The organism is Cronobacter malonaticus LMG 23826 (assembly GCF_001277215.2).
In the GTDB taxonomy this organism is placed as follows: Bacteria; Pseudomonadota; Gammaproteobacteria; order Enterobacterales; family Enterobacteriaceae; genus Cronobacter; species Cronobacter malonaticus.
On the sequence record NZ_CP013940.1, the window covers coordinates 2,503,198 to 2,618,540 of the forward strand.

The 115,343-nt window shown below is 57.1% G+C and carries 98 protein-coding genes, 3 tRNA genes and 5 other RNA genes (2 of these 106 only partly in view); 46 read left to right on the plus strand and 60 right to left on the minus strand.

Translation table 11 applies throughout. The annotated features are described in order from the left end of the window. From AFK66_RS11850 to AFK66_RS11885, 8 genes are all read right to left on the minus strand, one after another. Positions 1 to 308: the 5' portion of a DUF1097 domain-containing protein gene (locus AFK66_RS11850; protein WP_007782794.1), read on the minus strand. It extends 172 nt beyond the left edge of the window; 308 of the gene's 480 nt are visible here — the first part of the coding sequence; the start codon lies at positions 306 to 308; its stop codon lies off the left edge, out of view. Between the two features lie 109 nt (positions 309 to 417). Next, positions 418 to 984 carry a TorD/DmsD family molecular chaperone gene (locus tag AFK66_RS11855; RefSeq protein WP_023899005.1) on the minus strand — a complete coding sequence of 189 codons (567 nt, stop codon included), beginning with the start codon at positions 982 to 984 and terminating at the stop codon, positions 418 to 420. Positions 985 to 1,008: 24 nt separating this feature from the next. Further along, positions 1,009 to 1,746 carry a phosphatase gene (locus AFK66_RS11860; protein ID WP_007782786.1) on the minus strand — a complete coding sequence of 246 codons (738 nt, stop codon included), beginning with the start codon at positions 1,744 to 1,746 and terminating at the stop codon, positions 1,009 to 1,011. Positions 1,747 to 1,822: 76 nt separating this feature from the next. Then, a complete protein-coding gene (ghrA, locus tag AFK66_RS11865; RefSeq protein ID WP_023899007.1) occupies positions 1,823 to 2,764 on the minus strand; it encodes a glyoxylate/hydroxypyruvate reductase GhrA in 942 nt (313 codons plus the stop codon). 85 nt (positions 2,765 to 2,849) lie between these two features. Next, on the minus strand, positions 2,850 to 3,767 hold the full coding sequence (locus AFK66_RS11870; RefSeq protein ID WP_023899008.1) for a fimbrial protein: 918 nt from the start codon (positions 3,765 to 3,767) through the stop codon (positions 2,850 to 2,852). A 123-nt stretch (positions 3,768 to 3,890) separates the two neighbouring features. Then, the gene (locus tag AFK66_RS11875) at positions 3,891 to 6,392 is read right to left on the minus strand and encodes a fimbria/pilus outer membrane usher protein (RefSeq protein WP_050500550.1); all 2,502 of its coding nucleotides are present in this window, start codon (positions 6,390 to 6,392) and stop codon (positions 3,891 to 3,893) included. Between the two features lie 68 nt (positions 6,393 to 6,460). Next, positions 6,461 to 7,150: a fimbrial biogenesis chaperone gene (locus tag AFK66_RS11880; protein WP_007782779.1), complete on the minus strand. Its 690-nt coding sequence runs from the start codon at positions 7,148 to 7,150 to the stop codon at positions 6,461 to 6,463. Positions 7,151 to 7,229: 79 nt separating this feature from the next. Then, complete coding sequence (locus AFK66_RS11885; protein ID WP_032968093.1) at positions 7,230 to 7,763, minus strand: fimbrial protein; 534 nt, start codon at positions 7,761 to 7,763, stop codon at positions 7,230 to 7,232. Positions 7,764 to 8,320: 557 nt separating this feature from the next. On the opposite strand from AFK66_RS11885, the gene AFK66_RS11890 reads away from it, so the two are divergent. The 4 genes from AFK66_RS11890 (at position 8,321) to AFK66_RS11905 (ending at position 8,978) form a co-directional block, all read left to right on the plus strand. Next, a tRNA-Ser gene (locus tag AFK66_RS11890) sits at positions 8,321 to 8,408 on the plus strand. A 47-nt stretch (positions 8,409 to 8,455) separates the two neighbouring features. Beyond that, a non-coding RNA gene (locus tag AFK66_RS11895) (RtT sRNA) lies at positions 8,456 to 8,598 on the plus strand. Positions 8,599 to 8,645: 47 nt separating this feature from the next. Beyond that, positions 8,646 to 8,788: non-coding RNA, RtT sRNA (locus tag AFK66_RS11900), on the plus strand. A gap of 47 nt (positions 8,789 to 8,835) precedes the next feature. Beyond that, positions 8,836 to 8,978: non-coding RNA, RtT sRNA (locus AFK66_RS11905), on the plus strand. A 142-nt stretch (positions 8,979 to 9,120) separates the two neighbouring features. On the opposite strand, the gene AFK66_RS11910 is transcribed toward AFK66_RS11905, so the two are convergent. Further along, complete coding sequence (locus AFK66_RS11910) at positions 9,121 to 11,445, minus strand: FdhF/YdeP family oxidoreductase (RefSeq protein ID WP_007782774.1); 2,325 nt, start codon at positions 11,443 to 11,445, stop codon at positions 9,121 to 9,123. Positions 11,446 to 11,691: 246 nt separating this feature from the next. Between AFK66_RS11910 and AFK66_RS11915 the strand changes: the two genes are divergently transcribed. From AFK66_RS11915 to AFK66_RS11925, 3 genes are all read left to right on the plus strand, one after another. Continuing rightward, positions 11,692 to 11,779: transfer RNA gene (locus tag AFK66_RS11915), tRNA-Ser, on the plus strand. Between the two features lie 47 nt (positions 11,780 to 11,826). Further along, positions 11,827 to 11,969: non-coding RNA, RtT sRNA (locus AFK66_RS11920), on the plus strand. A 47-nt stretch (positions 11,970 to 12,016) separates the two neighbouring features. Beyond that, positions 12,017 to 12,159, plus strand: a non-coding RNA gene (locus AFK66_RS11925) — RtT sRNA. A gap of 228 nt (positions 12,160 to 12,387) precedes the next feature. On the opposite strand, the gene phoH is transcribed toward AFK66_RS11925, so the two are convergent. From phoH to efeU, 4 genes are all read right to left on the minus strand, one after another. Continuing rightward, on the minus strand, positions 12,388 to 13,176 hold the full coding sequence (gene phoH / locus AFK66_RS11930; protein ID WP_004387572.1) for a phosphate starvation-inducible protein PhoH: 789 nt from the start codon (positions 13,174 to 13,176) through the stop codon (positions 12,388 to 12,390). A gap of 538 nt (positions 13,177 to 13,714) precedes the next feature. Next, a complete protein-coding gene (gene efeB, locus AFK66_RS11935; RefSeq protein ID WP_007782768.1) occupies positions 13,715 to 14,998 on the minus strand; it encodes an iron uptake transporter deferrochelatase/peroxidase subunit in 1,284 nt (427 codons plus the stop codon). Between the two features lie 5 nt (positions 14,999 to 15,003). Beyond that, positions 15,004 to 16,131 (minus strand): iron uptake system protein EfeO, encoded by a 1,128-nt coding sequence (gene efeO / locus AFK66_RS11940; RefSeq protein WP_007782766.1) that lies wholly within the window; start codon positions 16,129 to 16,131, stop codon positions 15,004 to 15,006. A gap of 55 nt (positions 16,132 to 16,186) precedes the next feature. Beyond that, positions 16,187 to 17,017: an iron uptake transporter permease EfeU gene (gene efeU / locus AFK66_RS11945; protein ID WP_007782762.1), complete on the minus strand. Its 831-nt coding sequence runs from the start codon at positions 17,015 to 17,017 to the stop codon at positions 16,187 to 16,189. Between the two features lie 357 nt (positions 17,018 to 17,374). Between efeU and AFK66_RS11950 the strand changes: the two genes are divergently transcribed. After that, positions 17,375 to 18,559, plus strand: coding sequence for a NupC/NupG family nucleoside CNT transporter (locus AFK66_RS11950; protein ID WP_032968088.1), 1,185 nt, complete (start codon positions 17,375 to 17,377; stop codon positions 18,557 to 18,559). Between the two features lie 30 nt (positions 18,560 to 18,589). Here the strand turns inward: AFK66_RS11950 and AFK66_RS11955 are convergent, their stop codons facing one another. Further along, positions 18,590 to 19,012: a DUF3574 domain-containing protein gene (locus AFK66_RS11955; protein WP_007782757.1), complete on the minus strand. Its 423-nt coding sequence runs from the start codon at positions 19,010 to 19,012 to the stop codon at positions 18,590 to 18,592. 117 nt (positions 19,013 to 19,129) lie between these two features. Then, positions 19,130 to 20,638, minus strand: coding sequence for a sodium/proline symporter PutP (putP, locus tag AFK66_RS11960; protein WP_029038936.1), 1,509 nt, complete (start codon positions 20,636 to 20,638; stop codon positions 19,130 to 19,132). Between the two features lie 413 nt (positions 20,639 to 21,051). Between putP and putA the strand changes: the two genes are divergently transcribed. After that, positions 21,052 to 25,014, plus strand: coding sequence for a trifunctional transcriptional regulator/proline dehydrogenase/L-glutamate gamma-semialdehyde dehydrogenase (putA, locus tag AFK66_RS11965; RefSeq protein WP_038882533.1), 3,963 nt, complete (start codon positions 21,052 to 21,054; stop codon positions 25,012 to 25,014). Between the two features lie 60 nt (positions 25,015 to 25,074). On the opposite strand, the gene rutR is transcribed toward putA, so the two are convergent. Further along, positions 25,075 to 25,716: an HTH-type transcriptional regulator RutR gene (rutR, locus tag AFK66_RS11970; protein WP_007782744.1), complete on the minus strand. Its 642-nt coding sequence runs from the start codon at positions 25,714 to 25,716 to the stop codon at positions 25,075 to 25,077. 282 nt (positions 25,717 to 25,998) lie between these two features. Here rutR and rutA point away from each other — a divergent pair, with 282 nt between their 5' ends. Genes rutA through rutG form a run of 7 tightly spaced genes read left to right on the plus strand, consistent with a single transcriptional unit; the run spans position 25,999 to position 31,448 of the window. Next, positions 25,999 to 27,087: a pyrimidine utilization protein A gene (gene rutA, locus AFK66_RS11975; RefSeq protein ID WP_004385397.1), complete on the plus strand. Its 1,089-nt coding sequence runs from the start codon at positions 25,999 to 26,001 to the stop codon at positions 27,085 to 27,087. Then, on the plus strand, positions 27,087 to 27,785 hold the full coding sequence (gene rutB / locus AFK66_RS11980) for a pyrimidine utilization protein B (protein WP_023899018.1): 699 nt from the start codon (positions 27,087 to 27,089) through the stop codon (positions 27,783 to 27,785). The genes rutA and rutB overlap by 1 nt, the downstream gene beginning before the upstream one ends. A gap of 9 nt (positions 27,786 to 27,794) precedes the next feature. Continuing rightward, entirely contained in the window at positions 27,795 to 28,193 is a 399-nt protein-coding gene (rutC, locus tag AFK66_RS11985; RefSeq protein ID WP_007782713.1) for a pyrimidine utilization protein C, read from the plus strand. Then, positions 28,193 to 28,996, plus strand: coding sequence for a pyrimidine utilization protein D (gene rutD, locus AFK66_RS11990; RefSeq protein ID WP_032983627.1), 804 nt, complete (start codon positions 28,193 to 28,195; stop codon positions 28,994 to 28,996). Before rutC ends, rutD begins: the two co-directional genes overlap by 1 nt. After that, entirely contained in the window at positions 28,993 to 29,583 is a 591-nt protein-coding gene (locus AFK66_RS11995; protein WP_007782706.1) for a malonic semialdehyde reductase, read from the plus strand. Before rutD ends, AFK66_RS11995 begins: the two co-directional genes overlap by 4 nt. 9 nt (positions 29,584 to 29,592) lie before the next feature. Continuing rightward, positions 29,593 to 30,093, plus strand: coding sequence for an NADH-dependent FMN reductase RutF (gene rutF / locus AFK66_RS12000; RefSeq protein ID WP_007849185.1), 501 nt, complete (start codon positions 29,593 to 29,595; stop codon positions 30,091 to 30,093). A 17-nt stretch (positions 30,094 to 30,110) separates the two neighbouring features. Next, positions 30,111 to 31,448: a pyrimidine utilization transport protein G gene (gene rutG / locus AFK66_RS12005; protein WP_007782692.1), complete on the plus strand. Its 1,338-nt coding sequence runs from the start codon at positions 30,111 to 30,113 to the stop codon at positions 31,446 to 31,448. Positions 31,449 to 31,532: 84 nt separating this feature from the next. Here rutG and AFK66_RS12010 read toward each other — a convergent pair whose 3' ends face one another. Further along, the gene (locus AFK66_RS12010) at positions 31,533 to 31,706 is read right to left on the minus strand and encodes a con-10 family general stress protein (protein WP_032981312.1); all 174 of its coding nucleotides are present in this window, start codon (positions 31,704 to 31,706) and stop codon (positions 31,533 to 31,535) included. Positions 31,707 to 32,104: 398 nt separating this feature from the next. Between AFK66_RS12010 and wrbA the strand changes: the two genes are divergently transcribed. Both wrbA and AFK66_RS12020 read left to right on the plus strand, forming a co-directional pair. Next, positions 32,105 to 32,701, plus strand: coding sequence for an NAD(P)H:quinone oxidoreductase (gene wrbA / locus AFK66_RS12015; RefSeq protein ID WP_007782690.1), 597 nt, complete (start codon positions 32,105 to 32,107; stop codon positions 32,699 to 32,701). A gap of 25 nt (positions 32,702 to 32,726) precedes the next feature. Further along, a complete protein-coding gene (locus AFK66_RS12020; protein WP_004385405.1) occupies positions 32,727 to 32,954 on the plus strand; it encodes a YccJ family protein in 228 nt (75 codons plus the stop codon). Between the two features lie 35 nt (positions 32,955 to 32,989). On the opposite strand, the gene blaCSR is transcribed toward AFK66_RS12020, so the two are convergent. Beyond that, positions 32,990 to 33,877 carry a CSR family subclass B3 metallo-beta-lactamase-like protein gene (gene blaCSR, locus AFK66_RS12025; RefSeq protein WP_230582717.1) on the minus strand — a complete coding sequence of 296 codons (888 nt, stop codon included), beginning with the start codon at positions 33,875 to 33,877 and terminating at the stop codon, positions 32,990 to 32,992. 72 nt (positions 33,878 to 33,949) lie between these two features. On the opposite strand from blaCSR, the gene AFK66_RS12030 reads away from it, so the two are divergent. After that, complete coding sequence (locus AFK66_RS12030; RefSeq protein ID WP_023899023.1) at positions 33,950 to 34,852, plus strand: LysR family transcriptional regulator; 903 nt, start codon at positions 33,950 to 33,952, stop codon at positions 34,850 to 34,852. 162 nt (positions 34,853 to 35,014) lie between these two features. Here the strand turns inward: AFK66_RS12030 and AFK66_RS12035 are convergent, their stop codons facing one another. The 5 genes from AFK66_RS12035 to AFK66_RS12055 form a co-directional block, all read right to left on the minus strand. After that, positions 35,015 to 36,349 carry a VasL domain-containing protein gene (locus AFK66_RS12035; protein ID WP_007782684.1) on the minus strand — a complete coding sequence of 445 codons (1,335 nt, stop codon included), beginning with the start codon at positions 36,347 to 36,349 and terminating at the stop codon, positions 35,015 to 35,017. A 23-nt stretch (positions 36,350 to 36,372) separates the two neighbouring features. After that, the gene (gene tssE / locus AFK66_RS12040) at positions 36,373 to 36,828 is read right to left on the minus strand and encodes a type VI secretion system baseplate subunit TssE (RefSeq protein ID WP_007782682.1); all 456 of its coding nucleotides are present in this window, start codon (positions 36,826 to 36,828) and stop codon (positions 36,373 to 36,375) included. Between the two features lie 36 nt (positions 36,829 to 36,864). After that, the gene (tssA, locus tag AFK66_RS12045) at positions 36,865 to 38,448 is read right to left on the minus strand and encodes a type VI secretion system protein TssA (RefSeq protein ID WP_023899025.1); all 1,584 of its coding nucleotides are present in this window, start codon (positions 38,446 to 38,448) and stop codon (positions 36,865 to 36,867) included. A 302-nt stretch (positions 38,449 to 38,750) separates the two neighbouring features. Next, a tRNA-Ser gene (locus AFK66_RS12050) sits at positions 38,751 to 38,838 on the minus strand. Between the two features lie 157 nt (positions 38,839 to 38,995). After that, a complete protein-coding gene (locus AFK66_RS12055; protein ID WP_007782680.1) occupies positions 38,996 to 40,621 on the minus strand; it encodes an ABC transporter substrate-binding protein in 1,626 nt (541 codons plus the stop codon). A 259-nt stretch (positions 40,622 to 40,880) separates the two neighbouring features. Between AFK66_RS12055 and yccA the strand changes: the two genes are divergently transcribed. Continuing rightward, complete coding sequence (gene yccA, locus AFK66_RS12060) at positions 40,881 to 41,540, plus strand: FtsH protease modulator YccA (protein ID WP_007768438.1); 660 nt, start codon at positions 40,881 to 40,883, stop codon at positions 41,538 to 41,540. A 107-nt stretch (positions 41,541 to 41,647) separates the two neighbouring features. Continuing rightward, the gene (tusE, locus tag AFK66_RS12065) at positions 41,648 to 41,977 is read left to right on the plus strand and encodes a sulfurtransferase TusE (protein ID WP_007782677.1); all 330 of its coding nucleotides are present in this window, start codon (positions 41,648 to 41,650) and stop codon (positions 41,975 to 41,977) included. On the opposite strand, the gene yccX is transcribed toward tusE, so the two are convergent. Then, positions 41,974 to 42,255 (minus strand): acylphosphatase, encoded by a 282-nt coding sequence (gene yccX, locus AFK66_RS12070; protein ID WP_007782674.1) that lies wholly within the window; start codon positions 42,253 to 42,255, stop codon positions 41,974 to 41,976. The genes tusE and yccX overlap by 4 nt on opposite strands. Positions 42,256 to 42,343: 88 nt before the next feature. On the opposite strand from yccX, the gene rlmI reads away from it, so the two are divergent. Then, on the plus strand, positions 42,344 to 43,534 hold the full coding sequence (gene rlmI, locus AFK66_RS12075) for a 23S rRNA (cytosine(1962)-C(5))-methyltransferase RlmI (protein ID WP_007782672.1): 1,191 nt from the start codon (positions 42,344 to 42,346) through the stop codon (positions 43,532 to 43,534). A gap of 59 nt (positions 43,535 to 43,593) precedes the next feature. Beyond that, the gene (gene hspQ, locus AFK66_RS12080) at positions 43,594 to 43,911 is read left to right on the plus strand and encodes a heat shock protein HspQ (RefSeq protein WP_004385415.1); all 318 of its coding nucleotides are present in this window, start codon (positions 43,594 to 43,596) and stop codon (positions 43,909 to 43,911) included. Between the two features lie 27 nt (positions 43,912 to 43,938). On the opposite strand, the gene AFK66_RS12085 is transcribed toward hspQ, so the two are convergent. Further along, entirely contained in the window at positions 43,939 to 44,352 is a 414-nt protein-coding gene (locus tag AFK66_RS12085) for a CoA-binding protein (RefSeq protein ID WP_007782670.1), read from the minus strand. Positions 44,353 to 44,512: 160 nt separating this feature from the next. On the opposite strand from AFK66_RS12085, the gene mgsA reads away from it, so the two are divergent. Then, positions 44,513 to 44,971, plus strand: a complete 459-nt coding sequence (mgsA, locus tag AFK66_RS12090; RefSeq protein WP_004385417.1) for a methylglyoxal synthase — start codon at positions 44,513 to 44,515, stop codon at positions 44,969 to 44,971. Position 44,972: 1 nt separating this feature from the next. Here mgsA and helD read toward each other — a convergent pair whose 3' ends face one another. Beyond that, on the minus strand, positions 44,973 to 47,027 hold the full coding sequence (gene helD, locus AFK66_RS12095) for a DNA helicase IV (protein WP_023899031.1): 2,055 nt from the start codon (positions 47,025 to 47,027) through the stop codon (positions 44,973 to 44,975). 126 nt (positions 47,028 to 47,153) lie between these two features. Here helD and AFK66_RS12100 point away from each other — a divergent pair, with 126 nt between their 5' ends. Both AFK66_RS12100 and yccS read left to right on the plus strand, forming a co-directional pair. Then, a complete protein-coding gene (locus AFK66_RS12100; RefSeq protein WP_007782665.1) occupies positions 47,154 to 47,600 on the plus strand; it encodes a YccF domain-containing protein in 447 nt (148 codons plus the stop codon). A 17-nt stretch (positions 47,601 to 47,617) separates the two neighbouring features. Continuing rightward, positions 47,618 to 49,750 (plus strand): YccS family putative transporter, encoded by a 2,133-nt coding sequence (yccS, locus tag AFK66_RS12105; protein WP_105609451.1) that lies wholly within the window; start codon positions 47,618 to 47,620, stop codon positions 49,748 to 49,750. Here yccS and AFK66_RS12110 read toward each other — a convergent pair. Next, a complete protein-coding gene (locus tag AFK66_RS12110; protein ID WP_007782662.1) occupies positions 49,741 to 50,355 on the minus strand; it encodes a TfoX/Sxy family DNA transformation protein in 615 nt (204 codons plus the stop codon). The genes yccS and AFK66_RS12110 overlap by 10 nt on opposite strands. Positions 50,356 to 50,572: 217 nt before the next feature. Here AFK66_RS12110 and sulA point away from each other — a divergent pair, with 217 nt between their 5' ends. Continuing rightward, the gene (gene sulA, locus AFK66_RS12115; RefSeq protein WP_007782659.1) at positions 50,573 to 51,079 is read left to right on the plus strand and encodes an SOS-induced cell division inhibitor SulA; all 507 of its coding nucleotides are present in this window, start codon (positions 50,573 to 50,575) and stop codon (positions 51,077 to 51,079) included. A 356-nt stretch (positions 51,080 to 51,435) separates the two neighbouring features. Beyond that, complete coding sequence (ompA, locus tag AFK66_RS12120) at positions 51,436 to 52,479, plus strand: porin OmpA (RefSeq protein ID WP_004385421.1); 1,044 nt, start codon at positions 51,436 to 51,438, stop codon at positions 52,477 to 52,479. Positions 52,480 to 52,663: 184 nt separating this feature from the next. On the opposite strand, the gene matP is transcribed toward ompA, so the two are convergent. Further along, complete coding sequence (matP, locus tag AFK66_RS12125; RefSeq protein ID WP_007782655.1) at positions 52,664 to 53,119, minus strand: macrodomain Ter protein MatP; 456 nt, start codon at positions 53,117 to 53,119, stop codon at positions 52,664 to 52,666. Positions 53,120 to 53,302: 183 nt separating this feature from the next. Between matP and AFK66_RS12130 the strand changes: the two genes are divergently transcribed. Continuing rightward, positions 53,303 to 55,060 (plus strand): AAA family ATPase, encoded by a 1,758-nt coding sequence (locus AFK66_RS12130; protein WP_032968080.1) that lies wholly within the window; start codon positions 53,303 to 53,305, stop codon positions 55,058 to 55,060. A 68-nt stretch (positions 55,061 to 55,128) separates the two neighbouring features. Next, positions 55,129 to 55,647, plus strand: coding sequence for a bifunctional 3-hydroxydecanoyl-ACP dehydratase/trans-2-decenoyl-ACP isomerase (gene fabA / locus AFK66_RS12135; RefSeq protein ID WP_004385423.1), 519 nt, complete (start codon positions 55,129 to 55,131; stop codon positions 55,645 to 55,647). Positions 55,648 to 55,716: 69 nt separating this feature from the next. On the opposite strand, the gene rmf is transcribed toward fabA, so the two are convergent. The 6 genes from rmf to rlmKL all read right to left on the minus strand — a co-directional run bounded on the left by rmf (position 55,717) and on the right by rlmKL (position 63,643). Beyond that, positions 55,717 to 55,884, minus strand: a complete 168-nt coding sequence (gene rmf, locus AFK66_RS21485; RefSeq protein WP_004385424.1) for a ribosome modulation factor — start codon at positions 55,882 to 55,884, stop codon at positions 55,717 to 55,719. Positions 55,885 to 56,139: 255 nt separating this feature from the next. Beyond that, positions 56,140 to 56,703, minus strand: coding sequence for a membrane integrity-associated transporter subunit PqiC (gene pqiC, locus AFK66_RS12140; protein ID WP_007782648.1), 564 nt, complete (start codon positions 56,701 to 56,703; stop codon positions 56,140 to 56,142). Beyond that, complete coding sequence (pqiB, locus tag AFK66_RS12145) at positions 56,700 to 58,340, minus strand: intermembrane transport protein PqiB (protein ID WP_007782644.1); 1,641 nt, start codon at positions 58,338 to 58,340, stop codon at positions 56,700 to 56,702. Before pqiB ends, pqiC begins: the two co-directional genes overlap by 4 nt. Further along, positions 58,330 to 59,598 carry a membrane integrity-associated transporter subunit PqiA gene (gene pqiA, locus AFK66_RS12150; RefSeq protein WP_023899034.1) on the minus strand — a complete coding sequence of 423 codons (1,269 nt, stop codon included), beginning with the start codon at positions 59,596 to 59,598 and terminating at the stop codon, positions 58,330 to 58,332. The genes pqiB and pqiA overlap by 11 nt, the downstream gene beginning before the upstream one ends. A 16-nt stretch (positions 59,599 to 59,614) precedes the next feature. Beyond that, entirely contained in the window at positions 59,615 to 61,519 is a 1,905-nt protein-coding gene (locus AFK66_RS12155; protein WP_007782639.1) for an ABC transporter ATP-binding protein, read from the minus strand. A gap of 6 nt (positions 61,520 to 61,525) precedes the next feature. Beyond that, entirely contained in the window at positions 61,526 to 63,643 is a 2,118-nt protein-coding gene (rlmKL, locus tag AFK66_RS12160; protein WP_007782635.1) for a bifunctional 23S rRNA (guanine(2069)-N(7))-methyltransferase RlmK/23S rRNA (guanine(2445)-N(2))-methyltransferase RlmL, read from the minus strand. A 102-nt stretch (positions 63,644 to 63,745) separates the two neighbouring features. On the opposite strand from rlmKL, the gene AFK66_RS12165 reads away from it, so the two are divergent. Further along, positions 63,746 to 64,852, plus strand: a complete 1,107-nt coding sequence (locus AFK66_RS12165; RefSeq protein WP_023899035.1) for a YcbX family protein — start codon at positions 63,746 to 63,748, stop codon at positions 64,850 to 64,852. On the opposite strand, the gene AFK66_RS12170 is transcribed toward AFK66_RS12165, so the two are convergent. After that, positions 64,849 to 65,394 (minus strand): cell division protein ZapC, encoded by a 546-nt coding sequence (locus AFK66_RS12170; protein ID WP_032968753.1) that lies wholly within the window; start codon positions 65,392 to 65,394, stop codon positions 64,849 to 64,851. The genes AFK66_RS12165 and AFK66_RS12170 overlap by 4 nt on opposite strands. A 165-nt stretch (positions 65,395 to 65,559) precedes the next feature. Beyond that, positions 65,560 to 66,570 carry a quinone-dependent dihydroorotate dehydrogenase gene (pyrD, locus tag AFK66_RS12175; protein ID WP_032979810.1) on the minus strand — a complete coding sequence of 337 codons (1,011 nt, stop codon included), beginning with the start codon at positions 66,568 to 66,570 and terminating at the stop codon, positions 65,560 to 65,562. Between the two features lie 248 nt (positions 66,571 to 66,818). Here pyrD and ssuE point away from each other — a divergent pair, with 248 nt between their 5' ends. From ssuE to ssuB, 5 genes are read left to right on the plus strand one after another with little or no spacing between them, the layout of a single operon-like run. Beyond that, positions 66,819 to 67,394 (plus strand): NADPH-dependent FMN reductase, encoded by a 576-nt coding sequence (gene ssuE / locus AFK66_RS12180; protein ID WP_023899038.1) that lies wholly within the window; start codon positions 66,819 to 66,821, stop codon positions 67,392 to 67,394. Beyond that, positions 67,387 to 68,358 carry a sulfonate ABC transporter substrate-binding protein gene (locus AFK66_RS12185; protein WP_023899040.1) on the plus strand — a complete coding sequence of 324 codons (972 nt, stop codon included), beginning with the start codon at positions 67,387 to 67,389 and terminating at the stop codon, positions 68,356 to 68,358. The genes ssuE and AFK66_RS12185 overlap by 8 nt, the downstream gene beginning before the upstream one ends. Beyond that, positions 68,355 to 69,500, plus strand: coding sequence for an FMNH2-dependent alkanesulfonate monooxygenase (gene ssuD / locus AFK66_RS12190; RefSeq protein ID WP_007782581.1), 1,146 nt, complete (start codon positions 68,355 to 68,357; stop codon positions 69,498 to 69,500). The genes AFK66_RS12185 and ssuD overlap by 4 nt, the downstream gene beginning before the upstream one ends. Before the next feature lie 9 nt (positions 69,501 to 69,509). Then, entirely contained in the window at positions 69,510 to 70,301 is a 792-nt protein-coding gene (ssuC, locus tag AFK66_RS12195) for an aliphatic sulfonate ABC transporter permease SsuC (RefSeq protein ID WP_007782579.1), read from the plus strand. Then, positions 70,298 to 71,065 (plus strand): aliphatic sulfonates ABC transporter ATP-binding protein, encoded by a 768-nt coding sequence (ssuB, locus tag AFK66_RS12200; RefSeq protein WP_007782576.1) that lies wholly within the window; start codon positions 70,298 to 70,300, stop codon positions 71,063 to 71,065. Before ssuC ends, ssuB begins: the two co-directional genes overlap by 4 nt. Positions 71,066 to 71,179: 114 nt before the next feature. On the opposite strand, the gene pepN is transcribed toward ssuB, so the two are convergent. Further along, positions 71,180 to 73,792 carry an aminopeptidase N gene (gene pepN / locus AFK66_RS12205; protein ID WP_007782573.1) on the minus strand — a complete coding sequence of 871 codons (2,613 nt, stop codon included), beginning with the start codon at positions 73,790 to 73,792 and terminating at the stop codon, positions 71,180 to 71,182. A gap of 266 nt (positions 73,793 to 74,058) precedes the next feature. Between pepN and pncB the strand changes: the two genes are divergently transcribed. The 4 genes from pncB to AFK66_RS12225 all read left to right on the plus strand — a co-directional run bounded on the left by pncB (position 74,059) and on the right by AFK66_RS12225 (position 79,833). After that, the gene (gene pncB, locus AFK66_RS12210) at positions 74,059 to 75,261 is read left to right on the plus strand and encodes a nicotinate phosphoribosyltransferase (protein WP_032968078.1); all 1,203 of its coding nucleotides are present in this window, start codon (positions 74,059 to 74,061) and stop codon (positions 75,259 to 75,261) included. 166 nt (positions 75,262 to 75,427) lie between these two features. Continuing rightward, positions 75,428 to 76,828, plus strand: coding sequence for an asparagine--tRNA ligase (gene asnS, locus AFK66_RS12215; RefSeq protein ID WP_004388062.1), 1,401 nt, complete (start codon positions 75,428 to 75,430; stop codon positions 76,826 to 76,828). 534 nt (positions 76,829 to 77,362) lie between these two features. Continuing rightward, complete coding sequence (ompF, locus tag AFK66_RS12220) at positions 77,363 to 78,457, plus strand: porin OmpF (protein WP_023899041.1); 1,095 nt, start codon at positions 77,363 to 77,365, stop codon at positions 78,455 to 78,457. 185 nt (positions 78,458 to 78,642) lie between these two features. Next, a complete protein-coding gene (locus AFK66_RS12225; protein ID WP_023899042.1) occupies positions 78,643 to 79,833 on the plus strand; it encodes an amino acid aminotransferase in 1,191 nt (396 codons plus the stop codon). 59 nt (positions 79,834 to 79,892) lie between these two features. On the opposite strand, the gene AFK66_RS12230 is transcribed toward AFK66_RS12225, so the two are convergent. The 7 genes from AFK66_RS12230 to cmoM form a co-directional block, all read right to left on the minus strand. Then, positions 79,893 to 80,540 (minus strand): MBL fold metallo-hydrolase, encoded by a 648-nt coding sequence (locus tag AFK66_RS12230; protein ID WP_007782559.1) that lies wholly within the window; start codon positions 80,538 to 80,540, stop codon positions 79,893 to 79,895. 38 nt (positions 80,541 to 80,578) lie between these two features. Continuing rightward, positions 80,579 to 81,127 (minus strand): peptidoglycan L,D-endopeptidase MepK, encoded by a 549-nt coding sequence (gene mepK / locus AFK66_RS12235; protein WP_004385484.1) that lies wholly within the window; start codon positions 81,125 to 81,127, stop codon positions 80,579 to 80,581. Positions 81,128 to 81,306: 179 nt separating this feature from the next. Beyond that, positions 81,307 to 83,115, minus strand: a complete 1,809-nt coding sequence (ldtD, locus tag AFK66_RS12240) for a L,D-transpeptidase (protein ID WP_032983399.1) — start codon at positions 83,113 to 83,115, stop codon at positions 81,307 to 81,309. A 153-nt stretch (positions 83,116 to 83,268) separates the two neighbouring features. Then, positions 83,269 to 87,717 (minus strand): chromosome partition protein MukB, encoded by a 4,449-nt coding sequence (gene mukB, locus AFK66_RS12245; protein ID WP_023899044.1) that lies wholly within the window; start codon positions 87,715 to 87,717, stop codon positions 83,269 to 83,271. Next, positions 87,710 to 88,420 (minus strand): chromosome partition protein MukE, encoded by a 711-nt coding sequence (gene mukE / locus AFK66_RS12250; protein ID WP_004385487.1) that lies wholly within the window; start codon positions 88,418 to 88,420, stop codon positions 87,710 to 87,712. Before mukE ends, mukB begins: the two co-directional genes overlap by 8 nt. Further along, entirely contained in the window at positions 88,401 to 89,723 is a 1,323-nt protein-coding gene (gene mukF / locus AFK66_RS12255; RefSeq protein WP_004385488.1) for a chromosome partition protein MukF, read from the minus strand. Before mukF ends, mukE begins: the two co-directional genes overlap by 20 nt. Before the next feature lie 3 nt (positions 89,724 to 89,726). Then, the gene (cmoM, locus tag AFK66_RS12260; RefSeq protein WP_007782547.1) at positions 89,727 to 90,506 is read right to left on the minus strand and encodes a tRNA uridine 5-oxyacetic acid(34) methyltransferase CmoM; all 780 of its coding nucleotides are present in this window, start codon (positions 90,504 to 90,506) and stop codon (positions 89,727 to 89,729) included. Between the two features lie 132 nt (positions 90,507 to 90,638). Between cmoM and elyC the strand changes: the two genes are divergently transcribed. Next, entirely contained in the window at positions 90,639 to 91,418 is a 780-nt protein-coding gene (elyC, locus tag AFK66_RS12265; protein ID WP_023899048.1) for an envelope biogenesis factor ElyC, read from the plus strand. Here the strand turns inward: elyC and AFK66_RS12270 are convergent. Further along, entirely contained in the window at positions 91,395 to 92,288 is an 894-nt protein-coding gene (locus tag AFK66_RS12270) for a YcbJ family phosphotransferase (RefSeq protein WP_007782536.1), read from the minus strand. The two genes, elyC and AFK66_RS12270, sit on opposite strands and share 24 nt — an antisense overlap. A gap of 90 nt (positions 92,289 to 92,378) precedes the next feature. Continuing rightward, positions 92,379 to 92,801, minus strand: a complete 423-nt coding sequence (locus AFK66_RS12275; protein ID WP_007782534.1) for a DUF2000 domain-containing protein — start codon at positions 92,799 to 92,801, stop codon at positions 92,379 to 92,381. Between the two features lie 126 nt (positions 92,802 to 92,927). Here AFK66_RS12275 and AFK66_RS12280 point away from each other — a divergent pair, with 126 nt between their 5' ends. Beyond that, entirely contained in the window at positions 92,928 to 93,416 is a 489-nt protein-coding gene (locus AFK66_RS12280; protein ID WP_032983398.1) for an Lrp/AsnC family transcriptional regulator, read from the plus strand. Between the two features lie 26 nt (positions 93,417 to 93,442). Here AFK66_RS12280 and kdsB read toward each other — a convergent pair whose 3' ends face one another. From kdsB to AFK66_RS12340, 12 genes are all read right to left on the minus strand, one after another. Beyond that, positions 93,443 to 94,189 (minus strand): 3-deoxy-manno-octulosonate cytidylyltransferase, encoded by a 747-nt coding sequence (gene kdsB, locus AFK66_RS12285; protein WP_023899051.1) that lies wholly within the window; start codon positions 94,187 to 94,189, stop codon positions 93,443 to 93,445. Beyond that, a complete protein-coding gene (gene ycaR / locus AFK66_RS12290; RefSeq protein WP_004385498.1) occupies positions 94,186 to 94,368 on the minus strand; it encodes a protein YcaR in 183 nt (60 codons plus the stop codon). The genes kdsB and ycaR overlap by 4 nt, the downstream gene beginning before the upstream one ends. A gap of 25 nt (positions 94,369 to 94,393) precedes the next feature. After that, a complete protein-coding gene (locus AFK66_RS12295; RefSeq protein ID WP_007782528.1) occupies positions 94,394 to 95,653 on the minus strand; it encodes a winged helix-turn-helix domain-containing protein in 1,260 nt (419 codons plus the stop codon). A 34-nt stretch (positions 95,654 to 95,687) separates the two neighbouring features. After that, positions 95,688 to 96,665 (minus strand): tetraacyldisaccharide 4'-kinase, encoded by a 978-nt coding sequence (gene lpxK / locus AFK66_RS12300; protein ID WP_007782526.1) that lies wholly within the window; start codon positions 96,663 to 96,665, stop codon positions 95,688 to 95,690. Continuing rightward, complete coding sequence (gene msbA, locus AFK66_RS12305; RefSeq protein WP_007782525.1) at positions 96,662 to 98,410, minus strand: lipid A ABC transporter ATP-binding protein/permease MsbA; 1,749 nt, start codon at positions 98,408 to 98,410, stop codon at positions 96,662 to 96,664. The genes lpxK and msbA overlap by 4 nt, the downstream gene beginning before the upstream one ends. 36 nt (positions 98,411 to 98,446) lie before the next feature. Next, positions 98,447 to 100,672: a ComEC family protein gene (locus AFK66_RS12310; RefSeq protein WP_050500435.1), complete on the minus strand. Its 2,226-nt coding sequence runs from the start codon at positions 100,670 to 100,672 to the stop codon at positions 98,447 to 98,449. Positions 100,673 to 100,909: 237 nt separating this feature from the next. After that, positions 100,910 to 101,194 carry an integration host factor subunit beta gene (gene ihfB, locus AFK66_RS12315; RefSeq protein ID WP_004387353.1) on the minus strand — a complete coding sequence of 95 codons (285 nt, stop codon included), beginning with the start codon at positions 101,192 to 101,194 and terminating at the stop codon, positions 100,910 to 100,912. Positions 101,195 to 101,308: 114 nt separating this feature from the next. Then, a complete protein-coding gene (rpsA, locus tag AFK66_RS12320; RefSeq protein WP_004387354.1) occupies positions 101,309 to 102,982 on the minus strand; it encodes a 30S ribosomal protein S1 in 1,674 nt (557 codons plus the stop codon). Positions 102,983 to 103,093: 111 nt separating this feature from the next. Then, complete coding sequence (cmk, locus tag AFK66_RS12325) at positions 103,094 to 103,780, minus strand: (d)CMP kinase (protein WP_014729209.1); 687 nt, start codon at positions 103,778 to 103,780, stop codon at positions 103,094 to 103,096. 177 nt (positions 103,781 to 103,957) lie between these two features. Further along, a complete protein-coding gene (gene aroA, locus AFK66_RS12330) occupies positions 103,958 to 105,244 on the minus strand; it encodes a 3-phosphoshikimate 1-carboxyvinyltransferase (RefSeq protein ID WP_023899055.1) in 1,287 nt (428 codons plus the stop codon). 67 nt (positions 105,245 to 105,311) lie between these two features. Further along, positions 105,312 to 106,397, minus strand: coding sequence for a 3-phosphoserine/phosphohydroxythreonine transaminase (serC, locus tag AFK66_RS12335; RefSeq protein ID WP_007782516.1), 1,086 nt, complete (start codon positions 106,395 to 106,397; stop codon positions 105,312 to 105,314). 162 nt (positions 106,398 to 106,559) lie between these two features. Continuing rightward, entirely contained in the window at positions 106,560 to 107,252 is a 693-nt protein-coding gene (locus AFK66_RS12340; RefSeq protein WP_032968748.1) for a DUF421 domain-containing protein, read from the minus strand. A 141-nt stretch (positions 107,253 to 107,393) separates the two neighbouring features. Here AFK66_RS12340 and ycaO point away from each other — a divergent pair, with 141 nt between their 5' ends. The 4 genes from ycaO to pflA all read left to right on the plus strand — a co-directional run bounded on the left by ycaO (position 107,394) and on the right by pflA (position 113,688). Continuing rightward, complete coding sequence (ycaO, locus tag AFK66_RS12345; RefSeq protein ID WP_007782512.1) at positions 107,394 to 109,157, plus strand: 30S ribosomal protein S12 methylthiotransferase accessory factor YcaO; 1,764 nt, start codon at positions 107,394 to 107,396, stop codon at positions 109,155 to 109,157. Between the two features lie 403 nt (positions 109,158 to 109,560). Next, positions 109,561 to 110,418 (plus strand): formate transporter FocA, encoded by an 858-nt coding sequence (gene focA, locus AFK66_RS12350; protein ID WP_004387359.1) that lies wholly within the window; start codon positions 109,561 to 109,563, stop codon positions 110,416 to 110,418. A 51-nt stretch (positions 110,419 to 110,469) separates the two neighbouring features. After that, a complete protein-coding gene (gene pflB, locus AFK66_RS12355; RefSeq protein ID WP_007782508.1) occupies positions 110,470 to 112,752 on the plus strand; it encodes a formate C-acetyltransferase in 2,283 nt (760 codons plus the stop codon). A gap of 195 nt (positions 112,753 to 112,947) precedes the next feature. Continuing rightward, positions 112,948 to 113,688, plus strand: a complete 741-nt coding sequence (gene pflA / locus AFK66_RS12360) for a pyruvate formate lyase 1-activating protein (RefSeq protein WP_007782507.1) — start codon at positions 112,948 to 112,950, stop codon at positions 113,686 to 113,688. A gap of 33 nt (positions 113,689 to 113,721) precedes the next feature. On the opposite strand, the gene AFK66_RS12365 is transcribed toward pflA, so the two are convergent. Then, the gene (locus AFK66_RS12365) at positions 113,722 to 114,870 is read right to left on the minus strand and encodes an MFS transporter (RefSeq protein ID WP_007782504.1); all 1,149 of its coding nucleotides are present in this window, start codon (positions 114,868 to 114,870) and stop codon (positions 113,722 to 113,724) included. 296 nt (positions 114,871 to 115,166) lie between these two features. Next, positions 115,167 to 115,343: the 3' portion of a serine--tRNA ligase gene (gene serS, locus AFK66_RS12370; protein ID WP_007782500.1), read on the minus strand. The gene runs 1,116 nt beyond the window's last position; only the last 177 of its 1,293 coding nucleotides appear in the window; its start codon lies beyond the right edge, outside the window; its stop codon occupies positions 115,167 to 115,169.

Here is a 115,343-nt window from a genome sequence, read left to right on the forward strand (position 1 = left end):
AAGCCAAGCAGCGTCTGGCGCGACTGAATACACATTAAAAACGCCACCACACCGGTCATGGCGTAGCTTAACCACGCGACCTCAGGTGCCACAGCGCTACCCGCAATAATTACCTGCGCCCAGAGTACGCCGCTGCACAGCGTAAAGAGGATGGTCAGAAAACCCGTGACGCCCCCTTTAGGGCTGGCGAACCAGGCGGTACAGCCGAGAAAGCCCGCCCAGGAAGGCAGGCCGAGCGCGACGGCAGCCCACGCCCAGAGGGCGGAGAGCAGGCCGGTCGTTAATGCGAGAGAAAAGTGTCTGTTCATGGCGGCGTATCTTAGCAAAACGCCGCCTGAGAAATGCGATCTGACGCACGTCACATGAAATAACGCACAGTGAGTTACATTTTAAATGTGAATAAAATCACACTTAAAGCTACTCTGCATCGTTTTCTTCTTCGTCTTCCTGCAACTCTTCCCACATTGCCTGGATGGCTTCACGAGTAACCTGCGCCAGCGTGCGCCAGAACGGCGTAGCGGCGTGGGCTTCCACTTTGCCGAGGAACGTTTCATACCACGGGATCAGGAACTCGCCGAATAAGGTTTCCTGCGCCTCAATTTCATCTTCCGCAGACTGATCTTCAAGCCACGAGGCCGCGAGTAACAGCAGGCCGAAATGATCCGCCGGCGCCTCGCCAAGCGGCATGCCGCGCGCGGTTAAAAAGGCGCGAACGTCCTGCTCGCTGCTTCCCTCTACCCATGCAGAACGCAGCGGTGCCACGCGGGCGTCATCCTGGCCAAACAGTGCCTGGTAATCTGCCTGGATCTCTTCCGGCTGTGCGCTTTTTTGCAGCCGTGCCAGCAGCTCATCCTGCTCCAGCGGCCAATTCTGCGCGAGCTTTCCTTCGCGGATAAGGCCGTAGATCGGTGCCATGACCGGGTCCTGCGGCGCACGGTACCAGAGAGAGCCGAGCAGACGGCAAATTATTGAAAACTCATTCATTAACAGATTCCATTTCAGGCAAAATTAAAGGGCGGCAAATTCAGCAATCGGCGTCATACCGCGTGTTTCAAGAAAATCGAGCAGGCGGCGCGGCGTCACGTTCAGGATGCGATCTTCCGGGAAACCCACTTCATCCAGCACCTTGCGGCACTCATGGAAATCACCGAGCGTAAAGGCGGTGTGAGAATCAGACCCCAGCGCCACCCAGCCGCCCGCCTCGCGCACGGCAGCGGCGATCGCTTTGCAGTTCGGTCCGCTGCCCTTGCGGGAGTGGGTGAACGATGAGTTATTGATCTCCAGCGCGACCTGATATTTGGCGGCTGCTTCGGCAATAGCCTGAATATCGACGGGATATTTCGGGTTACCAGGGTGGCTGATGATATGCACCGTGCCGCTCGCCATCGCCGCGATCATCGCTTCGGTATTCGCGTCTTTATCCTGCGCCGCGAACACGGGTTCGTGAAAACCCGCGACGATCAGATCGAGTGAATCGAGCATCGGGCCGGTGCAGTCGATCTCGCCTTCGCGGTTTTTAATATTCGCTTCAATACCGCGCAGGATGCCGACGCCGTCTACCACACGCGGCCAGATGCGCATATTAATAAAGTGCCAGTGATGCGGCGCATCCGCCATGTCCGGGCCGTGATCGGTAATAGCAAGCAGCCGGACGCCTTTCTGCTTCGCCGCGGCGATGTAATCATGCAGATTGCTGTAAGCATGGGTGCTGGCGACAGTGTGCATATGCAGGTCTACGGGATACATGGCGCTCTCCTCTGTGATTTTGAGCAAGAATAACAGGTATCCCCGGCGATTTTTAGCCGAATCGCCGGGGCGCGCGCTAGTAGCCGCGCGCCACGTCCACCTGATTCGGCGGCATCTCGCCGCGCTCGATTCGCGTAATACTCTGTGCGATAAACACCACCGCTTCTTCAGGCCGGGTGACCGCCGCCACGTGTGGCGTAATGCGCACGCGCGGGTGTCGCCACAGGGGGCTGTCGCTGGGGAGCGGCTCCTGATGAAAAACATCCAGCATCGCGCCTTTTACTTTTCCGCTATTCAGCGCGGCCAGCAAATCCTCTTCCACCAGATGAACGCCGCGCGCCAGATTCAGGACATAAGCATTGTCGTCAAGCGCCGCCAGCAACTGCGCGTTAATAATGCCCGCCGTTTCCGGCGTGTTGGGCAGAAGATTGACCAGCACGCGCGTACCGTGCAGAAAAGCGGACAGTTCGTCCGCGCCGGCAAAACTTTCCACGCCAGCCCGCGTTTTGCGGCTGCGGCTCCAGCTGCGCACCGGAAATCCGAAGCGGCTGAGACTCTGTGCCACCTGGCCGCCGAGCACGCCCGCGCCCAGCACGCCGATGGTGAAATCCGCATGGCGATACTCTTCAAGCGGCTCCCAGCACACTTCACGCTGTAGCGCGGCGTAATCATCAAAACGCCTGAACCAGTGCAGTACCTGGCTTGTGGCGTACTCCTGCATCTGTGCAGCCATGCCGGTATCTTCCATGCGATACAGCGGTACGCCCGGCGGCAGCAGATCCGGGTGTTCATTCAGACGGCTTAACAGCGAATCGACGCCCGCGCCGAGTGCGAAAATCGCTTTCAGCGTCACGCGCCCGCGCAGCATTTCATACGGCGGATGCCAGACCAGCGCGTAATCTGCGGCTGTGTTATCGCCGGGCTGCCAGGCGCGAAGGCGCGTCTGAGGTAGATGGCGTTGCAGTAAAGCCGCCCACTCGTCAACATTAAAGGTGGGATGGTAAAAGAGGATGTCCACGGCGCTTCTCCAGACAGGTTGATGGCATTTACCATAACAAAATCAGCCACCTTTTGGGCGGCTGCGTAAGGAAAAGCAGGTAATGTCAGCGAATATTGACGGTTATCGACGCGGAGCCGGAAAATTTGCCATTCTGCGGCGTCTTGCCGCTGAGGTTTACCGGCGCGGTGAGAATATCTACCGCGCCGGTACGTCTTGAAATATCGGCAGATGGGTCCAGCGGCATCGGCACTTCGCCGGTGTTGACAGGGATCACTTGCTCGCTGTGGTTTTTTATCAAAACGCCGACATCCGGGTTGTTAGTGGCAAGCGCTTCCGGCATGCCATCCGCTGGCGCGCCTGAAAACGTCATGGTTAATGCCACGCCATCGCTGATATTTTTGCAGATATAAACAATGGCCGTTTTTTTATCCACGAAACCATCCGGCTTGTGGCCCCGGGTCGTAAAATTACTGGCAAAGATGGTGCCGAAATCGACGGTAATCACTTCGCCCGCGTTGATTTCACAGCTTTGTGGCACAGTAATGGAGCCCTGTACAAAAACTTTCGCCATTGGCTCGCTGGAATACTGTCCCGGCCTGACGGTGCCATAGATTGCCGCCACGGCCATTTGCGGGATGACGATCTGCCCAAGAAAAGGCTTACTAATGCGAAACGTCAGCGTTCCGCTCTGTCCGGTGGTAAAACTGTTTAACGAACAGCCATTATTTTTTTTGTTCCAGACATCAATAAACGGCACCTGCATATCCCCCACGTTGGCAATGTTAATTGCCGCTGCCAGATCGATATTGTCATTGACGCGGATATAAGACGAACTGCCATACTCGATCGCCGGAGCCAGGTACTCACTTTTATAACTCACGCCAGGATGCGGGTCTTTATTGAGATCGCTGTCATCACAGTCACAATGCGCACTATAGCTTTCCGAGGAGCCAAACCGTTCAGTAAAGGTTTTCCCGACCTGATTATCATCAGGGTTAGCGACCGATGTACTTGCATCCACATTAAAAATTTTCGGCCCCCCCGTAGTGGTGCAAAATCCTGTCGCTGCAAAAGCATACGATGGGAGAAAAGCGCATAAAATCAGCAGCCCGCTTAATAATCTCAACATAATGATGTTCTCTTATTATTGGCACACGGCCGTCAGAGGAAGGAGATCGCCTTTATCTGGCGCGGCTTCAGGTATAGCGACAGAGGCCTGGCAGCGCTGATCGGTTTGGTTTCCCCACTTCACCTGAACCATGCCGTTTTCTTTAACGCCTGAGAGGTACACCACGCCACCTTCATCCACGATGCTTTCATAGCCCTCGATACCACCAAGCGTCACCAGCGCACCAAACGGTACCGGCTCACCGTTCGCCTGACGCAGCGTTAACAGCAACCTTAGCCCTTCCCGAGCGTCAACGTGCGCATAAACCAGCGCGCCTTTATTGGGGATTAGCGTCAGGTGCGTATTTTCCGCATCGACGCCAGCGGGCATCGTTGTGGTATCCAGCGCGAGCTCGTTTCTTTCATAAGGGGAAAGCCAGGGAATGACGGCGTAACCCAGCCAGTCAGTCGAAACACCGGCCTGGTTTTTAAAGCGGATATCACTGGCACCGTTGGCATCGACCAGCGCGAAGGCGTCGCCAAGCGGTTGAGAGAGCGTAACGCCATGTGGATGCATGACCAGCGCGCCGGACGCGCCATAACTCCACTGCTGCGAATCATCAGCGTGGTAATAGCCGAGGCTCAGGTTGGCGAAGCGTGATTTATAGTTGAGATCGGCGCTGCTGTCAGCGGTGTCATCACCACTCTGTCCCGCCTGGTTGTAGCTCTGCTGGAGCGAATAGCTGAGCCTGCCGTCATCCAGCAACGTGCCGCTAAGACCACTTTGATAACGGGTGTCGCCATCCTGATTCTGGGTGACGTTAAACGTAGCCCAGCTGTTAGCCAGCCAGCGGCTTAGCGGCACGCTGATGCCGAGCGCAATTTGCCGGTCGGTCTGATCGTCTGTTTTATTCCATGTAGAAGAGAGCGTCCAGGTGACGCCCGCGGTTGAAAACGCGAAGCCCGCCGAGAGATTCCTCTCTTTATCCGTACGGTTCCAGAAGTCACGCTGATAGCCGTTGAGGTAAAACGAACCGTAGCCATCAAGCGTCTGATTGATACTGATCTGCAACTGGCTGCGCTGCTGATAATAACCGCCGTAGCGATCGTCATACCAGGACGCATCATGGTTTGCTTCGTCAAAATCGAAGTAACCGCTGGTGGAATAGCGGTAGCCTGCAAGCGTGATGGACGTATCCGTCAGCTCAATATTTTTAGAATACTGAAAGCGATATGACTGGCCTGACGACGTGGTGTTATTTTGCAACTGGCTGCGTGCATGCGTGACGTCTAACGAGATCGATCCCCATTCATCCAGACCGACGCCGACGCCCAGCGCCGCACCCTGCCAGGTATCCGCCCCCATTGCGCCACCGTAAAGTGTTAACTGATTATTGACGCCGTATATCAGCGTACCCTGCGCAAACGCGGGCGTGGCATCTTGAGAACTGTTTGGATCGTACTTCCCCGCCGTCAGGCTGTATTTAACCTGACCGGGCCGTTGCATGATCGGTACGGCAGAAAACGGCTGAATGAAGCGCCGCTCTTTGCCGTCGGCTTCTTTGATGGTCACTTCCAGATCGCCGCTGTGTGAGGTGGGGTAGAGATCGCTGATTTCAAACGCGCCTGGCGCAACGGTATCCTGGAAAATGATATAGCCATTCTGGCGCACCGTGACTTCCGCGTTTGAATTCGCGATGCCGCGGATCACCGGCGCAAACCCGCGCAGGCTGTCAGGCAACATATTGTCATCTGTCGCAAGTTGCGCGCCTTTGAACTTTACGCTGTCAAAAATCATCGACGGGGAGTAGCTTTCGCCAAGCGTTAGCTGCGAGCGCCACGGTTTAATATCGCGCTGCAAAAAGGTGTAGATAGAATCCCAGTGCGATTCGTCGTCACTTTTACTCCAGGTGGAATAGTTGCGCACCCGCCACGGACCGACGTTCAGGCCGTTTTGTAAATTGAGATACTGCGAGGAGTCCCCCTCACCTGCATCGCTTTGCGTATCTGTGCCGTTGAACGTGTAATTACTAAATAGCGCCGGGATCCCGTCATCCCAGTACTGCGGATCCACGTAACCACGGGCGGTGCGCCGCAGCGCTGCCTGTGGAATACTCACTTCCAGCGCCATCTTATGCGTGTTGAGCCGCACCGATGCCGCCGGAATCAGCGCGCCGATATCGTCAATAGGCGCAAGCGGACCAAGGGCCGCCAGCGCCGGATAAGCATCTGTTTTTACATTAAGTTCCTGCAGCAGCGCAGGAGTAATCACCGGATGTGTTTCTCCGCTCACATCTACTGTAAGTGGGATCGTTCGGGTAAATATTTCATTGTCGTTAAGCCAAATGCGCAGCGGGTAGTTGCCCGCAGGCAACTTATCTTTGGTGCTGAAAATTGACAGATCAACACCCCGCAGCCCCGGATCGCCCTGTTCCATTAACATCGGGTCAAACCAGACTTTCTCCTGCGCAAAAGCACAAGAAAAGCCACCCAGGGCGAGCACCAGCGCGGCGGCTACCGGCAGCGCCAGATAACGCATGCCGATTTCCCGATCATTATTTAAGAAAAAAGCACTGTTTTTCACGGGCGCATTCCTTGCTTTATGGCTCACAGATGGCGAGTCTCAGGCTTTGTCACGCCGCCATAGTCGTTAATCACGCGCCAGCTCACCTCCCGCCCTGTTTCTGATGCGGGCAGCGTAAAGTGCTGGCTGGCGAACGGCGCCAGCATGTCGGCACTTTCAATACGCGTCGCGCCCACCTTCAGGCTGTCGAATACCACATAAAGTGGCGTCGGGTTTTCGGCTACCAGTTGACCACCAGCCAGATGAAAGGTGAGGTGTTTGTACGCTGCTTGCGCATCAGCTATCAGCATCTGCGGACGGTAAAATAGTTTGATGCGTGTTTTTACCACCAGTTTGAGGGTATTAATGGCCTCGGGCGATGACGGTGGAATCGCGCGAATATTCAGATAAAACAGCGATTCACGATCTTCCGGCAGGCTGCCGGTTTTCGTAATGCGTAAATCGTGATCTTCCTGCGGTTCAATACGGAAAAGCGGCGGCGTCACCATAAACGGGCCGCGGGTTTTCCCGTCCCCGTTATCTACCCAGGATTGCAAAAGAAAAGGGCTTTCAGCGCTGTTATTTTTCACACTCAGTGCCGCTTCTTGTTTATTGCCTTCATAAATAACGCGGGTGCCGCCCACGACAATCCCGCCTGCCGTTGCGTTATTCACCATTAAGATCAGGAGTAAAAAAATATTGGATCTGAGAATAATTCTTCCCGTCGCACGCATAGTCAACTCATGTAGAAAGAGGAACAATAAGCCGTTAACCTGCGTTAACGGCTTAATAACACGTTAAACGAATCAGTAATTAACGGTAATCAAACGTAATATCTGTCGTCCCGTTAGCAGCACCAGCGCCAACTGTGGTATTAGTCGACTCATAATAAGCGATGAGATTAAGATCCATCGTCGCATCGGGGATTTCGAATTTACGCGCCGAGAACTGGTTCATCGGAATGAGCGTGCCTTCATCATCCGTAATAACAATCGCCACGCCCGTGGCGCCGCCATCCGCCACTTTCAGGTAATCCTTATTCACCGGATCGGCATCGCCAGTGAGATAGATGCTAAAATGCGGATTTTCGCCCGCTTCAACAACCGGACAGTTTTTCAGTTTTATATTCACCGGAATCGGCGGCGTTTTTACGCCCACGGTCGCGTTAAACTGCTTCACTGAATAGACACCCATATCGACATCCAGCACTTTATCGTCATCATCAATTTCACATGCCTGATCGGTAATTTTGCCTGTGAAATTAATTGTCCCATCCGCTGCTAAAACTGAAGCCGCATGCATTGTCATAACTCCTGCGAGCGCCATCCAACAAAGATGTTTTTTCATATCTTCTCCTTGATTGTTTATCCCAAAACATTTATTCAATAAATAATTTTTTGCCACAGGGTAAAGCCAGCGCATATTATCCGTTGTCCAATAATCTGACAATTCCCCGCTGGATTTTTATTTAAAAAATCCAGATAACTAGCAATTTATTTCTGACGCTAACTTCATTAACTCATACATGGAATATATATGTTTAATCAATGATATTTCAAATCAGATTATTACTCGTGAGTATATATTTATGTGACATAGATATATTTTCCTATCCCTTTGTAATTCTGAGTATTAATTAACCACGCAAGCGTTATCAGCCTCACAGGTCATTTATCATTTATTCATCACAATGCACAAATAAAAGATGGCATAAATAACAGCGGGTAAAAAGTGGTCATTTTTTTACTCCTGTTACGGACTCTATTCAGGGGATGGCAGGTTGTTTTAAGCGCATATTGTATGAAGTTTGTTTAAACGCGCCAGAAAGCGCTAAATTTCCGTTGACGGCTATGGGCCTTTCCCCTACATTAGCGCCCGTCCCGACAGCGTCGGGAAGACAATATGGTGAGGTGTCCGAGTGGCTGAAGGAGCACGCCTGGAAAGTGTGTATACGGCAACGTATCGAGGGTTCGAATCCCTCCCTCACCGCCATATTTAAAGAAAGAGCCTGAGCTAACCCTCAGGCTTTTTTGCGTTTATATCGCGCCGGCCCGGGAGGGATGAGAAGCCTCGACCCGGGTTCGACCACTGGCGCAGCCAGGGGGACAGTCGGCGAGCCACGCGAGCTGACTGCCCGAAGGGTGAGGCCCAGCGGGCCGAATCAATCCCTCCCTCACCGCCATATTTAAAGAAAGAGCCTGAGCTAACCCTCAGGCTTTTTTGCTTTTATATCGCGCCGACCCGGGAGGGATGAGAAGCCTCGACCCGGGTTCGACCACTGGCGCAGCCAGGGGGACAGTCGGCGAGCCATGCGAGCTGACTGCCCGCAGGGTGAGGCCCAGCGGGCCGAATCAATCCCTCCCTCACCGCCATATTTAAAGAAAGAGCCTGAGCTAACCCTCAGGCTTTTTTGCGTTTATATCGCGCCAGCCCGGGAGGGATGAGAAGCCTCGACCCGGGTTCGACCACTGGCGCAGACAGGGGGACAGTCGGCGAGCCACGCGAGCTGACTGCCCGAAGGGTGAGGCCCAGCGGGCCGAATCAATCCCTCCCTCACCGCCATATTCAAAGAAAAAGCCTGAGCTAATCCTCAGGCTTTTTTGCTTTTATATCGCGCCGACAGACGGCAGGTGCGCTTCGCTTACCTGCCCTACAAAACCGTCTGTAGGGTGGGTAAGCACAAGCGCCCCCACCGCTGCTCTGGTTACCGCCGCGCGCCCGACGTCATCACCGGCTCGGCGACACGCTCCATCGCGATCGGGATACTTTTATAAGCCGGGATCCCGCTTTGCGTGTCGTGGCTGTCCAGCGGCACCAGCACGTTGGCCTCGGGGTAATAAGCCCCCACCGAACCAGGCGCCATATCGATAATTACCACGGTCAGGTTATTGAGCCGCCGGGAGGTCGGCTTGCCGTGGGCATCAAGCGCGGTCACATTCACCTGATCGCCCACGCGCAACTCGCGTTTTTCTGCTTCATCCGGGTTGATAAATAACACGTCGCGCCGTCCGGTCACGCCGCGGTAGCGGTCGTTCAGTCCATACAGCGTCGTATTGTATTGATCGTGACTGCGAAGCGTGGTCAGCACCAGGTCGTGACACTTAAGTGACCGCGGATCCTCATTAATCCCCTGCATCACCTTAAACTGCGCCTTGCCGGATGGCGTGTTCCAGACTCGCTCCGAGGCCGAATTGCGCAGACGAAAACCGCCCGGCTGCTTCACGCGCTCATTGAAGTTAGCGAACGCCGGGAACACCGCCTCTATAGCGTCGCGGATAAAGCTATAGTCGCCGATCATTTTGTCCCAGTTGACGACCGTCTCCGGCAGCGTCGCTTTGGCAAGCCCCGCCACGATAGCGGGCTCTGAGCGCAGGTGCGGCGACGCCGGTTGCAGCATGCCGCGTGAGGCATGCACCATCGACATCGAATCCTCAACGGTAATGCTCTGTTCGCCCGACGCCTGCACGTCGGTTTCCGTGCGGCCAAGCACCGGCAGAATATAGTTATGCTTGCCGAGCAACAGATGAGAACGGTTAAGCTTGGTCGCCATATGCACCACTAAATCGAGATTGCGCATCGCCGGAAACGTGACCTGTGGATCGGAAATCGCCTCCGCCAGATTACCGCCGAGGCACAGCAACGCTTTGGCTTTACCGTCGCGCATCGCCTGAATCGCAGCGACAGCGCCATGACCGTGTTTCTGCGGCGGTTTAAAACCAAAAACGCGCTCGATACTGTCAAGCAGAGACTGCGGCGGGATTTCCGTAATACCAACGGTGCGGTCGCCCTGCACGTTGGAATGACCACGCAGCGGGCAGATGCCTGCGCCTTTTTTGCCGATATTACCGCGCAGCAGCAGCAGGTTGGCGATCTGCTGTACATTCTGGGTGCCGTACTGATGCTGGGTTATCCCCATGCCGTAACAGATAATGGTTCGCTCCGCTTTCGCATACAGACGCGCGACATTCTGGATCTCTTTGCGCTCCATACCGGAAACTTTCAGGATGTGATCCCACTCGGTCGCGTCGAGATCGGCCTTCAGCGCTTCAAACCCTTCGGTATGCTCGCGGATAAAGTCCTCGTCAATAACGCCCGGCTCACCGTTCGCCTGCGCCTCTTCATGCATGGAGAGCAAAATTTTCATTACGCCTTTGAGCATCGCCGCATCGCCGCCGACTCGCACTTTATAGTAGGTCGATGCGAGGGCGGTGGAACTCAACGACAGCATCTCAATCGGGCTTTGCGGCGAGGTAAATCGCTCAAGCCCACGCTCGCGCAGCGGGTTGATGGCGACGATGGTGGCGCCGCGCTTCGAGACTTCGCGCAGCGTGCCGAGCATACGCGGGTGGTTTGTGCCAGGGTTGTGGCCGATACACAGCACCAGATCGCAGTGTTCGAAATCGTCCAGCTCTACTGTTCCTTTGCCGACGCCAATCGACTCCGGCAACCCGACGCTGGTGGGCTCGTGGCACATGTTGGAGCAGTCCGGGAAGTTGTTGGTGCCATATTCACGGGCGAAAAGCTGCCAGAGGAATGCCGCCTCATTGGAGGCGCGCCCCGAGGTGTAAAACTCCACGCTGTCGGGGTCGTCATAGCTGCGCAGGCGCTCGCCAATCTCCTGAAAAGCCGTTTCCCATTCAATGGGCTTATAGGTATCGCTTGCCGGGTCATATTTCATCGGGTGCGTCAGTCGCCCCTCGCCTTCCAGCTCAAACGCATTGCGCTCCCACAGTTCGCTGACGGTATGCGCCGCGAAAAATTCCGGTGTGGTGCGTTTGCTGGTGGCCTCCCAGGAGACCGCTTTCGCGCCGTTTTCGCAAAACTCAAACGACGAGGCGTGCTGCGGGTCGGGCCACGCGCAGCCAGGACAGTCAAAACCCTGCGGCTGATTGACTTTGAACAGGGCAATCACGTCCTGCTTCACCGACATCTGGCCGCGGATGGCGTCAGCAACGGCCTTCAGTGCGCCCCAGCCGCCCGCCGATCCGCCATAAGGCGCGATGCCGATAGTACGATTTCGCTCTTTCATAGTGCTCCACATTCTCTGTCTCAAAGTTGTGGTTTAAGCCTGGTACAGAAAACGCGATAAGCGAAGCGAGTCGCGCGATATCAGACCGCATCAGACGCCGCAATGGCGGGTTTTGCGGGAGAAAACGTCATTTCGTTTAACCCTTAACCGAACGATAAAGAAAGGAAAAAATGTGCTTGACCGTTTTCATGCAGATCCCTATAGTAGCGCCCCGTTGCCCCGCTACGCGAGGCAGCAAGACAATATGGTGAGGTGTCCGAGTGGCTGAAGGAGCACGCCTGGAAAGTGTGTATACGGCAACGTATCGAGGGTTCGAATCCCTCCCTCACCGCCATATTTAAAGAAAGAGCCTGAGCTAACCCTCAGGCTTTTTTGCTTTTATATCGCGCCGGCCCGGGAGGGATGAGAAGCCTCGACCCGGGTTCGACCACTGGCGCAGCCAGGGGAACAGTCGGCGAGCCATGCGAGCTGACTGCCCGCAGGGTGAGGCCCAACGGGCCGAATCAATCCCTCCCTCACCGCCATATTCAAAGAAAGAGCCTGTACGCAAGTACGGGCTTTTTTGTTTTTATATTGCACCGCGCCGGGAGGGATGAGAAGCCTCGACCCGGGTTCGACCACTGGCGCAGCCAGGGGAACAGTCGGCGAGCCATGCGAGCTGACTGTCCGAAGGGTGAGGCCCAGCGGGCCGAATCAATCCCTCCCTCACCGCCATATTTAAAGAAAGAGCCTGAGCTAACCCTCAGGCTTTTTTTGTTTTTATATTGCGCCAGGAAACGGCAGGTGCGCTTCGCTTACCTGCCCTACAAAACTGCCATAAACGTTTTCGTAGGGTGGGTAAGCGTTAGCGCACCCACCTTCCAGCCACAGAGAAAAAGCAAAAGATAAAAACAAAAAAAGCCCAACGTGTGTTGGGCTTTTCCATTGATGTATAACGCAGGCTTAATCGTAAGCGTTAAGCGTCCGCTGGCAGAGCGCGGAGCGTACGCAATCGGCTTTACCGAACCGCACGATGCCAATCATCTCATCTTCCTCAAAACGCGCCAGCGCGTCGCTCAGGCCGGACTGCACGCCCGCCGGCAAATCGCACTGGGTGATGTCGCCATTGACTATCACGGTCACGTTCTCCCCGAGGCGGGTTAAAAACATCTTCATCTGCGCGGCTGTCACATTCTGGGCCTCGTCCAGAATCACGACGGCGTTTTCAAAGGTACGTCCGCGCATATAGGCGAACGGCGCAATCTCAACTTTCCCGATTTCCGGGCGCAGGCAATATTGCATGAAGGAAGCACCAAGACGGCGCACCAGCACGTCATACACCGGGCGGAAATACGGGGCGAACTTCTCAGAGATATCGCCGGGCAGGAAGCCGAGATCTTCATCGGCCTGCAGAACCGGGCGGGTGACAATTATCCTGTCGACATCCTTGTGAATCAGGGCCTCAGCGGCTTTCGCCGCGCTGATAAACGTTTTGCCGCATCCGGCTTCACCGGTGGCGAATATCAGCTGTTTGCTCTCAATAGCCTCAAGATAATGCGCCTGAGCGTCGGTACGAGCGACAATCGGCGCGTTATCGCGGCTGTCCCGCGCCATGCCGATTGCTTCAACGCCACTCATTTGCACAAGCGTGGTGACCGATTCCTCTTCACGCTGCCGGTGGCTGCGTGAATCTCGTCTGAGAACGCGTCTTGCTTCACGACGAGCTTTGATCACTGCTTTCTGTCTTCCCATGGATGGCACCTTGTTAAGTTGGTTTACATGAGCCGCGTCCTGCTGATGGACGCGATTATGCGCACAAACATTTGAGGTTTGGCTTCCTTTTAAGCCATAGATTGCCGGTCGAAAAGACGCGGTAGTACGGCTACGCGCACCGCTTACCGCATCGTCTGGAACAGGGTGAGAAGCTTTGAACGTTTCTGAGGGGGTGGAGATAACGCTGCCGGAGGAGGCTCCTCCGCGCCGGGTGGTGCGGGTTGTTTTCCGTTTAAGTCCAGTTCTGGACGCTACCATTCGCGATCTCCATCGTGCTACTGCTACCACAGAAGGGAACTACCGCTAACACTTTAAGTACAACAAAAATTATCATCTTTGCAACATAATATTTACTAAAAGATAACTTTTGAGACTGAACGTCTGATGCATCTTTTATGACAGAAAAATATTACAGAAATGTATCAACAGAATAGCCGCGCCAAAAATGCTCCGCCATAGCTGCGCGAAAATTGTTAGCAAATGAAAATAAAAACCCCGCCGTGGTGGCGGGGCTTCGTCAGGCTTTCAGCAGGCCGTCTGCAAGGAAGCGGGATTTATCCGCAACACCCGGCAGCACAAAGAAATAACCGCCGCCGATGGGCTTCACATACTCCTCCAGCGCCTCGCCGTTAAGCCGCTTCTGCACCGTTAAAAATCCCTTTTCGAGATCGTGCTGGTAGCAGACAAACAGCAGGCCCATGTCGAGCTGGCCGGAATTGGTCACGCCGAGCGAGTAGCTGTAGCCACGGCGCACCATCAGGCTGGACTGCGTCTGCGGCGTGCGCGGGTTCGCGAGCCGGATGTGGCTGTCGAGCGCAATCACGTTACCGTCAGGATCTTTACTGTAGTCCGGCACGTCATGCTCATGCTGCATACCGAGCGGCGCGCCGGTCTGTTTGTCGCGCCCGAAAATCGTCTGCTGCTCTTTGAGCGGCGTGCGGTCCCAGAACTCCACGTGGAACTGAATAATGCGCACGGCCTGATAGCTGCCGCCCACCGCCCACGCGGGCTCGCCCTGATCCGGCGTCACCCACACCACGCTGTCCATCAACGGCGCGTTACGGGTATCCGGGTTCGCGGTGCCGTCTTTGAAGCCGAGCAAATTCACCGGGGTCTCTTTGCCACGGCTGCGCGCCGCGTGATCGGAGATAAATCCTTCACGCTTCCAGCGCACGCTTAGCAGATCCGGCGTATGCTTAATGATATCGCGCAGCGCATGGATCACCGTATCCTGGGTATTGGCGCAGATTTGCAGGAGCAGATCGCCGTGGCACAGCGCCGCGTCCAGCGAATCGTTCGGGAAACGCTCCATCTTTTGCAGCTTTTTCGGCATCTGCGGCGCAAGGCCGTAGCGATCGTCAAATAAAGAACGCCCCAGCGACACAGTGATTGTCAGATTATCCGGCGCAATCACCGGCCCCAGAATACCGGAATCCATTGGCGGCAGACGGGGGTTCGGCGTCTGCGGAGCCGGGCCGCCTGCGGTTAAAAACGCGATGCGGTCGGTGAGCAAACGGAACAGCCGTTCGAGATCGGCTTTATTTCCCGCCAGCACATCGAAGGCCGCCAGCATCATTGACGCCTGCTGTGGCGTCAGCACGCCCGCCTGATGTGCGCCGTAAAACGGCTGCGTCTCCTGACGCGCATCCGGGGGAAGCGTGCCGGGCGCGCTCTGTACCTGCGCGCCATGCGCCACCGGACAACCGCCGGTGACCGCGAGCGCGCCGGTCAGCGCGCCCAGCCCTTTCAGCAGACGGCGGCGCGCCGGTTGCGGCACGCCGTGAGTATCATGTTCTTGCATTACGCTTAGTCCAGTCCGAGCACGCCACGCAGTAACGAGAGATCTTCAGCAAGCGAGGTAATCGGCCCTTTCAGCGCGTTGCGGTCAGCGTCGGTCAGCTTGTCGTAGGTCTCAAAACCGTCTTTAGTGCGGTACTTCGCAAGGATCGCATCCACTTTTTTGAAGTTCGCGTCCACTTTCGCGAGCAGCGGCGCGTTCTCTTTTTGCAGTTGCGGACGCAGCAGATTCACAATTTTCTGCGCGCCATCGATATTGGCCTGGAAATCCCACAGATCGGTGTGGCTGTAGCGATCTTCTTCACCGCTGATTTTGCTGGCCGCCACTTCTTCGATAAGGCCTGCCGCGCCGCCCACGACTTTGCCCGGCGGGAAGGCGAGTTCACTGATGCGTTTTTGCAGCTCCAGCACGTCGCTGTTGAGCTTGTCGGCATACTGCTCCATGCCTTTGACGCTGTTATCGCCAAACAGCGCTTTTTCCAGACGGTGGAAGCCGGTGAATTTCGGGTCAGCCGCTTTCTGCTCGTAATCGTCTTCGCGGGCGTCGATGCTGCCGTCGAGATCGGAGAACAGCTCGGCGATAGGCTCGATACGCTCATAGTGCTGGCGAGTCGGCGCGTAGAGGGATTTCGCTTTGGCGATATCGCCTGCTTTTACCGCGTCGGTAAACGCTTTGGTGCCGGAAACCAGCGCGGCGGTTTCGGCGCTCACCCAGGTTTTATACTCGGTCACAGCGCCTTCCAGCGACATCAGATCGCTCTTCGCCGCCGCTTTTTCACCACCGGCGGCTTTGACGATAAGCTTGCCTTTCGGGTTGCTCAGCAGGCCGCAGGTCATGTCATATTCGCCCGGCTCCAGGTTAGCGGTCATCTTCTGGCTAAAGCCTGGCGCAATGTTTTCGCGCTCTTCAACGACCATCACCCCTTTAAGGATTTCCCACTCCAGCGCCTTCTGGCTATGGTTCAGAATGAGGAACTGGGTTTTACCGGCGTTCACCGTGAGCGTCATCGGCTCGCACTGTTTGTCGTTTACGGTGACTTTCACCTGCGGAATATCCGCCGCGCGGGCGGCAAAGGCGGAGCTGATAAGCGCCAGCAGCGTCACGGAAAGCGCGCTGCGGCGAAGTTGATTCGTCATGACCATCCCTCTAAAAGTATGTTGTAACTAAACCACGCACGGGCGCGGCAAAAAATCAGGCGTTCCCGGAGACGCGCGCACCGGCGCGGGCAGGCAGCGCATAAAACGCCAGCGCCGGGATCAGATAGATAAACCATACCGCCACTTCGCTGACGGTCGGCGCTTCCTGGTAGCCGAAAATGCCTTCCAGCAGCGTGCCGGTGAGCGAGTGCGTGGAGAGCACATTGCTGAAATCAAACGCCACGGCCTGAAAGTGGTTCCACAGACCGGCTTCATGAAACGCGCGAATGGCGCCCGCCGCGAGCCCTGCGGCAACGAGCAGAATAAAGAGGCTGGTCCAGCGGAAAAACGCGCCGAGATTAAGGCGAATGCCGCCCCAGTAGAGCAGGAAACCGAGCACCACGGCGGTCGCCAGGCCCAGCATCGCGCCGAGCGGCGGCCAGATGCCAACATCCTGGCCAAACGCCGCCAGCAGGAAGAAGACCGATTCCAGGCCCTCGCGCGCGACCGCGAAAAACACCATCATTATGAGCGCCCAGCCGTGACCGCCGGGGCGTTTCAGCGCGCGATCCACGGCCTGCTCCAGCTCGCCTTTCACATTGCGGGAGACTTTACGCATCCAGAACACCATCCAGGTGAGGATCACGACGGCGACCGTCGCCACAAGCCCTTCAAACAGCTCCTGCTCTTTTTGCGGGAACTCGCCGGTAGTTTCATTGATAAAAATACCGAGGCCCAGGCAGAGGGCGGCGGCGAGAAACACGCCCGCCCACATTACGCCAAGCCAGTTGCCGCGCTGGGTGCGTTTAAGATAGCTCGCGATAAGGCTGACGATGAGCGCTGCTTCAAGGCCTTCACGCAGCATAATCAGAAAAGGAACAAACATTCGGGCACCTGTAAGTGTGAAATCAGGTCAACTGATGCAAAGAAACGTAAACGGGAGTGAAAGTGATTATCATTACCGCCAAAAGAAAAACAAGCGAAATGTGGGGATAAGTATGACGAAGTGTAAAAGTTGCGAAGTTGAGTAGTCACTCAACGAAACCATAACCGAAACTGGCTGGCCCGGCGCCGCGTTTTCTCTTTCCACCGCACTCTGAAAACATTCATCTGAAAAATAGTCAGCCATCGCTTTTTCTTATTCCATTTGCCAGATAACGATGCGGGAAATTATGCTTAGCGCGCTGTTTACCGGCCCGTTTTTATGTGGCTAACTATTTTTCTTTCAGACACCTGCGTAACTATGACAACCATACTGCATTTTATTTTCGCCGTGGTGGCGATCCTCCTGCTCGCGTGGCTTGCAAGCTTTGACCGTAAAAAGATCCGCCTGCGTTATATTCTTCAGCTGATTGTGATTGAAGCGGCGCTCGCCTGGTTCTTTCTGCATGCGCAGGCCGGGCTGCTGGTTATCCAGTCGATTGCCGGCGCGTTCTCCTCGCTGCTGCACTTCGCGGCCCAGGGCACCGATTTCGTCTTCGGCGGCATGAGCCAGAAAGGCCTCGCGTTTGTGTTTCTCGGCGTGCTTTGCCCTATCGTATTTATCTCCGCGCTCATCGGCATTCTGCAACACTGGCGCATTCTGCCGGTTTTTATTCGCGTCATCGGTACGCTGCTGTCGAAAGTTAACGGCATGGGTAAGCTGGAATCCTTTAACGCTGTCAGTTCGCTGATCCTCGGCCAGTCGGAAAACTTCATCGCCTATAAAGGCGTACTGGCGGATCTCTCCTCGCGTCGGCTGTTTACGATGGCGGCGACCGCCATGTCCACCGTTTCGCTCTCTATTGTTGGCGCGTATATGTTGATGATTGAGGCGAAATATGTGGTGGCGGCGCTGGTGCTTAACCTCTTCAGCACGTTCATTATTCTCTCGGTTATTAACCCGACGCGCCCGCAGGATGAACCGGAAGTGAAGCTCGAAAAGCTGCATGAATCACAAAGCTTTTTCGAGATGCTCGGCGAGTACATCCTGGCGGGCTTTAAAGTGGCGATGATTATTCTCGCGATGCTGATTGGCTTTATCGCCATTATCAGCGCGGTGAATGCGCTATTCCTGACGCTGTTCGGCCAGAGCTTCCAGCAACTGCTGGGCTACGTGTTTTACCCGCTCGCCTGGCTTATCGGGATTCCGGCGCAGGATGCCCTGACGGCGGGCGGCATTATGGCCACCAAGCTGGTCGCCAATGAGTTCGTGGCGATGATCGAGCTGCAAAAAATCGCCGCAACGCTCTCCCCGCGCGGTCTCGGTATTCTGTCGGTCTTCCTGGTGTCGTTTGCCAACTTCGCGTCCATCGGCATTGTGGCCGGGGCGATTAAGGGGCTGAATGAACAGCAGGGCAACGCGGTGTCACGCTTTGGCCTGCGCCTGGTCTATGGCGCGACGCTGGTGAGTTTACTCTCCGCGGCCTTCGCCGGGCTGGTGCTGTAAAAGTTAAGGCGGGGTCTCCCCCGCCTTTTTTCAGAACTGCACGCAGACATTCTCATCGACGCGCATGACCGACTCCTGCGCAAAGCGGGATTTATAAATTCCGCGCAGGGCTTCAATCCCCTTCTCGCTCGCGCCGTCATTCGCGTGAATCAGCATCAGCGCCTTGCTCGGCTCCCGCGCCACCTTGCCATCGTTACCGAGCCACTGCCCGCGCGCGTCAAACACCGTCAGCCCGTCGCGAAAACGCGGCGTGACATCGTTATCCACAAAGCGCTGCCACTCGTCTGCGGTAATCACCGGGCCGGAGGGCCGGTTGAGGCCAAAGTACAGCGTGGTTTGCGTCATGCGGTTATTTGCGGCGCAGCTCTGCGCCTGTTCTGCCGCGTGCGGCGCGCAACCGGCGAGCGTCGCCGCCAGCGCGAGTGAAACCATAATCTTGCGAATCGCCATCATCCTGTCCTTTTTTGTTATGGGTGAACGGGACGATAACAGCGTAAATTGCGGCGTCTGGCAAGCTACCGGATTGATGAGAAAGAAAAAACCCGCCGGGCGGCGGGTTTGTTAAAACGCTTAGCTGGCGCGAAGCTTAGACGGCGCGGGCGTGTGATACTCCTCGTCCGCTTTTTCAAAGCGCGCCTGCATAGAGGCCGACGGCGCTTTGCCCATCAGGCTCACCACCACGATACCGAGGCTTGCGAAGATAAAGCCCGGAATGATTTCGTAGAGGTTAAACCATGCGAACTGTTTCCAGACGATAACCGTCACCGCGCCGATGATCATGCCGGCCAGCGCGCCGTTGCGCGTCATGCGGGACCACATTACCGAGAACAGCACCACCGGGCCAAAGGCCGCGCCAAAGCCCGCCCACGCGTAGCTCACCAGGCCCAGCACGCGGTTTTCCGGGTTCGCCGCCAGCGCAATGGCGACCAGCGCCACCACCAGCACCATCATACGCCCGACCCACACCAGCTCTTTCTGGCTCGCGCCTTTACGCAGGAACGCTTTGTAGAGGTCTTCGGTAATGGCGCTGGAGCAGACCAGCAGTTGGCAGCTCAGCGTTGACATCACCGCCGCCAGAATTGCCGACAGCAGGATACCAGCAATCCACGGGTTAAAGAGGATCTGCGCCAGTTCAATAAACACGCGCTCGCCGTTCTGGTTCACCGCGGCCGCCTGGTCAGGATGCTCGTTAAAGTAGGCGATGCCGAAGAAACCAACGGCCACCGCGCCCGCGAGGCAGAGGATCATCCAGGTCATGGAGATGCGACGCGCGTTGACGATGGTGTGGTGAGAATCCGCCGCCATAAAGCGCGCCAGAATATGCGGCTGGCCGAAGTAGCCCAGTCCCCAGCCCATCAGCGAAATTATCGCCACCAGGTTCAGGCCCTTGAGCATATCGATATTTTCGATGCTCTTCTGCTTGATAACCGCCAGCGAATCGTCCAGCCCGCCGACCGCGAAAATCACAATCACCGGCGTCAGGATCAACGCGAAAATCATCAGGCTCGCCTGTACGGTATCGGTCCAGCTCACCGCCAGGAACCCACCAATAAAGGTGTAAAGAATGGTCGCCGCGGCACCCGCCCAGAGCGCGGTTTCATAACTCATACCGAAGGTGCTTTCAAACAGGCGCGCGCCCGCCACGATGCCTGAAGCGCAGTAGATGGTGAAGAACAGTAAAATCACCAGCGCCGAGATTATCCGCAGCAGGCGGCTGTTATCTTCAAAACGGCCGGTGAAATAATCCGGTAACGTCAGGGCGTTATTGTTGTGCTCGGTGTGAACGCGCAGACGCCCCGCCACGAGCTTCCAGTTGATCCAGGCGCCCAGCGTCAGGCCGATGGCGATCCAGCTTTCGGAGATCCCGGAGAGAAACACCGCGCCCGGCAGGCCCATCAACAGCCAGCCAGACATATCCGACGCGCCCGCAGAAAGCGCGGTCACCACGCTCCCGAGACTGCGCCCGCCGAGAATGTAGTCATCAAAGTTTTTGGTGGAGCGCCACGCAATAAACCCAATCAGTATCATCCCCAAAATATAAATAATGAAAGTCACCAGCATCGGTGTACTCGTCGTCATTTCACTTCTCCGCGTTATGGCCGGGTCGCCCCGTTTATCACCGCCGGAACGTAGCGGTGGCGTTATTGTCATGTCGTGTGGCGGCAGTATCCTGCCGGAAGCGTTTTTTATTCACAATCGATTTAACACACCATTTACATGTTTTGCATCTGTGAAACCTGTACATTTTTTGAGAGGTTGCACTCGCTCACGCTTTTGCTGGTTGCACCTGTTAAAAATGTTAACCAGGCCCGGATTCTGAGCTTATAACCGCCCTTTCTTCGGTGCGTCATAGCAATTTCATATTTAACATTTCATTCATTTTTAAGCTTGCTGGCGAGGTCACAATTAACAAGGTTGCACAAAGTTGCAACATGATGGATATTGCCGATCATTCGCCTTTTTTATACAGACCGAGACACAGGAGTAAGGGCATGGGCACCACCACGATGGGGGTCAAGCTGGACGACGCCACCCGCGAGCGTATTAAATCCGCCGCGACAAAAATCGACCGCACGCCGCACTGGCTGATTAAACAGGCCATCTTTAATTATCTGGAACAGCTGGAGAACAGCGACGGTCTGCCGGAACTGCCTGCGCTGCTGGCGGGCGCGGCGAACGAAAGCGATGAAGCGCCCGCGCCGGTGGAAGAGAGCCACCAGCCGTTCCTCGAATTCGCCGAGCAGATCCAGCCGCAGTCCGTCAGCCGTGCGGCCATTACCGCCGCCTGGCGTCGCGCGGAAACCGACGCGGTGCCGATGCTGCTGGAGCAGGCCCGCCTGCCGCAGCCGGTCGCCGAGAAAACTCACCAGCTCGCCTGGAGCCTCGCCGAGAAGCTGCGCAACCAGAAAACCGCCTCCGGCCGCGCCGGTATGGTGCAGAGCCTGTTGCAGGAGTTTTCGCTTTCCTCGCAGGAAGGCGTGGCGCTGATGTGCCTTGCCGAAGCGCTGCTGCGTATCCCGGATAAAGCCACGCGTGATGCGCTGATCCGCGACAAAATCAGCAACGGCAACTGGCAGTCGCACATTGGCCGCAGCCCATCGCTGTTCGTTAACGCCGCTACCTGGGGCCTGCTGTTTACTGGCCGTCTGGTCTCGACGCACAACGAAGCCAGCCTGTCGCGCTCGCTCAACCGCATTATTGGTAAGAGCGGCGAGCCTCTGATCCGCAAAGGCGTGGACATGGCGATGCGTCTGATGGGCGAACAATTCGTGACCGGCGAGACCATCGCCGAGGCGCTGGCCAACGCGCGCAAGCTTGAAGAAAAAGGCTTCCGTTACTCCTACGATATGCTGGGCGAAGCGGCACTCACCGCTGCCGACGCGCAGGCTTACATGGTCTCCTACCAGCAGGCTATTCACGCCATCGGCAAAGCCTCTAACGGACGCGGCATTTATGAAGGGCCGGGCATTTCGATTAAGCTCTCCGCCCTGCACCCGCGCTACAGCCGCGCGCAGTACGATCGCGTGATGGAAGAGCTCTACCCGCGCCTGAAATCCCTGACCCTGCTGGCGCGCCAGTATGACATCGGCATCAACATCGACGCCGAAGAGGCCGACCGCCTGGAGATCTCTCTCGATCTGCTGGAAAAACTCTGCTTCGAGCCGGAGCTGGCAGGCTGGAACGGCATCGGGTTTGTGATTCAGGCGTACCAGAAGCGCTGCCCGTTCGTTATCGATTACCTGATCGATCTCGCCACCCGCAGCCGCCGTCGCCTGATGATCCGTCTGGTGAAAGGCGCTTACTGGGACAGCGAAATCAAGCGCGCCCAGATGGAAGGGCTTGAGGGCTACCCGGTTTACACCCGCAAGGTCTACACCGATATCTCCTACCTCGCCTGCGCGAAGAAACTGCTGGCGGTACCGAACCTTATCTACCCGCAGTTCGCCACCCACAACGCCCATACGCTGGCGGCCATCTACAATCTGGCGGGCCAGAACTACTACCCTGGCCAGTATGAATTCCAGTGCCTGCACGGCATGGGCGAGCCGCTCTACGAACAGGTGGTTGGTAAAATCAGCGACGGCAAACTCAACCGTCCGTGCCGTATTTACGCGCCGGTCGGCACCCATGAAACGCTGCTGGCCTACCTGGTGCGTCGCCTGCTGGAAAACGGTGCCAACACCTCGTTTGTGAACCGTATCGCCGATAACACGCTGTCGCTGGACGATCTGGTAGCCGACCCGGTCAGCGCGGTCGAACAGCTGGCCGTGCAGGAAGGCCGCGTCGGTCTGCCGCACCCGAAAATCCCGCTGCCGCAGGATCTCTACGGCGAAGGCCGCGTTAACTCCGCCGGGCTTGATCTGGCGAACGAACACCGCCTGGCGTCGCTCTCCTCGTCGCTTCTGAACAGCGCGCTGCAAAAATGGCGCGCGCTGCCGATGCTGGAAAACGCCGTGGACGACGGCGAGCTGGCACCGGTGATTAACCCCGCCGAGCCGCGCGATATTGTCGGTTACGCCCGTGAAGCCACCGAAGCGGAAGTGGCGCAGGCGCTGGAAAGCGCGGTGAACAACGCGCCTATCTGGTTCGCCACCCCGCCGCAGGAGCGCGCCGCCATTCTTGAGCGCGCCGCCGTGCTGATGGAAGACCAGACCCAGACACTGATTGGCATTCTGGTGCGCGAAGCGGGTAAAACCTTCGCCAACGCCATCGCCGAAGTGCGCGAGGCGGTCGACTTCCTGCGCTATTACGCAGGCCAGGTGCGTGATGATTTCGATAACGAAACCCATCGCCCGCTCGGCCCGGTGGTCTGTATCAGCCCGTGGAACTTCCCGCTGGCTATCTTTACCGGCCAGGTGGCCGCCGCGCTTGCCGCAGGCAACAGCGTGCTGGCGAAACCGGCTGAGCAGACGCCGCTTATCGCCGCTCAGGGCATTCAGATCCTGCTGGAAGCAGGCGTGCCGCAGGGCGTGGTGCAGCTGCTGCCAGGCCGCGGCGAAACCGTGGGCGCGCAGTTGACGGGCGATCCGCGCGTGCGCGGCGTGATGTTCACGGGCTCAACGGAAGTGGCGACGCTGTTGCAACGCAACATCGCCGACCGTCTCGATCCGCAGGGCCGCCCGACGCCGCTTATCGCGGAAACCGGCGGGCTGAACGCCATGATTGTCGACTCCTCCGCGCTCACTGAGCAGGTGGTTGTGGACGTCGTGGCCTCGGCGTTCGACAGCGCCGGCCAGCGCTGCTCGGCGCTGCGCGTGCTGTGCCTGCAGGAAGAGATCGCCGATCACACCCTGACCATGCTGAAAGGCGCGATGGCCGAGTGCCGGATGGGCAATCCTGGCCGTCTGACGACCGATATTGGGCCGGTTATCGACGCCGAGGCCAAAGCCGGTATCGAACGCCATATCCAGGCGATGCGCGCCAAAGGCCGCAAAGTCTTCCAGGCCGCGCGCGACAACAGCGTCGATGCGCGTGAATGGCAAACCGGCACGTTTGTCATGCCGACGCTTATCGAGCTGGAAAGCTTTGATGAGATGAAAAAAGAGGTCTTCGGCCCGGTGCTGCACGTGGTGCGCTACAACCGCAACAACCTGGCGGGGCTGATTGAGCAGATCAACAACGCGGGCTACGGCCTGACGCTCGGCGTGCACACGCGTATCGATGAAACTATCGCGCAGGTGACCGGCAGCGCGCACGTCGGCAACCTGTATGTGAACCGCAATATGGTCGGCGCGGTAGTCGGCGTACAGCCGTTTGGTGGTGAAGGGCTTTCCGGCACCGGGCCGAAAGCGGGCGGACCGCTCTATCTTTACCGCCTGCTGGCGAGCCGCCCGGACGCGGCGGTGCAGACGACGCTTGAGCGTCACGACGCCCGCTACGCCCAGGATGCGCAGGTTAAAACGCTGATTACGCGTCCGCACCAGGCGCTCACTGAATGGGCCGCAGGCCGCCCGGAACTCAAAGCGCTGTGCGAACACTACCTCGCGCTGTCGCAAAGTGGCGTGCAGCGTACGCTGCCTGGCCCGACCGGTGAGCGCAACACCTACACCCTGCTGCCGCGCGAGCGCGTGCTGTGCCTTGCGGATAACGAGCAGGACCTGCTGGTACAGCTCGCCGCCGCCACCAGCGCGGGCAGCCGCGTACTGTGGGCTGATGAGCCGCTGCAACGCACGCTGGCAAAACAGCTTCCGACCGCGGTGAACGCAATTATCGACTTCGCCAAACCGGACGTGCTGTTCAGCCAGTTCTTCGACGCGGTGATTTACCACGGTGATTCCGACCAGCTGCGCGCGCTGTGCGAGAAAGTGGCTGCACGCGACGGCGCGATTGTTTCGGTGCAGGGTTTCGCACGCGGGGAAACCAGCCTGCTGCTGGAGCGTCTGTGGCTGGAGCGTTCGCTTAGCGTCAACACCGCCGCCGCAGGCGGCAACGCCAGCCTGATGACCATTGGCTGACGGTTAATAAACACGAAAGGCGCCCGCGGGCGCCTTTTTCTTTGGTAATACACGAACGCTTCACCGCACCCGAACACCTTCAATAATCATCCGCTGGACATTCTCGACGGTGCGGTTAAAAAACGCCTCGTCGGCGAGCGTCGCGCCGGTGACGGCTTCTACCTGGGTCGCGAAATCGGCGTAGTGCTGGGTCGTGGCCCAGATCATAAAAATCAAATGGTGTGGATCGACGGGCGCGAGCTTGCCGCTTGCCACCCAGCCGGTAATGATGGCCGATTTGGTTTCCACCAGCGCTTTTAAATCTCCCTGCAATTCCGCCATCAGGAGCGGCGCGCCCTGCAACATCTCCAGACAGAACAGCCGTGAGGCTTCGGGGAAATCGCGCGAAACCTCAAGCTTTAAACGAATGTATTCGCTGATGGCTGCGAGCGGTTGCAGATCCGCGCGAAAGGCCCGCAACGGCGCCAGCCAGATATCCAGAATGTGCTTTAGTACGGCGACATACAGCGCCTCTTTGGACGGAAAATAGTAGAGCAGATTGGTTTTGGACACGCCGGAGCGCTCCGCGACCTGTTCAAGCGTCGTGCCATGCAGGCCAAACTGGGAAAACAGCGTCAGACCAGCGTCCAGAATGGCCTGCTTCTTCGCCGCCACCGCCCTGGAACGTTTGCCCGTCTCTTCTTTTTGCGCGCCTTGTGCCATGCGCCCTCTCCTTTTTGTTTTGTCCAAGCATAGCAAAAGCGCGCTCCAGGCTCGACCTCGCTGCACTTTGATTGCGCAACGCTGCCTGTTTTCTGTGCAACGTTTTTGACCATTCAGTCCGTTTTTTTAAGCGCAAAAATGCCACACTTCCTCAACACAATGATAACAAAGACGTTTTCAAAACTGGCATTCGCTTTGCAAAACCCTCTCTGAGCGCGGCACAGGACGTGCAGGATGCAACGCCACGCGACGGTTCTTTCACCCGAAAAAGAGAGGTTCGTGATGAAAATTGGTGTCTTTGTGCCTATCGGAAATAACGGCTGGCTGATCTCCACCCATGCCCCGCAATACATGCCGACGTTCGAGCTGAATAAAGCCATTGTGCAGAAAGCCGAGCAGCAGCAGTTCGATTTTGCGCTCTCGATGATCAAACTGCGCGGCTTCGGCGGGAAGACCGAATTCTGGGATCACAATCTGGAGTCGTTCACCTTAATGGCGGGCCTCGCCGCCGTGACCTCGCGTATACAGATTTACGCCACCGCCGCCACGCTCACCCTGCCGCCCGCGATTGTGGCGCGCATGGCGTCAACCATCGACTCCATCTCCGGCGGACGGTTTGGCGTGAATCTCGTGACCGGCTGGCAGAAGCCGGAGTATGAACAGATGGGCCTGTGGCCGGGCGATGACTACTTCTCGCGCCGCTACGACTACCTCACTGAATATGTCCATGTGCTGCGCGACCTCTGGGACACCGGACGGAGCGATTTTAAAGGCGACTACTTTACGATGAACGACTGCCGCGTCAGCCCGCGCCCGCAGCAGCCGATGAAAGTGATCTGCGCCGGCCAGAGCGACGCGGGTATGGCGTTTTCCGCACAGCATGCCGACTACAACTTCTGCTTTGGTAAGGGCGTCAACACGCCCGCCGCGTTCGCCCCGACCGCCGCGCGCATGAAAGCGGCGGCCGAAAAAGCCGGGCGCGATGTGGGCTCTTACGTACTCTTTATGGTGATCGCCGATGAGACCGACGAAGCGGCGCGCGCCAAATGGGAGCACTACAAAGCGGGTGCCGATGAAGAAGCGCTGTCGTGGCTCACCGAGCAGAGTCAGAAAGATACCCGCTCCGGCGCGGATACCAACGTACGCCAGATGGCGGACCCGACTTCGGCGGTCAATATCAATATGGGAACGCTGGTCGGCTCTTACGCGAGCGTCGCCCGGATGCTGGATGAAGTCGCCGCCGTGCCTGGCACCGAAGGCGTGCTACTGACGTTCGACGATTTCCTGACCGGCATCGACGCCTTTGGCGAACACATTCAGCCGCTGATGCGCTGTCGCGATCATCTGCGCGTGACGCAGGAGGTGGCCTGATGAATGCGATAACACTGACGGCGCGCCCCGAGGCGCTCACCTTCCCGCCGGAACAGAGCGCGCTGATTGTGGTGGATATGCAAAACGCCTACGCAAGCCAGGGCGGCTATCTGGATCTGGCGGGGTTTGACGTTTCGGCCACCGCGCCGGTGATTGAGAACATCAAAACCGCCGTGGCCGCCGCGCGCGAGGCGGGCATGACCATCGTCTGGTTCCAGAACGGCTGGGACAGCGACTACCTCGAGGCGGGCGGCCCCGGCTCGCCAAACTTCCATAAATCGAACGCGCTGAAAACCATGCGCCGCCGCCCGGAGCTGCACGGCAAGCTGCTGGCAAAAGGCGGCTGGGACTATCAGCTGGTAGATGAACTGACGCCGCTTCCCGGCGATATCGTGCTGCCGAAACCGCGCTACAGCGGCTTTTTCAATACGCCGCTCGACAGCATGCTGCGCGCGCGCAATATCCGCCATCTGGTATTTACCGGCATCGCCACCAACGTCTGCGTGGAATCGACGCTGCGCGACGGCTTTTTCCTGGAGTATTTCGGCGTAGTGCTGGAAGACGCCACGCACCAGGCCGGGCCGCCGTTCGCCCAGCAGGCCGCGCTGTTTAATATCGAAACCTTTTTCGGCTGGGTGAGCGACGTGCAGAGCTTCTGCGACGCGCTCTCCCCGGAAGCCCTCGCCCGCATCGCCTAAGGAGTCGTTATGCCAAAACAGGTCATTATGCCGCCCGGCACCAGCACGCCCATCGCGCCCTTTGTGCCCGGCACGCTCGCTGACGGCGTGGTCTATGTCTCGGGCACGCTGCCTTTTGATAGCGCCAACAATGTGGTGTATCCCGGCGACCCAAAGGCGCAAACCCGCCATGTGCTGGAGGCGATTCGGCGCGTTATCGAAACGGCGGGCGGGACGATGGAGGACGTGACGTTCAACTCGATCTTTATTACCGACTGGAAAAACTACGCCGCGATTAACGAGATATACGCGGAGTTTTTCCCCGGCGATAAACCAGCGCGTTTCTGTATTCAGTGCGGGCTGGTGAAACCGGAGGCGCTGGTGGAGATAGCGACAGTCGCCCATATCGGACAGCCGGGAGGCGCATGATGAAACTGCGTATAAGCGAAGCGCCCTTTCCCGGCGCGCCGGTGATGGTGATGATTGCGGGCCTCGGCGGGCTTGGCGGTTACTGGCTGGCGCAGCAGAACGCGCTGAGTCGCGATTATCAGGTGGTGGTGTATGACCAGCGCGGCACCGGTGATAACGCCGATACGCTGCCGGAGGGTTATACGCTCGCCGATATGGCGCAGGAGCTGCACCGCGCGCTGTTAATCCACGGCGTGCGTCGTTATACGGTGGTTGGCCACGCGCTTGGCGGGCTGGTGGGTCTTGAACTGGCGCTGGCGTTTCCGGAGGCGATAAGCGCGCTGGTGATTATTAACGGCTGGCTGTCGCTGAGCGCCTGGACGCGCCGCTGCTTTGAAGCCCGTGAGCGGCTGCTGCTCGACAGCGGCCCGGCGGCCTATATCGCCGCGCAACCGCTGTTTCTCTACCCGCCGTCGTGGGCGCAGGAGAATCAGCCGCGTCTCGAAGCCGAAGAGGCACTGCATAACGCCCACTTTCAGGGCACCGAAAACCTGCTGCGCAGGCTGTGGGCGCTGAAAAACGCCGATTATCGCGAGCGCGCCGCGCGCGTTATCACGCCGGTTCAGATTATCTGCGCGCGCGATGACATGCTGGTGCCGTGGACCTGTTCGCAGGCGCTGCACGAGGCGCTGCCCCACAGCCGTCTTGACGTGATGGACTTCGGCGGCCACGCCTGCAACGTCACCGCGCCCCAGCCGTTTCATTCTCTGCTTTATGCCGGGCTGGCATCACTTGCGCCCGCGCCCCACAAGGAGACCGTATGAGCGAAGCTCTGAGCGCCAGCACGCTCGCCACGTTATTTACCGACGCCCGCACCCACAGCGCCTGGCGTGAGACACCCGTCAGCGACGCGCAGTTGCGCGATCTCTATGAAATGGTGCGCCTCGGCCCGACCTCCGCCAACTGCTCGCCGGGGCGGCTGCTGTTTGTCACCACGCCGCAGGCCAAAGCCCGCCTGAAACCCGCGCTCTCCAGCGGCAACGTTGAGAAAACCATGCAGGCACCGGTGACCGCCATCGTCGCCTGGGACAGTGAATTTTACGAGGCGCTGCCGACGCTGTTTCCCTATGCCGACGCCCGCGCCTGGTTCACCTCCAGCCCGGCGGTGGCTGAGGAGACTGCGTTTCGCAATAGCTCGCTACAGGCCGGGTATCTGATCATGGCCTGCCGGGCGCTGGGGCTTGATACCGGCCCGATGTCCGGCTTTGACCGCGCGGCGGTGGACGCCGAATTCTTCAGCGGCACTCCCTGGAAGAGCAATCTGCTTATCAATATCGGCTATGGCGATACCGAAAAACTGCATCCGCGCCTGCCTCGTCTTGCCTTTGAAGACGCCTGCGCGATCGTTTAAGGAGGGGTTATGAGTGAACAACAGGCTTTTCGCGATGCAATGTCCCGCCTCGGCGCGGCGGTGAATATTGTGACGACCGACGGCCCGGCGGGCATGGCGGGCTTTACCGCCTCGGCGGTGTGCAGCGTGACGGACAGCCCACCGACGCTGCTGGTGTGTCTGAACCGCAACGCCTCCGTCTGGCCGGTGTTTCAGGCCAACGGGCAGCTGTGCGTCAACACGCTCGCCGCCGGGCACGAGGCGCTCTCCGGGCTCTTCGGCGGCAAAACCCCGATGGAAGAGCGCTTCGCCGCCGCCCGCTGGCATCGCGGCGTCACCGGCTCTCCGCAACTTGACGGCGCGGTGGTCTCTTTCGACTGCCGGGTGGAACAGGTGGTGCCGGTCTCCACCCACGATGTGCTGCTGTGCCGGGTGCTTGAGATCTCACGTAACGACGATACGCACGGTCTGGTCTGGTTTGACCGGCGCTATCACGCCCTTTCACGCCCCGTCTGCGGGCTTGCCTCTTAGCTCCACAGGAGATACCTATGGCCAATTCCTGGTTTCCTCACTGGCGTAAACCTGCCGGCCCCGCGGGCGGCGTGGTCGCCCCCGATGAAACGCTCTCCGCTGGCCAGACGCTGATCATGGGCGTGCAGCACGCGGTGGCGATGTTTGGCGCGACGGTGCTGATGCCGCTTTTAATGGGGCTCGACCCGAATTTGTCGATTCTGATGTCCGGCATCGGCACGCTGCTGTTTTTTGTGATTACCAGCGGACGGGTGCCGAGCTATCTCGGCTCCAGCGCCGCTTTTGTAGGCGTGGTGATCGCCGCGACCGGCTTTAACGGCCAGGGGCTGAACCCGAATATGAGCGTGGCGCTGGGCGGGATCATCGCCTGCGGCTTGCTGTATACGCTTATCGGCGTGGTGGTGATGAAATCGGGCACGCGCTGGATAGAACGGCTGATGCCGCCGGTCGTCACCGGGGCCGTGGTGATGGCGATCGGGCTTAACCTCGCGCCGATTGCCGTTAAAAGCGTCTCCACCAGCGGCTTTGACGGCTGGATGGCGGTGATGACGGTGCTCTGTATCGGCCTCGTGGCGGTGTTTACGCGCGGCATGGTGCAGCGGCTGCTCATTCTGATGGGGCTTATCGCCGCCTGGGCGCTGTACGCGCTGTTCACCAATGTACTGGGCTTCGGCAAGCCGGTGGATTTTACGCCGGTGGCGCAGGCCGCGTGGTTCGGCCTGCCGCACTTCGCCGCGCCCACGTTTAACGTGCAGGCCATCATGCTGATTGCACCGGTCGCCGTGATTCTGGTGGCGGAAAACCTCGGGCATCTGAAAGCGGTGGCAGGCATGACGGGGCGCAATATGGACTCGTATATGGGGCGCGCGTTTGTTGGCGACGGGCTGGCGACAATGCTTTCCGGCGCGGTGGGCGGCAGCGGCGTGACGACTTATGCGGAAAATATTGGCGTGATGGCGGTAACCAAAGTCTACTCGACGCTGGTCTTTGTGGCGGCGGCGGTCATCGCCCTGCTGCTCGGCTTCTCGCCGAAATTCGGCGCGCTGATCCACACTATTCCGGCCCCGGTTATCGGCGGCGCGTCAATTGTGGTGTTCGGGCTGATTGCGGTCGCGGGCGCGCGTATCTGGGTGCAGAACCATGTTGATCTCAGCCAGAACGGTAATTTGATTATGGTGGCGGTCACGCTGGTGCTGGGCGCGGGCGATTTCGCGCTCACGGTAGGCGGCTTTACGCTTGGCGGCATCGGCACCGCGACCTTCGGGGCGATTGCGCTCAATACGCTGTTAAGCCGCAGGCAGGCTCAGACGCCGGAGCCTGTGCTTGCGCCGCAGGAGCCGCCCCCGCAGGCATAAAAAAACCGCCGGGAATACCCGGCGGTCAGGGGTGCTATTAACCTTTGACGTACATGGGATGGTTAATAACGGTCATGCGAGGCGCTAGCTACGGCCGCCGCCATGACTGTTTTTACCCCCTTTTTTCCCAGCTTCGGAGGCGCGTTGCGGGTCATTTTTGAAGTTCCCGCCGCTCTGCTGGCCACCTTTACGACCTGCTTCTGATGCTCTGTCACGATCTTCTGCGAAATTACCTGAACCACCACGATGGTTTGCCATTTCTGACCTCCAGATTGTGTGAATCATTAGACATCATACTGCATTCAGTAAAAGAGGATTCTTTCACCTCACGGCACTGGCCGGAGCCGTTATCGTTGCCGCGTGATTAAAAGCTTAGCCAGGGTGCCCGCCCTCGTCACTTTTCGGAAACATTTAGCAACATCAATCTGGCGTTTCGCCCGTAAAACTGACGAAACGATTGATAAGACGTTCTTATGATTGAAAAATTTAAGCGCGGCAAAAATGTGACCTGATGCTACAAACGCCCTGTCATAGATAAACTCTTACTTTTAAAGATTTTTTAGCCATCGATTTGCACTCTTCAGGCAGAGGCATATGCTTAATGGATGAGCGCAGCGATAGCGGCTGCGGTAAACACTGATACAGGAGCAAGGCTGATGGCGAAAGTTCTGGTGCTTTATTATTCCATGTACGGGCATGTCGAAACGCTGGCGCACGCGGTGGCGGAAGGCGTCGAAAAGGTTCAGGGCGCGGAAGTGACGATTAAGCGCGTGCCGGAAACCATGCAGGCGGAAGCCTTCGCGAAAGCGGGCGGTAAAACGCAGAACGCGCCGGTCGCCACGCCGCAGGAACTCGCCGATTACGATGCCATTATCATTGGTACTCCGACCCGTTTCGGCAATATGTCTGGCCAGATGCGCACCTTCTTTGACCAGACGGGCGGCCTGTGGGCCTCCGGCGCGCTGTACGGCAAACTGGCGAGCGTCTTTAGCTCGACCGGTACCGGCGGCGGTCAGGAGCACACGATCTCCTCCACATGGACTACCCTTGCTCATCATGGAATGATCATTGTGCCTATCGGTTACGGGGCGCAGGAGCTGTTTGATATTTCCACGGTTCGCGGCGGAACGCCTTACGGCGCGACAACTATCGCAGGCGGCGACGGTTCACGCCAGCCAAGCCAGGAAGAACTGGCGATCGCCCGCTATCAGGGCGAATATGTGGCGGGCCTCGCCGTCAAAATGAAAGGCTAACTCACTCACTTCACAGGAGGAAAGCATGCCAACACAAGAATCGAAAACCCATCACGTGGGGGAATGGGCCAGCCTGCGTAATACGTCCCCTGAGATCGCCGAAGCGATTTTCGAAGTGGCCGATTACGATGAGGTGATGGCCGAGAAGATCTGGGAAGAAGGCAGCGACGAAGTGCTGATCCGCGCCTTTAAGAAAACCGACAAAGATTCGCTCTTCTGGGGCGAACAGACGATCGAACGTAAGAACGTCTGAGACTTCGGCCCTCTGCTTACGCAGAGGGCTTCGTTTTATGGCTGCGTGCGCTGCGCGGCCAGCTGTTTCTCAAAAGCCTCCCGCGACTGCGCGACATAGCGCGCCAGCCCTTTCTTATCAATAAACGCGTTATCCTCGCCTCGCGCCTTGCGCGCCATTTTATCCATCAGGCCAAAACGCTCGCCTTTGTTGGCAAGAAAGATATCCACCTGTTGCGCCTCAAGCCGCGTAAAACTCTGGCGGATATCTTCTACCAGCGTCGGGTAGTTGCGGTTGTTAATCAGCGGATACCCCGGCGTTGCCAGGCTGTCGGCATAGATAAGCGTTTTGCCGTCGGCGAGTGTGACTTTCCAGGAGGTCGCTCCCGGTAAATGGCCGGGCGTGAAAATGGCCGCAAGCGTCACGTTACCCAGATGCCATTGCTGCCCGTCCTGCGCCTCAATATCCACCGTCACTGGCGGGAATGGCAGCGCGTCGCCCAGTGCGAAATCCTCTTTACCGCCGCGCGCCATCTGCTCTGCGTTGGCATGGCTTGCGATAACGCGCGCGCCGCTCCACGCTTTAAGCCTCGCAATACCGCCCGCCTGATCGAGCCGCGCATGACTGTTCACGATGTAGCGAATATCGGCGATGCGAAAACCGAGCGCTTCAATATTGCGTCTGATTTGCGGCGCGCTGGCGTCAAGGCCCGCGTCAATCAGGATGTGGCCCTGCGGCGTGGTGATCAACACCGACGAGAGATTTTCGGTGCCGACGTACCAGACGCCGGGCCAGATGGCGAAGGGCTGAACGGGCTTCGCCCAGGCCTCAAAAAGCGAATACGGTGGTGCCTCGGCCAGCGGCTGGGCAGGGTCGAGCGCGGCCTGTGCAGGTAAAGAGAACAGTGACATCAGACAAGAAAAAAGTGCGATACGGGGTTTCATTATCATCTCCTGAGTAAGGAGACGCAGTATAATCAGCGCCTTTTTAATGCGGCTCAATTGGAATGACATCTGATGAATATCCTGCAACTGGATATGAACCTGCTTAAAGTGCTCTATGTGATGCTACAGACGGGTACGACCGGCGAGACGGCGCAGCGGCTCAATATTACCCCTTCCGCCGTCAGCCACGCACTCTCACGCCTTCGCGAGGCGCTCGGCGATCCGCTGTTTCGCCGCGACGGGAACCGCCAGCATCCCACGCCTTTCGCGCAGGCGCTGCGCGATAAACTGGTGCCGCTCTTTGTTTCGCTGAATGAAGAGATGTTCGGCGAGCCGCAGCCGCATGAGCGGCGCTTTCGGGTGGTGGTGCCGCCCGCGCTCAATACGCTGCTCGCCCCTGTTCTTGCGCAAAAAGCGCATCAGGCGCAGGCGAGCGTAGAGTGCGTGGCGTTCGAGCGGCGCGCCTGGCGCGACGATCTGGTGGATGGTTCGATTGATCTGCTGCTGGCGGTGGGCGATCACCAGAAGCAGCTGAGCGCGCTGCACTATGAGCGCGTCGGGCAGACGCGGCTGGTTATCCTTTATGGCCCGCCGCTTCGCCCTGCGCTTGCCGGGAAAAACAGCCTGACGCTCGCAGGGCTGTGCGACTATCCGCACGCCTATTGTCACCCGTGGCCGCAGCCAGAAAACGAGCTGGATCGCCAGCTTGCGCGCAGTGGACTGACACGACGGCTGGGGTTTATCGGCACCGATTACGCGCAGCTTCCTGGCGTGCTGCGCGAAGCGCCGCTGCTGGCGGTGGTGCCCTGGCCGTGGTTTGCCACGCTCAAAGATAACGCACAGCTCTCCATGCTGGAGCTTGACGATGAAAAAGCGCTCGGCAGTCTTTTTTTGCAGTACCGCACCTCGACGGTGGCATGGAAAAAACGATTTATCGTTGCGGTGCGCCAGGCGCTAACGCCCTGGTATTGTTGAGAATCTTCTCAAACGTGCTGTTGATGGCTAACGACTGGCTACACTTCAAACGTGTACTCACGACTCCTGAGATACATGCTCGATGTGAATCCCCTGATACTGTTATTTCCTGCCCGGTGGGCAGGATTTTTTTTACCTGTTAAAGGGAGAGCGAAACTACCGTTATGGCGTGGTGCTGTCGGGAGCCTGCGGCGTCAGCAGGACATAACGGTAAAGAAGCTGATTAAGCCGGGTTTCCGTTTCCTGGCGCAGCGCGGCTGGCACAACGCCCTGCTGGCGCTGCTCTGCCATCTGACGCAACAGCTCTTCTGCTGGCGGCATGGCGGCAAACGCCTGGTGAATGTTAAACACCATCGTTTTAAGCTCGCTGCCGGTGAGATATTTACCCCGCCGCTCATCAAGCGCGTTAAGCCTCGCGGTCAATTCGTCGAGCTGCGTCATGCCGCGACGCCAGCCATCCAGATTTTGCAGTGGCATCGCGGCGGCGCTCATCTGCTGTCGCCACTGGCGGGTCAGCGCCTGCGCCTGTGGATGCTGCGGCAGGAGTTGACTTGCCTGACGCGCCAGCTCGCAGGCAAAGCGGATATTGCGCTCCGGCGGCAGCGCGGCGAGCCAGTCGAGGCGCTGTCGCGTCTGAGTCAGTACCATCGCCGCGTCAATCTGGCGCGCCTGTTCCGCCGTGAGGTTGGCACTGTTTGCCATCTGCGGCCACGCGCGAAGCGACGCCGCAATCCGCGCCTGCGAAGGATCGGGGCGATGATAAATCTGCCAGCCCATGAATACCGCGCCGCCCGCCACCAGCATGGTGAGCATACCGGCGATAAAGGGTTTCAGGCTGCGACGCGCTGACCGTGGTATTGATGGTGTGTCCGGCGCAGACGCGCTGGCCGCGACATAGACCCGGCGGATGTCATCTGTCTGCGCGTCATGGACAGCCGCCGCGCGCTCCTTAAGCGTCACCTCGCCCTGCCCGGCGTCGTTTTCCAGCCGCGCCGCCGCGTTATGCAAATGCATACGCAGCGCGTCCATCTGACTGACATGCTTCAGTTCAAGGCGCTCCAGCACCGTGATAATACGCGTTACGTGCTGCTCCGCCTGATAGAGCGCGCCGAGATCCGCATAGGTCAACGAGAGTGTGCGCAGCGTCTGCTGCACTCGCTGGCTGAGGCCGCTTAAAATCTCCATTCGCGCGTGCACCGGCTGCGGCCACAGATTTCCCCACTGGCGCGAGATGAGCGCCTCGAGGATAGCCAGCCCTTCGTTAAGGCCGGGCACTCCCAGCAAGCGCAGACGGGCCTGCGTATACCACGCTGCGGTTTGCAGCTCGACGCCGTTGCGCTCAAAGAGCGAGAGCGACAGTTGTTCGACGCGCCGCCAGTCCACATCCGGGCGCGCCGGGTGCGTAAGTTTGCCAAGCTCTTCGCGAAGCGCGGCGTAATCCGGCAGCAGGCGCGGATCGCCGCCGGTTTTCAGATAGCGTTCAGTGGACGTTTCCATAATATCCCTGTCCTGAAGGCCGCTCAGAGCGCGGCGCGGTTATCCATAAACTGCTGTTGTTTAAGGTGGCGAATCAGTACCCGCCCTTCTGGCATAAACTCGGTGCCGTAGCGCACCAGCCCAACGCCTTTCAGCTCGGCGTCGATGGCATAGCGCAGCTCGCCGGGTGTGGCTTGCGGGAGCATCACCACGTTCAGGCGCTTCAGGCGCGGCTCATACTTCAGCAACACGGCGGAGAGTGTACCGATCAGTTCATGGGCGGTGCCGGGCATGCCCTGAAGGATTTTGGTCATATCCGGCAGGCCATAATCCGGCAGATGTTTGAGGCTACCGGCGCGGGTGTTCAGAATACGCTGCATGTTGTCGAGCACCGACAGAATGACCTGGTTTTCTTCGCTGACAGCATCAAGCGGCAGGCCGCCTGCGAAATTACCGTAAAGCATTTCATAGAGCGACGGCGCGAGAGAATTTTCGGGCATCGGTTTCTCCTTCCCTGATTGATTTAACGTTTTGGCTTAGCTGCATAAAACGGCGGCGCGCGCCGGGTCGATGGCGATAAGCCGCGCCAGCAGATGTTCCATATCGGTTTGCAGGCGCGCTTTCTCCGCGTCGCTGCGCCCGGCCTTCATGCGCAGCAGCCGCAGCCGCCTGGCACCCACTTCAAAAAGCAGCGCCGGCTCCCACTGTGAGAGCGTCATCTGCGACGCGCCCACATCAAGCGCCGCCAGCAGATGCAGTGCCAGATCGTTTTTGCCATATTGCTCGGCTAAACGCGCCATCAACAGGTGCTGGAGCCAGCGCTGGCGCGGCGTGGTGAGCGCAGGCCGGGTCTGTAACCAGCCAAGCGACGCGTCGATGCCGTCGCTGTCGGCGAGCGCGACGGCTTCCGGCTCCAGTTGCAGCACCTCGTCATCGGCACTGCCTGCATCCACAACGTGCGCCGCGCCGGGGCCGGAGGTAGTTTCCCGCACCTGCTGCGCGATCCAGTGTTGCGTCACCTCGTCGGCAAACGGCGTGCCGTCGCTGAACGCCAGTGTCTCAAGGCCCGGCAGCCGGTTTAACAGCCCGTTCAGATCGGCGCGAATAATGCCCGCAAGCGTCTCTTTGTCCGATTTTTGTAAAGCTTCATGGAGATACCACTGTAAATCGAGCCACAGGTGACAGGCGCCGCGCGCAAACAGGCTGTCGGCCTGCTCCAGCAGTTCGAGCCAGCTTTGCTGAAGCCAGAGCCGTTTTAACAGCGCGCGCTGGTCGGCCTTTGGGGGTTCAATACGCGTGCGCCCGTCGCCTGCGAGCGGCGGCAACTGGTGAAGGGTATCGTGACGCAGGCTTTTCATCATGCGGTGAGCGGCGAGCCAGCCGTCGGGCTGGTTACGCAGGTAGTCGGCAAGCTGGCGGGCCTGATCCAGCAGGTCGCGCCCGGAAGTAATAGCGCTGATAGCGGGCGCAGCCGCGGGCGGCGTCGCGCTGCTGTCGCTGGTGGTTTGCGGAACGACGGCATCCATGCCCCCCGCTTTCATCAGCCGCGCTTCCAGCGCGCCGTACAGCGCAATTAACGACGGGCGCGCGGCAGGCTCCTCCTGCGCCAGCGCCTTTTCAATCAACAGCAGCGCGCCCGCGGTACGACGGGCGTCATCACGCGTCACTTCCGGGTAAAGCGACAGGCTGTCGAGGACGCGCGCACCCGCGAGCCACTCCAGCGCCGCCTGACGGCTGCGCGCGCGCTGCGGGTGCAGCGCCGTGCCAAAACGCGTAAGCAGCGCAGCGAGCAGCTCCAGCCCTTCGGCTAAACCCGCTTCACCGTCACGGTGTAGCCGCGCCCAGGCGTAATAGGTGGCGACACGGATATCTTTCGATGCTGTGGTCAGCACTTTTTCTGCCAGCTCACTGATAAGCGTGATGTCCGCGCCGGAGAGCTTATTCACCTCCTCGCGGATCTGCTGGAAATCGTCGTCATAACCCGGATCGTTCCCGGTGGGGGCCGTGGCGATGACGGGTTGCAGCCACTTTTCCCAGAGCGCGAGACGCGCCTGTGCCTGCGCCGCCAGCTCATCTTTCTGTGTCTGACAACTCTCTATAACCGTTTGCAGCGATGCCATTGTTTCTCTCCCTGAAACCGCCTGCCCCGCCGGAATATGGCGATAAGCGTTATTTAACAGTGTGTTAAAGCGCTGATGCTACGCACGCAAATAACATTCACAAGCGAGGGGCAACGGGCAGGTGTAAGCAGAGTTTACCGGTCAGGAGAGGTATCAGGCGGTCAGGCGGCCCTGCATGCGGCAGGCGGTTTTTCTTCCAGTAACAAACTTACCGAAAACCATTAAGGAAACCCTGATGAAGCGCGGAAGGCGAAACACCCAAACGAAAAAGGGGACGCCTTTCGGCATCCCCTTGAATTGGTTGGCGGAAGCGCAGAGATTCGAACTCTGGAACCCTTTCGGGTCGCCGGTTTTCAAGACCGGTGCCTTCAACCGCTCGGCCACACTTCCGCAATGACGCGAACTATAAACATCCCCCCGCGCCGTGTAAAGCCCGAATGTGTTCGATTGCCTTAAAAACAGCCAAAAGCCCGCTAATTGACTGAAATACCGGCACAACGATCACAAATAAAGCAGTTTTACGGGCAATAACAGCACCGCGTTCCGGTTAATGTTTTTTGATGTACATATCTTTGGTGTAGTAGAAGCCCAGGTTACTGGAGTAAAAACCGCCAACCCAGGGTTTCACCATATGGGTACGCACGTAGTGATAGACCGGAATCGCGGGCACATCCTGAGCCAGGATCGTTTCCGCCTGCTGATAATATTTCCCGCGTTCGGTGACATCAGCGGCTTTTGAGGCGTTCGTCAGGGCCTCGTCATACGCTTTGTTGGTATAGCGCGAGGTGTTCTGGCTGTCGCCGGTGCGGTAGTTATTCAGGAAGGTCGAGGCGTCGTCGTAATCGGCATTCCACGCGTAGCGCACCACGTCGAAATTACCGGTGTGTTTACTATCCAGCATAGTTTTCCACTCCTGGTTCTGGAGCTTCACTACCACGCCGAGATTTTTCTGCCACATGGAGCTTGCCGCGATGGCGATGCGCTGGTGCGATTCCAAAGTGTTATAGAGCAGATTAAACGTGAGCGGATGCTGAGCGTTGAAGCCTGCCTCTTGCAGCAGTTTTTTCGCCTCGCTGACGCGTTTTTCGAGCGGCCAGCTGGCGTACTCCGGCGGCGCGATTTTCACGCCGCCAATTTCAGGCTGGCTGACCACCCACGCCGGACGCTGCCCCTGCGCCAGCACTTTCTGGGCGATGATGTCTTTGTCGAGCGCCATGTTGAGCGCACGGCGCACGCGCGGATCGTTAAACGGCGGTTTGCTGGTGTTAAATTCGTAGTAATACGTTGCCAGCAGCGGCGAGACATTAACCTGATCGGGCATTGTTTTTTTCAACTGGGCGAACTGATTGAGCGGCACGGTACTGGTGATGTCAATTTCGCCCGCTTTATAGCGATTCAGATCCGCCGTTTCGGCGGCGATGGGCAGATAAGTGACTTTATTAATGACGGTCTCTTTGTCGTTCCAGTAGCGTTTATTACGCTCGGCCACGATCTTTTCATTCACCACCCAGTCGGTGACCTTATACGCCCCGCTGCAGACGAAATGCTCCGGGCGCGCCCATTTATCGCCGAAACGCTCAACGGCGGTTTTATCGATGGGTACCAGCGACGGGTGCGCCAGCATCGACAGGAACGCCGCGGTAGGCTGCGTCAGGGTCACCTGAACGGTATTGTCATCCAGCGCTTTCACGCCCAGCGTGTCGGTCGGCTTTTTGCCGTTGGCGATGTCAGCGGCGTTTTCAATATTCATGTTGCCCGGAAAACTGGCATAAGGAGAGACGGTTTTCGGGTCGACCAGACGCCGCCAGCTCCAGACCACATCTTCCGCCGTAATAGGCTCGCCGTCAGACCAGGTCACGCCTTTGCGCAGATGAAACGTCCAGACGGTGTTGTCTTTGTTTTCCCAGCTTTCCGCAAGCCGCGGTTCAATCGAGCCATCTTTACGCACCGCCACCAGCCCTTCAAAAACGTCGCTGATGATGTTGAATTCAACGTCGCTCTCGACTTTATGCGGGTCGAGCGAGGCAGGCTCGCTGCCGTTGTTACGCACCAGTTCCTGTTTTGCCGCCAGCTCAACGCCTGCCGGCACCTGCGCCGCATACGCCGTCGCGCATGCGCCGGAAATGACGGCGGCGATGAGAGAAAAAGTCAGAGCCTTATGATTCACTTTCATTTTCCACGCCTTGTGTGTTGTTGTGATGTGTCGTTAACACTGATAGTCGCGAGCCGGGTTTCATGCAACGCTTTTACGTCATATATAAGAGGGGGATCTGAAAGCGCGTCGGGGCAGCCCGGTTTTTATGATATAAACGCCTTTTCTGAGTCCTTGTTTTTAGAGAAATAAAGCAGCGTAAAGATGGGTAAAATGGCTTTTCCCGTTGCGTGCTACCTTCTATGCTCGGAAACTAAACACCTGTAATGAGAGACTACTCATGGATCGCTTAATTACCTCTGCGCGCGACAGACAGTCGCTGCTTAGCACCCATAAGGTTCTGCGTAATACCTATTTTATGCTGAGCCTGACGCTGGCGTTTTCCGCGATCACCGCGACCGCCAGCACCGTACTCGCACTGCCATCGCCGGGTTTGATTCTGACGCTGGTCGGTATGTACGGCCTGATGTTCCTGACCTATCGCCTGGCCGATAAGCCGAGCGGCATTCTGGCGGCGTTCGCCTTTACCGGTTTCCTGGGCTATATCCTGGGGCCAATGCTGAATGCGTATCTGTCTGCCGGAATGGGCGATGTTATCGCACTCGCGCTTGGCGGCACGGCGTTGGTGTTCTTCTGCTGTTCCGCCTACGTACTGACCACCCGTAAAGACATGTCCTTCCTGGGCGGTATGCTGATGGCGGGCGTGGTGGTTGTGCTGATCGGCATGGTCGCGAACATCTTCCTGCAGCTTCCTGCGCTGCACCTGGCGATTAGCGCCGTGTTTATTCTGCTCTCTTCAGGCGCGATCCTGTTTGAAACCAGCAATATCATCCACGGTGGCGAAACCAACTACATTCGCGCGACCGTCAGCCTGTATGTGTCACTGTACAACATCTTCGTGAGCCTGCTGAGCATTCTGGGCTTCGCGAGCCGCGACTAACGGTTAACCGAAACTGCGCTTAAGCCCCGCCCCGTGCGGGGCTTTGTTTTTTCTGGCGGCGGGAATTTGCTACACTGCGCGCTGTATGAATCAGGGCAAAAATGCGTATGTTAACGTTTGAAGGTAAAGAGTTTGAAACCGACGCCGAAGGCTATCTGAAAGTCTTCGACGTCTGGAGCGAAGGCCTGGCGGAAGTGATTGCTGAAAAAGAGGGCATCACGCTCACGCCAGAGCACTGGGAAGTGGTGCGCTTCGTGCGTGATTTTTATATCGAATTTAATACGTCGCCTGCTATCCGCATGCTGGTCAAAGCGATGGCGACAAAATTTGGCGAAGAGAAAGGCAACAGCCGCTATCTCTATCGCCTCTTCCCGAAAGGCCCGGCCAAGCAAGCCACTAAAATCGCCGGCTTGCCGAAACCGGTGAAGTGTATTTAATAGCGAATGCGGAAATCCCTGTAATCTTCAGCGGGCGAATGCGGCTCGGTCAGCACCTTTTCCACATGGGCGCTGCGCGGCCCGCCCGCTTTTAGCCAGGCGATTAATTTTTCCACCTGTTCAGCCTCGCCGCAGGCCAGCACCTCCACGCTACCATCGTCCAGATTACGCGCATAGCCGGTCAGACCCAGCCGCGTCGCTTCATGCTGCGTGGTGTAGCGAAACCCGACGCCCTGTACTCGGCCGTGCACCCAGGCCATCGTGCATTGTTGTGCCATAGCGGTTCTCCTTTGCGGTAGCGTTGCATTTCCCGGCTGAAGTCGGGAGAATGGCGCCCATTTTCTTTGAATCACAGAATAGCAAATTATGAGCGTACGTTTAGTGTTAGCCAAAGGGCGCGAGAAATCTCTCCTGCGCCGCCATCCCTGGGTCTTTTCCGGTGCCGTCGCGCGCATGGAAGGTAAAGCCGCGCCGGGTGAAACCATCGACATCGTCGACCATCAGGGAAAATGGTTAGCACGCGCCGCCCTCTCCCCCGCCTCGCAGATCCGCGCGCGCGTCTGGACGTTCGATCAGAATGAAACCATCGATATCGCCTTTTTTACTCGCCGCCTGCAACAGGCACAGCAGTGGCGCGACTGGCTGGCGAAAAAGGACGGGCTCGACAGCTACCGTCTCATCGCCGGGGAATCGGACGGCCTGCCGGGCGTGACGATTGACCGCTTCGGCAACTTCCTGGTGCTGCAACTGCTCTCGGCGGGCGCGGAATATCAGCGTCCGGCGCTGGTGTCAGCATTACAGACGCTCTATCCGGAATGCGCCATCTATGACCGCTCCGACGTCGCGGTGCGTAAAAAAGAAGGCATGGAGCTCGCGCAGGGGCCGGTGAGAGGCGAACTGCCGCCGGATCTGCTCGCGATTGAAGAGCACGGCATGAAGCTGCTGGTGGATATCAAAGGCGGCCATAAAACGGGGTATTATCTGGATCAGCGCGACAGCCGTTTCGCCACCCGCCGTTACGTGGAAGAGAAACGCGTGCTGAACTGCTTCTCCTACACCGGCGGTTTTGCCGTTTCTGCGCTGATGGGCGGCTGCCGCCAGGTCATCAGCGTCGATACGTCGCAGGACGCGCTGGATGTCGCAAAGCAAAACGTTGAGCTCAACAAACTTGATATCAGCAAAGCGGAGTTCGTGCGCGACGACGTCTTTAAGCTGCTGCGCAAATATCGCGACCAGGGCGAGACGTTCGACGTCATCATAATGGACCCGCCGAAATTCGTGGAAAACAAAAGCCAGCTTCAGGGCGCGTGCCGCGGTTATAAAGACATCAATATGCTGGCGATCCAGTTGCTTAACCCTGGCGGCATTTTGCTGACGTTCTCCTGCTCCGGGCTGATGACCACCGATTTATTCCAGAAAATTGTTGCTGATGCCGCAACAGATGCGGGTCGTGATGTACAATTTATAGAGCAGTTCCGTCAGGCCGCCGATCACCCAGTGATCGCGAGCTACCCGGAAGGTCTTTATCTGAAAGGGTTTGCCTGTCGCGTCATGTAGCTTGAAAAGGAATGCTCCGCCCTTATATACAGGGTATGAACGTTTCCCGGGAGGTGACAATGATTGCCAGCAAATTTGGTATCGGCCAGCAGGTTCGTCATTCTCTTTTAGGGTATTTAGGGGTTGTGGTGGATATCGACCCTGAGTACTCGCTTGATGAACCTGAAGTCGATGAACTGGCGGTAAACGCCGAGCTGCGCGCCGCGCCGTGGTATCACGTTGTGATGGAAGATGACGACGGCCAGCCCGTGCACACCTATCTTGCAGAAGCCCAGCTCAGTGGCGAAATGCAGGAGGAACATCCGGAGCAACCCTCCATGGATGAACTGGCGCGATCCATTCGCCAGCAGCTCCAGGCACCCCGTCTGCGCAACTAAAAAAACCCGGCAACGCCGGGTTTTTTATTACTGTAAAAGACCGAGACGCGGAATTTCTATCGCCGGACAGCGGTCCATCACCACCTTCAGCCCCGCATCGCGCGCCAGTACGGCGGCCTCTTCGTTAATGACGCCAAGCTGCATCCAGAGCGTTTTCGCACCGATCGCAATCGCTTCCTGCGCGACACCCCACGCGGCCTCAGAGTTGCGGAAAACATCCACCATATCGACTCTTTCCGGCACGTCAGCAAGTGTGGCGTATCCCTGCTGGCCGAGCAGCGTTTTGCCCGCCACTTTCGGCGAGACGGGGATTACGTGATAGCCTTTATCCAGAAGATACGACATGACGCGGTAACTCGGACGGTCTGGCTTATCGCTCGCCCCCACCAGCGCGATCGTTTTGGTGCTCTGTAAAATCTCTGCGATATCAGAATCTTTCATTTTACCTCCCCGTTAGCTCAGTCCTTTCAGTGTATGCCAAAGGCGTCGGGCGCACCATGCGACGGCGACAAGCAGAAACGCACACAGTTTTTACCGGCTTCGCTTGCAGCCGCCATCACTTCCAGTAATCTGTAGGCAGTTATGTAATCCGGAAAATGATATGGAACTGACAACCCGAACCCTGCCAGCCCAAAAGAAGATAGCCCTGGTGGCGCATGACCACTGCAAATCGATGCTGATGAAATGGGTCGAGCGCCATAAAGCGCTGCTGGCCAACCATACGCTGTATGCGACCGGCACCACCGGCAACCTGGTGCAGCGCGCGACCGGCCTTGACGTCAACGCCATGCTGAGCGGCCCGATGGGCGGCGATCAGCAGGTGGGTGCGATGATCGCCGAAGGCAAAATCGACGTGCTGATTTTCTTCTGGGACCCGCTCAACGCCGTGCCGCACGATCCCGACGTCAAAGCGCTGCTGCGCCTTGCCACCGTCTGGAACATCCCGGTGGCGACCAATCTCTCGACGGCAGATTTTATTATCCAGTCGCCGACGTTTAGCGACACGCTGGATGTGCTGATCCCCGACTACCCGCGCTATCTCGCCGAACGTCTGAAATAAATTACGGCTTACGGGCCGTTGGCACGCCGAGATGCGACAACGCCTCGACAAACACCGACGGCGCCGCTTTGTCATACAGCAGCCAGACGCGGTGCCGCGCGCGGGTCAGCGCCACATAGAGCAGACGCCGCTCTTCGGCATCCGGGAAATCCTCCGGTGGCGGCAACAACGCCTGTTCCATGATGGATTCCCGCGCCGGTGCCGGAAAGCCCTCCCGCCCCTCGTTAAGCCCGAGAATAATTACATAATCCGCCTGCTGCCCTTTACTGGCGTGGATAGTCATAAATTCCAGTTGCAGCTTCGGCCAGCGGGTCGCGGCCATCTCCAGCGCCGCCGGGCGCAGATGGTGGTAGCGTGCCAGCACCAGAATGCGCTCATCCGGGCGCACGTAGCCGCTCATTTTGTCGAGCAGCGCCTCCAGTTGCTCCTGCGCAAGCAGCGTCACGGCGTTTTTGTCGCCCGCGCGCAAACTGTTAAGCGGTTTTTCGCACTGGTGCGGGTTTTGCTGGATAAAGCGGTTGGCGATTTCACCGATGCGCCCGTTAAAGCGGTAGGTGGTATCCAGCGCGCACTGATCGCCCTGGCCGAAATGCGCCTCAAACGCTGTCGTCAGCGAAAGCTGCGCGCCGCTAAAGCGGTAGATAGCCTGCCAGTCATCACCCACCGCAAACAGGCTGGTGGCGGAATTCTGACGGCGCAGCGCCGCCAGCAGCGCCGCGCGCTGTGGCGAGATATCCTGAAACTCGTCCACGAGAATATGCTTCCACGGGCTGACGAACCGGCCCTTTTCCAGCACGTTAATCGCCTGATGAATAAGCCCGGAGAAATCGACGGCCTCTTCGGCTTTCAGCGCCGCTTTCCAGGCTTTCAGCAGCGGTGCCATCAGTTTGACGCGCTTCTGGAACAGATCGCGTACCTCGTCGGGCGCGGCGGCTATCATCTCGGCCTGCGAGCCGCCATGCATGCGCATCAGCCCCAGCCAGCGGTCAAGCCGGCTCGCCAGCCGTTTGCCCAGCGCCTCGTCCTCCCAGAAATCGCCGTCATCAACGTCCCACTCCAGCTCGTCGGTCAGCCACTGACGCCACCCCTTCGCCTGCGCTTTTTTCTCGCGGCACTGTTCGCGCCAGGCGTTCAGTATAAGTTCATGCCGCGCCGCGGTATCGTTTTCCAGCTCGCTGACGCGCGGGGTTTTCCGCCCGCCCTGGCCGATAATCTGCAAGGCCAGCGCATGAAACGTGCGTGCGGTAATGGCATCCGTATGCAGCCGCGCCTGCAGCCGATCTTCCATTTCTTTGGCGGCCTGACGCCCGAAGGCGAGCAGCAGGATCTGCTCCGTCGTCGCCTCACCGCGCTCGATAAGCCAGCCCGCGCGCGCCACCAGCACAGAGGTTTTGCCGCTCCCGGCGCCTGCCAGCACCAGCAGCGAACTTTCGCCGTTGACGACGGCTCGCGCCTGCGACGGATTAAGCGGCGAGCTTTCAATCTGCGAGAAGAAATCGGCGTAGCGCGTCAGCATCGCGTCGGTATAAGCCTGATTATGCAAAAGACGCTTCGCCTCACTGTCGGCAAGCCAGGCCTGACATTCGCGCCAGGCGTCGCGGCAGTTATCGAACGCCTCCAGGCGCGATGTCGGCATCGGCAGCGCCTGCAACGCCCGCCGCAGCGCATGGCACAGCGCCTCGCTCTCGTCGCGCTTAAGCCACTTTTCCTGGGCTTCGCTGCTGCGCAGTTTCTCCCGCCAGGCATTTAGCACGCCCGCCGCGACCTCGCTCATCTCCTGGCTCCACTGCTGCCAGAGCGCCATCAGATGATGGTAAAAGCGCTGGGTTTCGGCCCACTCGGTGCCGTGCAGCCGAACGACTTTGTTATCCGGCAGCGTGAATTCCAGCTCGCCCCAGACCAGTCCACGACGGCACTGGATGCCCAGCAACTGATTAAACGGGATCAGATATTCATGTTTATCGCCGGAGACTTTCACCCCGGCGGTGAGGATTTCCGCGCGGTCATAGGGGTGCTGCGCCAGACGTTTACCCAGAGAGGTTGCTTTCAGTTCCATGAGGCTGCCGGTGTATGGTGTTATAGCGTTAAGTTTACCTGCCTGCGATATCACGCTCCAGACCCAAAACGCGTTACAATTGTTGTGGTTATCACTCCGGCGCTCTGTCGATGCTTTTGAGGTTTTATGCGTACTGTTTTAAATATTCTGAATTTCGTTCTGGGCGGCTTCGCCACCACGTTCTCCTGGCTGGTGGCGACACTGGTCAGCATCATTCTGGTCGTGACGCTGCCGCTGACGCGCTCCTGCTGGGAAATCACTAAGCTCTCGCTCCTGCCGTACGGTAATGAAGCGGTGCATGTCGATGAACTCGACCCGGCGGGCAAAAACGCGCTGCTGAACACCGGCGGCACGCTGCTGAATATTTTCTGGCTGGTGTTTTTCGGCTGGTGGCTGTGCCTGCTGCATATCGCGACCGGGATTGCGCAGTGTGTGACTATCATCGGCATTCCGGTCGGCATCGCGAATTTTAAAATCGCCGCGATTGCGCTCTGGCCGGTTGGACGTCGCGTCGTCACTGTCGAAACTGCTCAGGCCGCCCGCGAAGCCAACGCGCGCCGCCGTTTCCAGTAACGCCGGAAGCGCTCATGATGCTTAATCCTTTGCTTCACCGCCACGCATGGAACAGCGCGTGGCTGACCAATGTGCGCATTTTTATTGCACTGTGCGGTACGGCGGCGCTGCCCTGGTGGCTTGGCGAGGCGAAGCTGACTATCCCGCTGACGCTTGGCGTGGTGGCCGCAGCACTCACCGATCTCGACGACCGTCTGACGGGACGCCTGCGCAATCTGCTGATCACACTGGTTAGCTTTTTTATCGCCTCCGCCTCGGTGGAACTGCTGTTTCCATGGCCATGGCTGTTTGCCGCCGGGCTGACGGTCTCCACTATCGGTTTTATTTTGCTTGGCGGCCTCGGCCAGCGATACGCGACTATCGCCTTCGGCGCACTGCTGATCGCGATTTACACCATGCTCGGGGTTTCATTATACGAGCACTGGTATCAGCAGCCGCTGCTGCTGCTCGCGGGCGCGGTCTGGTACAACCTCCTGACGCTTGCAGGCCATCTGCTCTTCCCGGTGCGCCCGCTTCAGGAAAACCTCGCCCGCTGTTATGAACAGCTGGCGCACTATCTGGAAATCAAATCGCGCTTTTTCGACCCGGATATCGAAGACGAAAACCAGGTACCTATGATGGAGCTGGCGATGGCGAACAGCCAGCTGGTCGCCACGCTGAACCAGACGAAAGCCTCACTGTTGACCCGACTGCGCGGCGACCGCGGCCAGCGCAGCACGCGCCGGACACTGCACTACTATTTTGTCGCCCAGGATATTCATGAGCGCGCCAGTTCGTCGCATATTCAGTATCAGACGCTGCGCGACACCTTCCGCTACAGCGATGTCATGTTCCGCTTCCAGCGATTGCTTTCGATGCAGTCACAGGCGTGTCAGCAACTGGCGCGATCTGTGCTGTTGCGCACGCCGTACCAGCATGATCCTCGTTTTGAGCGTGCTTTTACGCATCTCGACGCCGCGCTCGACCGCACCGCAGCGGCGGGTGGCTCGGCATCAGAAATAAAAGCAGTGCGCTTTCTGGTCGCCAATCTGAAGGCGATCGACGCTCAGCTCGCCACCATTGAATCAGAGCAGCCGTTTACGCAGCCTGTCACCAGCGAGAGCGAACACAGCCTTGCCGATGATAGCCTGAACGGTTTTAGCGATATCTGGTTTCGCCTGACCCGCAATCTGACACCGCAGTCTGCCTTGTTCCGCCATGCGGTACGAATGTCTCTTGTGCTGTGCGTGGGTTACGCTTTTATCCAGTTCACCGGGCTTAATCACGGCTACTGGATTTTGCTGACCAGCCTGTTTGTCTGCCAGCCGAACTATAACGCTACGCGACATCGCCTGACGCTGCGCATTATCGGCACGCTGGCGGGCGTCGCAGTCGGCATTCCCGTGCTCTATTTCGTGCCTTCTCTTGAAGGGCAACTGGTACTCATCGTCATTACCGGCGTACTGTTTTTTGTCTTCCGCACGGTGCAATATGCGCACGCCACGCTGTTCATCACGCTGCTGGTCTTGCTGTGCTTTAACCTGCTGGGCGAAGGGTTTGAAGTGGCGCTGCCGCGCGTGGTGGATACGATAATCGGCTGCGCTATTGCGTGGTGTGCCGTAAGCTTTATCTGGCCAGACTGGCGGTTTCGCCGGTTGCCGGTGGTGCTGGAGCGCGCCCTTAACGCCAACTGCCGTTATCTGGATGCCATCCTTGAGCAGTACCATCAGGGACGCGATAACCGTCTCGCGTATCGCATCGCGCGTCGCGACGCGCATAACAGCGATGCAGAACTGGCCTCTGTAGTGTCAAACATGTCCAGCGAGCCTCGCATTAGTACTCAGATGCGCGAACTCGCTTTCCGCTTTCTGTGTCTGAACCACACGCTGACTAGCTATATCTCAGCACTGGGTGCCCACCGTGAAAAGCTGTCCCGCCAGGAGATCCTCTCTCTGCTTGACGACGCCGTCTGTTATGTCGATGACGCGCTGCATCATCAGCCTGCTGACGAAGCGCGTGTGGAAAAATCGCTGACGGAACTGGCGCAGCGCATTGAGCTGATAGAGCCGCGCCAGGAGAGTAAAGAGCCGCTGGTGCTTCAGCAAATCGGGCTTTTGATCTCCATTTTACCGGAAATCAGCCGCCTCCAGCGCCAGCTTGCTCAGGACTGATTTTGCACCGATAGCTGCATAAACCACTCAAGCAGCTCCTCGCGAATGTGTACGGGTAATGCCGCTTCATGGGTGCCAATAATGGCGCCCTGAAGCGCATAAAGCACCTGCAGACTGAGGTTTTTGCGGGCCTTTCGTAGCTTTAACCAGCACTCTTTCGCGCCATATGCGCAGAGCGTTTCCACATCACGAATTCCCGCTTCCCACAGCGAAACCTCAAGCTGAACATTGAGATTAGGCAGATCTTTTACTCGCCGTTCGCGGGCGCGCTCGGTTTTCTCCGCCTGTGCGCAAGCCAGCGCTGTGCGTGCGTGATCGCGCAGCAAGGATGGCGAATTCCAGAGCGCGTCATCAACCAAATAGTAATTGAGGCTAATGTGACGGCCACGTCGGGTACAAACCAGCATGGGTGGATTATGGGTGTGCTGGTAATCGCGGCTCTGATTGCTGGCGCGCAGGTATAACTGCCCGTCCACAAGCATCGCAAATACAGCGTCATCAATGGCGAGGCTGTAACCACCAAACAGTGAACGATGGGTGACATTTCCCAAAGATGAAAGCGTATTCTGCACCCGAATCAGAGTGTCAGACGAAGATTTATCCATGATTATTCCTTTTATATCAACTAGTAACGGATAAAAAATTCCATTAGCGTTTCCCTTAACAGGAACATATGAAAGTTGTGCCTCGTGAGCAATCCGAATTTCGTTTTAAGTGGAACGAGATGCGAAATTTGCGAGATGCTTTCCGAAATTTCGATTGATCTTTGGTCGCGCCAGCATTACTGTATATGCATACAGTAACTAGCGAGGCTGGACCTTTATGTACTCTTCTCATCAAAATCGCGCGTATGGCTCACGTCGTCTGGCAAAAGAAACGGCGGGTGCTTTGGCTCAGGCTGAAACCCGAGGCCTGATCAGTGAAGTGATGTACAACGAAGACCAGCCGTGGATGACGCAACTGGTGCTGCTGCCGCTTTTACAGCAGCTCGGGCAACAGTCTCGCTGGCAGCTGTGGCTTACCCCTCAGCAGCGTCTGAGCCGTGAGTGGGTGGAATCTGCTGGCCTGCCGCTGACCAAAGTGATGCAGGTCAGCCAGATGAACCCGCAGGTCACGCTTGATTCCATGATCCGTGCGCTGGAAACCGGCAACTACAGCGTGGTAATCGCCTGGCTGCACGATGATTTAACAGATGAAGAGCATCGTCGTCTGACAGTAGCGGCAGAGAAAGGTAACGCAATGGGCTTTTTGATGCGTCCTGTTCAGCCCTCTTTGCCGGGTGACAGACCACGTTCTGCCTTAAGAATTCACTCAGGAATGGTGCATTAATCCTTTTTAGGATAAATCCTGGTAATTTTTTGTTCATGTCTCTTTAGCAGAAGCGATAGCGGCGAAGGAACGGTCAGATGGGCGCTCACGTCCGCTTTCGTACTTTACGAGTGTTTAAAATTGCCGCAAAAATGTTAATTTTTGCTTTCGCAAGTTGTTTTTTTTCATATGCCTGACGGACTTCACACTTGTAAGTTTTCAACTACGTTGTAGACTTTACCTCGCCAGGGTGCTCATCAATAAACCGACATTATCGGTAGAGTAACCATTGAGCTATACCCCGGTGAAGGATTTAACCGTGAACTTTTCCTAAGGAAAAGCGCATGGCCTTTTTGGATGATAACGAGGCGCAAAAAATGAAAAAGACAGCTATCGCGATTGCAGTGGCACTGGCTGGCTTCGCTACCGTAGCGCAGGCCGCACCGAAAGATAACACCTGGTACGCAGGTGGCAAACTGGGTTGGTCCCAGTTCCACGATACCGGTTTTATTCCTAACGACGGCCCGACTCACGAAAGCCAGCTGGGCGCAGGCGCGTTCGGTGGTTACCAGGTTAACCCGTACGTTGGTTTCGAAATGGGCTACGACTGGCTGGGCCGCATGCCGTATAAAGGCGACACTGTAAACGGCGCTTTCAAAGCTCAGGGCGTACAGCTGACCGCTAAACTGGGTTACCCGGTAACCGACGACCTGGACGTTTACACCCGTCTGGGCGGCATGGTATGGCGTGCTGACTCCTCTTCTAACATCGGCGGCGACGACCACGACACCGGCGTTTCCCCGGTATTCGCTGGCGGCGTTGAATGGGCGATGACCCGCGATATCGCTACCCGTCTGGAATACCAGTGGGTTAACAACATCGGTGACGCTCAGACTGTTGGCGCTCGTCCGGACAACGGCATGCTGAGCGTAGGTGTTTCCTACCGTTTCGGTCAGCAGGAAGATGCAGCTCCGGTTGTAGCTCCGGCTCCGGCTCCGGCTCCGGAAGTACAGACCAAGCACTTCACCCTGAAGTCTGACGTTCTGTTCAACTTCAACAAAGCAACCCTGAAACCGGAAGGTCAGCAGGCGCTGGATCAGCTGTACTCTCAGCTGAGCAACCTGGATCCGAAAGACGGTTCCGTCGTGGTTCTGGGCTTCACTGACCGTATCGGTTCTGACGCTTACAACCAGGGTCTGTCCGAGAAACGTGCTCAGTCTGTTGTTGACTACCTGATCTCCAAAGGTATCCCGTCCAACAAGATCTCCGCACGTGGTATGGGCGAATCCAATCCGGTCACTGGCAACACCTGTGACAACGTGAAACCTCGCGCTGCTCTGATCGAGTGCCTGGGTCCGGATCGTCGCGTAGAGATCGAAGTTAAAGGCGTTAAAGACGTTGTAACTCAGCCGCAGGCTTAAGTTAAACGTTAAGAAAAACCCCGCCACGGCGGGGTTTTTTGTTTTCTGGCACCGTCATTCATTAATGCGTCAGGGGTCTGCTGAGAAGCGCCTCAATGCTTTGTTTCGTTTTGCAGCCCGCGCCACAGCATGTAATACGAATAAAAAACAGTCACCGCCTCACCTTCTCATAAGACAGCCCTGATTACTCTTTCTTCCCCAGCAAAGCCTGCAAATCCTGTTTCAACGTCGACATATGGTTTTCATATTTCTCTTTGCGCTCGGCATCTTCTATCAGTTGCACAATCGTTTCTGAAAGCGTAATGCCGCGACGCTGCGCCAGGCCCGCGAGACGCTGCCAGACCATAAACTCCAGGTCGATAGACTTTTTACGGGTATGCTGATGCTCAGCATTAAAATGCCGTTTACGACGTGCGCGAATCGTCTGTTTAAGGCGGTTTTGCAGCGCCGGGTTCATATGCTGTTCAATCCAGCCCAGCACTCTTACCGGTTCGTTTTCCATACCCAGCAGGAGATCCACCGCCTCTTTCGCTGCGCTGGCTTCGACATACCGGGTGATCAGCTCGCCTTCGCGATGCTTCTTCACCAGATATTTCCACTTCCAGCCGCTTTCGAGGTTTTCGAGTTGTTGGTATTTCATTGCGATCTCAGGATGACCGTGTAACTCATTTCAGGATAACAGTTTTTTTTCGATTCGCTGAGAGGAAATAACCGTCTGTGACGCAGGGGGAGATTCTGCGGGGCAATAGTGGCATTTCCGGTGTGCTGCCCGGCCCATTACGCTATAATCTCGCCTTTTACATCTGACTAAAAAACCTCGACATTGACCATTAACAGACTTACATCACAAGCGCTTGTACCCGATACGGAAACCTTCCAGTCCCGGTTTGCTGAAATGGATGCCGGTTTTGCAGACGCGCTTGATTTTGAGGCGCTTCAGCCTCGCCTTCACGACGCTCTGAGCCAGCTCTGTGCTCCACGTCCTTTGAGTGATTTCCTGCTGGTAAAGGCGGATGAAGAGAAGCCTTTGCTGGAGCTTATCGCCGATACCGCGAAAGCCTTGCTGCCGCACCAGCCTGAACTGGCTGGCGGTCATTATCATATTGAAAACCAGCATGTGACGCTGACACCACCGAATGCGACTCCGGGCGATTTCGCCGTGCGTCGCGATGTGGTTGTAGCCACCTGGGCTGAAGCGGGCGAGCTGTTCGGCTGCGTCAGGCAATTTGCTGGTCAGATATCACTCGAGCCGGGGCTTGTGCACAAAGCGAACGGCGGCATTCTGGTCGTGCCGCTGAAAACACTGCTGTTGCAGCCGCTCTTGTGGCTGCGCCTGAAGCAGATGGTCGTCACGAAACGCTTTGACTGGGTCGCACCGGACGAGTCGCGTCCGCTGCCAGTCTCCCTCCCTTCGCTGCCTCTTAACCTTCGCGTCGTGCTGGTAGGCGATCGCGAATCACTGGCGGATTTCCAGGAGATGGAGCCGGTACTCGCGCAGCAAGCCATCTACAGCGAATATGAAGACGACCTGCAAATTGCTGACGAAGAAGATATTACACTCTGGTGCAGTTGGGTCTGCGCCCAGGCCGCACAGCTCGCGCTGCCCGCGCCGGCAAGCGACGCCTGGCCGCTCTTGATTCGTGAAGCCGTGCGTTATACCGGCGACCAGGAAACGCTGCCGCTCGATCCGCTCTGGATGGCGCGCCAGCTGAGTGAAGTCGCCGCTTTCTGCGATGAAAACACTTTCAGCGCGGTGCAATTTTCTGAGATGCTGGCACGCCGCGCCTGGCGTGAAGGGTATCTTGCCGAGCGTATGCAGGATGAAATCCTGCTCGGTCAGTTGCTGGTAGAAACCGAAGGCGAACGTATCGGTCAGATTAACGCGCTCTCGGTGGTTGAATTTCCAGGGCATCCGCGCGCGTTCGGCGAGCCGTCGCGTATCAGTTGCGTGGTGCATATTGGCGACGGCGAATTTACCGATATTGAACGCAAGGCTGAACTCGGCGGCAATATCCACGCCAAAGGCATGATGATCATGCAGGCGTTTCTGATGGCCGAGCTGGATCTGGAGCAGCAGATGCCCTTCTCCGCCTCGCTGACGTTTGAACAGTCCTACAGCGAAGTGGACGGCGACAGCGCCTCGATGGCAGAGCTGTGCGCGCTCATCAGTGCGCTGGCCAATGCGCCGCTTAATCAGCAGATTGCCATTACCGGCTCGGTAGATCAGTTTGGCCGCGCGCAGCCGGTCGGCGGTCTGAATGAGAAAATCGAAGGCTTCTTCACCGTCTGTCAGGCTCGCGGCTTAACGGGCAAACAGGGCGTGATTATTCCTTCCGCTAATGTGCGTCATTTATCGTTGAACCAGGCGATTCTGGACGCGGTAGATCAGGGGCAATTTTCCATCTGGGCCATTGATGATGTCACAGATGCGCTACCCTTATTAACAACTCTCCCGTGGGATGGCGAAGGTCAGACGACGCTGCTTGGCGTTATCGGCGAGCGAATTACGCAGGCGACGCAGCAGGATGTTCGTCAGCGTCCCTGGCCGTTGCGCTGGATGAACTGGTTTAACCACAACTGATCGGACTTGTTCAGCGTACACGTGTTAGCTAACCTGCGGGCTTCACTAAAATAAGGCATACTGAGAACATGGTAGACAAACGCGAATCCTATACGAAAGAAGACCTTCTTGCCTCCGGGCGCGGCGAGCTGTTTGGCGCGAACGGCCCGCAACTGCCGGCACCCAACATGTTAATGATGGACCGTGTGGTGAAAATGACCGAAACCGGCGGTAACTTTGATAAGGGTTACGTTGAAGCGGAACTGGATATCAACCCGGATATGTGGTTCTTTGGCTGCCATTTCATCGGCGATCCGGTAATGCCAGGCTGTCTCGGTCTTGACGCTATGTGGCAGCTGGTCGGCTTCTACTTAGGCTGGCTGGGCGGTGAAGGTAAAGGCCGCGCGCTGGGCGTGGGCGAAGTGAAATTCACCGGTCAGGTACTGCCGAGCGCGAAAAAAGTGACTTACCGCATCCACTTCAAACGTGTGGTAAACCGTCGCCTCGTGATGGGCATTGCCGATGGCGAAGTGCTGGTTGACGGCAAACAGATCTACACTGCGACTGACCTGAAAGTGGGCCTGTTCCAGGACACCTCCGCTTTCTGATAGCCATTTCCTTGCTTTCAGAAAGGCGAAACCTCCGCAATGCGGAGGTTTCTTTTTAAAGAGACAAGCTCACGCAATCTGAGCCCTGTCCTCCATGGCTTCTCGCCAGCCTCCCAGCCAATAAGACCTCTGATTCAGGGTCTGGTAGGGACACATTTCTTTCGAGCGTCCGGTGATACCGGCCTGATAACCACGATGATGTGCCCGTTCCAGGCGATCTCTTTTTTGTCTCTTCATGCCTCGTTTCCCTCATTTCAGGTCTGGTGGAAAAGAAAACAGTGATTACATTTTGCGCAATCACGCTTTACGAATACCTGTAAACCCGGGGAACGTCAATGCGCAAAATTCACGCCAATGTCATATTTGTGAGCTACTTTGGATAACATTTATACAAAAAATGAGGGCGCGATGAGCTTATCTGACTGGCATAAAAGAGAAAGCCGTCGCCCTTTTAAGAAGAAGACGACGGCCTTTTAACATCATTCAAATTTTTTATGGCTGACGCGCAACCTCATCAGCAATGGTTTTCGCCTGCTGCTGCCAGGCCTGCGCCAGCGTTTTTACCATTGCGTCATAGCCATCCTGCTGCTGCTTCAGTTCGGTGTAGAAAGGCCGCTTGATGAGCTGTCCTTTATGCTTAAGCAGCCATTCACCGCTGACGATCACCCGACCGTCATACCGGCCATGAAAGCCGGTCACGTTTACATTCAGGGTATCCTGCTCAGCCCCCAGCGGCTGGGCGGAAACCACCCAGCCCGGCAGCGTGGCGTTCAGGTTCGTCACCAGTGTATTGCGCAATTGCTGATCCAACGGGCTGGCCCACAGGTTCTGGCTGGCAATCACATACTGCACGTCGGTCGTCTGGTAGACCACGCCGTTACCCGCGAGATAATCAGGCACCGACACCTGCTCCACCCACAGCAGATGCTGGCTGTTCATCGGCGCGCTACGCGTCACCGGCGCCGTAGACGCCGGGAGCTGATACCAGGTGGTTTCCTCTGTGCTGCTGCAGGCACTCAATAGCGCTACGGCGACAAACGGGAGCCATTTTTTCATTCTTTCGCCCTCTTCGGCTGCGGATCCTTTTTCTCTTTCGATTCGAATACCAGCGCGTTGCTCTTCTCATTGAGCGTGCGCAGCACCGGCTGAAGCTCACGCAACACCTGATCCAGACGCTGCATATCCGCCACCATTTTGTTATAGGCGGCAGAGCCCGGCTGGAAGCCCTGCATGCTGCGGTTAAGCTCGCGCAGCGTTTTCTGCATATCTGCCGGCAGTTCCTGCGCCGACTGGCTGGAGGTCAGCTGGTTCAGGTTGTCGAGCGTCGTCTGCAGGCGGCGCATGGTGCGCTGGCTTTCCGAGAGCGTATTCGTGGCCTGTTCGATCATCGGGTTGAGCGGCAGATTGTTAATTTTATCCAGCGTATCCATCAGACGCTGCTGGATCTGCGCAAGCCCGCTGCTTACCGTCGGGATCACCGGGTAGCCATTAAAGCTCGCCATATCGGTGACCGGCGGCGCTTTCGGGTAGAAATCGAGATCGACAAAGAGCTGTCCGGTCACCAGATTGCCGGTTTTCAGCGTCGCACGCAGGCCTTTTTTCAGCAGATCGTGCATATGGCTCTCAATGTTCGGATCCTCGCCAATCTGATTCGCCAGACGCTCCGGCTCGATGCGTACCAGTACCGGAATACGGTAATCGGTGGTCACCGCCTGATGCAGGCCAGGCACAAAGAACGGCACCTGCGCGACGGTCCCGAGGCGGATACCGCGAAACTCTACCGGCGCGCCAGGCTGCAGGCCACGAATGGTATCTTTAAAGAACATCAGGTAATCGATATGTTTAGTATAAAGTGATTCCTGGATGCTGCGCTGATCGTCATAGAGCGTAAAAGCGGTTTTCTCGGCCACCGGCTGCCCAAGCTCCCAGCCGTCCGGCACGTCAAAACTGACGCCGCCGCTAAAGAGCGTGCTAAGCGATCCCATCTCCACGCGCATACCGGAGGAACTGAGATCGACTGCGATCCCGCTGTCTTTCCAGAAGCGCACGTTACTGGTCACCAAGCGATCGTTAGGTGCATTGATGAAAAGCTGATAGCTGATGGAGCGTTTTTGCGGATCAAAGGTGCTGGTTTCCACCGAACCGACGCGATAGCCGCGGAACAGCACCGGATCGCCCGGGTTAAGTTGCCCGGCTTTGCTGCTGTCGAGGATAACGCGAATCCCTTTCGCGTCCGGCGGTGCCAGCGGCGGCGCGTCGAGCAGCTTATACGATTCCGGCGCGCTGCCTTTCGAGCCTGGCTGAAGTTCGATATAGGAACCAGATAACAACGTGTTCAGCCCCGTAACGCCCTCACGCCCGATTTGCGGCTTAACCACCCAGAAGACGGAATCGCCATACAATAGCTTTTCCATTCCAGGATTCATGCGCGCTTTGATTTCAACATGATGTAAATCATCGGTCAGCACCGCGCTTTCCACAACGCCCACATCCACGCTGCGGCTCTTGATGGTGGTTTTCCCCCCTTCAATGCCTTCCGCGTTAGTGGTCATCAGCGTCACGACAGGTCCCTGGTGGCTGTAGTGATAAAACAAGATCCAGGCGCCGATAAGCGCGGTAATAATCGGGAAGATCCAGACGGGTGACCAGTTCTTCACCCGTTTAATCTTCGCTTCCCCGCGTTTATTTTCCATGTTCGGGTAACTCCTCATAGCTTGAATCAGGCTCACGGTCCCAGGAGAGACGCGGGTCAAAGGTCATCGCGGCGAACATAGTGATAATCACCACCATCGCAAACATGACCGCTCCCCAGGCCGGATAAATATTCATCAGCGCGCCCATACGAACCAGCGCGGACAGCACGGCAATAACAAAAACGTCGATCATCGACCAGCGGCCGACAAACTCCACCACTTCATACATCAGATGCATTCGCTCGCGCTCCTGACGGCCATAGCCTTTAGCATCAAGGCACAGCCAGCCGAGAGCGATCATCTTAAGCGTCGGCACCATAATACTGGCCAGGAAAATCACCAGCGCCACCGGGTAAGAGCCTTCATTCCAGATAAGGATCACGCCCGCGATAATGGTGGAAGGCATTCTGTCGCCCAGCAGATCGGTAATCATGATAGGCAACAGATTGGCGGGCAGATAAAGCATAATGGAGCAGACCAGCAGTGAGACCGTCCACTGAAGACTGTGTTTACGACGCACATGACCATGCGTATGGCAGCGCGGGCAGCGTCCCTCTTCGCCGGTAAGGATAGCGGTGCAGCACGGGCACGCGCGCAGCCCCTGGCGGATACCGGCAACACCTACTTTCAGTGGCTGAGATACTGTCGGCATCGGCGCGATATCATCCCAGAGCCAGCGGCGATCGACGCATTGAAAAGCGCGTAGTTGCAGGATGCAAAAGAGACACCAGGGAATAAAGCTGCTGCCAATGCCGATATCGCCATAGGCAATCAGCTTTACGAAGCTCACCAGCACGCCTGCGAGGAAAATTTCCGCCATGCCCCAGCTGCGCAACTGGAACAGCACACGGGCCATCGCGATTTTCAGTCGCGGCGGCAGCGTGACACGGTTGACCAGCAGAAGGATTGTCACCAGACAGAACGCGGGCACCAACTGCACAAACAGCATGAACAGCGAGCCGAGGCTCGCGTAGTCTTCATTAAACAGGACGCGCGGGATTTCAAGCAGCGTCACCTCGCTGCTGACGCCCGCCGCTTCCATATTGACGAAGGGAAAAAGATTGGAGAGCAGCAGCATGAACAGTGCCGCCAGCGCATACGCCGTAGGACGCTGGCGCGGTGCCGCCCACTCAACGACAAGCGTGGTGTCGCAGCGGGGACAATGCGCTTTTTGCCCCGGCTTCAGCGCCGGGAGCCTGACCAGAAGATCGCATTGCGGGCAGAGCATATGCTCGCCCGCATGATGACGTTCATGCATGCGGGTTCCTGAATAATCAGCCGTTTTTAAGTGATTCAAGATATTCCCAGCGCTCAAACGCTTCTTCCAGTGCCGCTTCGGCAGCGCTCAGCTGCGCAAGCACATCCTGCGTTACGTCGTGAGGCTGGTTAAAGAACGACGCATCGCTGACTTTCGCCTGCAATGCCTCAAGCTCTGCCTCCAGCGTCTCAAGACGGGCGGGCAACTGCTCCAGTTCGCGCTGCAAGTTATAGCTTAGTTTGTTGCTGCCTCGTTTGACAGTTTCTGCCTTCGACTCCGCCACAGGCTCCGCTTTCTTCGCGACCGGCTGCTGCATCGCGCGCGACGAGGCCTGCTGGCCGCGCGCATCGTGATAGCCGCCAACGTACTGGCCAATCCGGCCTTCGCCTTCGAAAATCCAGCATTCGGTCACGGTGTTGTCCACAAACTGACGGTCGTGGCTCACCAGCAGCACAGTGCCCTGATAGCTGTCGATAAGCTCTTCCAGCAGCTCCAGCGTTTCGACGTCGAGGTCGTTGGTCGGTTCATCGAGGATCAGCAGGTTGCTGGGTTTGAGGAACAGACGCGCCAGCAGCAGGCGGTTACGTTCACCGCCGGAGAGCGCGCGCACCGGCGTCATAGCGCGCTTCGGATGGAACAGAAAGTCCTGCAGATAGCCGAGCACGTGGCGCGGCTTACCATTGACCATTACTTCCTGTTTGCCTTCGGCCAGGTTGTCCATCACCGTGCGTTCCGGGTCGAGTTCCGCACGGTGCTGGTCGAAATACGCCACTTCCAGTTTGGTGCCGCAATGCACGCGGCCGCTGTCGGCTTTCAGCTGGCCGAGCATCAGTTTGAGTAGCGTAGTTTTACCGCAGCCGTTTGGCCCCACCAGCGCGATTTTATCGCCGCGCTGTACCTGGGCGGAAAAGTCTTTCACCAGCACTTTCTCGCCGACACGGTAATTGACGTTCTCCATCTCAAAGACGATTTTGCCGGAGCGGGTCGCCTCTTCCACCTGCATCTTCGCGCTGCCCATTACTTCACGGCGTTCGCCGCGTTCGCGACGCATCGCCTTCAGCGCGCGCACGCGGCCCTCGTTACGGGTACGACGCGCTTTGATGCCCTGGCGGATCCACACCTCTTCCTGCGCCAGCTTGCGGTCGAATTCCGCGTTTTGCAGCTCTTCGACGCGCAGCGCTTCTTCTTTCGCGACCAGATATTTGTCGTAATCACCCGGGTACGACACCAGCTTGCCGCGGTCGAGGTCAACGATGCGCGTCGCCATGTTGCGGATAAACGAACGGTCGTGCGAGATAAATACGATGCTACCGGAGAACGATTTCAGGAAAGTTTCCAGCCAGTCAATGGTCTCGATATCCAGATGGTTGGTTGGCTCATCGAGCAGCAGCACGCGCGGCGCGCTGACCAGCGCCCGGCCCAGCGCCGCTTTACGCAGCCAGCCGCCGGAGAGCGACGCGAGCGGCGTGTCGGCATCCAGCTCCAGCTGCGCCAGCACTTCCGTAATGCGGTTTTCGAGCTGCCACAAATCGTGGTGCTCCAGCATCTCCTGCACTTTCGCCAGTTCTGACAGGTTTTTCTCGCTCGGATCGGTCATGACCAGGTGCGAAATCTGGTGATAGCGCTTCAGGTATTCGGCCTGTTCCGCCACGCCTTCGGCGACGAAATCGTAAACGGTGCCCGCAACGTTACGCGGCGGATCCTGTTGCAGACGCGCAACGACCAGATCCTGTTCATAGACAATGCGACCATCGTCCAGCGGCAGCTCATGGTTGAGGATTTTCATCAGGGTCGATTTACCGGCCCCGTTGCGTCCTACCAGACAGACACGCTCATTTTCTTCGATATGCAGTTCGGCATTATCGAGCAGGGGCGCGTCGCTGAATGAGAGCCAGGCGCCATGCATACTGATTAACGACATAATGCTTTATTCCTTGGTCTGGTGAGTCACAAGCCAGCAGTTATGGATCTGGCGGTTGCGCGCGAAGTCCTGAGAGAGCGTTTTTTGTGTGATGTCTTGCGCTTTCAGGCCCAGGGCCGCAAGCCCTTCGTTATCCATACGGAAGCCACGCTTGTTATTGGAAAACATAATCGTCCCGTCGCGACGCAGCAGGCGCTTAAGATCTTTCATCAGGCGCAGATGATCGCGCTGCACGTCGAACGTCTCTTCCATACGCTTGGAGTTGGAGAACGTCGGCGGATCGATAAAGACCAGATCGAACTGTTCATTGCTCTCGGCAAGCCAGCTCAGGCAGTCGGCCTGAATCAGGCGATGCGCGCGGCCGCTCAGCCCGTTGAGACGTAAGTTGCGCTCAGCCCACTCCAGGTACGTGCGCGACATATCCACCGTCGTGGTGGAGCGCGCGCCGCCGAGGCCCGCATGCACGCTGGCACTGCCGGTATAGGAGAAGAGGTTCAGGAAATCTTTGCCTTTGCTCATCTGGCCGAGCATCCGACGCGCAATGCGGTGATCGAGGAACAGGCCGGTATCGAGATAATCCGTCAGGTTGACCAGCAGACGCGCGTTAAACTCATGGACTTCCATAAACTCGCCCTTCTGGGCCAGTTTTTCATACTGATTTTTGCCTTTCTGGCGTTCGCGGGTTTTCAGCACCAGCTTATTCGGCGCAAGGCCAAGCACCGAGAGCGTGGCGGCAATCACGTCGAACAGACGCTGGCGCGCTTTTTCCGGCTCGATGGTTTTCGGCGGCGCGTATTCCTGAATCACTACCCAGTCGGCGTAGCGGTCTACGGCCACGTTGTAATCCGGCAGGTCGGCATCATACAGGCGATAACATTCAATGCCTTCCTGTTTCGCCCACTTCTCCAGCTTCTTCAGATTTTTACGCAGGCGGTTAGCGTAATCCTCCGCCACCTGGGCCGGCGCTGCGCCCGGCTGCGTCGGCGCCAGACGATAGTTTTTCTGAACGCAATCAAGCGGGCCGTTTTTCGCTTTGAACTGGCGGTCTGCGCGCAGTTGGAGGCAGCTTAACAGCTCCGGCGAGGCGCTAAACAGCGACAGGTTCCAGCCGCCGAACTGGTTTTTCATAATGCGCCCGAGCAGGCTGTGCAGCGCGATCAGCGCCGGCTCGCTCTCCAGACGCTCGCCGTATGGCGGGTTGCTGATAACGGTGCCGGTCGGGCCTTCCGGCAGCGGATTGGTCAGACTCGTCACATCCTGCGCGGCGAAGGTAATGATATCGGCAAGACCGGCGCGACGGGCGTTGGTGCGGGCGCGCTCAATGACGCGCGCATCGTTATCGGAGCCGTAAAAACGCGAGGCATATTCGCTAAGACCGCGACGCGCGCGCACCTGCGCCTCGGTTTTCACCTCTTTCCACAGGCTTTCGTCATGCTGCGCCCAGCCGTTAAAACCCCAGTGGGTACGGTGCAGACCGGGTGCGCGATCGGTGGCGATCATTGCCGCTTCAATCAGCAGCGTGCCGGAGCCGCACATCGGGTCGAGCAGCGGCGTGCCCGGCTGCCAGCCGGAGCGCATCACAATCGCCGCCGCCAGGTTCTCTTTGATAGGCGCCTGGCCGGTGCGATCGCGATAGCCGCGCTGGTGCAGGCCTTCACCGCTAAGATCGATAGCAATGCTGGCGGTGTCTTTATTCAGCCAGACGTTAATGCGCAGATCCGGCAGCTCGCGATCCACGCTCGGGCGCGGCAAATTTTTACGGGTGAAAGCGTCGACAATCGCGTCTTTCACCTTCATGGCACCATACTGGCTGTTGCGGATGGTGTCGTTAAGTCCGCTGAAATGAACGGCAAACGTGGCGTCGGGCGCGAAAATGCTCGTCCAGTCGATAGCCTGAACGCCCAGATAGAGATCCAGATCGCTGTAAACCGCGCATTCGCCAAGCGGCAGCAAAATACGCGACGCAAGACGGCTCCACATCAGGCTTTGATAAACCAGAGCCGCATCGCCCTGAAAATGCACGCCTCCCTGAACCACCTGGCACTCTTGCGCGCCCAGGTTTTCCAGTTCAGTTTTTAACAGCTCTTCGAGCCCACGCGCCGTACTGGCAAACAAAGCATTCATATCGTCACTTCAGTAAAAAGAAAATAGTGGCGCATTATAGCCAATCCCGCACGCATGTCATAAAGTTGCCCTTCTATTTCTTATGCCGGGAGGGCATACGCCATGGTTTTATCGCAGCTTTTTATTCATCCGGTGAAATCGATGCGTGGGTTGCAGGTCTCCCACGCGCTGGCGGATGTCAGCGGCCTGACATTTGACCGCGCGTTTATGGTGACGGAAACCGATGGCACCTTTATTACCGCGCGCCAGTATCCGCAAATGGTGCTTTTCACGCCCGCGCTGCTGCCGGACGGGCTGCACCTCACCGCGCCGGACGGCAGCAGCGCAGCCATTCGCTTCAATGACTTCGCCACGCTTCCCGCGCCGACGGAAGTCTGGGGCAATCATTTCACCGCGCTTATCGCGCCCGAAAGCGTTAACCAGTGGCTGAGCGGCTTTTTTGGCCGCGATGTGCAACTGCGCTGGGTCGGCCCGTCGCTTACGCGCCGCGTAAAACTTCATCCCGGGGTACCGCTCGGTTTTGCCGATGGCTTTCCATATCTGCTCGCTAATGAAGCCTCGCTGCGCGATCTGCAAAAACGCTGCCCGGCGGGTGTAACGATGAATCAGTTCCGCCCGAATCTGGTTGTGACCGGCGTTGAGGCCTGGGCTGAAGATACCTGGAAAGTGATTCGCATTGGCGACGTGGTGTTTGATGTCGCCAAACCGTGCAGCCGCTGCGTTTTCACTACCGTCAGCCCCGAGCGCGGACGCAAACATCCGAGCGGCGAGCCGCTCGCGACGCTGCAAAAATTCCGCACGGCGCTGGATAACGGCGATGTCGATTTCGGCCAGAATCTCATTGCCCGCAACAGCGGCGTGATCCGCGCAGGCGATCGCGTTGAAGTCCTTTCGACCGGCCCGGCACGACTCTATGGCGCAGGTGAAGTGGAAGAGAGCGTGATGCCTGCGGCAAACGCAGCAGCGAAGGTTTCAGTCGAATGGGAAGGCAAAAGCTTTAGCGGAAATAATCAGCAGGTTGTGCTCGAGCAGCTTGAACAGCAGGGCATTCGTGTGCCCTACTCCTGTCGCGCCGGGATTTGCGGCAGCTGCCGCGTGACGCTGCTGGAAGGGGAAGTTACGCCATTGAAGAAAAGCGCGCTCAGCGATGACGGCACGTTCTTAAGCTGTAGCTGCGTGCCGGCAGGCCCGATACGGCTCGCGCGTTAAACCGCCTGATCAAGGCTCAGATGCGGGGCGCTCGCCAGCGGTTTGAGCCTGTCATTCATCACTTTAATCGCATCACCCAGTTGCATCGCGCGGCCCGCGAGCGTCAACGCAGGCTGCGCCAGCAGACAAAGCGTCGCGTTATCACCAGGCTCGACCACCAGAAGGCAGACCGCTTCGCCGCTGTCGCTCAGCCATACGCAGGCGGCATCACCACAGCTCGGCGACCATTCGGCGGCGTCGTGGGTTAAGAAATGCCAGCTTTTCGGCATCTGGGGTTTCAGGAAGCGGATAGCGACGAGGGCGTTCAGCACCAGTTCAGCGCGCTGTTCAGCGGCGAGAGGAAGTTCACGGCATTTTTCATCGAAGGAGAACCAGAGCGCGGCGTCATCAACGCAGAATCCCGAAGGATCGAACGCGTCAGGCGTCAACATTTTGCGGGCAAAACGCGAGCGAAACAGCATGCCGTTGGCCAGATCGAGCATCATACGGTCGTGCTCGTTATCATAATACCAGCGCCAGTTATCGTCCGGCTTTATACGCATCATTACCCCCCACCACGCTGAAACTCAAAATTATTTCCCTTATTTTGCCGCTTCGTTTATTCCCTCAATAATCTAAGACTATGACGTTTAAATTAGCAACAACCGCGGAATATAAAACAACCAGGGCTGAAAATAAAGCCCTGGCCGTCTCAGATAAGGAAATGCTTAAAGATGGGTCACAATTTCTTTTACAAGCGGCGGGCCTTTAAAAATAAAGCCGGAATAGATCTGAATAAGCGAAGCGCCAGCCGCCATTTTTTCCCGCGCGGCAATAACGGAATCAATACCGCCGACGCCGATAATCGGCAGGCGTCCTTGCAGCTCCTGGCTTAACAGGCGAATGATTTCCGTACTTTTTAATTGCAGAGGACGGCCGCTTAATCCGCCCGTTTCATCGCAATATTTCATACCCTGCACCAGGCTGCGATCGAGCGTCGTATTGGTTGCAATAACCCCATCAATATTATGACGCACCAGGCTATCGGCCACCTGGATCAATTCCTCAAGAGAAAGATCCGGCGCGATCTTTACCGCCACGGGTACATATTTATGGTGCTTTTGCGACAGCAATTGCTGCTGATTTTTAATGGCGACGAGAAGATCGTCCAGCGCCTCGCCATATTGCAGCGAGCGCAAACCCGGCGTATTGGGTGACGAGATATTAATCGCGATATACCCGGCGTAGGGGAAGACTTTTTCCATACAGATCAGATAGTCATCTTTACCCTGTTCTACCGGCGTGTCTTTATTTTTGCCGATATTAATGCCGAGCACGCCGTCAAAATGCGCTTTTTTGACGTTCTCCACCAGGTTATCCACGCCGAGATTATTAAAGCCCATGCGGTTAATCAGCCCTTCTGCTTCGACCAGGCGGAACAGACGCGGCTTGTCGTTGCCCGGCTGCGGGCGCGGCGTCACGGTGCCGATTTCCACCGATCCAAAGCCCATCGCGCCAAGGGCGTCAATGCACTCGCCGTTTTTATCAAGGCCCGCAGCAAGCCCCAGCGGGTTTTTAAACGTCAGCCCCATGCAGGTCACCGGTTTAGACGGCACTTTCTGGCGCAGCAGCGCTTCAAGAGGTGTGCCGGTAATGCGGCGCATTTGCTGGAAGGTCAATTCGTGAGCGCGCTCGGGGTCGAGCTGAAAAAGGGCTTTTCGAACGAAGGGGTAGTACATGAACTCTCCTGGATTCCCGGTGTGCAAACCGGGGCGCTATTATCTGCGATCCGCTTCACAAAGGGAATTGACCTGCGGCAAAAAAGGCCGTGTGAAAGCAAACGTTTTCTTTTTAGCGTCGTTTTATGCATTTTTCAGCAAAGCATCGCCACTATTTTTAGTTTCTCAAGGCCAGCCCCTCTGCCACTATCCTCTCATATTGTTATTAATGTTAATGAAAACCATTATTTTGGTTATAAGGAGGTGGTATGCGGGTTATTACTCTGGCGGGAAGCCCACGCTTTCCTTCACGCTCCAGCGCCCTGCTCTCGTATCTCGCAGGCGAGCTTACCCGACTGGATGTCGAGATCTGTCACTGGCATATCCAGAATTTCGCGCCAGAAGATTTACTCTACGCCCGCTTCGACAGCCCGGCGCTCCTGACGCTGATTGAACAGCTTCAGCAGGCCGACGGCGTCATCATCGCCACCCCCATCTATAAGGCCTCGTTTTCCGGCGCGCTGAAGACGCTGCTCGATCTCCTGCCCGAACGGGCGCTGGAGAAAAAAGTCGTGTTGCCGGTCGCGACCGGGGGTTCGGCCGGCCATCTGCTGGCGCTGGATTACGCGCTTAAACCTGTGCTTAACGCCCTGAAAGCGCAGGAGATCCTGCATGGTGTCTTCGCTGACGACACGCAAGTGCTGGATTACCACCATCAGCCGCGCTTTTCCCCGCAGCTACAAACGCGTCTTGACGATGCCCTCGACACTTTCTGGCAGGCGCTGACCCGCCGCCATCTGGCAACCCCTGCGCCGCAGTTCACAAGGAGAACGTTACATGCTTAATCTTTTGCGTCGTCACGCCGCACCACTGCTGGCAGCCAGCCTCGCGCTTTTTGCCGCAGGCGCCAGCGCCGCCGAGCCGCAGCCGGAGGCGCTGCGCATCGGCTATCAGAAAGGCTCTGTGAGCATGGTGCTGGCGAAAAGCCATCATCTGCTTGAGGAGCGTTACCCGAACACCAAAATCACCTGGGTGGAATTCCCGGCGGGCCCGCAGCTGCTTGAAGCGCTCAATGTCGGCAGCATCGATCTCGGCAGTACCGGCGACATTCCGCCGATCTTCGCTCAGGCGGCGGGCGCCGATCTGGTCTATGTCGGCAGCGAGCCGCCGAAACCGAAAGCCGAGGTGTTGCTGGTGGCGGAAAACAGCCCGATTAAAAGCGTCGTCGACCTGAAAGGCCATAAGGTCGCGTTCCAGAAAGGCTCCAGCTCGCACAATCTGCTGCTGCGCGCGTTGCAAAAAGCCGGCCTGAAATTTACCGATATTCAGCCGGTCTATCTCACGCCCGCCGATGCGCGCGCCGCGTTTACGCAGGGTAACGTCGACGCCTGGGCCATCTGGGACCCGTACTACTCCGCCGCGCTCATTCAGGGCGGCGTGCGGGTGCTGACCGACGGCACCGATCTCGATCTCACCGGATCGTTCTACCTCGCCTCGCGCCCCTATGCCGAAAAATATGGTCAGTTCCTGACAGGCGTGCTGGAGAGCTTCAGCGAAGCGGACGCCCTGACGCGCAGCCAGCGCAAAGAGAGCGTGAAACTGTTCGCGCAAAGCATCGGGCTGCCGGAGCCGGTCATTGAGCTCTATTTCGATCACCGCCCGCCGACGCGTATCACGCCCGTGAATGAAGAGACGGCCGTGCGCCAACAGCACACCGCCGATCTGTTTTATGACAACCATCTGGTCCCGAAAAAAGTCGATATCCGCAGCCGCATCTGGTCCGGCGCTACTGAAGGAGCGAAATCATGAGTCTGAATCTGTTCTGGTTTTTACCCACCCACGGCGATGGTCACTATCTTGGCAGCGACGCAGGGGCTCGCCCGGTTGATCATGGTTATTTGCAGCAAATTGCCCAGGCCGCTGACCGCCTCGGATTTACCGGCGTGCTGATCCCAACCGGGCGCTCCTGCGAGGACGCCTGGCTGGTCGCAGCCTCGATGATCCCGGTCACCCAGCGGCTGAAATTCCTGGTGGCGCTGCGCCCGTCGGTGGTATCGCCGACCGTGGCGGCGCGGCAGGCAGCGACGCTGGACAGGCTCTCTAACGGCCGCGCGCTCTTTAACCTGGTGACCGGCAGCGATCCGCAGGAGCTGGCCGGTGACGGCGTGTTCCTTGATCACACGGCGCGTTATGAGGCGTCGGCCGAATTTACCCGCGTCTGGCGCCGCCTGCTCGAAGGCGAGAAGGTCGATTTTGAAGGTAAGCATATTAAGGTGCGCGGCGCGCAGCTGCTGTTCCCACCGGTACAGCAACCGCGCCCGCCGCTCTACTTCGGCGGATCGTCCGACGTGGCGCAGGATCTGGCTGCCGAGCAGGTCGATCTCTACCTGACCTGGGGCGAGCCGCCGGAGCAGGTAAAAGAGAAGATAGCCCAGGTGCGCGCCAAAGCGGCAGCCCACGGACGCACGGTACGCTTCGGCATTCGCCTGCATGTGATTGTGCGTGAAACCACGGAAGAAGCATGGCAGGCCGCCGACCGGCTGATCGCCCATCTCGACGACGAAACGATCGCCAAAGCGCAGGCGGCGTTCGCGCGTCAGGACTCCGTCGGCCAGCAGCGCATGGCGGCGCTGCACGGCGGTCGGCGCGACCAGCTTGAGATCAGCCCGAACCTCTGGGCGGGCGTCGGTCTGGTGCGCGGCGGCGCGGGCACAGCGCTGGTGGGCGATGGCCCAACGGTGGCGGCGCGCATTAATGAATACGCAGCGCTTGGCATCGACAGCTTTATTCTCTCCGGTTATCCGCATCTGGAAGAGGCGTACCGGGTCGGTGAGCTTTTATTCCCGCATCTCGATGTCGCCATCCCGGACGTGCCGCAGCCGCGCCCGCTCACGGCGCAGGGCGAAGCGGTAGCCAATGAGTTTATACCGCGCCGGGTGGCGCAGAGTTAAGGAGGCTGCATGACAAGCGCTTCGCAAAAATGGCTCCAGCGCGCCGCCCCGTGGGTGTTGCCGGTGGGAATTATTGCCGTCTGGCAGCTCGCCTCCCAGACGGGCTGGCTGTCGACGCGTATTCTGCCATCGCCGGAAAGCGTGGTGGAAACGTTCTGGCGGCTGACGGCGAGCGGCGAGCTTTGGCAGCACCTGGCGATCAGCAGCTGGCGCGCGCTGGTGGGTTTTTCCATCGGCGGACTGATTGGGCTGGTGCTCGGGCTTATCAGCGGGCTGTCGCGCTGGGGCGAACGGCTGCTCGACAGCTCCATCCAGATGCTGCGTAACGTGCCGCATCTGGCGCTGATCCCGCTGGTGATTTTGTGGTTCGGCATCGACGAGAGCGCCAAAATTTTTCTGGTGGCGCTCGGCACGCTGTTCCCGATCTATATCAACACCTGGCACGGCATTCGCAATATTGACAGCGGTCTGCTGGAGATGGCGCGCAGCTACGGGCTTTCGGGTTTCAGCCTGTTCCGGCAGGTGATTTTACCAGGCGCCCTGCCCTCGATTATGGTCGGGGTGCGCTTCGCGCTCGGGCTGATGTGGCTGACGCTTATCGTGGCGGAGACGATTTCGGCGAACGCCGGCATTGGCTACCTCGCGATGAACGCGCGCGAGTTTTTGCAAACCGACGTGGTGGTGGTGGCGATTATTCTCTACGCCCTGCTCGGCAAGCTCGCGGATCTCAGCGCCCGCCTGCTTGAGCGCGTCTGGCTGCGCTGGCACCCCGCTTACCAGACTAAAGAGGCTAACGCATGACGACATCACGACTCAACCAGGGAACGCCGCTGCTGCTGGAAGGCGTGACCAAACGCTACGGCGCGAAGACCATCCTTAACGCGCTGGATCTGCATATTCCCGCCGGGCAGTTTGTGGCGGTGGTCGGGCGCAGCGGCGGCGGCAAGAGCACGCTGCTGCGCCTGCTCGCCGGGCTGGAAACGCCAGACGGCGGAGAACTGCGCGCCGGGAACGCGCCGCTTGCCGACGTGCGCGAGGATACGCGGATGATGTTTCAGGATGCGCGACTGCTGCCGTGGAAAAAGGTGCTGGATAATGTCGGGCTGGGGCTTACAGGCGACTGGCAGCCTGCGGCGCGCCGGGCGCTGGAAGAAGTAGGCCTGGCCGACCGCGCGAACGACTGGCCCGCCGCGCTTTCCGGCGGACAAAAGCAGCGCGTGGCGCTGGCGCGCGCGTTGATTCATCGCCCCGGCCTGTTGCTGCTTGATGAGCCGCTCGGCGCGCTGGATGCGCTGACGCGCCTTGAGATGCAGGAATTGATTGTGTCGCTGTGGCGCGAGCACGGTTTTACGGTGCTGCTGGTGACGCATGACGTGAGCGAATCGGTGGCGATGGCGGAGCGGGTGTTGTTAATCGAAGACGGGAAAATTGGGCTGGATGTGGCCGTGGATTTGCCGCATCCACGTCACCACGGCACGCCGCGTCTGGCGGAGCTGGAAGCACAGGTATTGAACCGGGTGATGTGTAAAACGCCTGCGCCGGTGCGGGCAGTCAAGGTAGGGTAATTCGTTATCGATAAAAGAAAGGCGGGTGCGCTTACGCTTACCCGCCCTACAATGCTGACAGGGTGTTATGTAGGGTGGGTAAGCGCAGCGCACCCACCACCCTATATCAGCCCATTACGCCAGCGCCTTGCTCACTTTCTCATACAGATCGCCGGACAGCTTCGGCAGCGCCTTCAGCTCCTCCAGCGCCGCGCGCATCAGCGCCTGACGTTTTTCGTCATAACGCTTCAGGCGGATCAGCGGCTCAATCAGACGCGACGCCACCTGCGGGTTGCGGGTATTCAGCTCAATCAGCATATCCACCAGGAAGCGGTAGCCGCTGCCATCTTCGGCATGGAACGCCGCCGGGTTGTTAGTGGCGAACGCGCCCACCAGCGCTCGCACGCGGTTCGGGTTGCCGAGGCTGAAGGAACGGTGCTCCAGCAGCGCGCGAACCTTGCTCACCCCCCCTTTCGCCGGGCTCATCGCCTGCAACATAAACCACTTGTCCATCACCAGACCGTCGTGGTGCCACTTGTCATCGTATTCGGCGAGCAGCGTATCGCGGCACGGCAGCTGCGCTGACACAGCGGCGGCCAGCGCTGCCAGCGCGTCGGTCATGTTGTCCGCGTCGTGATACTGGGTTGAGACCAGCTTGTCAGCCAACTGCGCGTCGCCAAACGCCAGATAATGCAGGCAGGTGTTACGCAGCGCGCGTTTGCCGATATCCGCGTGATCGATACGGTAACCGGTGAGTTTATGGGCGTTGTAGACCGCCAGCAGTTCATCGGCAAGCTCGGTCGCCAGCGTACGGGTCAGCGCGTCATGCACCGCCGCAATAGCCTGCGGATCGATGGTCTGGAACAGCTCGGCGATTTCGTTTTGCGACGGCAGCGTCAGGATCTCCGCCGCCAGCGCCGGATCGATGGTTTCGTCAAGCAGGATTGCGCGGAAAGCGTCCGCCACGTGCAACGGCAGCGACAGCGGCTGCTGCTGCTGATAACGCGCGACGTTGAGCTTGATATGGGTCGCCAGCAGGCTCTGCGCCGCATCCCAGCGCGAGAAATCGTTACGCGCGTGACGCATCAGGAACGTTAACTGCTGGTCGCTCCATTTATATTCCAGCTTCACCGGCGCGGAGAATTCGCGCAGCAGCGACGGCACCGGCTGGAAGTAAACGTTATCAAAGACGAACGTCTGCTCCGCCTGCGTCAGGTTCAGCACATGGTGCACCGGATGCCCGTCTTTTTGCAGCGGGATAACCTTGCCTTCGTTGTCATACAGCTCGATATCGAACGGAATATGCAGCGGCAGTTTTTCCGGCTGATCCGCCGTCGGCGGCGTGCGCTGGCTTAACGTCAGCGTGTACTGCTCGGTTTGCGGATTGTAATCATCCTGCACGGTGACAATTGGCGTGCCGGACTGGCTGTACCAGCGGCGGAAATGTGAGAGATCGACATTCGACGCGTCTTCCATCGCCTGAACGAAATCGTCGCAGGTGGCGGCGCTGCCGTCGTGACGCTCGAAGTAGAGCTGCATTCCTTTCTGGAAATTTGCTTCGCCAAGTAGCGTATGGAGCATACGGATGACTTCGGAACCCTTCTCATACACGGTCAGGGTGTAGAAGTTATTCATCTCAATGACCATGTCCGGGCGAATCGGGTGCGCCATCGGGCTTGCGTCTTCGGCGAACTGCATCGCACGCATGGTGCGCACATTGCTGATGCGGTTGACCGCGCGGGAGCCGAGATCGGAGCTGAACTCCTGATCGCGAAAGACGGTCAGCCCCTCTTTCAGGCTCAGTTGGAACCAGTCACGGCAGGTGACGCGGTTGCCGGTCCAGTTGTGGAAATATTCGTGGCCGATAACGCGCTCAATGTTGAGATAGTCTTTATCCGTCGCGGTTTCAGCGCGGGCCAGCACAAATTTGGAGTTAAAGACATTAAGCCCTTTGTTCTCCATCGCGCCCATGTTGAAGAAATCGACCGCGACTATCATATAAATGTCGAGATCGTATTCCAGCCCAAAGCGCTCTTCGTCCCACTTCATTGAGTTTTTCAGCGAGGTCATCGCCCAGCCGGCGCGATCCAGATTGCCGCGGTCTACATAAAGCTCCAGCGCCACGTCGCGGCCGGAGCGGGTGGTGAAGGTATCGCGCAGCACGTCAAAATCACCCGCCACCAACGCAAACAGGTAGCACGGTTTCGGGAACGGATCTTCCCACTGCATCCAGTGGCGGCCATCTTCCAGCTCGCCCTGCGCCATGCGGTTACCGTTGGAGAGCAAATACGGGTATTTCGTTTTATCGGCGATGATTTTAGTGGTAAAGCGCGCCAGCACATCCGGGCGGTCCAGATACCAGGTGATGTGACGGAAGCCTTCGGCTTCGCACTGGGTGCAGAGCGCTTCGCCAGACTGATACAGCCCTTCCAGCGCCGTGTTCGCCGCCGGGTTGATGTCGTTGACGATTTTTAGCGTGAAGCGCTCCGGCAGGTTTTCCAGCACCAGCGCGCCCTCTTCCAGACGGTGATGCGTCCAGGGTTGCCCATCCACCTCAACCGAAATCAGGGTAAGGTCTTCGCCATCCAGACGCAGCGGCGCGTTCTCCGCCACGCGGCGGTTGATCTGACTGACCGCAGTGACCCGCGTTCTGGCGGCGTCGAGGTCGAAGGTCAGATCAATGTCGGTAATCAGGTAATCCGGCGCACGGTAGTCGTGGCGGTATTTTGCTTGTGGCTGTTGAGTCATAAAAAACCTTATCCAGGGTCCGTATGGTTACGTCTCCAGTCTATTCCTGTTGCGTTAATGTTGCCACGCAGAATCTTTCACTTTTCAGCGGCTACCGCGCAGATTGCTACATTTAAGTAACATGCGGCACAAATTGCCCTCGACCCGCTTCGCCGGTTGTGTTGTGATCCTGCTTCAATAAACCGATAATCAGGGTATACTCCTGCGTCTTTATCTGCTTATGCCACTGATAGACACGCGCCTGTGAGAGGATGCCAGTTCGCACCATGACACAATACGCTTCCCCCCTATTGCAAACGCTGCTGGATACGGACGCCTATAAGCTGCATATGCAGCAGGCGGTGTTTCACCACTATTATGACGTGCATGTCGCAGCGGAATTTCGCTGCCGGGGTGACGACCTGCTGGGCATTTATGCTGACGCTATCCGCGAGCAGGTCGATGCCATGCAGCATCTGGCGCTTTCAGACGCCGAGTATCAGTGGCTCTCCGGGCTGCCGTTTTTCCGGGCCGACTATCTGCAGTGGCTGAAAACGTTCCGTTATGACCCGACGCAGGTGCAGATCCGCAACGACAGCGGCAAGCTGGATATCCGCTTAAGCGGCCCGTGGCGCGAAGTCATTATGTGGGAAGTGCCGCTGCTGGCCGTGATTAGCGAACTGGTGCATCGCTATCGTTCGCCGGAAGCGAGCGTCGGCCAGGCGCTGGCGCATCTCGAAGTGAAACTCGATGATTTCCGCACCATGACGGACGGGCTGGATTTAAGCGCTTTCCGTCTGATGGATTTCGGCACCCGCCGCCGTTTCTCGCGCGATGTCCAGCAGGCGATAGTTGAACGCCTTAAGCTGGAGCCGTGGTTTATCGGCACCAGTAACTACGATCTCGCCCGCCGTCTCTCCCTGACGCCGATGGGTACGCAGGCCCACGAATGGTTCCAGGCGCATCAGCAAATCAGCCCCGATCTCGCGAACAGCCAGATTGCGGCGTTGCAGGCGTGGCTTGACGAATACCCGGATATGCTCGGCATCGCGCTGACCGACTGTATTACGATGGACGCCTTCCTGCGCGATTTCGGCCCGGAGTTCGCCGGGCGTTACCAGGGGCTGCGCCACGACTCCGGCGATCCGGTGCAGTGGGGCGAGAAAGCCATCGCGCACTACCAGCAGCTCGGCATCGATCCGCTCAGCAAAACGCTTATCTTCTCTGATAACCTCGATTTCGCGAAAGCCATTGAGCTCTATCGCCACTTCGCGGACCGCGTGAAGCTCGGCTTTGGTATCGGCACCCGCCTGACCTGCGATATCCCGCACGTGAAGCCGCTCAATATCGTGATTAAGCTCGTTGAGTGTAACGGCCGTCCGGTGGCAAAGCTCTCCGACAGCCCAGGCAAAACGATTTGTCACGATAAGGCGTTTGTCCGCGCGCTGCGCAAAGCCTTCGATCTTCCTCAGGTGCGTAAAGCAAGCTGATGTTTTCTCAAAGGGAGCCGCGCGCTCCCTGGTTTTCCCTCTCCTTTGCGATTTCTTTTTCCCGCACCGCGAATTCTGCTTGTCTGATGGCGTATGCCAGGTAACATAGATAACCCCCCGTCCGGGTGGAAAATGTTATTTTTGACCATTAACCAGAGAGAAAATTATGAGCGTTGTGCCTGTAGCCGACGTACTCCAGGGCCGTGTTGCCGTTGACAGTGAAGTCACCGTGCGCGGGTGGGTGCGTACCCGAAGAGATTCAAAAGCTGGCATCTCCTTCCTCGCCGTTTATGACGGTTCCTGCTTTGATCCGATACAGGCTGTCATTAATAATTCTCTGCCCAATTACAATGAAGAGGTTTTACACCTCACGACGGGCTGCTCGGTTATCGTCACCGGCAAGGTGGTGGAATCCCCGGGCGAAGGCCAGAGCTTTGAGCTGCAGGCAACCCAGGTGGAAGTGACCGGCTGGGTGGACGATCCGGACACCTACCCGATGGCGGCCAAGCGCCACAGTATTGAGTATCTGCGTGAAGTCGCGCACCTGCGCCCGCGTACTAACCTGATAGGTGCCGTGGCTCGCGTACGCCACACGCTGGCGCAGGCGCTGCACCGTTTCTTCCACGAGCAGGGCTTTTTCTGGGTCTCCACGCCGCTTATCACCGCGTCGGATACCGAAGGCGCGGGTGAAATGTTCCGCGTCTCGACGCTGGATCTGGAAAACCTGCCGCGCGACGCGCAGGGCAAAATCGATTTCGATAAAGACTTTTTCGGTAAAGAAGCGTTCCTGACCGTGTCCGGCCAGTTGAACGGCGAAACCTACGCCTGCGCGCTGTCGAAAGTCTATACCTTCGGCCCAACCTTCCGCGCTGAAAACTCCAACACCAGCCGCCACCTGGCGGAGTTCTGGATGCTGGAGCCGGAAGTGGCGTTCGCCAACCTGAACGATGTCGCGGGTCTCGCGGAAGCGATGCTGAAATATGTCTTCAAAGCGGTGCTCGATGAACGCATGGACGACATGAAGTTCTTCGCCGAACGCGTGGATAAAGAAGCCATTGAGCGTCTGGAGCGTTTCATCTCTGCCGACTTCGCGCAGGTGGATTACACCGACGCGGTCGCTATTCTTGAGAAGTGCGGCGAGAAATTCGAGAACCCGGTTTACTGGGGCGTGGATCTGGCGTCCGAGCATGAGCGTTATCTCGCTGAGAAACACTTTAAAGCGCCGGTCGTTGTTAAAAATTACCCGAAAGACATCAAGGCGTTTTATATGCGCCTTAACGAAGATGGTAAAACCGTGGCGGCGATGGACGTACTCGCGCCGGGCATCGGTGAAATCATCGGCGGCTCCCAGCGTGAAGAGCGCCTCGACGTGCTGGATGCGCGTATGGAAGAGATGGGTCTTAATAAAGAAGACTACTGGTGGTATCGCGACCTGCGCCGTTATGGCACCGTGCCGCATTCCGGCTTTGGTCTCGGCTTTGAACGTCTGATCGCCTATGTTACCGGCGTTCAGAACGTGCGCGATGTAATTCCCTTCCCGCGTACACCGCGCAACGCGAACTTCTAATCCTCAAAAGGCCAGCGACATGCTGGCCTTTTTTCTGCCTGCACCGTGTTGTTCATTTTCTATTACGGTTTCACGGAAAATGAGACTATACAAAAAATCATCAATTGTCTGATGGCGATTTTTTGCACCGCTTCGCCATAGCATATTTGCACACAACTTCCACAGACATCTGGCCTTCCATCCATCTCATCCAGTATAAAACTCTTGTTGATTACAATTGTATAAAAATGCGCCTTATCTAAATTAATAATAAGTTTTTCATATATATAAGAAAGGAATGGCCGAAATTTATTCACTTAAGTAATAAATTTGAGGTCTCTCACAAAGTTCCCTTTCATTAATAAATTTTTACACAATATTTCTTTTTGTTACCTGATTAAGGCATTTGTAGCACTTTCCGGGTAGCGAAACGATTATATGAATGGAAAGATGCCAGACAGACACAGAAAGACACCAAACTCTCATCAATAGTTCCGTAATGAATTATTGACGGCAGTGGCAGGTGTTCAAAAAAACCAATGAGGGTAATAAATAATGATGAAGCGCAATATCCTGGCAGTGGTTATCCCTGCCCTGCTGGTAGCCGGTGCAGCAAACGCTGCAGAAATCTATAACAAAAACGGCAACAAAGTAGACATCTACGGTAAAGCGGTAGGTCTGCACTATTTCACTAAAGATAACGGCGCAAAAGGTTATGATGGCAATGGCGACAGAACCTATGCCCGTCTTGGTTTTAAAGGCGAAACTCAGATCAACGACCAACTGACCGGTTACGGCCAGTGGGAATATAACTTCCAGGGCAGCAACTCAGAAGGCGGCACTGACTCTCAAAAAGGTAACAAAACCCGTCTGGCATTTGCGGGCCTGAAATTTGGCGACTTCGGCACTTTCGACTACGGTCGTAACTATGGCCTGGTATACGACGCCATCGGCGTAACCGATATGCTGCCGGAATTCGGTGGTGATACCGGTCCTAGCGACAACTTCTTCGCAGGTCGTCAGGGCGGCCTGGCCACTTACCGTAACAGCAATTTCTTTGGTCTGGTTGATGGTCTGAGCTTCGGTCTTCAGTACCTGGGCAAAAACGAGCGCGCAAAAACTGGCGGCTCAATTGACGATATTCAGCGTTCTAATGGTGACGGCTGGGCAACCTCTCTGGGTTACGAATTCGACGGCTTCAGCGTAATCGGTGGTTACGGCGCAGCAGATCGTACCAATGCACAGGAATCTCTGGCTCGCGGTAAAGGCGCTAAAGCTGAGCAGTGGGCGACTGGCGTGAAATATGACGCTAACAACATCTATCTGGCCGCGCTGTACGGTGAAACCCGTAACGCGACCCGCATCGATGGCGGTTTCGCAAACAAAACTCAGGACTTCTCAGTTGTAGCACAGTATCAGTTCGATTTCGGTCTGCGTCCGTCCATCGCTTACTACAAATCTAAAGCGAAAGATGTTGAAGGCATCGGTAGCGAAGATTACATCAACTACGTAGAAGTAGGTGCCACTTACTACTTCAACAAAAACATGTCTACCTATGTTGATTACATCATCAACCAGATCGACAGCGACAACAAACTGGGCGTTGGTTCTGACAACACCGCTGCAGTGGGTATCGTTTACCAGTTCTAATCAGCACAACCTTGTTGTCTGATAGCGAAAAAACAGGGCTTCGGCCCTGTTTTTTTATGTGTAAAAGAAAATTCTGCCAACTTTTGCGATCCACGTAACTTTTCCGGGCAAACGGTTGGCATTTTGTAAATCTCCCGTTAACCTGATAGCGAATTTCCCTTCTGAAATCACAATGGAACCTCGTCATGTTTGAGAACATTACCGCCGCCCCAGCCGACCCGATCCTTGGCCTGGCCGATCTGTTTCGTGCCGACGATCGCCCAACCAAAATTAACTTAGGTATTGGTGTTTACAAGGATGAAACCGGTAAGACCCCGGTTCTGACCAGCGTAAAAAAAGCAGAACAATATCTGCTGGAAAATGAAACCACCAAAAACTACCTCGGCATTGACGGTATTCCCGAATTTGGCCGCTGCACGCAGGAACTGCTGTTCGGCAAAGGCAGCCATATCATCAGCGATAAACGCGCCCGCACGGCGCAGACCCCAGGCGGCACCGGCGCGCTGCGCGTCGCGGCGGATTTCCTCGCCAAAAACACCGACGTCAAACGCGTCTGGGTCTCTAACCCGAGCTGGCCGAACCATAAAGGCGTGTTTAACTCCGCCGGGCTGGAAGTGCGTGAGTACGCTTATTACGACGCCGCCAATCATTCTCTGGATTTCGACGGCCTGTTAAATAGCCTGCAGGAAGCTCAGGCGGGCGACGTGGTGCTGTTCCACGGCTGCTGCCACAACCCGACCGGTATCGACCCGACGCTGGATCAGTGGGAACAGCTCGCGAAACTGTCCGTCGAGAAAGGCTGGCTGCCGCTGTTCGATTTCGCCTACCAGGGCTTCGCCCGCGGTCTGGAAGAAGATGCTGAAGGCCTGCGCGCGTTTGCCGCGCTGCATAAGGAACTTATCGTCGCGAGCTCGTTCTCCAAAAACTTTGGCCTGTACAACGAGCGCGTAGGGGCCTGTACGCTGGTCGCGGCGGATGCCGATGCCGCAGACCGCGCCTTCAGCCAGATGAAATCCTGCATTCGTGCCAACTACTCCAACCCGCCGGCACACGGCGCGTCAGTGGTCGCGACCATTCTCAGCAACGACGCGCTGCGCGCCATCTGGGAACAGGAGCTCACCGATATGCGCCAGCGTATCCAGCGTATGCGTCAGCTGTTTGTGAACACGCTGGCGGAGAAAGGCGCAAACCGCGATTTCAGCTTTATTACCAAACAGAACGGCATGTTCTCATTCAGCGGTCTGACCAAAGAACAGGTGCTGCGTCTGCGTGAAGAGTTTGGCGTGTACGCGGTCGCGTCCGGGCGCGTAAACGTGGCGGGCATGACGCCGGATAACATGGCGCCGCTGTGCGAAGCCATCGTCGCGGTGCTCTAATCGCTGCGTAAAGATACAAAAAGGGCCGCACAGTGCGGCCCTTTTTATTGGGAAACAGATTACCAGACCGGCATTTCATCCTGCAGAAACGGATTGTGCAGGCGCTCGTGGCCGAGCGTGGACATCGGGCCGTGCCCAGGAATAAACGTCACGTCATCGCCAAGCGGCAGCAGCTTACGTTTGATGGCATCGATAAGCTGACTGTGATCGCCGCGCGGGAAATCGCTGCGCCCCACTCCGCCTTTAAAGATGACGTCGCCAGAAACCAGCAAACGAGACTGCGCGTCGAAAAAGACGATGTGCCCCGGCGTGTGGCCCGGGCAGTGCAGCACGGCAAGCGTTATATTGCCGACGTTCACCGTATCGCCTTCATTAAGCCAGCGGTCTGGCGTCAACGGCTGGCACTCATCGAGACCAAACATGCGGCTCTGCGCAGGCAGGCCCTGAAGCCAGAACTCATCTTCTTTTTCCGGGCCGATGATGGGGATGCCGTAGTGTGCCGCAAGCTCCGCCGCCGCGCCCACGTGGTCGAGATGACCATGCGTCAACAGGATCTGCTGCAGCGTCACGCCAATACGGGCGACTTCTTCCTTGATACGCTGCGCATCGCCGCCCGGGTCCACCAGCGCCGCCTGTCGCGTCTCCTCACACCAGATTAACGAGCAGTTCTGCGCGAACGCCGTAACCGGAATAATATGATAGTTCATACCGCTCCTTTTACCCGGCGCGCTGCCGGGGTCGTTAATTACCAGTGCCTTAGCGGCCCGGTATCAATATGCACAAAGTTACTGCTGGGGTAGTATCCTACACCACCGGCGCGCAGAGATAACGCCGCTTTGCGAATATTGCTTAACGAAATACCTTCGATATGAAAATCCATGGCCTGGCCTTTGGTGTGGTAACTATGCTTAGCCACACCGCGGCTTTTGGATCGCAGTTCGTTGTTGGTATCAACGGAACGATAGCCGGAGATCAGCTGTACCGGTTTACGGGTGCCGAGCAGCCCCTGCAAACGGAAAAGCTGGTCAAATAAACGGGGATCAATCGCTTTTACCTTGTTTGCCCGGTAATCACGAAAGAAATGATTAAGCTTTGCTAATTCATCCTGAATATAGCCCCGGCCATCGAAAAACTCGGCCTTAATGGATTCGCCAGTATGTAAATTATTGAGCGTAAGAATACGCGGTCGTGGCGTCGACAGGGTAGCAAATGCAGGCGTGGGCAGTATCGCAGCGCCTAAAGCGGCGCCGCCAATCGTCAGCAGTTTGCGGCGATGAGCGTCAATTTTATCCATGATATTCAGGTCTACAATCAAATGAACAATAACTATGCACTTCTGGCGCACGAGTGGCACCATAACCGCCAGCCGGAGGGGAGTCAATACGGGTCAAAGCCGCGAATAACGGGCCTTTTTTCACGTTTGGCCCGTTTTCGCTTCACATAGAGCAGGTTAAGTCCGCGGAATTAAACCTGTTAGCGGATGAGTTGTTCCACTTTTGGGAGGATTTGTGCGCCCGATCGCGCGGTGTGATCGTAATTGTAAATATCTGTACGATACTGCGGACGTCCGTCCTCGCCGATAAACGCGGTCAGATAATAGAGGTTCACCGGAATGGTCTGTGGAATATTCACGTAGCGCGTATTCCCCTCTTTCAGCGTCTGCGAAATGCGCGAATCATTCCATCCAGCATCCTGCAGCAGCATATTGGCCAGTTCAGAAGCTTTATTCACACGCACGCAGCCGGAGCTGAGCGCCCGCGCATCGCGCTGGAAGAGATTGTGGTTCGGCGTATCGTGCAGATAGATAGCATCTGAGCTCGGCATGTTGAACTTATACCGCCCGAGCGAGTTATGCGCGCCCGGCGCCTGCTGGAAACGGAAAGGCAGATTAGACGGCGTAATCGTTGCCCAGTCCACCATCCACGGATCCACCACGTCCGCGTTGCTTCCCCAGCCGTTCAGCACCGTATAGCCGTGGCTCTCCAGATACCCTGGATCATTCCAGACTTTCGGCAGGATATCTTTGCGGGCGAGCGTTGGCGGCACGTTCCACGGTGGATTGACCACTACATTATTGAGCGCGCTACTCATCAGCGGCGTTTTGCGATCAGGTCTGCCGACGATAACGCGCGACGCCAGCACCTGATTGCCATTCTGATAATAGACCAGAGAATACTCGGGAATATTTACCATGATGCCGGTGCTGAGTTTGCCGGGCAGCAGGCGCAGACGCTGAATATTGAGCGCCAGCAGCGCTGCGCGCTGCGCGGGCGTCACGTTCAGCCAGTCGCGGGTAGACTCACCGATAACGCCATCCGCGCCCAGCCCCTGCCATTTCTGAAAACGTTTGACCGCCGCGACCAGATCTTTATCGTAAACCGCGCGCGCCGGTTTCGGTGTACTGCGGTTCTGGCTTGCGGTTTGCGGGGCCGCCGACGGGCTGACGACGCCGCTGTTATCGCCCGGCAGCACAATATCCGGACCGCCATCCAGCATGCCGGTACGCTGTAAAATCTCTTTCAGGGCCGGAATGTCGCTGCTCCACTGGCCGGGGCGCAGTTTCTCTTTGCCGGTCATTTGCGGCCACGGACGGGTGTCCGCCACCAGTTGTAACAGCGAGGCGTGCATCGCCGCATACTGCGGGTGCGCGGGGGCGAGAGAGCGCACAAACGCTGGCACAGAGCCGTTATCCAGCGCGACCTGCCACTGGTTCAGCACATTCAGCGCGGGCATTTCCGGTTTGTACGGTTTTTCGCTGTAGAGCCAGCGGTTGCCCTGGCTTGGGATGCCAGAGATAAAATGCAGATAGCCGACCATCGCGTCGCTCAGCACGATATCGCGCGCGAGCCCCGTCACGGCAGGATTGGTGAGTTGCTCCACCCAGGCGGTAAACTGCGGCTGGAAGCCGGCAAGCGCCACTTCAGCCAGCTGCTGCTGAAACGCCTGGACCGCATCGCGGTTCTCCCACATCGGTTTAAGATCGCGGGCGGCGTAAAGCTCCACCAGCGCGTTCATATAAACCGGCGTGAAGCCTGCGGGCAGCGCCGCCTGTAACTGCGTACGCGCGCTCGCAAGACGGTTTGCGGCATCAGGTGCCGTATTTGCCGCCAGAAACGCCATGCCTGGCGACAGCGCTAATGGCTGCGCGCTGAGCGTGGTAATGCTGTCGTTGGCAATCAGTTCCGGTTCGTCGGCATACGCGTTAAACAGTGGAGCGATACTGAGAGCCAGGCACACATACAGTGCTGACCGTCGAAAACCATGCATATTCTTAAGCACCATCCCTTGCCCCCTGTTTTCAGAATAATTCGGCACTCAGGCTTATTGTGAGTATATAAAGAGAAAAAATCATTTGCCTGATCGAATGTAAAGAAGTTTAAAGATTTGCCGGACAAAAAGAAAGCGGGCCGAAGCCCGCTCTGTGAGTTGATGACGTTACGAGACTTCTGCCGGCCCAGGCAGCGCATCGGCTGGCGGGGCGGCAAAACCGCGCAGGCCAACCACATGCACGTGCTCATGGTTCTGGAAGACTTTACGCACCAGCTTGTAGGTCGTGCCTTTTTCCGGGCTGATGTTCTCCGGTGCCGCGATGATGAGCTGCATCTGCAGGCGTTCGCAAAGTTCAAACAGCGTGGCGATGGAGCGGGCATCCAGACGCGCCGCTTCGTCGAGGAACAACAGACGGCATGGCGAAATGTCTTTGCCACGCAGACGGCTCGATTCATCCTCCCAGCTCTGCACCACCATCACCAGGATAGACATCCCGGTACCGATCGCCTCACCGGTAGAGAGCGCGCCGCTTTCCGCGCGCAGCCAGCCGTCGGAGCCGCGGTTAACCTCAACTTCCATCTCCAGATAGTTACGGTAGTCGAGCAGCTCTTCGCCGATGGTCTGCGCGGTGCGCTGGCCCATATCGATCTGCGGGTTCAGGCGCTGCCAGAGTTTCGCCAGCGCTTCCGAGAATGTCAGGCGGTTGCTGTTAAACAAGTCCTGATGCTGCTCGTGCTGCTCGGCAAGCACTTCCAGCAGTGTGGCATGGCTTTCACGCACGTTAACGTTCAGGCGTACGCTGTTAACCTGGCCGAACGACACGCTCTGCAAACCCTGGTTGAGCATACGAATACGGTTCTGCTCGCGCTGGATCGTCTTGCGAATAATATTCGCCACGCTGCGGGAGCTGATGGCGAGCTTCTGTTCGCGTGAGGTGAGCTCTTCCGTCAGGCGGCCCAGCTCAATTTCCATCTGTTCAATCGCCTCGACCGGATCGTCGGTGCGGATAATATCCTGGCGGATACGCTCACGCAGATGCTGATACACGGCCACGAAGAACTGGATTTTGCGCTCAGGGCGTTTGGGATCTTCAGACAGGCGCAGCACGTCGCGCAGGTGTTCGTTATCCGCCACGGCCAGACGCAGCGCGCCGAGGGCTTTATCTGACATCGAGCGCAGATCATCGCCGGAGTGATACGCCAGCTCGCGGCGGTGCAGGCGACGCTCCACGCCGTTGTCTTTCACCATACGCATTACAGCGCACCAGCCCGCTTTCGCGCTCACCACCTGCTCGCGCATCTCGTGGTAGTTACGCTCCAGACGCTTCAGGCTGCGGGTCAGGTTGTCCATCTCCGCTTCGCACAGCGTCAGCTGTTTCTCCAGCTGATTACGGCGCGAACGGTTGTTGCTGAGGCGCGTATGCAGTTCGTCGCGACGCTGGCGGGCGCGCTCTTCGGCTCCGGCATCGGCGCGCACGCCGATATCCTGCAGTTCACGTTGCAGATCGCCCAGCAGCTCTTTTTTTGTATCGAAGGAACTTTTCAGCGACGCCAGCACCTGATGGTACTGGCTGAGCTTCGCGGCGTGGGTACGCAGCGCTTCGCGGGCGCGGGTACGCTCGGCTTCCGCCTGCTCCAGACGCTGGCGCAGTTTCTCGTTGAGATCGGTGTTGCCATTCAGCATTTGCGCTGAATCGCTGTAACTGAAATGCGCGCGACGCTGCACCACTTCGCTTAACGCAAAGGCCTGCTGACGGGCGTCGCGCTGCGTCTGGCGGGCCTGTTCATAATCCTGTTTGAGCTGGTCGAACTGTTCCGGGTCGCTCTGCAGTACAGACGCCACCGGCTCCAGTTTCGCCAGCGCATTGCCGTGCTGAGACAGGAAACGCGCGGCGTCCTGGGCTTCCGCCAGGCGCTCCTGAATTTCCTCCACGCGGTCGGCCAGGCTGTCGTCAGCCAGCAGGCTCAGGCGCGGCAGCAGGCGGTTAAGCTGGGCCACGCCCTCTTTCGCCTGTTCAAACTGCACGCGCTGCTGCTGGTTGTCATTTTCGTGCTGGCTAATCGCGCGCTCGATTTCGCTGCGGCGCGTGTTGAGCTTACGGATTTCCGCTTCCGGATCCGCCTCAAACGCCACGGCGAGATGCTGGCCGACAAAACGGCTGAACGCCTGGTGCAGGCGCTGCGTTTTCTGTACGTCAAAGGAGAGCGTCGCGTAGCGTTCAGACAGCGCTTCACGCTCGGCATGCAGGCTCTCAATGCGGCTTTCGCGCGCGGCGCGGCCAAACAGCGGCACCGACGGGAAGCGGGAGTAGCGCCACTGACGCTCGGCCACTTTCACCACTACCGCTTTTTCCAGCTCTTCAACGCTAAAGACGCTGTCATCGAAGGACTGCGGATCGCCTTCGATCAGGTAGAGATCTTCCGGGCAATCTTCAAGACCGTCGAGCAGATCGCGCACGCGCGACAAATCCGGTACCACAATCGCGTGACGCGACGGGCCGTAAAGCGCGGAGAAGTACGGCGCGTCGTCGAACGACACGTCGTCGTAAATTTCAGAGAGCAGCACGCCGCCGAAACGCTCCGCCAGCGCATTGAGGCGCGCGTCTTCAGCGCCGCCCGGCTGGCTTAAGCGTTCAATCTCTTCATCCACCGCCCGCTTACGCGCGCCGACTTCGTCACGTTCAACGATGGCTTCGCGTTCGCGCTCCAGCAGTTGCTGAAGGTATTCCGTGACCTGCTGGCCAGATTCGAACGTCTCGCCGCTCTGCTCGCTAATCTGGTTGAGGCTGTTTTGCGCCGCAAGCCAGGCCGGCGCATGGCTGGTGAGCGTCTTAACGCGGCTCTGGATCTGCTCCAGCTCCTGGCGCAGCGACATGCGCTGTTCACCTGCCTGCGAAACGCTGTCGGAGAGCGCCGCGATGCGCGCTTCCAGTTCGTCGTTCAGCGCTTCGAGATCTTCCGGCTCATACTCTTTGCCCTGGCGTTTGCAGAACTCGGCCAGCAGACGCTCGGCGTCCTGCTGTTCACGCAGGCGCTGTTCCAGCTCGGAAAGACGCATACGTAGCGGCTGCACCTGTTCGGCCAGATGGCGTTGCTGGCTGGCGTCGCGCAGCAGCTCGCGCGCCACGTCCCAGGCTTCCGCGCGGCTCACCGGGCCGTTAATACTGGCGACAAGCTGATAAGCCTGCTCGAACTGGCTGTGCGCGGTCTGCGCGACGCTCATTTTCTGCTCAAGCGACAGCAGGCGTTCGGTGGCCTCCTGCTCTTTGGCCTGGAAGGTATCCAGCCATTCATCGGCGCTGTCGGCGCTCAGATCCGGCAGATGGCACAGCTCGCGGGCGCGCTCCAGCGCGGTGAGCGCCTGCTGGTACTGAATAGCGCGGGTCTGCTGCACATCAAGCGCCTGCTGATAGTCGGCAAGCTGGCTTTTGAGTTCATCGACTTCAAGCTCAGCGGCTTCCGCGCGGGCTTCGTTCTCTTCCTGCTGCTCGGCCGCTTCCGCCACGACTTCGCTCTGCTCTTCAAGGCGAATCTGCAGCTCTTCGAGGTCAGCCTCGTAGCGCTCGATTTTCTCCTGCTGGCGCAGCGCGGTCTGCACCAGATTCAAGTGATCGCTCGCCGCCTGATAATCGGTTTCGAGATCGCCTTCGGCACCCGCATGCTCGGAAAGCTCGCGCGCCATATCAACATGCTTATACTGCTCGGCGGCAAGCTGCTTGCGGCTGCTGAACAGCTCGCGGCGCAGCTCCAGCGCCTGATCGAGATGAATGCGCCGCTCGTTGGCGTGGCGCATATAGTCCGCCGCCACGTAGTTGGTGGCTTCGGAAATCAGGTGTTTGAAGAGATCGCGGTCCGACTGGGTGACGCGGATAGCTTCCAGCGTCATGCGGTTTTCGCGCAGCGCTGCTTCCATGTCCTGGAACGCTTTACGCACGCCGCCGTTTTCCGGCAGCAGGTAATCGCGAAGCGAGCGGGTAATGGCGCTGGAGATCCCGCCGTAGAGCGAGGCTTCAATCAGACGGTAATATTTGCTGCGATCGGACGCTGAACGCAGGCGACGCGCTACCACGCCCAGATCGAACATCAGTGAGTGATAATCGGTGATGGAGTTGAACTGCTTGAGCTGTACCCCTTCCATCGTATCGATTTTATCTTTCAGCTCGTTGAGGCTCAGCACGCGCGCCTGACGATCGTTCAGGGTTTCCGTCAGCAGTTGCGTCGGCTGTACCGCACTCGGCAGGCCCTGAATGGCGAACGGTTTGATGTCCACTTTACGGTCACGCCCGGCGACCTGTTGCAGACGCACGCCCACCAGCACGCGCTGATGGCGGGAGTTGACGACATCCAGCACCGAATAACAGACGCCCGCTTTCAGTTTGCCGTGTAGCCCCTTATCGCGCGAGCCGCTGGTCGCGCCCGCCTCGGTGGTGTTACGGAAGTGCAGCAGCGTGAGGTCGGGGATCAGTGCCGTAACGAACGCCGCCATCGTGGTCGACTTACCCGCCCCGTTACCGCCGGAAAGCGTGGTGACCAGCTCGTCGAGATCAAACGTGCGGGCAAAAAATCCGTTCCAGTTGATAAGCGTTAGCGAGCGAAACTTACCGCGTTCAATCATTGTCATCCTCCGCGTTATCCTGCTGGGTATCGTCGTTCTCATCATTGAGCTGCAGATGGCTTTCCACCGGCATCGCTTCGCCGTCGCGGATCATGCGCAGTTGCGCCTCACGCGGATCGTCGCCGGCGCGCACGTCCGCGCCGAAGCGAAACACCGACTCGGTGATGCGGAATTTGCTGCTGTCATGGCCCATAAACCAGACCATGCCCAGGCGGCGCAGACGGCTTAACGATGAGCGCACTTTTTCCTGCAGCTTCTGGCGGTCGAGATCGGAGCCGGTTGAGCGGTTGTTTACAAGCTTCAGCAGCTTGGTTTCGTCGGCCAGCGCCATCAGCTCGTCATAGAGTTCCTGCTGGGTGAAGATACCTTCGTTCGCCAGACGCTCCGGGCTGAGGTAGAGATAACAGAGGATTTTGCCCACCATCATATCCAGCTCGGAGAGCACCGAGCGCGGGATAAGCGTCGTGGAGCGTGGACGCAGATAGAAAAAGCCTTCCGGCGCGCGGATAAGCTCGACGTTATAGCGGCTGTAGAACTCCTCCAGCTCGCCCTGGTAATCCATCAGAAAAGCGTGATTATCCAGCTCGTCCAGGCCAATGTGACGCCCGGCGCGCAACTGGCTGTCGAGCGCCGGAAACAGCGGATTCGCGAGCGCCAGCGCCAGCTTTACTGGCATCACGTGTTCAATATTTGTCGATGACATTCGCCTGTACCTTGGCTCCATAATCATTAATGGGCTGCCATTTAGCTGGCAGGCCGGTAAAGTCCGCTTCAGCGACGCCCAGGCGCACCGCCTGGTCTACCACGATGCGCGCCACGTCAAAGTGGCGTGCTCGCGGGAACTGGGTCAGGTAATCGCGCATCACGACGCTCAGGTCGAGTGGCTGCTGACGCTCCCGGTAGACATTGAGCTGGGCCTCAATCATCGCCGCCAGTTGTTCGCGGATCTCGTTAAACTCTTCGAACTCCAGATCCGGCGGCAGTTCGCCGGTCACTTCTTCATCGCGCAGCGTCATCTCTTCATCGCGCATATCGAGCAGGCGATCGGCGCTGGCGTAGGTGAGCGCCCAGGGCGCATCGAAATAGTTCTGCACCGACTGGCGCAGACGCTGGGCAAAGACGCGGTTTTTATCCATATCGATAGCGGTACGGATAAATTTATGGACGTGGCGGTCATAGCCAATCCACAGGTCAATTGCCTGCTGGCCCCAGCTGATAATACGGTCGAGCTTGCTTTGCAGGTCATACGTCAGGCGGTCAACGAAATGAAGATCGTCGCGACCAAGCGTCGCCTCCTGGATTTGCAGGAGGTTGGCCTGCAGCTTATCGCCCGCGGCCTCCAGCGTATCCTGCAGTTCACGCAGCGTGCCGGAGGTCTCTGAAAGCAGCAGTTCGCAGCTGGAGATCGCCGCGCGCCAGTCTTTATTCAGCAACTGTGCGATATCGTCTTTCACCAGCTGTTGCTGCTCATCCATGATGCGCTGGGTGAGATCGATACTGTCGAAAATTTCCGCAACCGAATATTTCAGCGGCGCGTAAACATTGCGGTGCCAGTGGAACTCGTCGCCGCCTTCCTGCGCAGCATCCGCGGCGCGCTTGAGTTCGCTTGCCACGATGGAGAGCTGCATCGACAGACGCAGCGTGGAGAATTCGCGCTGGCGGATGTAATAATCAGTGATGCCGATGCCAAGCGGCGTCAGGCGGTAAATCGCATTGCCCTCCGCCTGCTCGCTGGTAAAGCGGTTAAGCAGGCGCTGGCGCACCATATCGTTGATGGCGTTGTTAGCGCGCTGGGCGACGGTTTCGGTGGATTGCTCGAAGGCGTCACTGACGTGGCGAAACGCGTCCACCAGCTCCCCTTCGCTCATTTCGCCATCCAGCCTTTCGCCGTTCAGCGTGGCGATAGCCAGCAAAAAAGCCAGCCTGTCTACCGGAAGCTGGATCGAAAAATCGTTTTTCCTGGCCCAGGCAACCAGTTCAGGGACTGTCTGGGAAAAAGTACTCATAATTTATCCTTGGATCTCCGGCTTAAACGCAGTGACATGGATGTATCGGCCCAGGCTCACCCAGGGCTCCTGTCGGCAGTAACGCGTTTCAAGCTCAAGCAGCGTCTCATACTCGTCGCGCTGCTGATGTTTTTCACGCAGATAGTCATGAAACACCCGCACGCCGGTTTTGCTGTGGATCTGCCAGCCCATCTCTTCAAGCCAGCGATAAACCTGCTGCGGCTCGCGCGGATAATCCGGCGAAAGGGTGCGTTTTTTCTTTTTGGGCATGCCCTGCTGCACATAGGCGAAATTGCCCGCCACCATGTTATGCATCAGAAGGCCGTTGGCGTTGTAGAACATCAGCGAAAGCGCGCCGCCCGGCGCCAGACATTCCCATAAATGATGCAGTGCCGCCTGCGGATCGGCCACCCATTCCAGCACAGCGTGAAACAATATCAGATCAACCGGGCTTTCCAAATGCTGACCCGCCTCCTGCGCGGCGCATTGTACAAAATGCATGTTGCCGCTCACACCTTTCTCCTGCGCCGCCTTTTGAGCACGGGCTATCATTTCCGCAGAGAGATCGCACAGCACCACCTGATGACCCCGCTGCGCAATGTGACACGCGGTTTGCCCTTCTCCACCGCCTGCATCCAGCACGCGCAGTGGACGGTCAGGCAACAGGCCTAACAACGCGTCGAGATCCTGCCAGAGGATAGCCTGACGCAACTGGCCTTTTGTTGTACCGTAAATGTTGCGCGCAAACTTTTCGGCGATGTCATCAAAATTGCGATCCCGCATGGGCACACTCTCCAGGTGATAAGCGCATCCGGCAAAACCGCTATTTTGTCACAGCCGGAGGGAGAATGAACCCATCTCGCGTAAGATAGGCCACGTTTACCTGCCGTATGGTTAAAAAAGGACCCATAACCGATGCTTTTTATTCTGAAAAAACTCACCGGCACGCTGCTACTGCCGCTGCCCTTTCTGCTGCTGATGATGGGCATAGCGCTTGCGCTGCTGTGGTTCACGCGCTTTAAACAAAGCGGCAAGATTTTGATGACGGCAAGCTGGTTGATATTGCTGCTGTTGAGCCTGCAACCAGTCGCGGATGGCCTGCTGAAACCGGTGGAAGATGACTACCCGACCTGGAACGGTCAGAAAGCGGATTACATCGTAGTGCTGGGCGGCGGCTACACCTGGAATGACAAGTGGGCACCGAGTTCAAATCTCGTCAATAACAGCCTGCCGCGCGTAACCGAAGGCGTTCGTTTGTGGCTTGCAAACCCGGGCGCGAAAATGGTGTTTACCGGCGCGCGCGCCACCACGAATCCGGTCAGCACCGCTGAAGCAGGTGCCCGCGTGGCAGAAAGCTTAGGCGTACCGCGCAGCGATATCATTACGCTTGACTCCCCGAAAGATACCGAAGAAGAAGCCGCAGCGGTCGCCGCTGCGCTCGGCAAGCAGCCGTTTTTACTGGTGACGTCAGCGTCGCATCTGCCGCGCGCGATGATTTTCTTTAAGCGTCAGGGGCTGAATCCGATCCCGGCGCCCGCCAACCAGATGGCGATCGATTCGCCTTTAAACCCGTGGGAGCGCGTGTATCCGTCTTCACTGTGGCTGATGCACAGCGAACGCGCCGGCTATGAAATCCTCGGGCGCGTCTGGCAGTGGGTTAAGGGCGCTGGATCAGGCGACCCAGGGCAGAAGTGATTCCGAAGCCTTGCTGAATGCGGCGCGGTTCATTTTTCCGGTTTGCAGTAACTGCGCCACTTCATCCCACAGGACGTAAAGCCAGCGGCGCCAGAGGAACGCCTCCGCCACTGGCGCTCGCTGGAGATAGCGCCAGAAAAGGCTCTCAGCCAGCGGCGTGTCGAACAGGCGGAAAAGCTCATATTCGCGCGGTGCCCAGAGCACCACGCCAGGATTCACCATCGCCAGAAGCTGATCGCTGCGCGCATCTTTGAGCATACTGCGCAGGTTAAAATTGCCGTGGATCAGCACGCAGTTGTCGTTGAAGCCGGCGAACATCGCGTCAAGGCATTCCCGGGTGCGAAACAGCATCCGCTTATCCTGCATCGTCAGCCCGGTATTCTGATACTGATTGAGCGTACTCCAGAGCACTTCGACACGCTGGCGATACCAGTGCGGCCAGAGATTCTCCTGGGTACTGTCGACGCTGCCCACGCAGCCGTGGCTGTCGACGCGGTGCCAGCTCAGCAGTGCCTCGATAATCTGATCCTGAAGCTGCTCCCAGCGCTGCGGCGTGCGCGCCGGTGCTTCCACCGGTACGCCGCGCAGACGCTCCATCAGCAGCACATCAGGCCCCGGATGCTCCTCATGGGTCATTACGCCATACACCACTGGCATGCGTACCGTGCCGTTACGCGCCAGTATCGACATTTTCCCGGCCTGCTGCTGCGCCAGCCCCGGCGAGGTAAAACTCCTCGCCAGCAGCGGCAGCGGATTGCCCTGACTGTCGTAGAGCGACCAGAGCGCCGTGTCGGCTTTCTCGCTGATGCATTCCAGCCGACTGAGTTTTTCACCTAACAGATGACTGAGTTCCGCACGCAGTTGCTCCATTTGCCGTTACCCTTATAAACGCTACTGTTTTTATAATGGGCGTCCTTACGGCGGATGTCATCTGTTGAGATCAATTCCAGGCCAGTTTGCTTAACGGTAAAGCGGCAGGTTGCCCGTCAGCCGGGCAATCTGTTTTTTCGGGCCGACCAGCCCCAGCGCCGCCAGCTCGATCTCCGCACTGCCGGCACCCGCCAGACGGAGCTCATACTCCTCCCAGGTTTTGCACGACTGCGCCAGCGCGCTAAAGGGCAGCACCAGGATCTGCGGATCGCTCTGCGCGGCGCTAAACAGGCTTAACAGCGTGTTTCCCTCACCGAGCAGGACCGGCAGCGGCGCGCGGATCACGCCCGGATAAGTCACTCCGTCCAGGCTTAACAGATCGGGGCCGACTAATCCCTCAACCTGTCTGCCAAGACAAACGCCCAGAACGCTTGCGGCGTTCATGGCAAGCCCTGGCGTAAGCGCGCGGTCAACGACGATAGTGCATTTATGCAGGCGGGTATCGAATTGCATCTTTTTCTCCCTTTCAGTTGATGCAATAAGTCTGCCCGACAATCGCGGAGAAAAATGACCTTTATTGCACCGGAAGGCGTGCTAAAAGGGTAAAATTACCCTTTTAAAATCAAAACGGGAAAAATTATGTCTGAAGACACGTTGGCACCTACCGATATCACCCTGCTGACGCTCTTGCAGCAGGATGCGCGAACCACCAATCAGGCGCTGGCCGATGCCGTTAACCTTTCGCCCTCGCCCTGCTGGCGTAAGGTGAAAAAACTGGAAGAAGATAAGGTGATCCTCGGCTATCACGCCGCGCTGGACCGCCGCAAAATCGGGCTTGGCGTGATGGTGTTCGTGCGGGTCAGCATCGACAGCCACAGCGAGGCGCAGGCGCGGCGCTTTGAACAGGAAGTCATGGAGCTGAAAAACGTGGTGGCCTGTTACAGCATTGGTGGGGATGCCGACTTTCTGTTGCAGGTGGTGTCGCGCGATCTTGACGCCTACGCAGAGTTCGCCATGTCGGTGCTGCGCCGTCTGCCGGGCATCAAAGAGATGCAGAGTATGTTCGTGCTAAAAGAGATTAAACCGTTCCAGACGCTGCCGGTCAGCGCGACGGCCGGACGCCATTAAAAAAACCGGCCTGAGCCGGTTTTTTATTAACGCATCTCGGCGCGCACGCGCTCAAGATCTTCAGGCGTATCGACGCCGGTGCCGGGCACCACGGCGGCAACTGCCACATGGATTTTCTCGCCGTGCCACAGAACGCGCAGCTGCTCCAGCATTTCAATCTGCTCAAGCGGGCTGGCAGGCCAGGTGACATAGCGGCGGATAAATCCGGCGCGATAGCCGTAAATACCGATATGACGCAGGACGCTGTCGCCGATGGTATCGCGCGACTGCGCGAAACGGTCGCGATCCCACGGAATGGTGGCGCGTGAGAAATAGAGCGCGTAACCCTGCGCATCCATCACCACTTTGACCGCGTTGGGGTTGAACGCTTCCTGGGCGTCATGAACCGGCACCGCGAGCGTCGCCATGCCTGCCTGTGAGCCTGCCAGATTCTCCGCCACCTGACGAATAATCGCCGGCGGGATCATCGGCTCGTCACCCTGAACGTTGACAATGACCGTGTCGTCAGCGAAACCGCACTTCTCCACGACTTCAGCCAGACGTTCCGTGCCGGACTGGTGATCGGCGCGGGTCATGCAGACTTCACCGCCAGCCGCTTCAATCGCACGTGCCACATCCGGGTGATCGGTCGCCACGATAATGCGCGCCGCGCCTGACTCACGCGCGCGCTCCAGCACATGCACGATCATTGGCTTGCCGTTGATATCGACCAACGGTTTGCCCGGCAGACGCGTTGATGCGTAGCGGGCCGGAATAATCACCACGAAACTCATGGGTTGGTCTCTTCAGCAGTAAGCGCGCGGGCTTCGTTTTCCAGCAGCACCGGAATGCCGTCGCGCAGCGGGAAAGCCAGACGGTCGGCCTTGCAGATAAGTTCCTGCTTTTCCTGATTAAAGTAGAGTTTGCCGTTGCAAACAGGACAGGCGATGATTTCGAGTAAACGATGATCCATGGTTCCTCCTGATGGACCGGTGGTATTAATCTTTTGAGGATATCACATGCGTTTCCGGCGCGGGGTCAATTTCCCAGCCCTCGCCCCACGCCTGCGCGAGCGGAGCAGGCAACTGGCGGAAAATCACCCTGGTTGCGCCCTGCCAGGCGGCGAAATCGGCGATAGCCTGCCGCAATCCGGCTATAACGCCTGCGGTGAACGATACGCCCTCTTCTGCGTATAACGCGATCACTTCAAGCGATCCTTGCAGGCGATGCATTTTGGCATCCATTCGCCCTACCAGCGCGCCTTTGTGCAGCAACGGCAGGACGAAATAGCCATATTTGCGCTTTGGCGCAGGCGTATAACATTCGAGGCGGTAGGAAAAGTTAAAAAAATCTTCCGCACGGCGGCGGTCCCAGACGACCGGATCGAATGGCGAAAGCACCGCGCTGTGGGTAGCGGTGAGTTTGCCCGCCACAGCTCGCTCAAGCAGCGGCAGAAGCGCATGATGCAACCACATCGGCCCGAGCGTCTCAACCTCAACCGGCACCACAACTCCCTCTTCCTGCCACGCCTGCAATAGCGGGCCGATGGCGACATTGCGCAACCGGTAGTAATCGGCAAGCCAGGCGCTGCGAAAAATACCGAGGCTGCGCGCGCTGTTAGCGAGCATTTGCGCCTCGGCCTGCGCCTGGTCAATCAGATGCAGGCTGTCATCCCATTCGGGCAGGACGCGCGTGGTGAGATCGTAGACCCGCTGAAAGTTGCGCCGCTCTACCACCATCACCTGCCCTGCGGTAAACAGCCCTTCGAGATGCTTTTTATGCGGTTTCCACTCCCACCAGCCGCTGGCACCTTTACGCGGATGCTCAAAATCCGCCGAGCGTACCGGGCCGTTGCGCTCGATAAACGCCATCAGCTCGCCGATTTCCTGCGCGTGTTCTTCCATCCATGCGGCACGGTATTTCCAGCCCATGTTTTCCGGCTTCAACATACGGTGACGAAATAACGGGAAATCGCTGCGCGGCAGAAAACAGGCTTCGTGCGCCCAGTACTCCATCAGCTCGCCGCGCGCCAGCGCTTCATCCAGCCAGCGCCCCGGATAACTGCCGAGACGGCTGAAAAGCACCAGATACGGACTGCGCGCCACAATATTGATCGTGTCGATTTGCAGCAGAGACATGCGGGTGATGGTGGCGAGGATGTCAGCAGGACGTGCGCGCCGCGTCGGCTTTTTCAACAGCCCTTGCGCGGCAAGATGAAGATGGCGCGCCGCACGCAAAGAAAGATGCACTCCAGACATATCAGCTCCCGTACGCTATGGCTGGCGCATCTTTTTAACGCACCAGTGCGAGAATGTCCTTCAGTAATTGATCGGCTTGCGGCTGCGCGAGCGTCGCGTCTACCGGCAGATACCACCAGTCATCATGAGCGAAAGCGCGACATTTCACCGCGTCTTTTTCCGTCATCAGCAGAGTCTGGCCTTCGCTACGCAGCGCCAGCACGTCGGCTTCGCTAAGCGCCTGATGATCGGCGAGGCTTACCGTTTTGACGGGCGTCAGGCCACATTTTTCAAGCGTGGCGAAAAAGCGCGGCGGATGGCCGATACCCGCCATCGCCACGACATTGTGAAGCGTATTGACTGGCCGCTTTTCGCCACTTCGCAAGTTAACTGCAAGCCCGGGATTCAACTGCATGGCGATTTCGCCAGAACGCGCTTCTCCGCCATTAGTAATGACCGCGTCAACCTGCTTAAGCCTGGATGCGCGCTCACGCATCGGGCCTGCCGGGAGCCACCAGCCATTGCCGAAACGGCGCACGCCATCAACCACCACGATTTCTTTATCGCGCGCCAGCGCGTAGTGCTGAAGACCATCATCGGTAATGATGATTTGCGGCCCGGCGTTATCGATAAGCGCCTGCACCGCCTGCGCGCGATTGGCGGATACCGCCACGGGCGCGCCAGTGCGCTGGTAGATAAGCACCGGCTCGTCGCCTGCTTGCGCAGGCGTGGTAGCTGCGCTAAGCACTAACGGATAATGCGCCGCTTTCCCGCCGTAACCGCGGGAGACCACGCCTGCGCGTACGCCTCGCTGGTGCAGTTGTTCTACCAGCCAGACCACCACCGGCGTTTTACCATTGCCGCCTGCGGTAAGATTCCCTACCACAACCACCGGCACAGGAGCGCGCCAGGCTTTACGTAAGCCCAGCCGGTAGCTCAGGCGAATCGCGCCGCTAATGAGGCCATACAGCCAGGAAAGCGGTAGCAGAAGTACCCATAGCGGCGAACGGCCTGACCAGATGCGCTCGATCATTGACCAAACTGCATTTTATGGAGCTGCGCATAGACGCCATGCTGTTCCAGAAGCTCGGTATGATTCCCGCGCTCCACGATGCGTCCGTCTTCGATAACCACAATTTCGTCCGCCTGTTCGATAGTCGAAAGGCGATGCGCGATAACCAGCGACGTGCGGTTCTTTTGCAGTTCATCCAGCGCCGCCTGAATCGCGCGTTCGGACTCGGTATCCAGCGCTGAGGTCGCTTCATCAAGAATGAGGATCGGACTGTCGCGCAGTAGTGCACGGGCAATAGCGATACGCTGACGCTGGCCACCGGAAAGCAGTACGCCGTTTTCGCCGATGACCGTATCCAGGCCGTTATCCATCTTATTGATGAAATCCATCGCATAAGCCATACGGGCGGCTTTTTCTATTGCTTCACGGCTGTAGACATCCGTGCGGGCATACGCAATGTTATTGGCGATAGTGTCGTTAAACAGGTGCACGTTTTGCGAGACCAGCGCCACCTGGTTACGCAGCGATGAGAGCGTGTAGTCGCGCAGGTCATGCCCATCCAGCAGGATCTCGCCGCTATCGATATCGTAGAAACGCGTAATAAGGCTTGCGAGCGTCGATTTACCGGAGCCTGAACGCCCCACCAGCGCGACCGTCTTCCCGGCGGGAATGGACAGGTTGATATCACGCAGTGCCGGAATTTCACGGCCCGGATAGGTAAAGGTGACATTGCGGAATTCGAGATTCCCCTGCGCACGTTCGATGACACGAGTGCCTTCGTCTTTTTCCTGCTCACTGTCGAGAATAGCGAACAGTGTCTGACAGGCAGCCATCCCACGCTGGAACTGGGCGTTGACGTTAGTCAGCGATTTCAGCGGACGCATCAGGGCAATCATGGAAGAAAACACGACGGTGATGGTACCTGCCGTCAGGGTTTCCATGACGCTCGGGAAGCTTGCTGCATAGAGCACGAACGCCAGCGCCAGAGACGCAATCAGCTGAATAATCGGGTCGGAAATCGACGAGGCCGAGACCATTTTCATGCCCTGCAGACGCATCTTGTTGCTGACCTTCGCGAAGCGTTCGCCCTCAACCTGCTGGCCACCGAAAATCAGCACTTCTTTATGGCCTTTGAGCATCTGCTCTGCGCTGGTCGTCACCTGGCCCATCGTGTTCTGCATATTTTTACTGATGCTGCGAAAGCGTTTCGACACAACTCGGATCGCAAGCGACACAATGGGCGCCAGTACGATCAGGATCAGCGAAAGCTGCCAGCTGTAGTAAAACATCATGATGAACAGGCCAATGATCGACGCCCCTTCACGCACGACGGTAATCAGCGCGCTGGAAGAGGATGAAGCGACCTGCTCGGAATCGTAGGTAATACGGGAGAGCAACGTACCAGTAGATTGTTTATCAAAGAAAGAGACGGGCATGCCCATCATATGATTAAACAAACGGCGGCGCATCGTCATGACGACTTTCCCGGAAACCCAGGAGATGCAATAACTGGAAATGTAGCTGGTGATGCCGCGCAAAACCATCAGCCCAATGACCACCAGCGGCATCCAAAGCAACACTGAGCGATCGGTTTTACCGAAACCATCATCCAGTAACGGTTTAAGTAGCGATAGCATATAGGTATCGCTGGCTGCGTTGAGTATTAACGCTACCCCAGCCACAATCAGACCCGTTTTAAAGGGCGCAATCACCGGCCAGAGACGGCGGAAGGTCTGCCACGTGGAGAGATCTTTATCGTTATGCATTCAAAAAACCAGCTTTCGTTGAAATAGCCGCATATTCTACCTGTATTCAGCAGGTGAGCCAAACCACTCATGATACCAGCGAGGCGAAATCTGTTCTCTTAACCCCTCGATTTTCCATTGCCCCGGTGAAAAAGAGACAGAAAGCTGCCCGGCGTGTGCCGTATCAAACCACTGATAATGGTGCTCCCGGTAGCGTTTCACCACTTTTACAGAAGGTAACCACCAGGCGTTGTAACGGGATGCCGATGCCAGCGCCGCTTTGCCATTCACTACCGATAAGAGCGTCGGCGTCGATGAAGTACGGCTGCCATGGTGAGGCACCTGAAGAATATCCGCCTGAATCTGTTGCCACTGGTTTTTGAGCATAGCCAACTCTGCGGAGGCTTCAATATCGCCAGTCAGCAGGACGCTGTGCTCACCGTCATCCACTTTTACAATGCAAGAGCGGTTGTTGCCTCGCTCCTGATAATTTTGGGGTGGCCAGTGAACCGTAAACATTAACCCCTGCCAGCGCCAGTGCGTGCCTTTTACGCAAGGGATATGACCGGCCCAGTGAAGCGAACTGCGGATCCACATCGTCGGCCACATACGGGAAAGGCTCTCCAGGCCGCCGCGGTGATCGAGATGCTCATGGCTTATGATAATGCCCTCAGGCTTGAGATGGTGCCATCGCAGCCAGGGAATGATGGTCTGCTGCGCGCTGTCGCCACCTGGCCAGGCGTTACCGCTGTCATAAAGTATCGCTCTGCCGTGGCGTTCAATAACGATAGCCAGACCATGCCCGATATCCAGCATATGCATCCGCCATGCATCATCAGCCGGTTTATGCCAGAAGGGCCACGTCAGTAGCCCGAGTGAGATACCACAGGTTGCTGGCGACATTCGATGCCAGCGTGCTCTCCACGCCATAACAATAAGCCAGGGAGCGAACGCCAGCCACTGGCAGCGCCTGTCCAGACTCAGCCATCCGGGAGGCAGTTCTCGCAGTAACCAGAAAAGCGACGCCAGCGTTCTGTCGGCCAGTAGCCCTGCCCCCTGCTCCAGCCAGATCAGGTGCACCAGATCCAACACCATACCGGCCAGCACCAGCGGAACAACGACGAAAGTGACGACAGGCACTGCCACCAGATTCGCCAGCAGCGATGTCAGACTAAGGCCGTGAAACAGCCATAGCTGCAGCGGCAGCAGAAGGAGCGTCATACCGCATTGCAGATGCAGTAAACTTTTCAATGGACGCCAGCGCCCTTCTGCGCGTAGCGGCACCCACTGATACCAGAAAATCAGCGCAGCCACGGCAAACACCGAGAGCCAGAGGCTTTCGGATAATATCGCCACAGGATCGTAAAAGAGGATAGCCGCCACGCAGCACGCCCAGACCTGCCATGGCGTCCACTGCCTGCCAAAGAGGCGCAGCGCGCACCAGGCCGATATGGCTATAAACGTTCTGACAGCAGGCGGGTTACTTCCGGAAAGCCAGGTATAGAAAGCAGCGGTAGCCACCATCGCCAGCAAGGGAAACCGGTAGCCCACCCGGTGTGCAGGCAGTAACAGTTGCAGTAACCGCGCCAGCGCCCAGCCCAGCGTTCCCACAAAGCCAATATGCAACCCTGAGATGGCCATTAAATGTGCGGTGCCGGTCTCCCGTAGCAGCCGTTTGACATCATCCGTCAACGCGATACGCTCGCCGAAACCGAGCGCCAGCATCACGGGCCGCCAGGTAAATGGCGTCATCTGCTGGTTGAAAGAGGCCAGATAACGCGCCCGAAAGCTGCACTCCTCGTTAAGCAACTGCGCAGCCACAACGCGCCCGGTCAGCGGCAAATGCTGAGACAAGGCGTAACGCTGGCTGTCAAAGCCGCCTTCATTGAGCTGCCCGTGAACGGGCCGCAGGCGAAGCGTCATTAACCAGCGCTGACCTGAGCATACCTTTTGCGGTAAATAAGCGTCCTGCAGTACCGCACCGGCTGCCGGAAACACCCGCTCGACGTTTAACCGGATAATTTTGATCTGGTGTGTGGTCGCGCCGTCAGTACCTGTAATCACACCTTCTACCTGGTGCGTTTTTCCCGTTAGCAGGGTATACGGCAGCATGGCCTGTTTCGCGGCGAGCAGCCCCCAGCAAAGAAAGAGCAGCGTCAGCGCTACAAACCGCACGGCGCGGTATTGCAGAAAAAGTGCCAGCGACGACATGACCGTTAACCCGGCTATCTGTGAGACAGGGGGCAATGTGGGCATAAACAGCAGCGGCGACAGACCAGCCATAACGCACAGGCTCAACGCGGGCAACGGGATCACAGACACCTCCTTGTTACAACGGAGTGTGCGGCTGAAAAGCAGTGTTGTCAGGCAGAGCGTGGCAGATTTACGAGACGTGCTGAGAGGAATTTAAGAGATTGCGGATCTTGCAGAAAACAGGTCGAGATGACTCGCAAAGTGGTGTAACAGACACAAAAAACGGCACCCGTAAGTACCGTTCTCTGCAAGGTTAAGCGATAAAACTTAACCGTAAATATTGGCGCGGTCGCGTAGTTCTTTACCCGGCTTAAAGTGTGGAACGTATTTACCTTCCAGTTCGACTTTATCACCTGTTTTCGGGTTACGCCCGGTGCGTGGTGCGCGATAGTGTAAGGAGAAACTGCCGAAACCCCGGATTTCAATACGCTCGCCCTGGGCAAGGGTAGAGGCCATATGTTCCAGCATTTCTTTAACCGCATCTTCCACCGCTTTCGCCGGGATATGGGAGTGCTGGCTTGCAAGTCTTTCGATTAATTCTGACTTGGTCATGTTTCCTCCGGTTTCCATTCAGGAAAATTGTCTTACAGCTACCATCGAACAAGGGCGGCCAAAGCCGCCCTTAGTGTCTGATTACAGGCCGGAACCTGTAATCTGTCAAGGCAATTACTCGCCTTTAGCTGCTTTGAATGCTTCAGCCATTGCGTTAGAGAAGTTGCCTTCTTCCTGTTTGTTGTTAACAGAAGCGATTGCATCTTTCTCGTCAGCTTCGTCTTTCGCACGAACAGACAGGCTCACAACGCGGTTCTTACGATCAACGCCAGTGAATTTAGCTTCAACGTCGTCACCAACGCTCAGAACCAGAGTCGCGTCTTCTACGCGGTCACGGGAAGCTTCAGAAGCGCGCAGGTAACCCTCAACGCCGTCTGCTAATTCAACTGTAGCACCTTTCGCGTCAACTGCGGTTACTTTACCAGTAACGATTGCACCTTTCTTGTTCAGCGCAACGTAGTTGTTGAACGGATCTTCTGCGAGCTGTTTAACGCCCAGAGAGATACGCTCACGCTCTGCGTCAACCTGCAGTACAACGGCAGCGATTTCGTCGCCTTTTTTGTACTCGCGAACGGCTTCTTCGCCAGCCACGTTCCAGGAGATGTCAGACAGGTGAACCAGACCGTCGATGCCGCCGTCCAGGCCGATGAAGATACCGAAGTCAGTGATAGACTTGATTTTACCTTCAACGCGATCGCCTTTGTTGTGGGTCTCAGCGAACTGCTGCCACGGGTTGGCTTTGCACTGTTTCAGGCCCAGGGAGATACGACGACGTTCTTCGTCGATATCCAGAACCATCACTTCTACCACGTCACCAACGTTAACGACTTTGGACGGATGGATGTTTTTGTTGGTCCAGTCCATTTCGGAAACGTGTACCAGGCCTTCAACGCCTTCTTCGATTTCAACGAAGCAGCCGTAGTCGGTCAGGTTGGTTACGCGACCAGTCAGGCGGGTGCCTTCCGGGTAACGTTTAGCGATAGCTACCCACGGATCTTCGCCCAGCTGTTTCAGGCCCAGGGAGACACGGGTACGCTCGCGGTCGAACTTCAGCACTTTAACAGTGATTTCGTCGCCCACGTTCACGATTTCGCTCGGATGCTTAACGCGTTTCCAGGCCATATCAGTGATGTGCAGCAAGCCGTCTACGCCGCCCAGATCAACGAATGCACCGTAGTCAGTGAGGTTCTTAACGATACCTTTAACTTCCATGCCTTCCTGCAGGTTTTCCAGCAGCTGATCGCGCTCTGCGCTGTTCTCAGATTCGATAACGGCACGACGAGAAACAACAACGTTGTTGCGCTTCTGATCCAGCTTGATTACTTTGAATTCAAGCTCTTTGCCTTCGAGGTGCAGGGTGTCACGAACCGGACGCACGTCTACCAGGGAACCCGGCAGGAACGCACGAATACCGTTCAGCTCAACAGTGAAGCCGCCCTTGACTTTGCCATTGATAACACCAGTAACGGTCGCTGCTTCTTCGTAAGCTTTTTCCAGCATCAGCCACGCTTCGTGACGTTTAGCCTTCTCACGAGACAGCAGGGTTTCGCCGAAACCGTCTTCTACTGCATCCAGAGCAACGTCAACTTCGTCACCAACCTGGATTTCAATTTCGCCCTGGGCGTTTTTGAACTGCTCTGCCGGAATGGCGGACTCAGATTTCAGACCGGCGTCAACCAGTACTACGTCTTTGTCGATAGCAACAACAACGCCACGAACGATAGAACCCGGGCGGGTTTCGATTTCTTTCAGGGATTCTTCAAAGAGTTGAGCAAAAGATTCAGTCATGTTTAATCTTCAGGTTTTAAATTAACGTCCACCTGGCATCATGCTGGGTGGGGTTGTTTCACATACCCGCTGTCACTCCATTGCAACGGGGGTACTGCAAATTCGGTCGCGTTACTTCGCGAGAGCCAGTTTTTCACGGGCGTATTCGAGCGCCTTTTCGATAACCTCTTCAATGCTAAGGCTGGTGGAATCCAGCACCAGAGCATCTTGCGCGGGCACTAACGGCGCGACTGGCCGGTTACGATCGCGATCGTCGCGCTCTTTTATCTCGGCCAAAAGGCGTTCAAAGTTAACACTAAAGCCCTTTTCCTGCAACTGTAGCATACGGCGGTGGGCGCGTTCTTCCGAGGAAGCGTCAAGGAAGATTTTTACAGGCGCATCAGGGAAAACCACCGTTCCCATGTCGCGCCCGTCAGCTATCAGACCGGGTGCTTCACGAAACGCGCGCTGACGGCGCAGCAATGCTTCACGCACGCGCGGGAACGCAGCGATTTGCGAGGCGGCATTCGCCACTTCCTGGGTGCGGATCTCAGCGCTAACATCTTCGCCTTCCAGAATCACTTCCAGTTCGCCCTGCTGCGCGACGAAACGCACATCCAGATGCGCAGCCAGCGGAACCAAAGCTTCTTCAGAGGCGACATCAACATGATGATGCAGGGCGGCCAGCGCGAGAACCCGATAGATAGCGCCGGAATCAAGCAAATGCCATTGCAGGGTTTCAGCCATCGCTTTACAGAGCGTGCCTTTCCCTGCGCCGCTTGGGCCATCGATTGTGATTACCGGGACGGATGCCGTCATCTTTTTCTCCTTCAATAACAAATGGCAGGCCTGCAACGTGAACGCGGCGCATTATACGCTTCATCACCGCAGACTGTTATCTTTCCGGCAAAATATCGCCGCCATTGTGGCTGAGTGTAGAAGAATTGGGCGCAGATGCCCGGAACGGCGCGTTGCCGATCCGGGTAAGCAGTAAATTCAGGAGGCGTGGCTGATGCGCGCGAGCTGCGTGAAATAGTCCGGGAAGGTTTTCGCGGTGCATTTCGGGTCGAGAATCGTAACTGGCGTATCGGAAAGCGCCACCAGCGAGAAACACATCGCCATGCGGTGATCGTTATACGTACCGATATCCGCAAACTGCAGCTGCGCTGGCGGCGTAACGGTGATGAAGTCATGCCCCTCTTCAACCGTAGCGCCGACTTTGCGCAGCTCGGTAGCCATTGCCGCCAGACGATCGGTTTCTTTCACACGCCAGTTATAGATATTACGAAGCGTGGTGGTGCCTTTGGCAAACAACGCGGTGGTGGCGATGGTCATCGCCGCGTCGGGAATATGGTTCATATCCATGTCGATCGCGTTCAGCTCACCGCGGGTGCAGCTGATGAAATCGTCGCCCCAGGTGATGTGCGCGCCCATTTTTTCCAGCACGTCAGCAAAGCGAATATCGCCTTGTACGCTGTTACGCCCGATACCGGTGACCTTCACAGTGCCGCCTTTAATGGCCGCTGCCGCGAGGAAATATGAGGCAGAAGACGCATCGCCTTCTACCAGGTAATGCCCTGGCGACTGATATTGCTGGCCGCCCTGAATAACAAAACGCTGGTAGTTCTGGTTTTCCACCTCGACCCCAAAGGTTTTCATCAGGTGCAGCGTAATATCAATATAGGGCTTTGACACCAGATCGCCTTTGATATCAATGGCGGTGTTGCCCGGCGCGAGCGGCGCCGCCATTAACAGCGCGGTCAGGAACTGGCTGGAGACGCTGCCATCAACGGTCACGTTGCCACCGGTGAAACCGCCTTTAAGATGCAGCGGCGGATAGTTTTCCTGCTCCAGATACGTAATGTCCGCGCCGCCCTGACGCAGTGCATCCACCAGATGTCCAATCGGGCGCTCTTTCATGCGCGGCTCGCCGGTCAGCACAACGTTATTTGTGCCAAGGCACAGCGCCGCCGTGAGTGGACGCATCGCAGTACCGGCGTTACCTAAAAACAGCTCCAGCTCCACGAGCGTATTAAACGGCCCGCCCTGCCCCTGAATTTCGCAGCGGGTGCGATCGTCAGAAAGCGAATAGTGAACGCCAAGCGCTTTCAGCGCGTTGAGCATATGGCGCACGTCGTCGCTATCTAACAGGTTGGTAAGCGTCGTGGTGCCTTTCGCCAGCGCCGCCAGCAGCAGCGCACGGTTGGAAACGCTCTTGGAGCCCGGAAGGTTAATGGTGCCATCCACGCGCGCGATGGGTTGTAAGGTCAGGGATTCCTGCATGGAAAAAGTCTCGATAAAACAGAATAAAACCCCGCGGCCAGCCGCGGGGCGAAACGTAACGGAAGGATTAGCCGTGGCGGCGTTCGAAATCCACCATAAAGTCGGTCAGGGCTTTTACCCCTTCGAGCGGCATCGCGTTGTAAATAGAGGCGCGCATGCCGCCCACCACGCGGTGGCCTTTCAGCGCATGCAGACCAGCGGCAAAGGACTCTTCAAGGAAGAGTTTGTCCAGGCTGCTGTCGGCGAGCTGGAACGGCACGTTCATGCGTGAACGGTTAGCGGCCGCCACATCGTTGCGGTAGAAATCGCTGTTATCAATCACGCCGTAAAGCAGATCGGCTTTTTGCTGGTTGATCTTATCCATCGCCGCCACGCCGCCGTTGGCTTTGAGCCATTTAAAGACCAGGCCCGCGAGATACCAGGCAAACGTCGGCGGCGTGTTGAACATAGAGTCGTTCTCGCTCAGTACGCTGTAGTCCAGCACCGACGGGCAAGAGACATGCGCCTTACCGAGAAGATCCTCACGCACGATAACCAGCGTCAGGCCCGCCGGGCCGATGTTTTTCTGCGCGCCTGCGTAGATAACGCCGTAACGGCTGACGTCAATCGGGTGAGAAAGAATGGTGGAGGAGAAATCTGCGGTGACGATAGCATCGCCGAAATCAGGCGTATCGTTAATCGCGATGCCGTCAATGGTTTCATTCGGGCAGTAGTGCACGTAAGCGGCATCCGCCGAGAGCTGCCATTCGCTCATCGGCTTAATGGCGCGTTTGCCATCAACCGTGATTTTCGCGTCGATGACGTTCGGCGTCAGGTATTTTTTGGCTTCTTTAACAGCACTTGCCGCCCAGTAGCCACCGTCAACGTAATCTGCGGTGGTTTTGTCGCCCAGCAGATTCAGCGGAAGCGCGGAGAACTGCCCGCGTCCGCCGCCGTGGCAGAATAAAACTTTGTAATTTGAGGGGATTTCCAGCAGATCGCGAAAATCCTGTTCCGCCTGTTCAGCCACCTGAATAAACTCTTTGCTGCGGTGGCTGATTTCCATCACAGAGGTGCCTAACCCCTGCCAGTCACGCAACTCTTCCTGAGCCACTCGTAACACATCCGCCGGCAGCATCGCCGGGCCAGAACTAAAATTGTAGACCTGAGCCATTTCCCCTCACCACGCTAAAAGCAATAAGTTTTTCCTGTGGCTATCGGTTTTATCATTCCGTTGACAGGGCTGCAACGGCTAATCCTGGCACCGGGGGGAATGTGCGCCAAATCACACAACACAATCCGCCAGCGCAGCGCCCGCTGGCGGTGGAATTTGCTGTCAGGTGACGCGGGTCGCGGTGCTTGCCTTCACCCATATATGGTTTTTGCAGCGCGGACAGGACGGTTTGACGCCTGCGTTAAACGTCACCACTTCGCTACACCGGATACAGGCGTAATCACCGGTTTCGGGGATATGTTCAAAACGCTCGCTACAATACTCCGGCAGAATCGACAGCCCCGGGCGCACCAGTTTGTCGGGATAGTAATAGACGCTGATTTGTCCGTTAGCCTCAAGGATGGCGAGTCGCACCTGCCCCAGATGCTCCACGCCTTTGGTTCGCAGCTCCATAAAGAACTCAAATTCCGTCATGTTCTCCCGGTTGAGTTTTTCCCAGGCCAGCTCACCGTCTTCAATAATGATGCGCGGTTTGCCCTCCAGCAGATCCTCAAGCTTTTCGCTACAGGACATCAGCCACATCACCAGGCGGTAGAGCAAACCGAGCGTGACGAAAACTACCAGCACCGGCAGCAGCGGCACGTCGTCGTAAAACGCCACGTCACCCGCCGCTGAGCCGAGCGTCAGGATAATCAGCACCTCAAAGAGCGACATCTGACGCACGCCGCGCCGCCCGGTGATTTTGAGAAACAGAAACACCAGAATAAAGGTGTAAAGACTGCGCAGCGCGACTTCACCCAGAAATTCAAGAGGAAATTTGTCAAGCGCCATCCGTTGCAAATCGAAAGCTTTCATATTTTTCTTACGCCATAACAGGGAGTTATCTTCATTAAGCATAGTCGCAAGATTTATTTTTGCCGCGTCGGGCGGGACGATGGCGCAGAAGGGTTAAAATCCGTATCATTGCGCGCTTTGCGTACGATAAAAGTGGATCCCATGACTCAAACCTTCATCCCCGGCAAAGATGCCGCTCTGGAAGACTCCATCGCTCGCTTCCAGCAGAAACTCACCGATCTGGGCTTTAACATCGAAGAAGCCTCCTGGCTGAACCCGGTGCCGAACGTCTGGTCTGTGCATATTCGCGACAAAGAGTGCGCGCTGTGCTTTACCAACGGTAAAGGTGCCACCAAAAAAGCCGCGCTGGCCTCCGCGCTGGGCGAATACTTTGAGCGTCTGTCCACCAACTATTTCTTCGCCGATTTCTGGCTGGGCGATACGATCGCGAACGGCCCGTTCGTGCACTATCCGAACGAAAAATGGTTCCCGATCCCGCAGAGTGATGAACTGCCAGAAGGCATTCTTGATGCCCGTCTGCGCGCGTTTTACGATCCGGAGAACGAACTGACCGCCAGTATGCTGGTTGACCTGCAATCCGGTAATGAAGAGCGCGGCATCTGCGCCCTGCCGTTTACGCGCCAGTCGGATGAGCAGACCGTCTATATTCCGATGAACATTGTGGGCAACCTGTATGTGTCCAACGGCATGTCTGCTGGTAATACCCGCAACGAAGCCCGCGTTCAGGGGCTGTCTGAAGTCTTTGAGCGCCATATCAAAAATCGCATTATTGCCGAGAGCATCAGCCTGCCGGAAATCCCGCAAGAGGTTCTGGCGCGCTATCCGGGCGTGGTAGAGGCTATCAATACGCTCGAAGCGGAAGGCTTCCCGATTTTCGCTTACGACGGCTCTCTTGGCGGAAAATATCCGGTTATCTGCGTCGTGCTGTTTAATCCGGCCAACGGTACCTGCTTTGCGTCTTTCGGCGCGCATCCTGATTTCGGCGTGGCGCTGGAACGTACCGTCACCGAATTGCTGCAGGGCCGCGGCCTGAAAGATCTCGACGTGTTTACGCCACCGACGTTCGACGATGAAGAAGTGGCCGAGCATGCGAACCTTGAGACGCACTTCATCGACTCCAGCGGTCTTATCTCCTGGGATATGTTTAAGCAGGACGCAGATTACCCGTTTGTAGACTGGAGCTTCGCCGGTACGACAGAAGAAGAATTCGCTACCCTGATGGCGATTTTTAAGGCTGAAGATAAAGAAGTCTACATCGCCGATTACGAGCATCTGGGCGTTTACGCCTGCCGTATCATTGTGCCGGGCATGTCCGATATCTATCCGGCAGAAGATCTGCTTCTCGCCAATAACAACATGGGTAGCCATCTGCGCGAAACGCTGTTGGCGCTGCCGGGCAGCGAGTGGGAAAAAGAAGATTATCTGAATCTGATCGCTCAGCTGGATGAAGAAGGCCATGACGACTTCACCCGCGTGCGCGAGCTGCTGGGCCTGGCAACGGGTAAAGACAACGGCTGGTATACCCTGCGCATCGGCGAGCTGAAAGCGATGCTGGCGCTGGCAGGTGGCGATCTGGATCAGGCGCTGATCTGGACCGAGTGGACCATGGAGTTTAACGCCTCGGTATTCAGCGCCGGGCGCGCCAACTACTATCGTTGCCTGCAGACGCTTCTGCTGCTGGCGCAGGAAGAGGAGCGCGAGCCGCTGCAATACCTGAATGCTTTTGTCCGGATGTATGGCGCAGAGGCGGTGGAAGCGGCCAGCGCGGCCATCAGCGGCGAAGCGCCCTTCTATGGTCTGCAGCCTGTCGATGGCGAGCTTAAAGCCTTCCCGGCGCATCAGTCGCTGCTGGCAGCCTACGAAAAACTTCAGCGCGCTAAAGCGAAGTTTTGGCAAGGAAATTGATATAACTCATATCAATTGACCTGCTTCACACTTATGTTTAGCAAATATGACGGGGCGCGTTTTCGGCCCCGTTTTTATTTGTCTGGTGAAAATTTAATTGTAAATATCGAGTTAATAATTGGTGAATATGAAATATATCCACCAGGCTTGATTGTTACCTTTTTTAGCCAATAATTCATATTGATTAACACTTTGTGGGGAGAGGTAAACCGCTTTTTTTTCAACACTTTTAATAATTTTTAAAATTTATTTTTTACTTTATAATCAAAAAGTTAATCTGAAATTGCGTAAAAACCAAACGCCTTTCAGTCCTGCAAACCTGGCGAGATATGATCCATATCAAATTTTACTCCATCACGCTTTGTTAGTATCAACTCGCCGAATAAATAAAGAGAGAGTTAGTGTGAAAGCTGACAACCCTTTTGACTCATTACTCCCTGCTGCGATGGCGAAAGTCGCTGAAGAAGCGGGCGTTTATAAAGCCACGAAACATCCGTTAAAAACGTTTTATCTGGCAATTACGGCTGGCGTATTCATTTCCATTGCTTTTGTTTTCTATATCACCGCCACCACCGGCGCTGCCGCAATGCCTTTTGGCATTACCAAACTGATTGGCGGTATCTGTTTCTCACTCGGTCTGATTCTTTGCGTCATCTGCGGCGCCGATCTTTTTACCTCAACGGTACTGATTGTGGTCGCGAAAGCCAGCGGCCGTATCACCTGGGGTCAGCTGACGCGCAACTGGGTGAATGTGTATATCGGCAACCTGATTGGCGCTCTGCTCTTTGTTTTACTGATGTGGCTTTCTGGCGAGTATATGACCGCCAATGGCGGTTGGGGGCTTAACGTCCTGCAAACGGCGTCGCATAAAGTTGAACATACGTTTATCGAGGCAGTTTGCCTTGGCATCCTGGCCAACCTGATGGTCTGTCTGGCCGTCTGGATGAGTTACTCAGGACGCAGCCTTATCGATAAGGCCTTTATTATGATTCTGCCGGTCGGCATGTTTGTGGCCAGCGGATTCGAACACAGCATCGCCAACATGTTTATGATCCCGATGGGGATAGTGATTCGTCACTTTGGCAGCCCGGAGTTCTGGAGCGCGATCCACGCTTCGCCAGACCAATTTTCTCATCTGACCGTGATGAATTTCATCGTCGATAACCTGATACCGGTAACGATTGGTAATATTATCGGTGGGGGGTTGCTTGTCGGATTGACGTACTGGGTCATTTACCTGCGTGGCGACGACCATCGCTGATAGTTGTTCCAGGCAGTAAATAAAAAATCCACTTAAGAAGGTAGGTGTTACATGTCCGAGCTTAATGAAAAGTTAGCCACAGCCTGGGAAGGTTTTGCGAAAGGCGACTGGCAGAATGAAGTCAACGTCCGCGACTTTATCCAGAAAAACTACACGCCATACGAGGGTGACGAGTCCTTCCTGGCTGGCGCAACTGAAGCCACCACTACCCTGTGGGACAAAGTTATGGAAGGCGTCAAACTGGAGAACCGCACTCATGCGCCAGTAGACTTCGACACTTCCGTAGCGTCCACCATCACCTCGCATGACGCAGGTTATATCAACAAGTCTCTTGAGAAAATTGTTGGCCTGCAGACTGAAGCTCCGTTGAAACGCGCCATCATCCCGTTTGGCGGCATCAAAATGGTTGAAAACTCCTGCAAAGCGTATAACCGCGAGCTGGATCCGCAACTGAAAAAAATCTTCACCGAATACCGTAAAACCCACAACCAGGGTGTATTCGATGTTTACACCAAAGACATCCTGAACTGCCGTAAATCTGGCGTACTGACCGGTCTGCCGGATGCTTACGGTCGTGGCCGTATCATCGGTGACTACCGTCGCGTTGCCCTGTACGGTATCGACTTCCTGATGAAAGACAAATACGCACAGTTTGTCTCTCTGCAGCAGGATCTGGAAAACGGCGTAAACCTGGAAGCGACTATCCGTCTGCGCGAAGAGATTGCTGAACAGCACCGCGCGCTCGGCCAGATCAAAGAGATGGCAGCGAAATATGGCTGCGATATCTCCGGTCCGGCGACTAACGCTCAGGAAGCTGTACAGTGGACTTACTTCGGCTACCTGGCTGCGGTGAAATCTCAGAACGGTGCCGCGATGTCCTTCGGCCGCGTTTCCACGTTCCTTGACGTGTATATCGAACGCGACCTGAAAGCAGGCAAAATCACCGAGCAGGAAGCCCAGGAACTGATCGACCACCTGGTCATGAAACTGCGTATGGTGCGCTTCCTGCGCACACCGGAATATGATGAGCTGTTCTCCGGCGACCCGATCTGGGCAACCGAATCTGTCGGCGGTATGGGCGTTGACGGCCGTACGCTGGTGACTAAAAACAGCTTCCGCTTCCTGAACACCCTGTACACCATGGGGCCGTCTCCGGAGCCGAACATCACGATTCTGTGGTCCGAAAAACTGCCGCTGAACTTCAAAAAATTCGCGGCGAAAGTCTCCATCGACACTTCTTCTCTGCAGTATGAGAACGATGACCTGATGCGTCCGGACTTCAACAACGACGACTACGCTATCGCGTGCTGCGTAAGCCCGATGGTAGTTGGTAAGCAAATGCAGTTCTTCGGTGCTCGCGCTAACCTCGCGAAAACCATGCTGTACGCTATCAACGGCGGCGTTGATGAAAAACTGAAAATGCAGGTAGGCCCGAAATCTGAACCGATCAAAGGCGATCTGCTGAACTTCGACGAAGTCATGGAACGTATGGATCACTTCATGGACTGGCTGGCGAAACAGTACGTCACCGCCCTGAACATCATCCACTACATGCATGACAAATACAGCTATGAAGCTTCGCTGATGGCGCTGCACGATCGTGACGTTATCCGCACCATGGCGTGTGGTATCGCTGGCCTGTCTGTTGCGGCTGACTCCCTGTCCGCCATCAAATACGCGAAAGTTAAACCGATTCGCGATGAAGATGGTCTGGCTATCGACTTCGAAATCGAAGGCGAATACCCGCAGTTCGGTAACAACGACGCTCGCGTGGATGACCTGGCGGTTGATCTGGTAGAACGTTTCATGAAGAAAATTCAGAAACTGAAAACTTACCGCAACGCTATCCCGACCCAGTCTGTGCTGACCATTACCTCTAACGTGGTTTATGGTAAGAAAACCGGTAACACCCCGGATGGCCGCCGCGCTGGCGCACCGTTCGGCCCGGGTGCTAACCCGATGCACGGTCGTGACCAGAAAGGCGCTGTCGCTTCTCTGACTTCTGTCGCTAAACTGCCGTTCGCCTACGCGAAAGATGGTATCTCCTATACCTTCTCTATCGTGCCGAACGCGCTGGGTAAAGACGACGAAGTGCGTAAAACCAACCTGGCGGGTCTGATGGATGGTTACTTCCATCATGAAGCGTCTATCGAAGGCGGTCAGCACCTGAACGTGAACGTCATGAACCGCGAAATGCTGCTGGATGCGATGGAACATCCTGAGAAATATCCGCAGCTGACCATTCGCGTGTCTGGCTACGCGGTGCGTTTCAACTCGCTGACGAAAGAACAGCAGCAGGACGTCATCACCCGTACTTTCACTCAGACAATGTAATACCCGCTCTGGCTGAAAATGCGTAAAATGAAGGCTCCACGTTTGTGGGGCCTTTCTTATAACCCACCCCGGTATGAGCCTTTTCTGCAAGGCGACTGACTATACTTCAGTTATCTCGCAAAAAAGACTCGACGCGGCACAGACCGCGCTCACCCGGCCCTGTGGTATCGGGCCTGAACTGGAGATAACACCGCAATGTCAGTTACTGGTCGCATTCACTCCTACGAATCCTGTGGCACTGTCGACGGGCCGGGGATCCGCTTTATCACCTTCTTTCAGGGCTGCCTGATGCGCTGCCTCTATTGCCACAACCGCGACACTTGGGACACGCACGGCGGCAAAGAGATAACGGTTGAAGAACTGATGAAAGAGGTGGTGACCTACCGGCATTTCATGAACGCGTCCGGCGGCGGCGTGACGGCGTCTGGCGGCGAGGCGATCCTCCAGGCGGAATTCGTGCGTGACTGGTTCCGCGCCTGTAAGAAAGAAGGTATTCACACCTGCCTCGACACCAACGGTTTTGTGCGTCGCTACGATCCGGTCATTGATGAACTGCTGGAAGTCACCGATCTGGTGATGCTCGATCTCAAGCAGATGAACGATGAAATTCACCAGAATCTGGTCGGCGTCTCTAATCACCGCACGCTGGAGTTCGCCAAATATATTTCAGCCAAAGGCATCAAAACCTGGATCCGCTATGTCGTCGTTCCTGGCTGGTCTGATGATGATGATTCCGCACATCGCCTGGGCGAATTTACCCGCGATATGGGCAACGTCGAGAAAATTGAGCTCCTGCCCTATCATGAGCTGGGTAAACATAAATGGGTGGCGATGGGTGAAGAGTATAAGCTTGACGGCGTGAAACCACCGAAAAAGGAGACGATGGAGCGCGTCAAAGGGATCCTTGAGCAGTATGGCCACAAAGTGATGTACTAAAAACAACGCCCGCATCATGCGGGCGTTTTGTTATCAGGCGTGTGCCACCGGCGTAGGATGATGCCCGGCTTTACGCATCAGCATCATCAGATAGACAAACGATACGCTGGCAATCATCACAAACAGCAGGCTGTCTGAATAGCTCTGCATCAGCATAGCGGTGAAGGTGGGTCCCAGCAGGCTGCCGATGGTATAGCTCAGCAGCAGCGCCTGATTCATCGCCACCAGTTGATGATGCTCGACCTTTTCACAGGCCCAGGCCATTGCCACCGGATAAAGCGTAAAACCGGCGGCGCCGAGGACAAACAGCGCAGGCGCCATCGCAGCCTGTGCCAGCATCGCCATACAACCCACAATCACGACAAACACCTGCACGCGCAGCACCAGCAGACGCCCGAAGCGATCAGCCAGCTTACCGATCGGCCACTGGCCGATAATCCCGGCGCTCACCATTACTGCCATCCAGAAGCCGATCCCGGAGTCGCTCACTCCCTGATGGTTAAAGTATAGCGGCATCAGACCATACAGCGAGCCCAGCACGATACCAGAGATAATGCAACCGTTAACGCCCAGACGCGCCTGACGCAGCTTGAACATTGGCCAGACGTGCGTTTTTTCCTGATGCTCAGTATTGCTGTTCACGATACGGGTAAAGAGCAGCGGCAGAATGGCTGCCATCACCATGCCTGTTACCCACGGCAAAACGCTCATCAGATCAGTCGGCAGCTTGCTAACCATCAGTTGCCCGGCGACCGTGCCCAGATAATAAACCATCATATACGCCGCCAGCAGACGCCCGCGGTTACGTGCCGTGCCGCTGCACATCAACGCGCTTTCCACGACCACCCAAATCATGGCGCAACCGACACCGGCGATAAAACGCCACGCCAGCCAGCTCCAGAAACCGAGCGTCACGCCAAGCCCGGCACAGCCGGCGGCGAAAATCAGCGAGGCGAGATAGTAGCTGCGGTTAAATCCATAGCGCTTGATAAGCGCGCCGGTAATCAGCGTACCCAGCAGATTGCCGGTGAAATAAGATGAGCTAACCATACCGACCTGCCAGGTCGGCAAATTGTCATGGGCAAGCCACAGCGGTACCAGCGTATTTAACACCGCTATCGCCAGGGTCAACAGAAGCAGGCCACAGAGCAAAAGCAGCACTGGCCGGGTATAGATAGACATGGATAAAACCGTGAGGAAGGTAAGAATTCGTGCGCATCATGCCACCAGCAACGCCAAAGTCAATCTGCCAGAAATCGCCTTTTATAGCTGAAACAGCCTGTCGATGAATAGCCTTCATTTATCCGCTACGGCACTGACGTTTTACATCTGGCTTTATCTATTAAAAATAATAATTTAGCTGAATAATACTGCGCGGATATCGATGAAAAAATTTATCAATAATTCTGATAAAAAAGAGACGGAGTAAAAACGAAAAAAGCGCCCGCAGGCGCTTTTAAAAGAGGGGGCAATTCACCTTAGCCGATGAACTCAAGACCTTTCATATACGGACGCAGCACGTCAGGAATTTCAATACGGCCATCCGCCTGCTGATAGTTCTCCAGCACCGCGACCAGCGTACGTCCTACCGCCAGACCAGAGCCATTCAGCGTGTGCACCAGACGGGTCTTTTTATCAGACTTGCTTCGGCAGCG

Excerpts from the sequence above, each read along its gene's own strand:
- AFK66_RS11855 (WP_023899005.1), bottom strand. The coding sequence starts at position 984 with ATGAATGAGTTTTCAATAATTTGCCGTCTGCTCGGCTCTCTCTGGTAC.
- AFK66_RS11860 (WP_007782786.1), bottom strand. The coding sequence starts at position 1,746 with ATGTATCCCGTAGACCTGCATATGCACACTGTCGCCAGCACCCATGCT.
- AFK66_RS11875 (WP_050500550.1), bottom strand. The coding sequence starts at position 6,392 with ATGCGTTATCTGGCGCTGCCGGTAGCCGCCGCGCTGGTGCTCGCCCTG.
- AFK66_RS11880 (WP_007782779.1), bottom strand. The coding sequence starts at position 7,150 with ATGCGTGCGACGGGAAGAATTATTCTCAGATCCAATATTTTTTTACTC.
- AFK66_RS11885 (WP_032968093.1), bottom strand. The coding sequence starts at position 7,763 with ATGAAAAAACATCTTTGTTGGATGGCGCTCGCAGGAGTTATGACAATG.
- AFK66_RS11910 (WP_007782774.1), bottom strand. The coding sequence starts at position 11,445 with ATGAAAGAGCGAAATCGTACTATCGGCATCGCGCCTTATGGCGGATCG.
- phoH (WP_004387572.1), bottom strand. The coding sequence starts at position 13,176 with ATGGGAAGACAGAAAGCAGTGATCAAAGCTCGTCGTGAAGCAAGACGC.
- efeB (WP_007782768.1), bottom strand. The coding sequence starts at position 14,998 with ATGCAAGAACATGATACTCACGGCGTGCCGCAACCGGCGCGCCGCCGT.
- efeO (WP_007782766.1), bottom strand. The coding sequence starts at position 16,131 with ATGACGAATCAACTTCGCCGCAGCGCGCTTTCCGTGACGCTGCTGGCG.
- efeU (WP_007782762.1), bottom strand. The coding sequence starts at position 17,017 with ATGTTTGTTCCTTTTCTGATTATGCTGCGTGAAGGCCTTGAAGCAGCG.
- AFK66_RS11950 (WP_032968088.1), top strand. The coding sequence starts at position 17,375 with ATGACAACCATACTGCATTTTATTTTCGCCGTGGTGGCGATCCTCCTG.
- AFK66_RS11955 (WP_007782757.1), bottom strand. The coding sequence starts at position 19,012 with ATGATGGCGATTCGCAAGATTATGGTTTCACTCGCGCTGGCGGCGACG.
- putP (WP_029038936.1), bottom strand. The coding sequence starts at position 20,638 with ATGACGACGAGTACACCGATGCTGGTGACTTTCATTATTTATATTTTG.
- putA (WP_038882533.1), top strand. The coding sequence starts at position 21,052 with ATGGGCACCACCACGATGGGGGTCAAGCTGGACGACGCCACCCGCGAG.
- rutR (WP_007782744.1), bottom strand. The coding sequence starts at position 25,716 with ATGGCACAAGGCGCGCAAAAAGAAGAGACGGGCAAACGTTCCAGGGCG.
- rutA (WP_004385397.1), top strand. The coding sequence starts at position 25,999 with ATGAAAATTGGTGTCTTTGTGCCTATCGGAAATAACGGCTGGCTGATC.
- rutB (WP_023899018.1), top strand. The coding sequence starts at position 27,087 with ATGAATGCGATAACACTGACGGCGCGCCCCGAGGCGCTCACCTTCCCG.
- rutC (WP_007782713.1), top strand. The coding sequence starts at position 27,795 with ATGCCAAAACAGGTCATTATGCCGCCCGGCACCAGCACGCCCATCGCG.
- rutD (WP_032983627.1), top strand. The coding sequence starts at position 28,193 with ATGAAACTGCGTATAAGCGAAGCGCCCTTTCCCGGCGCGCCGGTGATG.
- AFK66_RS11995 (WP_007782706.1), top strand. The coding sequence starts at position 28,993 with ATGAGCGAAGCTCTGAGCGCCAGCACGCTCGCCACGTTATTTACCGAC.
- rutF (WP_007849185.1), top strand. The coding sequence starts at position 29,593 with ATGAGTGAACAACAGGCTTTTCGCGATGCAATGTCCCGCCTCGGCGCG.
- rutG (WP_007782692.1), top strand. The coding sequence starts at position 30,111 with ATGGCCAATTCCTGGTTTCCTCACTGGCGTAAACCTGCCGGCCCCGCG.
- AFK66_RS12010 (WP_032981312.1), bottom strand. The coding sequence starts at position 31,706 with ATGGCAAACCATCGTGGTGGTTCAGGTAATTTCGCAGAAGATCGTGAC.
- wrbA (WP_007782690.1), top strand. The coding sequence starts at position 32,105 with ATGGCGAAAGTTCTGGTGCTTTATTATTCCATGTACGGGCATGTCGAA.
- AFK66_RS12020 (WP_004385405.1), top strand. The coding sequence starts at position 32,727 with ATGCCAACACAAGAATCGAAAACCCATCACGTGGGGGAATGGGCCAGC.
- blaCSR (WP_230582717.1), bottom strand. The coding sequence starts at position 33,877 with ATGAAACCCCGTATCGCACTTTTTTCTTGTCTGATGTCACTGTTCTCT.
- AFK66_RS12030 (WP_023899023.1), top strand. The coding sequence starts at position 33,950 with ATGAATATCCTGCAACTGGATATGAACCTGCTTAAAGTGCTCTATGTG.
- AFK66_RS12035 (WP_007782684.1), bottom strand. The coding sequence starts at position 36,349 with ATGGAAACGTCCACTGAACGCTATCTGAAAACCGGCGGCGATCCGCGC.
- tssE (WP_007782682.1), bottom strand. The coding sequence starts at position 36,828 with ATGCCCGAAAATTCTCTCGCGCCGTCGCTCTATGAAATGCTTTACGGT.
- tssA (WP_023899025.1), bottom strand. The coding sequence starts at position 38,448 with ATGGCATCGCTGCAAACGGTTATAGAGAGTTGTCAGACACAGAAAGAT.
- AFK66_RS12055 (WP_007782680.1), bottom strand. The coding sequence starts at position 40,621 with ATGAAAGTGAATCATAAGGCTCTGACTTTTTCTCTCATCGCCGCCGTC.
- yccA (WP_007768438.1), top strand. The coding sequence starts at position 40,881 with ATGGATCGCTTAATTACCTCTGCGCGCGACAGACAGTCGCTGCTTAGC.
- tusE (WP_007782677.1), top strand. The coding sequence starts at position 41,648 with ATGTTAACGTTTGAAGGTAAAGAGTTTGAAACCGACGCCGAAGGCTAT.
- yccX (WP_007782674.1), bottom strand. The coding sequence starts at position 42,255 with ATGGCACAACAATGCACGATGGCCTGGGTGCACGGCCGAGTACAGGGC.
- rlmI (WP_007782672.1), top strand. The coding sequence starts at position 42,344 with ATGAGCGTACGTTTAGTGTTAGCCAAAGGGCGCGAGAAATCTCTCCTG.
- hspQ (WP_004385415.1), top strand. The coding sequence starts at position 43,594 with ATGATTGCCAGCAAATTTGGTATCGGCCAGCAGGTTCGTCATTCTCTT.
- AFK66_RS12085 (WP_007782670.1), bottom strand. The coding sequence starts at position 44,352 with ATGAAAGATTCTGATATCGCAGAGATTTTACAGAGCACCAAAACGATC.
- mgsA (WP_004385417.1), top strand. The coding sequence starts at position 44,513 with ATGGAACTGACAACCCGAACCCTGCCAGCCCAAAAGAAGATAGCCCTG.
- helD (WP_023899031.1), bottom strand. The coding sequence starts at position 47,027 with ATGGAACTGAAAGCAACCTCTCTGGGTAAACGTCTGGCGCAGCACCCC.
- AFK66_RS12100 (WP_007782665.1), top strand. The coding sequence starts at position 47,154 with ATGCGTACTGTTTTAAATATTCTGAATTTCGTTCTGGGCGGCTTCGCC.
- yccS (WP_105609451.1), top strand. The coding sequence starts at position 47,618 with ATGCTTAATCCTTTGCTTCACCGCCACGCATGGAACAGCGCGTGGCTG.
- AFK66_RS12110 (WP_007782662.1), bottom strand. The coding sequence starts at position 50,355 with ATGGATAAATCTTCGTCTGACACTCTGATTCGGGTGCAGAATACGCTT.
- sulA (WP_007782659.1), top strand. The coding sequence starts at position 50,573 with ATGTACTCTTCTCATCAAAATCGCGCGTATGGCTCACGTCGTCTGGCA.
- ompA (WP_004385421.1), top strand. The coding sequence starts at position 51,436 with ATGAAAAAGACAGCTATCGCGATTGCAGTGGCACTGGCTGGCTTCGCT.
- matP (WP_007782655.1), bottom strand. The coding sequence starts at position 53,119 with ATGAAATACCAACAACTCGAAAACCTCGAAAGCGGCTGGAAGTGGAAA.
- fabA (WP_004385423.1), top strand. The coding sequence starts at position 55,129 with ATGGTAGACAAACGCGAATCCTATACGAAAGAAGACCTTCTTGCCTCC.
- rmf (WP_004385424.1), bottom strand. The coding sequence starts at position 55,884 with ATGAAGAGACAAAAAAGAGATCGCCTGGAACGGGCACATCATCGTGGT.
- pqiC (WP_007782648.1), bottom strand. The coding sequence starts at position 56,703 with ATGAAAAAATGGCTCCCGTTTGTCGCCGTAGCGCTATTGAGTGCCTGC.
- pqiB (WP_007782644.1), bottom strand. The coding sequence starts at position 58,340 with ATGGAAAATAAACGCGGGGAAGCGAAGATTAAACGGGTGAAGAACTGG.
- pqiA (WP_023899034.1), bottom strand. The coding sequence starts at position 59,598 with ATGCATGAACGTCATCATGCGGGCGAGCATATGCTCTGCCCGCAATGC.
- AFK66_RS12155 (WP_007782639.1), bottom strand. The coding sequence starts at position 61,519 with ATGTCGTTAATCAGTATGCATGGCGCCTGGCTCTCATTCAGCGACGCG.
- rlmKL (WP_007782635.1), bottom strand. The coding sequence starts at position 63,643 with ATGAATGCTTTGTTTGCCAGTACGGCGCGTGGGCTCGAAGAGCTGTTA.
- AFK66_RS12165 (WP_023899035.1), top strand. The coding sequence starts at position 63,746 with ATGGTTTTATCGCAGCTTTTTATTCATCCGGTGAAATCGATGCGTGGG.
- AFK66_RS12170 (WP_032968753.1), bottom strand. The coding sequence starts at position 65,394 with ATGCGTATAAAGCCGGACGATAACTGGCGCTGGTATTATGATAACGAG.
- pyrD (WP_032979810.1), bottom strand. The coding sequence starts at position 66,570 with ATGTACTACCCCTTCGTTCGAAAAGCCCTTTTTCAGCTCGACCCCGAG.
- ssuE (WP_023899038.1), top strand. The coding sequence starts at position 66,819 with ATGCGGGTTATTACTCTGGCGGGAAGCCCACGCTTTCCTTCACGCTCC.
- AFK66_RS12185 (WP_023899040.1), top strand. The coding sequence starts at position 67,387 with ATGCTTAATCTTTTGCGTCGTCACGCCGCACCACTGCTGGCAGCCAGC.
- ssuD (WP_007782581.1), top strand. The coding sequence starts at position 68,355 with ATGAGTCTGAATCTGTTCTGGTTTTTACCCACCCACGGCGATGGTCAC.
- ssuC (WP_007782579.1), top strand. The coding sequence starts at position 69,510 with ATGACAAGCGCTTCGCAAAAATGGCTCCAGCGCGCCGCCCCGTGGGTG.
- ssuB (WP_007782576.1), top strand. The coding sequence starts at position 70,298 with ATGACGACATCACGACTCAACCAGGGAACGCCGCTGCTGCTGGAAGGC.
- pepN (WP_007782573.1), bottom strand. The coding sequence starts at position 73,792 with ATGACTCAACAGCCACAAGCAAAATACCGCCACGACTACCGTGCGCCG.
- pncB (WP_032968078.1), top strand. The coding sequence starts at position 74,059 with ATGACACAATACGCTTCCCCCCTATTGCAAACGCTGCTGGATACGGAC.
- asnS (WP_004388062.1), top strand. The coding sequence starts at position 75,428 with ATGAGCGTTGTGCCTGTAGCCGACGTACTCCAGGGCCGTGTTGCCGTT.
- ompF (WP_023899041.1), top strand. The coding sequence starts at position 77,363 with ATGATGAAGCGCAATATCCTGGCAGTGGTTATCCCTGCCCTGCTGGTA.
- AFK66_RS12225 (WP_023899042.1), top strand. The coding sequence starts at position 78,643 with ATGTTTGAGAACATTACCGCCGCCCCAGCCGACCCGATCCTTGGCCTG.
- AFK66_RS12230 (WP_007782559.1), bottom strand. The coding sequence starts at position 80,540 with ATGAACTATCATATTATTCCGGTTACGGCGTTCGCGCAGAACTGCTCG.
- mepK (WP_004385484.1), bottom strand. The coding sequence starts at position 81,127 with ATGGATAAAATTGACGCTCATCGCCGCAAACTGCTGACGATTGGCGGC.
- ldtD (WP_032983399.1), bottom strand. The coding sequence starts at position 83,115 with ATGGTGCTTAAGAATATGCATGGTTTTCGACGGTCAGCACTGTATGTG.
- mukB (WP_023899044.1), bottom strand. The coding sequence starts at position 87,717 with ATGATTGAACGCGGTAAGTTTCGCTCGCTAACGCTTATCAACTGGAAC.
- mukE (WP_004385487.1), bottom strand. The coding sequence starts at position 88,420 with ATGTCATCGACAAATATTGAACACGTGATGCCAGTAAAGCTGGCGCTG.
- mukF (WP_004385488.1), bottom strand. The coding sequence starts at position 89,723 with ATGAGTACTTTTTCCCAGACAGTCCCTGAACTGGTTGCCTGGGCCAGG.
- cmoM (WP_007782547.1), bottom strand. The coding sequence starts at position 90,506 with ATGCGGGATCGCAATTTTGATGACATCGCCGAAAAGTTTGCGCGCAAC.
- elyC (WP_023899048.1), top strand. The coding sequence starts at position 90,639 with ATGCTTTTTATTCTGAAAAAACTCACCGGCACGCTGCTACTGCCGCTG.
- AFK66_RS12270 (WP_007782536.1), bottom strand. The coding sequence starts at position 92,288 with ATGGAGCAACTGCGTGCGGAACTCAGTCATCTGTTAGGTGAAAAACTC.
- AFK66_RS12275 (WP_007782534.1), bottom strand. The coding sequence starts at position 92,801 with ATGCAATTCGATACCCGCCTGCATAAATGCACTATCGTCGTTGACCGC.
- AFK66_RS12280 (WP_032983398.1), top strand. The coding sequence starts at position 92,928 with ATGTCTGAAGACACGTTGGCACCTACCGATATCACCCTGCTGACGCTC.
- kdsB (WP_023899051.1), bottom strand. The coding sequence starts at position 94,189 with ATGAGTTTCGTGGTGATTATTCCGGCCCGCTACGCATCAACGCGTCTG.
- ycaR (WP_004385498.1), bottom strand. The coding sequence starts at position 94,368 with ATGGATCATCGTTTACTCGAAATCATCGCCTGTCCTGTTTGCAACGGC.
- AFK66_RS12295 (WP_007782528.1), bottom strand. The coding sequence starts at position 95,653 with ATGTCTGGAGTGCATCTTTCTTTGCGTGCGGCGCGCCATCTTCATCTT.
- lpxK (WP_007782526.1), bottom strand. The coding sequence starts at position 96,665 with ATGATCGAGCGCATCTGGTCAGGCCGTTCGCCGCTATGGGTACTTCTG.
- msbA (WP_007782525.1), bottom strand. The coding sequence starts at position 98,410 with ATGCATAACGATAAAGATCTCTCCACGTGGCAGACCTTCCGCCGTCTC.
- AFK66_RS12310 (WP_050500435.1), bottom strand. The coding sequence starts at position 100,672 with ATGGCTGGTCTGTCGCCGCTGCTGTTTATGCCCACATTGCCCCCTGTC.
- ihfB (WP_004387353.1), bottom strand. The coding sequence starts at position 101,194 with ATGACCAAGTCAGAATTAATCGAAAGACTTGCAAGCCAGCACTCCCAT.
- rpsA (WP_004387354.1), bottom strand. The coding sequence starts at position 102,982 with ATGACTGAATCTTTTGCTCAACTCTTTGAAGAATCCCTGAAAGAAATC.
- cmk (WP_014729209.1), bottom strand. The coding sequence starts at position 103,780 with ATGACGGCATCCGTCCCGGTAATCACAATCGATGGCCCAAGCGGCGCA.
- aroA (WP_023899055.1), bottom strand. The coding sequence starts at position 105,244 with ATGCAGGAATCCCTGACCTTACAACCCATCGCGCGCGTGGATGGCACC.
- serC (WP_007782516.1), bottom strand. The coding sequence starts at position 106,397 with ATGGCTCAGGTCTACAATTTTAGTTCTGGCCCGGCGATGCTGCCGGCG.
- AFK66_RS12340 (WP_032968748.1), bottom strand. The coding sequence starts at position 107,252 with ATGAAAGCTTTCGATTTGCAACGGATGGCGCTTGACAAATTTCCTCTT.
- ycaO (WP_007782512.1), top strand. The coding sequence starts at position 107,394 with ATGACTCAAACCTTCATCCCCGGCAAAGATGCCGCTCTGGAAGACTCC.
- pflB (WP_007782508.1), top strand. The coding sequence starts at position 110,470 with ATGTCCGAGCTTAATGAAAAGTTAGCCACAGCCTGGGAAGGTTTTGCG.
- pflA (WP_007782507.1), top strand. The coding sequence starts at position 112,948 with ATGTCAGTTACTGGTCGCATTCACTCCTACGAATCCTGTGGCACTGTC.
- AFK66_RS12365 (WP_007782504.1), bottom strand. The coding sequence starts at position 114,870 with ATGTCTATCTATACCCGGCCAGTGCTGCTTTTGCTCTGTGGCCTGCTT.